Annotated in this window: 108 protein-coding genes and 6 pseudogenes (2 of these 114 cut by a window edge); 42 read left to right on the forward strand and 72 right to left on the reverse strand. The window is 60.4% G+C overall.

The genetic code is table 11. The features are described 5' to 3' along the window. On the forward strand, positions 1-807 hold the 3' portion of the coding sequence (locus B6S01_RS19355) for a tyrosine-type recombinase/integrase (RefSeq protein ID WP_037463909.1). It extends 108 nt beyond the left edge of the window; the window shows 807 of its 915 coding nt (coding positions 109-915); its start codon lies off the left edge, out of view; it ends in the stop codon at positions 805-807. Between the two features lie 4 nt (positions 808-811). Beyond that, the gene (locus B6S01_RS19360) at positions 812-2005 is read left to right on the forward strand and encodes an IS91 family transposase (RefSeq protein ID WP_037463907.1); all 1194 of its coding nucleotides are present in this window, start codon (positions 812-814) and stop codon (positions 2003-2005) included. A 482-nt stretch (positions 2006-2487) separates the two neighbouring features. Here B6S01_RS19360 and B6S01_RS19365 read toward each other — a convergent pair whose 3' ends face one another. From B6S01_RS19365 to B6S01_RS19400, 8 genes are all read right to left on the reverse strand, one after another. Next, positions 2488-3375 (reverse strand): HesA/MoeB/ThiF family protein, encoded by an 888-nt coding sequence (locus tag B6S01_RS19365; RefSeq protein WP_081570588.1) that lies wholly within the window; start codon positions 3373-3375, stop codon positions 2488-2490. Then, entirely contained in the window at positions 3372-3878 is a 507-nt protein-coding gene (locus B6S01_RS19370) for a hypothetical protein (protein WP_037463902.1), read from the reverse strand. The genes B6S01_RS19365 and B6S01_RS19370 overlap by 4 nt, the downstream gene beginning before the upstream one ends. Beyond that, a complete protein-coding gene (locus B6S01_RS19375) occupies positions 3875-4204 on the reverse strand; it encodes a hypothetical protein (protein WP_037463900.1) in 330 nt (109 codons plus the stop codon). Before B6S01_RS19375 ends, B6S01_RS19370 begins: the two co-directional genes overlap by 4 nt. After that, positions 4201-4911: a multiubiquitin domain-containing protein gene (locus B6S01_RS19380; RefSeq protein ID WP_157704844.1), complete on the reverse strand. Its 711-nt coding sequence runs from the start codon at positions 4909-4911 to the stop codon at positions 4201-4203. The genes B6S01_RS19375 and B6S01_RS19380 overlap by 4 nt, the downstream gene beginning before the upstream one ends. Positions 4912-4953: 42 nt before the next feature. Continuing rightward, positions 4954-5409 carry a hypothetical protein gene (locus B6S01_RS19385; RefSeq protein WP_081570589.1) on the reverse strand — a complete coding sequence of 152 codons (456 nt, stop codon included), beginning with the start codon at positions 5407-5409 and terminating at the stop codon, positions 4954-4956. A 129-nt stretch (positions 5410-5538) separates the two neighbouring features. Then, positions 5539-6480, reverse strand: coding sequence for an ATP-binding protein (locus B6S01_RS19390; protein ID WP_037463896.1), 942 nt, complete (start codon positions 6478-6480; stop codon positions 5539-5541). A gap of 52 nt (positions 6481-6532) precedes the next feature. Beyond that, positions 6533-7222, reverse strand: a complete 690-nt coding sequence (locus tag B6S01_RS19395) for an RES family NAD+ phosphorylase (protein WP_051908144.1) — start codon at positions 7220-7222, stop codon at positions 6533-6535. 1 nt (position 7223) lies between these two features. Further along, positions 7224-7730, reverse strand: coding sequence for an antitoxin Xre-like helix-turn-helix domain-containing protein (locus B6S01_RS19400; protein WP_231567962.1), 507 nt, complete (start codon positions 7728-7730; stop codon positions 7224-7226). Between the two features lie 261 nt (positions 7731-7991). On the opposite strand from B6S01_RS19400, the gene B6S01_RS19405 reads away from it, so the two are divergent. The 7 genes and pseudogenes from B6S01_RS19405 (at position 7992) to B6S01_RS19435 (ending at position 17479) form a co-directional block, all read left to right on the forward strand. Further along, positions 7992-9635, forward strand: coding sequence for a carbamoyltransferase C-terminal domain-containing protein (locus B6S01_RS19405; protein WP_037463894.1), 1644 nt, complete (start codon positions 7992-7994; stop codon positions 9633-9635). Between the two features lie 5 nt (positions 9636-9640). Then, positions 9641-10501, forward strand: a complete 861-nt coding sequence (locus tag B6S01_RS19410; protein WP_231567966.1) for a glycosyltransferase family 32 protein — start codon at positions 9641-9643, stop codon at positions 10499-10501. 61 nt (positions 10502-10562) lie between these two features. Further along, on the forward strand, positions 10563-12701 hold the full coding sequence (locus B6S01_RS19415; protein WP_269319806.1) for a family 16 glycosylhydrolase: 2139 nt from the start codon (positions 10563-10565) through the stop codon (positions 12699-12701). A gap of 366 nt (positions 12702-13067) precedes the next feature. Next, positions 13068-14147, forward strand: coding sequence for a pyruvate dehydrogenase (acetyl-transferring) E1 component subunit alpha (gene pdhA, locus B6S01_RS19420; RefSeq protein WP_037463891.1), 1080 nt, complete (start codon positions 13068-13070; stop codon positions 14145-14147). Continuing rightward, a complete protein-coding gene (locus tag B6S01_RS19425; protein WP_037463997.1) occupies positions 14147-15535 on the forward strand; it encodes a pyruvate dehydrogenase complex E1 component subunit beta in 1389 nt (462 codons plus the stop codon). Before pdhA ends, B6S01_RS19425 begins: the two co-directional genes overlap by 1 nt. Positions 15536-15582: 47 nt before the next feature. Beyond that, a pseudogene (locus tag B6S01_RS19430) lies at positions 15583-16491 on the forward strand (2-oxo acid dehydrogenase subunit E2); the annotation flags it as partial. 91 nt (positions 16492-16582) lie between these two features. After that, positions 16583-17479 (forward strand): LysR family transcriptional regulator, encoded by an 897-nt coding sequence (locus tag B6S01_RS19435; protein ID WP_037463889.1) that lies wholly within the window; start codon positions 16583-16585, stop codon positions 17477-17479. A 474-nt stretch (positions 17480-17953) separates the two neighbouring features. Here B6S01_RS19435 and B6S01_RS19440 read toward each other — a convergent pair whose 3' ends face one another. From B6S01_RS19440 to B6S01_RS19555, 23 genes are all read right to left on the reverse strand, one after another. Continuing rightward, on the reverse strand, positions 17954-18310 hold the full coding sequence (locus B6S01_RS19440) for a type II toxin-antitoxin system VapC family toxin (protein ID WP_231567960.1): 357 nt from the start codon (positions 18308-18310) through the stop codon (positions 17954-17956). 19 nt (positions 18311-18329) lie between these two features. Then, positions 18330-18602, reverse strand: a complete 273-nt coding sequence (locus B6S01_RS19445; protein WP_037463885.1) for an AbrB/MazE/SpoVT family DNA-binding domain-containing protein — start codon at positions 18600-18602, stop codon at positions 18330-18332. A gap of 245 nt (positions 18603-18847) precedes the next feature. Continuing rightward, on the reverse strand, positions 18848-19954 hold the full coding sequence (locus B6S01_RS19450) for a Fic family protein (protein ID WP_037463883.1): 1107 nt from the start codon (positions 19952-19954) through the stop codon (positions 18848-18850). Between the two features lie 445 nt (positions 19955-20399). After that, entirely contained in the window at positions 20400-23165 is a 2766-nt protein-coding gene (locus B6S01_RS19460) for a conjugal transfer protein TraG N-terminal domain-containing protein (RefSeq protein ID WP_037463879.1), read from the reverse strand. A gap of 10 nt (positions 23166-23175) precedes the next feature. Beyond that, positions 23176-24576: a conjugal transfer protein TraH gene (locus B6S01_RS19465; RefSeq protein ID WP_037463993.1), complete on the reverse strand. Its 1401-nt coding sequence runs from the start codon at positions 24574-24576 to the stop codon at positions 23176-23178. Positions 24577-24641: 65 nt separating this feature from the next. Continuing rightward, positions 24642-25451 carry a conjugal transfer protein TraF gene (locus B6S01_RS19470; protein WP_174525936.1) on the reverse strand — a complete coding sequence of 270 codons (810 nt, stop codon included), beginning with the start codon at positions 25449-25451 and terminating at the stop codon, positions 24642-24644. Positions 25452-25482: 31 nt separating this feature from the next. Continuing rightward, entirely contained in the window at positions 25483-27690 is a 2208-nt protein-coding gene (locus B6S01_RS19475) for a conjugal transfer protein TraN (RefSeq protein WP_234810829.1), read from the reverse strand. Continuing rightward, the gene (locus B6S01_RS19480; RefSeq protein WP_081570591.1) at positions 27687-28292 is read right to left on the reverse strand and encodes a hypothetical protein; all 606 of its coding nucleotides are present in this window, start codon (positions 28290-28292) and stop codon (positions 27687-27689) included. The genes B6S01_RS19475 and B6S01_RS19480 overlap by 4 nt, the downstream gene beginning before the upstream one ends. Further along, entirely contained in the window at positions 28289-29038 is a 750-nt protein-coding gene (gene trbC / locus B6S01_RS19485; protein ID WP_037463877.1) for a type-F conjugative transfer system pilin assembly protein TrbC, read from the reverse strand. The genes B6S01_RS19480 and trbC overlap by 4 nt, the downstream gene beginning before the upstream one ends. A 31-nt stretch (positions 29039-29069) precedes the next feature. Beyond that, positions 29070-30080: a conjugal transfer pilus assembly protein TraU gene (gene traU, locus B6S01_RS19490; protein WP_037463985.1), complete on the reverse strand. Its 1011-nt coding sequence runs from the start codon at positions 30078-30080 to the stop codon at positions 29070-29072. Positions 30081-30085: 5 nt separating this feature from the next. After that, positions 30086-30355, reverse strand: coding sequence for a hypothetical protein (locus B6S01_RS19495; RefSeq protein WP_037463875.1), 270 nt, complete (start codon positions 30353-30355; stop codon positions 30086-30088). Then, the gene (gene traW, locus B6S01_RS19500) at positions 30355-31011 is read right to left on the reverse strand and encodes a type-F conjugative transfer system protein TraW (protein ID WP_037463873.1); all 657 of its coding nucleotides are present in this window, start codon (positions 31009-31011) and stop codon (positions 30355-30357) included. The genes B6S01_RS19495 and traW overlap by 1 nt, the downstream gene beginning before the upstream one ends. Next, the gene (locus B6S01_RS19505; protein ID WP_037463983.1) at positions 31008-31544 is read right to left on the reverse strand and encodes a S26 family signal peptidase; all 537 of its coding nucleotides are present in this window, start codon (positions 31542-31544) and stop codon (positions 31008-31010) included. Before B6S01_RS19505 ends, traW begins: the two co-directional genes overlap by 4 nt. Then, complete coding sequence (locus tag B6S01_RS19510) at positions 31525-32175, reverse strand: type-F conjugative transfer system protein TrbI (RefSeq protein WP_037463872.1); 651 nt, start codon at positions 32173-32175, stop codon at positions 31525-31527. The genes B6S01_RS19505 and B6S01_RS19510 overlap by 20 nt, the downstream gene beginning before the upstream one ends. After that, on the reverse strand, positions 32168-32503 hold the full coding sequence (locus B6S01_RS19515) for a hypothetical protein (protein WP_037463981.1): 336 nt from the start codon (positions 32501-32503) through the stop codon (positions 32168-32170). The genes B6S01_RS19510 and B6S01_RS19515 overlap by 8 nt, the downstream gene beginning before the upstream one ends. Positions 32504-32508: 5 nt before the next feature. Beyond that, positions 32509-35091, reverse strand: coding sequence for a type IV secretion system protein TraC (gene traC, locus B6S01_RS19520; RefSeq protein WP_037463870.1), 2583 nt, complete (start codon positions 35089-35091; stop codon positions 32509-32511). Then, entirely contained in the window at positions 35091-35882 is a 792-nt protein-coding gene (locus tag B6S01_RS19525) for a TraV family lipoprotein (protein WP_231567959.1), read from the reverse strand. The genes traC and B6S01_RS19525 overlap by 1 nt, the downstream gene beginning before the upstream one ends. Continuing rightward, complete coding sequence (locus tag B6S01_RS19530; RefSeq protein ID WP_037463868.1) at positions 35879-36748, reverse strand: DsbC family protein; 870 nt, start codon at positions 36746-36748, stop codon at positions 35879-35881. Before B6S01_RS19530 ends, B6S01_RS19525 begins: the two co-directional genes overlap by 4 nt. Next, positions 36735-38051, reverse strand: a complete 1317-nt coding sequence (locus B6S01_RS19535; RefSeq protein WP_037463978.1) for a TraB/VirB10 family protein — start codon at positions 38049-38051, stop codon at positions 36735-36737. The genes B6S01_RS19530 and B6S01_RS19535 overlap by 14 nt, the downstream gene beginning before the upstream one ends. After that, a complete protein-coding gene (locus tag B6S01_RS19540) occupies positions 38051-38854 on the reverse strand; it encodes a type-F conjugative transfer system secretin TraK (RefSeq protein WP_037463866.1) in 804 nt (267 codons plus the stop codon). The genes B6S01_RS19535 and B6S01_RS19540 overlap by 1 nt, the downstream gene beginning before the upstream one ends. Further along, positions 38854-39417 (reverse strand): type IV conjugative transfer system protein TraE, encoded by a 564-nt coding sequence (locus B6S01_RS19545; protein WP_037463864.1) that lies wholly within the window; start codon positions 39415-39417, stop codon positions 38854-38856. Before B6S01_RS19545 ends, B6S01_RS19540 begins: the two co-directional genes overlap by 1 nt. A 1-nt stretch (position 39418) precedes the next feature. Continuing rightward, positions 39419-39709 (reverse strand): type IV conjugative transfer system protein TraL, encoded by a 291-nt coding sequence (gene traL, locus B6S01_RS19550; RefSeq protein ID WP_037463863.1) that lies wholly within the window; start codon positions 39707-39709, stop codon positions 39419-39421. Positions 39710-39767: 58 nt separating this feature from the next. Further along, positions 39768-40088 carry a TrbC/VirB2 family protein gene (locus tag B6S01_RS19555; RefSeq protein WP_037463860.1) on the reverse strand — a complete coding sequence of 107 codons (321 nt, stop codon included), beginning with the start codon at positions 40086-40088 and terminating at the stop codon, positions 39768-39770. 367 nt (positions 40089-40455) lie between these two features. Here B6S01_RS19555 and B6S01_RS19560 point away from each other — a divergent pair, with 367 nt between their 5' ends. Beyond that, the gene (locus B6S01_RS19560; protein WP_081570592.1) at positions 40456-40830 is read left to right on the forward strand and encodes a hypothetical protein; all 375 of its coding nucleotides are present in this window, start codon (positions 40456-40458) and stop codon (positions 40828-40830) included. Positions 40831-40951: 121 nt separating this feature from the next. Next, positions 40952-41449, forward strand: a complete 498-nt coding sequence (locus B6S01_RS19565; RefSeq protein ID WP_156103331.1) for an XRE family transcriptional regulator — start codon at positions 40952-40954, stop codon at positions 41447-41449. An 8-nt stretch (positions 41450-41457) separates the two neighbouring features. Here B6S01_RS19565 and B6S01_RS19570 read toward each other — a convergent pair whose 3' ends face one another. Then, positions 41458-42363 carry a lytic transglycosylase domain-containing protein gene (locus tag B6S01_RS19570; RefSeq protein ID WP_231567958.1) on the reverse strand — a complete coding sequence of 302 codons (906 nt, stop codon included), beginning with the start codon at positions 42361-42363 and terminating at the stop codon, positions 41458-41460. Between the two features lie 509 nt (positions 42364-42872). Here B6S01_RS19570 and B6S01_RS19575 point away from each other — a divergent pair. Together B6S01_RS19575 and B6S01_RS19580 are read left to right on the forward strand one after the other, a co-directional pair. Further along, entirely contained in the window at positions 42873-43115 is a 243-nt protein-coding gene (locus tag B6S01_RS19575) for a helix-turn-helix transcriptional regulator (RefSeq protein WP_322788887.1), read from the forward strand. After that, positions 43105-44400, forward strand: a complete 1296-nt coding sequence (locus B6S01_RS19580) for a type II toxin-antitoxin system HipA family toxin (RefSeq protein ID WP_081570593.1) — start codon at positions 43105-43107, stop codon at positions 44398-44400. The genes B6S01_RS19575 and B6S01_RS19580 overlap by 11 nt, the downstream gene beginning before the upstream one ends. 183 nt (positions 44401-44583) lie before the next feature. Here the strand turns inward: B6S01_RS19580 and B6S01_RS19585 are convergent, their stop codons facing one another. Together B6S01_RS19585 and B6S01_RS19590 are read right to left on the reverse strand one after the other, a co-directional pair. Next, complete coding sequence (locus tag B6S01_RS19585) at positions 44584-44937, reverse strand: DUF4186 domain-containing protein (protein ID WP_081570594.1); 354 nt, start codon at positions 44935-44937, stop codon at positions 44584-44586. Positions 44938-45318: 381 nt separating this feature from the next. Next, a complete protein-coding gene (locus tag B6S01_RS19590) occupies positions 45319-45594 on the reverse strand; it encodes an HU family DNA-binding protein (RefSeq protein ID WP_037463969.1) in 276 nt (91 codons plus the stop codon). Between the two features lie 176 nt (positions 45595-45770). Here B6S01_RS19590 and B6S01_RS19595 point away from each other — a divergent pair, with 176 nt between their 5' ends. Continuing rightward, complete coding sequence (locus B6S01_RS19595) at positions 45771-46307, forward strand: hypothetical protein (protein WP_037463853.1); 537 nt, start codon at positions 45771-45773, stop codon at positions 46305-46307. 27 nt (positions 46308-46334) lie between these two features. On the opposite strand, the gene B6S01_RS19600 is transcribed toward B6S01_RS19595, so the two are convergent. From B6S01_RS19600 to B6S01_RS19610, 3 genes are all read right to left on the reverse strand, one after another. Further along, positions 46335-46757 (reverse strand): HIRAN domain-containing protein, encoded by a 423-nt coding sequence (locus tag B6S01_RS19600; protein ID WP_037463850.1) that lies wholly within the window; start codon positions 46755-46757, stop codon positions 46335-46337. Between the two features lie 132 nt (positions 46758-46889). After that, positions 46890-47714, reverse strand: coding sequence for a Ros/MucR family transcriptional regulator (locus tag B6S01_RS19605; protein WP_037463847.1), 825 nt, complete (start codon positions 47712-47714; stop codon positions 46890-46892). A 326-nt stretch (positions 47715-48040) separates the two neighbouring features. Then, positions 48041-48307 (reverse strand): helix-turn-helix domain-containing protein, encoded by a 267-nt coding sequence (locus B6S01_RS19610; protein ID WP_037463845.1) that lies wholly within the window; start codon positions 48305-48307, stop codon positions 48041-48043. A gap of 72 nt (positions 48308-48379) precedes the next feature. On the opposite strand from B6S01_RS19610, the gene B6S01_RS19615 reads away from it, so the two are divergent. Both B6S01_RS19615 and B6S01_RS21200 read left to right on the forward strand, forming a co-directional pair. Next, positions 48380-49327, forward strand: coding sequence for a GGDEF domain-containing protein (locus tag B6S01_RS19615; protein ID WP_231567956.1), 948 nt, complete (start codon positions 48380-48382; stop codon positions 49325-49327). Further along, entirely contained in the window at positions 49324-49725 is a 402-nt protein-coding gene (locus B6S01_RS21200) for a hypothetical protein (protein WP_051908132.1), read from the forward strand. The genes B6S01_RS19615 and B6S01_RS21200 overlap by 4 nt, the downstream gene beginning before the upstream one ends. 52 nt (positions 49726-49777) lie before the next feature. Here B6S01_RS21200 and B6S01_RS19620 read toward each other — a convergent pair whose 3' ends face one another. From B6S01_RS19620 to B6S01_RS19665, 10 genes and pseudogenes are all read right to left on the reverse strand, one after another. After that, on the reverse strand, positions 49778-49966 hold the full coding sequence (locus B6S01_RS19620; protein WP_037463842.1) for a DUF3606 domain-containing protein: 189 nt from the start codon (positions 49964-49966) through the stop codon (positions 49778-49780). A 559-nt stretch (positions 49967-50525) separates the two neighbouring features. After that, the gene (locus B6S01_RS19625; RefSeq protein WP_051908130.1) at positions 50526-51092 is read right to left on the reverse strand and encodes an Lrp/AsnC family transcriptional regulator; all 567 of its coding nucleotides are present in this window, start codon (positions 51090-51092) and stop codon (positions 50526-50528) included. After that, complete coding sequence (locus B6S01_RS19630; protein WP_169802881.1) at positions 51089-51571, reverse strand: Lrp/AsnC family transcriptional regulator; 483 nt, start codon at positions 51569-51571, stop codon at positions 51089-51091. The genes B6S01_RS19625 and B6S01_RS19630 overlap by 4 nt, the downstream gene beginning before the upstream one ends. 310 nt (positions 51572-51881) lie before the next feature. Continuing rightward, positions 51882-52115 (reverse strand): annotated as a pseudogene (locus B6S01_RS21810) (helix-turn-helix domain-containing protein); the annotation flags it as partial. Between the two features lie 271 nt (positions 52116-52386). Next, positions 52387-53805, reverse strand: a complete 1419-nt coding sequence (locus B6S01_RS19640; protein ID WP_037463831.1) for an ISNCY family transposase — start codon at positions 53803-53805, stop codon at positions 52387-52389. Positions 53806-54769: 964 nt separating this feature from the next. Beyond that, a pseudogene (locus B6S01_RS19650) lies at positions 54770-55443 on the reverse strand (transposase); the annotation flags it as partial. 461 nt (positions 55444-55904) lie between these two features. Then, positions 55905-56834: an electron transfer flavoprotein subunit alpha/FixB family protein gene (locus B6S01_RS19655; RefSeq protein WP_037463760.1), complete on the reverse strand. Its 930-nt coding sequence runs from the start codon at positions 56832-56834 to the stop codon at positions 55905-55907. After that, complete coding sequence (locus B6S01_RS19660; RefSeq protein WP_037463758.1) at positions 56831-57580, reverse strand: electron transfer flavoprotein subunit beta/FixA family protein; 750 nt, start codon at positions 57578-57580, stop codon at positions 56831-56833. The genes B6S01_RS19655 and B6S01_RS19660 overlap by 4 nt, the downstream gene beginning before the upstream one ends. 1260 nt (positions 57581-58840) lie before the next feature. Continuing rightward, positions 58841-59049: pseudogene (locus tag B6S01_RS22215) on the reverse strand (integrase); the annotation flags it as partial. Between the two features lie 124 nt (positions 59050-59173). Then, positions 59174-59914, reverse strand: a complete 741-nt coding sequence (locus B6S01_RS19665) for a dienelactone hydrolase family protein (RefSeq protein WP_037463757.1) — start codon at positions 59912-59914, stop codon at positions 59174-59176. A gap of 805 nt (positions 59915-60719) precedes the next feature. On the opposite strand from B6S01_RS19665, the gene B6S01_RS19670 reads away from it, so the two are divergent. The 9 genes from B6S01_RS19670 to B6S01_RS19705 all read left to right on the forward strand — a co-directional run bounded on the left by B6S01_RS19670 (position 60720) and on the right by B6S01_RS19705 (position 68798). After that, entirely contained in the window at positions 60720-61181 is a 462-nt protein-coding gene (locus tag B6S01_RS19670) for a MaoC family dehydratase (protein ID WP_037463753.1), read from the forward strand. Positions 61182-61194: 13 nt separating this feature from the next. Next, the gene (locus tag B6S01_RS19675) at positions 61195-61692 is read left to right on the forward strand and encodes a MaoC family dehydratase (protein WP_051908122.1); all 498 of its coding nucleotides are present in this window, start codon (positions 61195-61197) and stop codon (positions 61690-61692) included. A gap of 83 nt (positions 61693-61775) precedes the next feature. After that, entirely contained in the window at positions 61776-62642 is an 867-nt protein-coding gene (locus B6S01_RS19680; protein ID WP_231567951.1) for an HpcH/HpaI aldolase/citrate lyase family protein, read from the forward strand. Positions 62643-62810: 168 nt separating this feature from the next. Beyond that, positions 62811-63983: an acyl-CoA dehydrogenase family protein gene (locus tag B6S01_RS19685; RefSeq protein ID WP_037463747.1), complete on the forward strand. Its 1173-nt coding sequence runs from the start codon at positions 62811-62813 to the stop codon at positions 63981-63983. Positions 63984-64167: 184 nt separating this feature from the next. Beyond that, complete coding sequence (locus B6S01_RS19690; RefSeq protein ID WP_037463744.1) at positions 64168-65325, forward strand: thiolase C-terminal domain-containing protein; 1158 nt, start codon at positions 64168-64170, stop codon at positions 65323-65325. 3 nt (positions 65326-65328) lie between these two features. Beyond that, positions 65329-65775, forward strand: coding sequence for a Zn-ribbon domain-containing OB-fold protein (locus tag B6S01_RS19695; protein ID WP_037463742.1), 447 nt, complete (start codon positions 65329-65331; stop codon positions 65773-65775). After that, complete coding sequence (locus B6S01_RS21965) at positions 65756-65884, forward strand: hypothetical protein (RefSeq protein ID WP_269319805.1); 129 nt, start codon at positions 65756-65758, stop codon at positions 65882-65884. Before B6S01_RS19695 ends, B6S01_RS21965 begins: the two co-directional genes overlap by 20 nt. Before the next feature lie 50 nt (positions 65885-65934). After that, a complete protein-coding gene (locus B6S01_RS19700; protein WP_037463740.1) occupies positions 65935-68031 on the forward strand; it encodes an acetate--CoA ligase family protein in 2097 nt (698 codons plus the stop codon). After that, on the forward strand, positions 68028-68798 hold the full coding sequence (locus tag B6S01_RS19705) for an SDR family NAD(P)-dependent oxidoreductase (protein WP_062793064.1): 771 nt from the start codon (positions 68028-68030) through the stop codon (positions 68796-68798). The genes B6S01_RS19700 and B6S01_RS19705 overlap by 4 nt, the downstream gene beginning before the upstream one ends. Positions 68799-69063: 265 nt before the next feature. Here the strand turns inward: B6S01_RS19705 and B6S01_RS19710 are convergent. From B6S01_RS19710 to B6S01_RS19735, 6 genes and pseudogenes are all read right to left on the reverse strand, one after another. After that, a pseudogene (locus B6S01_RS19710) lies at positions 69064-69598 on the reverse strand (electron transfer flavoprotein subunit beta/FixA family protein). 121 nt (positions 69599-69719) lie between these two features. Beyond that, the gene (locus B6S01_RS19715; protein WP_081570596.1) at positions 69720-69986 is read right to left on the reverse strand and encodes a cytochrome C oxidase subunit IV family protein; all 267 of its coding nucleotides are present in this window, start codon (positions 69984-69986) and stop codon (positions 69720-69722) included. A 5-nt stretch (positions 69987-69991) separates the two neighbouring features. Next, the gene (locus tag B6S01_RS19720; RefSeq protein WP_037463733.1) at positions 69992-70567 is read right to left on the reverse strand and encodes a cytochrome c oxidase subunit 3; all 576 of its coding nucleotides are present in this window, start codon (positions 70565-70567) and stop codon (positions 69992-69994) included. A gap of 278 nt (positions 70568-70845) precedes the next feature. Beyond that, a complete protein-coding gene (locus B6S01_RS19725) occupies positions 70846-71310 on the reverse strand; it encodes a VOC family protein (RefSeq protein ID WP_231567950.1) in 465 nt (154 codons plus the stop codon). Positions 71311-71453: 143 nt separating this feature from the next. Continuing rightward, a complete protein-coding gene (locus tag B6S01_RS19730; protein ID WP_231567949.1) occupies positions 71454-72290 on the reverse strand; it encodes an alpha/beta fold hydrolase in 837 nt (278 codons plus the stop codon). A gap of 111 nt (positions 72291-72401) precedes the next feature. After that, on the reverse strand, positions 72402-72695 hold the full coding sequence (locus B6S01_RS19735; RefSeq protein ID WP_051908118.1) for a DUF1330 domain-containing protein: 294 nt from the start codon (positions 72693-72695) through the stop codon (positions 72402-72404). A gap of 458 nt (positions 72696-73153) precedes the next feature. On the opposite strand from B6S01_RS19735, the gene B6S01_RS19740 reads away from it, so the two are divergent. The 9 genes from B6S01_RS19740 to B6S01_RS19780 all read left to right on the forward strand — a co-directional run bounded on the left by B6S01_RS19740 (position 73154) and on the right by B6S01_RS19780 (position 83091). Further along, positions 73154-73924, forward strand: coding sequence for a hypothetical protein (locus B6S01_RS19740; RefSeq protein ID WP_081570598.1), 771 nt, complete (start codon positions 73154-73156; stop codon positions 73922-73924). 160 nt (positions 73925-74084) lie between these two features. Further along, on the forward strand, positions 74085-75335 hold the full coding sequence (locus B6S01_RS19745; RefSeq protein WP_081570599.1) for an amidohydrolase family protein: 1251 nt from the start codon (positions 74085-74087) through the stop codon (positions 75333-75335). Positions 75336-75812: 477 nt separating this feature from the next. Continuing rightward, positions 75813-77477, forward strand: a complete 1665-nt coding sequence (locus tag B6S01_RS19750) for an AMP-binding protein (protein ID WP_081570600.1) — start codon at positions 75813-75815, stop codon at positions 77475-77477. After that, positions 77477-78646: a thiolase family protein gene (locus tag B6S01_RS19755; protein ID WP_037463722.1), complete on the forward strand. Its 1170-nt coding sequence runs from the start codon at positions 77477-77479 to the stop codon at positions 78644-78646. Before B6S01_RS19750 ends, B6S01_RS19755 begins: the two co-directional genes overlap by 1 nt. Next, positions 78643-79077 (forward strand): Zn-ribbon domain-containing OB-fold protein, encoded by a 435-nt coding sequence (locus B6S01_RS19760; RefSeq protein WP_037463719.1) that lies wholly within the window; start codon positions 78643-78645, stop codon positions 79075-79077. The genes B6S01_RS19755 and B6S01_RS19760 overlap by 4 nt, the downstream gene beginning before the upstream one ends. A 154-nt stretch (positions 79078-79231) precedes the next feature. Further along, positions 79232-79975, forward strand: coding sequence for a nitroreductase (locus B6S01_RS19765; RefSeq protein WP_231567948.1), 744 nt, complete (start codon positions 79232-79234; stop codon positions 79973-79975). A gap of 110 nt (positions 79976-80085) precedes the next feature. Further along, on the forward strand, positions 80086-80877 hold the full coding sequence (locus tag B6S01_RS19770) for an enoyl-CoA hydratase-related protein (protein WP_037463716.1): 792 nt from the start codon (positions 80086-80088) through the stop codon (positions 80875-80877). A gap of 31 nt (positions 80878-80908) precedes the next feature. Continuing rightward, the gene (locus B6S01_RS19775; protein WP_037463713.1) at positions 80909-82012 is read left to right on the forward strand and encodes a CaiB/BaiF CoA transferase family protein; all 1104 of its coding nucleotides are present in this window, start codon (positions 80909-80911) and stop codon (positions 82010-82012) included. A gap of 130 nt (positions 82013-82142) precedes the next feature. After that, a protein-coding gene (locus tag B6S01_RS19780) for an IS630 family transposase (RefSeq protein ID WP_231567947.1) occupies positions 82143-83091 on the forward strand; the annotation gives its coding sequence in 2 pieces (ribosomal slippage) (positions 82143-82486 and positions 82485-83091; 951 coding nt in all). Positions 83092-83111: 20 nt separating this feature from the next. Here the strand turns inward: B6S01_RS19780 and B6S01_RS19785 are convergent. The 17 genes from B6S01_RS19785 to B6S01_RS19865 all read right to left on the reverse strand — a co-directional run bounded on the left by B6S01_RS19785 (position 83112) and on the right by B6S01_RS19865 (position 105384). After that, positions 83112-83906 (reverse strand): crotonase/enoyl-CoA hydratase family protein, encoded by a 795-nt coding sequence (locus B6S01_RS19785; RefSeq protein ID WP_051908113.1) that lies wholly within the window; start codon positions 83904-83906, stop codon positions 83112-83114. Further along, a complete protein-coding gene (locus B6S01_RS19790) occupies positions 83903-85063 on the reverse strand; it encodes an acyl-CoA dehydrogenase family protein (protein ID WP_037463709.1) in 1161 nt (386 codons plus the stop codon). Before B6S01_RS19790 ends, B6S01_RS19785 begins: the two co-directional genes overlap by 4 nt. Before the next feature lie 186 nt (positions 85064-85249). Next, on the reverse strand, positions 85250-85990 hold the full coding sequence (gene gloB / locus B6S01_RS19795; RefSeq protein ID WP_037463705.1) for a hydroxyacylglutathione hydrolase: 741 nt from the start codon (positions 85988-85990) through the stop codon (positions 85250-85252). Positions 85991-86032: 42 nt separating this feature from the next. Further along, complete coding sequence (locus B6S01_RS22050; protein ID WP_081570602.1) at positions 86033-88315, reverse strand: acyl-CoA dehydrogenase; 2283 nt, start codon at positions 88313-88315, stop codon at positions 86033-86035. A gap of 19 nt (positions 88316-88334) precedes the next feature. After that, positions 88335-89708 (reverse strand): FAD-binding oxidoreductase, encoded by a 1374-nt coding sequence (locus B6S01_RS19805; protein ID WP_037463702.1) that lies wholly within the window; start codon positions 89706-89708, stop codon positions 88335-88337. A gap of 1 nt (position 89709) precedes the next feature. Continuing rightward, complete coding sequence (locus tag B6S01_RS19810; protein ID WP_037463699.1) at positions 89710-90882, reverse strand: acyl-CoA dehydrogenase family protein; 1173 nt, start codon at positions 90880-90882, stop codon at positions 89710-89712. A gap of 2 nt (positions 90883-90884) precedes the next feature. Then, positions 90885-91346, reverse strand: coding sequence for a DUF3237 domain-containing protein (locus B6S01_RS19815; RefSeq protein WP_037463696.1), 462 nt, complete (start codon positions 91344-91346; stop codon positions 90885-90887). A gap of 35 nt (positions 91347-91381) precedes the next feature. After that, the gene (locus tag B6S01_RS19820; protein WP_081570604.1) at positions 91382-92800 is read right to left on the reverse strand and encodes an aromatic ring-hydroxylating oxygenase subunit alpha; all 1419 of its coding nucleotides are present in this window, start codon (positions 92798-92800) and stop codon (positions 91382-91384) included. Between the two features lie 195 nt (positions 92801-92995). Continuing rightward, positions 92996-96433: an indolepyruvate ferredoxin oxidoreductase family protein gene (locus B6S01_RS19825; protein ID WP_081570627.1), complete on the reverse strand. Its 3438-nt coding sequence runs from the start codon at positions 96431-96433 to the stop codon at positions 92996-92998. Positions 96434-96794: 361 nt separating this feature from the next. Then, on the reverse strand, positions 96795-97775 hold the full coding sequence (locus B6S01_RS19830; RefSeq protein ID WP_037463691.1) for an NAD(P)H-dependent flavin oxidoreductase: 981 nt from the start codon (positions 97773-97775) through the stop codon (positions 96795-96797). A 45-nt stretch (positions 97776-97820) separates the two neighbouring features. Further along, positions 97821-98810, reverse strand: coding sequence for an acyl-CoA dehydrogenase (locus tag B6S01_RS19835; RefSeq protein WP_037463688.1), 990 nt, complete (start codon positions 98808-98810; stop codon positions 97821-97823). Then, positions 98807-99973, reverse strand: a complete 1167-nt coding sequence (locus B6S01_RS19840) for an acyl-CoA dehydrogenase family protein (RefSeq protein WP_051908111.1) — start codon at positions 99971-99973, stop codon at positions 98807-98809. The genes B6S01_RS19835 and B6S01_RS19840 overlap by 4 nt, the downstream gene beginning before the upstream one ends. 253 nt (positions 99974-100226) lie before the next feature. Next, positions 100227-100976, reverse strand: coding sequence for a crotonase/enoyl-CoA hydratase family protein (locus B6S01_RS19845; RefSeq protein ID WP_156103326.1), 750 nt, complete (start codon positions 100974-100976; stop codon positions 100227-100229). Between the two features lie 52 nt (positions 100977-101028). Continuing rightward, positions 101029-101790, reverse strand: coding sequence for an SDR family NAD(P)-dependent oxidoreductase (locus tag B6S01_RS19850; protein ID WP_037463686.1), 762 nt, complete (start codon positions 101788-101790; stop codon positions 101029-101031). Between the two features lie 14 nt (positions 101791-101804). After that, positions 101805-102983, reverse strand: a complete 1179-nt coding sequence (locus B6S01_RS19855) for a thiolase family protein (protein WP_037463684.1) — start codon at positions 102981-102983, stop codon at positions 101805-101807. 75 nt (positions 102984-103058) lie between these two features. Then, the gene (locus tag B6S01_RS19860; RefSeq protein WP_037463683.1) at positions 103059-103814 is read right to left on the reverse strand and encodes an SDR family NAD(P)-dependent oxidoreductase; all 756 of its coding nucleotides are present in this window, start codon (positions 103812-103814) and stop codon (positions 103059-103061) included. Next, complete coding sequence (locus B6S01_RS19865) at positions 103804-105384, reverse strand: AMP-binding protein (protein ID WP_051908109.1); 1581 nt, start codon at positions 105382-105384, stop codon at positions 103804-103806. Before B6S01_RS19865 ends, B6S01_RS19860 begins: the two co-directional genes overlap by 11 nt. A gap of 274 nt (positions 105385-105658) precedes the next feature. Here B6S01_RS19865 and B6S01_RS19870 point away from each other — a divergent pair, with 274 nt between their 5' ends. From B6S01_RS19870 to B6S01_RS19885, 5 genes and pseudogenes are all read left to right on the forward strand, one after another. Next, complete coding sequence (locus tag B6S01_RS19870) at positions 105659-106627, forward strand: AraC family transcriptional regulator (protein ID WP_051908107.1); 969 nt, start codon at positions 105659-105661, stop codon at positions 106625-106627. Between the two features lie 529 nt (positions 106628-107156). After that, positions 107157-107393: a transposase gene (locus tag B6S01_RS21830; protein WP_231567945.1), complete on the forward strand. Its 237-nt coding sequence runs from the start codon at positions 107157-107159 to the stop codon at positions 107391-107393. Next, positions 107390-107593 (forward strand): hypothetical protein, encoded by a 204-nt coding sequence (locus B6S01_RS21835; protein WP_051908104.1) that lies wholly within the window; start codon positions 107390-107392, stop codon positions 107591-107593. The genes B6S01_RS21830 and B6S01_RS21835 overlap by 4 nt, the downstream gene beginning before the upstream one ends. A 26-nt stretch (positions 107594-107619) precedes the next feature. Then, positions 107620-107946: an IS66 family insertion sequence element accessory protein TnpB gene (gene tnpB, locus B6S01_RS19880; RefSeq protein ID WP_197053202.1), complete on the forward strand. Its 327-nt coding sequence runs from the start codon at positions 107620-107622 to the stop codon at positions 107944-107946. A gap of 52 nt (positions 107947-107998) precedes the next feature. Continuing rightward, positions 107999-108930, forward strand: a pseudogene (locus tag B6S01_RS19885) (IS66 family transposase); the annotation flags it as partial. Between the two features lie 258 nt (positions 108931-109188). Here B6S01_RS19885 and B6S01_RS19890 read toward each other — a convergent pair. Together B6S01_RS19890 and B6S01_RS19895 are read right to left on the reverse strand one after the other, a co-directional pair. Continuing rightward, on the reverse strand, positions 109189-110589 hold the full coding sequence (locus B6S01_RS19890) for an NtaA/DmoA family FMN-dependent monooxygenase (protein ID WP_081570606.1): 1401 nt from the start codon (positions 110587-110589) through the stop codon (positions 109189-109191). 218 nt (positions 110590-110807) lie between these two features. Next, positions 110808-111413, reverse strand: a complete 606-nt coding sequence (locus B6S01_RS19895) for a VOC family protein (RefSeq protein WP_081570607.1) — start codon at positions 111411-111413, stop codon at positions 110808-110810. A gap of 441 nt (positions 111414-111854) precedes the next feature. Between B6S01_RS19895 and B6S01_RS19900 the strand changes: the two genes are divergently transcribed. From B6S01_RS19900 to B6S01_RS19910, 3 genes are all read left to right on the forward strand, one after another. Next, a complete protein-coding gene (locus B6S01_RS19900; RefSeq protein WP_051908095.1) occupies positions 111855-112406 on the forward strand; it encodes a VOC family protein in 552 nt (183 codons plus the stop codon). Between the two features lie 226 nt (positions 112407-112632). Then, positions 112633-113382, forward strand: a complete 750-nt coding sequence (locus B6S01_RS19905; protein WP_037463675.1) for an SDR family NAD(P)-dependent oxidoreductase — start codon at positions 112633-112635, stop codon at positions 113380-113382. 667 nt (positions 113383-114049) lie between these two features. Then, on the forward strand, positions 114050-115343 hold the 5' portion of the coding sequence (locus B6S01_RS19910; protein WP_051908094.1) for a TonB-dependent receptor. The gene runs 1226 nt beyond the window's last position; 1294 of the gene's 2520 nt are visible here — the first part of the coding sequence; the start codon lies at positions 114050-114052; its stop codon lies off the right edge, out of view.

Below are 115343 nucleotides of genomic sequence, written 5' to 3' on the forward strand. Positions count from 1 at the left end.
GATGTCGCGCGGGTCGCAACCTATCTGGGGCGGCCGCCAGACACCGCGACAGCCGAAGACCTGCGGCAGTTCCAGATCGATCAGCGGGCTTCGGGCATGGGCGTGCCGACCATGAACAGCATCGTCGCGGCGCTGCGCTTCTTTTTCACGCATACGCTCGATCGACCTGACCTTTCCCGCAAGCTCTTTACAGTCAAGCATCCACGCGCTTTGCCCGTCGTCCTCAGCCCCGATGAGGTTGCACGTCTGCTCGACGCAACCACCTGCCTCAAGCATCAGGCCGCGCTATCGGTGGCTTACGGCGCAGGCCTGCGCGTCGCCGAGGTGGCGATGCTCAAGGTTCGCGACATCGACAGCGAGCGGATGTTGCTCCGGGTAGAACGCGGCAAAGGCGGGCAATATCGCAATGCGATCCTCCCGGCTGACCTGCTCATCCTGTTGCGCGAGTGGTGGAGGGTCGGACGGCAGCAGGGCGTGATGCATGCCGATGGCTGGCTGTTCCCCGGGCAGCATGAGATGAAGCCGATCAGTACGCGCCATCTCCATCGGATCGTCGCCGAAGCCGCGCGCTCGGCCGGCATCACGAAGAAGGTCGGCCCCCACACTTTGCGGCATAGCTTTGCCACGCATTTGCTGGAGGACGGTGTCAACATCCGCGTCATCCAGGCCTTGCTGGGACACGCGAAGCTGGAGACCACGGCATTTTATACCAAGGTCGCGACCCGGACTGCCCGCGCCGTCATCAGTCCGCTCGACAAGCTGGCTTTGCTCCCGGCGCCACAGCCACAGGTGTCGCCGGACGGCTGAGCCGTTGCCCGGTGACCATGAGGTCGCCGACATCTTCCGCGCTGCCGGGCCGGCCTATCGTGCCGCCCATGCCGGACATCTGAGTCTTACCCAGCTCAAGGTGATGACGGCGATCGAGAACTGCCGCACAGCTGCCCTAGGCGGTCATGTCGAAGCCTGCGAGGACTGCGGGCATTGGCGGATCGCCTATAATAGCTGTCGGAACCGGCACTGCCCCAAGTGCCAGGGTGCAGCCGCGCGTACTTGGCTGGCGGAGCGCGAGGCCGATCTGCTGCCCGTCGGCTACTTTCACGTCGTCTTCACGTTGCCAGCCGAGATCGCCGATATCGCCTTCCATAACAAGGCCCTGCTTTACCGCCTGCTGTTCCGTACGGCGTCTGAGACGATGCTGACGATCGCGGCCGATCGGAAGCATCTTGGCGCCCGCATCGGCATCACCGCCGTGCTCCACACATGGGGCTCAGCGATGACCCATCACCCGCATGTGCATATGATCGTGCCGGGTGGTGGCATCGCGCCAGACGGGACAGGGTGGATATCGTCGCGCCCCACGTTCCTGCTGCCCGTGCGAGTTCTGGGTGCGCTGTTCCGCCGGCTGTTCCTCGCTCGGCTGATCCAGTTGCACCAGGCTGGCAGGCTCGCCTTCTTCGGATCACTTGCCCCGCTCGCCGAACGGCGGGCCTTCCTGCGCCATATCGCCCCTATCCGTAAGAAGCGCTGGGTGGTCTATGCCAAGCCGCCCTTCGCCGGACCGGGGGCGGTGCTCGCCTATCTGTCGCGCTACACGCACCGGGTTGCCATATCGAACCGGCGTCTCCTGGCTTTTGACGGCAACAGCGTCACTCTGCGCTGCAAGGATTATCGCAAGGATGGCGCCGATCGCCAGTGCGTCATGACGCTCCCAGCCGACGAGTTTATCCGCCGGTTCCTGCTCCACGTCCTGCCACGCGGCTTCCACCGCATTCGGCATTATGGCCTGCTCGCCAGTTCCGCCCGCAAGGCCAACCTCGCTCTCGCCCGCCAGCTGCTCGACGTCGCGGCCGTGCCCGAGGATCCCGGCACCGAAGATCCGGTCGATCCTCGTCCACCATGCCCATGCTGCGGCGGCCACATGGTCATCATCGAGACCTTCGAGCGGTGGCGACAGCCGCGCGCTCCTCCGATGGAGACTCTGCCTGCCCGGGAGCTTGTGTCATGACCCGGCATGACCCGTCCGTCATCTCTCCCGCGAGACCGCCTTCGCGGGACAGGATCGCCCCTGTGCCTATCGCCATCTCCGGCGGGCAAGGACGATTACGACCAGGCAGAAAGCGGCGTCTTGCCATCCCTGACGACCATCGGACTGACCTGACCATGGGCAGATCGCTATGCCCCGTCATCGCCTCAGTGGCATCCAGGCTGTACCGAAAACCGAAATCCCCATAACGTATCGCCTGCAGCACCGCGGGTCGTACATGTCAGGCTTTCGTACGCCTGACGGCGCCCGAAACTCTTCGACTTTCTGCTCGGTCCGCTTCGGAGCATCGGATTGAGGAAAGCTGTCATTCTAAGCTTTCAAATGGCAGCTTTCGAGCGCGGAATCCGGGACGGCGGAGACTGACGGTAACTGCAACGCAAGAATAATTACGCACCTTATAATTTCGAGCCATTAGTCTCTTCGTGTCGTGCCACTATTGCCTATTACCTACAAACTAAACGCCAAAGCCGGAGGATGAGAGAAATCCTTGGCGCATCGGCGGAGGGTTGTGAAGACGGCTTCTCCATCAAACGACGGACGTCAAAGCCGGGATCACCCAGTTCATCGGTGGGCCGATGTAGACATGGACGACCTTTCAGGCGACGAAATCGGTCAGACGCCTGCACGCTGTGGGCGTTCCCATCATATTCGAGAGCTGCGCCGGTGACGACGGAGCGATGCCAGGGCGTCACCAGTTGGAGGAAAAGGCCGACAGCCGTCGACGCGAGCACGCCATTTGGCCATATGACCTGCGGCTTACCACCGGCCGCGCCATAATTCCGGGCTTCCTCCTCCAAAGCTTCTTCGGTGACGATACCAAGACAACGCAGGCAGGGCCCGCCCGGAACTGACAGTACCACTTGACCAGCAATTAGGTAGTGTTCGTCGATGGCATGAACATCCATACCTTGGTCAATATATGGTATAAGGAGGCGCCGACAGAAGCCTTCCAGCTCGTCCTTGCCGCGAACGTTGTCGAGACAACCAAAGATCAAATCGCACGCGGACAGAGCATCGACGGCCTGTTGCCATTTTTGTGCAACTGTCAGGATGTGCGCGGTAGGGTTCACCATGCGAATGAGGCGCTCGGCGATGTCGACCTTACGCGCCTTGGCATCCACATCAATGCGCGTACCGCCAACGAGCCTGTTGAGATTAGTTTCGTCGATCTCGTCGTCGTCGACCAGAACGAAATGGCCGATGCCGACATGAGCGAGCTGTTGAGCGATATGAGAGCCGCCTCCGCCGAGGCCTACAATACCAATCGTGAGCGCGCCGAGGCGCTTATCGCTGCCGGCTCCAAGGAAGCTTTGCCGATCAAGCCAGGTCATGCATCTCTCCAATCGCGGCTATAGTGATTGCCAATCTGCGCGAAGCAGTTGATCGGCACGGGGGGATGATCTTCGGCAAGCCAGACCAGGCCATGGGCATCGTCGTCGCTCAGCACGAGCATGCCTTGGGGCATGCGCGGGATGGTCGTGAAGAAGCTTGGCACAAACTCCCTGCCGCTTTTAAGGTCGACGCCGCTGAAACCTGGGCGCCCCCGGCCATGATGGGTGTGGACATGGAGCAGTGCTGAGCGTGGCCGATAAGCCCATTGTAACGCCTTGCGGAAGACCTCTGAGCCGATCTCCGCGCCCACGGCGGGCGCACGGGCGTAATCCTCGTCGGCGACAGGTTGATAGCCTCTTACCAGCAGGAGAAGGCCGCTGGTTGTTTTCATGGCGGCGGCGCGCAGGAACCCGACGCGCTCGCCGGCATGAGCATGATGGCGCGCAAGATCTGCGCGGACCGCATGCAACAGTGGGGACGGCAGGCGAAGAGTGATGTTCATTTCACGGCCTCCAGATGGCTGCCCAATATGTCGAGCCAAGGTTGGCTGGCTTTGATCCCCTGCCATGAGAAGGCGAACCAGCTTCGGGCCATCAGGGCATAGGACGACCAGTTGAGGGCCTTGGGGAGCTGCCTCGAGAAATATAGCCGTGTCTCATAGCCTTCGCGTGAAGCGGGGCTGAGCAGGGCGTCTACCGTATGGACCGTGCCGCTCGATTCCACCCGAAGGCCCGGCAGGAACACGAGGGGCGTTCCCAAGCCATCCCACAGCTCGGCACCGGGGCAGAGCATCCGCAGCCGGGTCAGCTGTACCTGGGCGCCGCTCATGACGACTGCCCTGCAGGCACGTGGGAGGTGAACTCCATGCCATCCCGTAACTTGATCTGCTGACCCGGCTTCAGCTCCTTGAACTCGCCGTCCGCCTTGATGCGATCGAGCTTGTACCCTGCGGGAACCGCAAAGCGCTGCATCAGCTCTTCGGTCGTCCAGCGGCGGCGCTCCAGTTCAAACGGCTGCTCGCGGTAGAAGACGGTGACGGTCTGCGGCAAGGGGACAAGACGGAACTCCTCGACCTCACTGCCAGCCAAAGACAGGATGTCTTCAGCCTCGACCGGTTCAAAGCCGTGCGGCGTAACACGCACAAGGTCCTCACTCTCCTTGGCGCGGGCCAAGATGCGCATATGTTCGCCGACAATAGTCGCGAGCGGCCATGCCAGCGACAGGCCATCCACGGTGAAGGCGAAGTCGCGGTCGCTGCGGACCACGAAGAAGCGTTCACGCCCCCTCTCGCGCAGGTCCGTGGTCTCGGTTGGGCGCTTGGTCTCGACCTCGCCCGTTGTCAGTTGCTGCAGGATCCTGAACTGCGAGAGCGGATGTGCACCGAAGCACTCGGCAATCTGCGCTGCCGTCACCTCGGGGTCGTGAAAGCTGAGCGTCCGGAACTGGAATGTCTCATCCGCGACCTCAATCGCGAATTTACCTGCAGTTTCCGACGGAAGAACATCATTGTCAAAAGAGGGCATGTCAAACTCCATAATCTCATTCAATGAAACCATTGAACCACAATCAAAAAAAATTCAGCCAATGCGACGGTACAAAAATTCAACGCCGCCACTGTCGGCCGCACTTTCACTGCGCATCAGAAAACCTTGCTCCCATAGCTGCTTAAACTTGGTGCTCGCATTCGCGATCGACAGGCTCAATGTATCGGCCAGTTCCGCTGCCCGGGCATAAGGACGCTTCAACGCATATTCGAGCGCCTCGCGATTGCCCTGGCTTGGTTGCCCACCAATCATCTCGATCACATTCCCGTTCCAGATCGCCACCGGCACATTTACTCGCGCCGCCGCCAGATCAATATTGAACCGCAGCTCCGGATCCAGAAGATCGACAAGGCAAATCCCTTTATTGCAGCGATAGCGACGGACCAGCTCGACGATTGCCTCGGATGCGAACGACGCATCAATCTGTTCTACGCCCTCCATCGAAAGCCGAAACACAGCCTGACCGGGATTGGCTTCCACGAAAGACACGAGTTTATCCTGTGTGGCACGCCCTTGCGGTCGGCCCCACCCCGTTGTCCCAGTCATGAAATCCCTGAGTCTGATAAGCCACCCGATTCCCGTTCAGTCGTATCATTTAATGAGAATCGGTTGGACCTGTCAAGCGATCTTCAGCGAGAAACTTATGTGGGTTCCCCAGAGGAGAGGCAGTTCCTCCTGGGAATAGGCCATATTAGGCTGAAAGACATTGTTCGAGGGTATCAGGAGAACGCGCTGGTTGAGCAGCCGTACGTCAAGCTCTGCCTGGAAACGGACCGCATGGCTGGCGCAGGCGGCCAGTCCGTTGCCGCGGCTGTCGTCATCGAGGCGGGAAACGCCTTTGCGGAACATCTCGACAAGGAGATGGACATCGCTAAGCACGGCGGCGGCGTCACCTTTGGCTTGGAGCGCGGGGCGTAGGGTTTGTAATATGCCCGTTCCGCTATCGGAGACCGCCATCCGAACCTGGTTGCCGCCCGCATAGGTTTGGAGGACCGCAAAGGCATCTAGGCTCGACTGGCTGTGTTCGCTGACGTTGCCGATGAGTTCAGCGAAAATCGTGAAAACTGCGTTCTTCAGGGCGGCGGCATCAGTCCTGGCCACGCAACTGCGATGTGCGGTCGCTGCAAGATTGTCCACAAGATCATGATCGGCAGCTTTAGTGCCGCTGAACCGAGCAATCTCGACGAGGCCACTATTGCCGCCCCGGTGCAGGTCTGCGCCCGAGAAGAGCGGGCGTGCCGGATGGACCTCTACCGTGGGAAGGAGATGATCGAAAAAGCCTATACGACTGAGATAGCCCCTGAGAGATTCGCTGCCTTCTGCGAACTGTAGTCGGATTCTTTTGGTCATGGCCGCTGCCTGATTGCAAAAGCTCAGCAGTCGGATGATGACATCGACCATCAGCTTGCAGTCTGCCGGCACCTGGATGAGGACGCTGGTAAATGGGCCGCCAAGCGCGTCGCCGCTCCGCCTCAGTGCATCCTCGAATTTGCGCGCCTTCACCCAGCCGCCGGGAAGAGCGATCACACATTCGGATGGCTGGGGCGCGGTCGCCATCATCGGCCGGAACACCGTTCCGATTTTCGATACCGCGGTTGATAATGGCGACGTCTCATCCCGGCACCTTCTCAATGGTCGGCTCGGGGCTACCGGCCCAGGTCATACGATAGACGTCGCCTTGAGCCACTGACTGAACCGCATGCGGAAAAAGAGCAGCGAGACAGGTGCCACCAGGATGGCGTACCGAAGGGTAGATGATTCCGTTTAGACCGCTAGCCCGGGCAGCATCAGCGAGCGCATTGCCGACTGGATAGCCCAACGCCTTGTTTGGGTTTAGGGCAGGATGGTCACCATGTGGGCGGAGGTCCAGAAATTCGCCAGCGAAACTGGCAAACAACTCAGCATATTCAACCACAGCGTTGAATCGGCCCGTGGCTTCGAGAAAGCTGGTCAGATGGAAGCATACTTCGGCTAGGCTCGTCTCTACATCCAGTCCAGCATACCAGGCGCCGCGATCCGCTCCGTTGAACCGGTTGGGTTCCCGAGGTTTTGCATAGGCGAAGGCGGCATTGATGAAATTGGCGTGCGACACGCCGAAAACTAACTCGTAGGACTGGACTTCGCCTGCGCCGCGCGATTGAGCGACCAATCGGTTGCTCGTGGCTCCTTCGATTTCAGCCAATGCTGCCAGATCGGTTTCATCGACAAGGTTGAGCAGAACTGACGACCTTAGCCGCGCGGTCGTGACGAGGCGGACAGTCCTCGGCAGTGCTTCGCGGCGGATCGTCAGTTCCTCAAGCATATCAAAGGCCGCCCCGCACTGCGTCAACATATCGCCGGGTTTCAAGCATAAGCGGTATGCCGCCGTCGATCATTGCATCAACTGGGCTTTTGCGTTGAAAGATCGGCCCGCGATTGGGCAGCTTGGGCCACTGATCCGCCATCGGGTCGGCGAACAGCAGGTGTAGTCCTTTATAGACACCGATCGCAGCCGAAGCGCGGGTCAGCTGATCCTGCGATAGGGGCTGCTCCCAGCTTCCCCGCTTGATGCGGTCCCAAGTGCTGTCACTCACGCCAAGCAGTGCTGCCGCTTCGCCGTTCGAAAGACTCCAATGCTCGACAATGGCTCGAAATGCCTTGAGGGCGACGCCGGACAAGCGTTCGCGGTCCGCGCTTTTGGAGAACGTTTGTACATCGATCGGCGTCAACGGAGCTGTCGCACCGAACTTCACTGTCTCTGCCATTCTCGCCTCCATCTGCCCCTGCTTGAATGTTAGATGGTCGTCAAATGGTGCGATGTCAAGCGTCAAATGGTGGATGTTGGCTATATCGTTTCGGAATCGCAACTTGATCGGTCCAGAGGCGGCGTGGAAGCCAGATATAATGCCAACCAACATTTTGCTCGCCTGCAGCTTTTCGTTCGATTTGGCGCCTCACCCTTTCCATCTGTACTTTGGAATGATCAGCCTCCTAGATCGGTTGGTGAGGCACAATAATGTTGCGATCCGAAACGATCAGCTTGCCAAGCCCCGTGAACATGTGGAAATTCAGTTTGATGAGGGGAGAGCTCGTTGCGTATATTGGCATACAATCCCGGTCACGATGGTGCCGTTGCTTTCATTGAACACGGCACGTTGTCTTTTTCAGTCGAAGCGGAAAAGGGCTCCAACTACCGCTACTCCGCCATATCGGTTTCTGATGTCCTCGACGTTGTTGGCGAGTTGTCCGACCTTCCCGACGTGATATGCATGAGCGGTTGGTGGCTGCGGGATCACTATGAATTTGAGCACGGCTCCCGCCGCAACGGCGGATATCGGGGAACAGCCGAGTATCTGGCTATCCACGAGAAGGGACGGTTCTTACGTGGGAGTTCAGATTACTTCTCTTCCTCCCACGAGCGCTCGCATGTCATGTGTGCCTTCGGGATGTCTTCGGTTCCAATTGGAGAGCCATGCTACGCCCTAGTATGGGAAGGCGAGATGGGGACCTTCTACGAGATCGACAGCTTGGGCCGGATAACTGTCGTGAGAGACGTTCTTACGCAGCCCGGTAACCGTTATGCGCTGCTTTACGGGCTTGCAGACCCGGATTTTCCAAAGGACGGCCCTTATCCTCGCCAATCCGATGCCGGAAAACTGATGGCGCTCGCATCATTCTCGAACCGCTCGATAGCGACGGCGGAGGAGCAGGCTCTTCTCGAATTCCTTCTCGACGGTCCCTATCGCAAACTCTCCGACTATCCGGGCCTCCCGCAGGCCCCTCATCTCGATGTTGGCGTAGAGGATGCTTCGTTCCGTGATTTTGCGGGCATTTACAGCGATGCCATCTTCGCTCGCTTCGAAAATTTCGCGCGCGAGCACCTCAAACCAGGTCGCCCACTTTTGATCGCAGGTGGATGCGGTCTAAACTGCGACTGGAACAGTAAATGGATGAACAGCGGTCTGTTTTCGCACGTCTTCGTTCCGCCTGTGGCTAACGATAGTGGATCGGCGATTGGAACCGCGATCGACGCTCAGTTCCGTTTGACTGGCAACCCCAAAATCGAATGGAACGTCTATGCCGGCCTACCATTTCGCGACGACGTTGCGTTTGAGCGCGATGCATATGATGTACTGGGACGGGATGACGCTTTCGTCGCGGACCTTCTGGCAAACGATTTAATTCTCGGCTGGGCGCGCGGCCGATACGAAATAGGACCGCGGGCTCTTGGTAACCGCTCGATTTTGGCCGCTCCGTTTAGCGACGAGACGCGAGTACGCTTGAACATAATCAAGCAGCGCGAACAGTTTCGGCCGATTGCGCCGGTATGCCTGCGAGAGGAGGCGGCGAGATGGTTCGGGTGTCATGTCGATAGCCCACACATGCTTTTTACCTTCAGGGCGACTACCGATCAGCTGCGTGCAGTGACGCACGTCAATGGGACCGCACGCCTGCAGACCGTGACAGAGCTTTCCAATCGGGAATTGCACGCCGTGCTGTCTGCTTTTCGAACGAGGACCGGCTACGGCGTCCTCTGCAACACGTCGCTCAACTTCAAGGGCAAGGGGTTTATCAACGATATCGGCGACCTCGATGTCTATACTAGAGAGCACGGTCTCGATGGCTTCGTGGCCAATGGCCGGATCCATCTTCTGCGAAGCTCTCCTGCTTATGCTGCTTACCGGCAGCGGAGAACTGCTCAATCTGGTTCCAGCCCACAAGAGGCCACAGCTTGAGCGACGTGCAATATCATTCGGACCACGCACGGCAACGAATTGTGGCTCTGCAACCCGGCTTTGAGAAGAGCGAGGCGTCTCGATCAACACTGATTCGGGATATTGTCCTTATGCACATCGGCATTGATACTGCATGCCGGTCGCGGAACATACCCGCGGTGATACCGCGTAACCTAATCAGATTCTGGCACGATCATTCCGAACTGCCGGACGACGTCGCGGCTTGCATGTCGACCTGGGAGCGACTGAGAGAACAAGGCTTCGCTGTCCGGACCTATGATGACAACTCGGCCGAGCGCTACATTCGCGATCGACAGGGGGAACGGGAGGTCGCTGCCTTCAGTCGATGTGCGCATCCGGCGATGAGGTCTGACTATTTTCGTCTCTGCGCGCTCGTCACAGAAGGGGGTCTGTATGTCGACTGCGACGACGTGCTGCTCAACGACGGCTGGACGCGGCTGTTCGAAGACGATCGATTGAAGCTTCAGCCTCTCTGCTACGACATCTCGGCTGGCAGGATGATGCAGAACGCCGATATCTGGCAGACAAATTTACCTTCAGGAGAGCGCAACTTTTACGTCAACAACGACCCAATTGTCGCGCCACCCGGACATCCAGTCCTGCAACGTGCCCTGTGCCGGGCGACTGAGCTGCTACTCGAGGGTAACGGTCGACCGGAGATCCAGGCAACCACTGGACCGGGAAATCTCACGACCGTCCTTGCCGCACACGCACACGCTCTCCTGCTCCGGGGAGACCCACTCGACTTTAATCTGATACGCGACTGGGACGCTATCGCGGAGATGCGGTGGGACCTTTCTTATCGCGAAGACGAGCGCAACTGGCGCAACGTATACGGTTGCTGATCGCGCTCGTGGATAATATGAGCGCATGAGGCTCGAACGCCCCGCCAGAGCCTTGCGAGCCATGGCATTCCGTCTGTTTCGCCGGGTCACGGCTGCTTTGCCGGGAGGGAAAATCGACGCGTTTGGCACGGACGCTAGCCGGATAGGCGCGATCCTCATAATAAACCTCGATCGACAGCCTCACCGCATGACGAGGACTTTGCGGGAGCTCGCTCGCTTCAGGGATCACACGGGCCGGCGGTTGACCAGCCTCGTAAAACGTCTTCCCGCAGTCGACGCGCGCGACGGTAGAGCGGTCGCAGCGACTGCAGACGTAGACCCGCTATACGCCCTCGATGATCAGCTTTACGTCCAGCCGGACGCTAGGTTGGAGGCTTGTTTCGAACGAAACGAGGCCGTGACGATGACGCGCCAAGAGATAGCTGTCGCGCGATCGCACATCGAAGCGTGGAAAGTTGTCGCGACGGGAACCGAGGAGCACGTCCTAATTCTCGAGGACGACGTGTGGTTCCGCCGGGGCGCGGCCGCATCGATCGAAAGTGCGTGGTGTGAGGCTTCGACCAGAGGAAATGGGGAAGGACTGACCATGGTCTATCTTTCCTACGAGGACGCTGGCGGAACATGTGAGCGGGCAGACGTGGGCGGAACTTTGTTTCGCCCGGTACGCGGGCTCTGGTTCCTCTCCGGCTATGTGCTCTCACGAAGCGGAGCGGAATCGTTGCTGCGCGCGATGCCGGTTGTCGGGCCGGTCGACATGTGGATCAACAGGCAGTTTTATTGGTTGAGACCGCTCGCTATCATCACACCGGCAATCTTGCAGCGGCTTGATGCGGGATCGGACAATTCTTATTCGGTGCTGCCTTATCTGGCGCGAGCCGGTATCGTCGACGCCGATTGCCTCGCGTCCCCCACTCGCTCCTTCGGGATCCGGATCGTAGCCTGGACCGGTCGTGGGGCGTACGAGCCACTGGCTATGGCACTGTCCATGCTGGGGCTTCGGGTGCTCGTTTTCGACGCTACTGCGCCTGGCGTCGCGGAGGCAGAAGTCGCCACTCTCTTTAGTACGTTCGACGTTCTCGTTGATCCACCTTTTCCTCCACACGCCCTCCCTGACGAAATCGCCGGACTCGTTACCGGCTTGGTATTAGAGCCGACGCAAGCACATCGGATCGACGCCTCCGATCGCCTGAAGCAACTATGGTCCATTCTGCCAGGAGACGGGCCTAGCGATGACTGGTGGGCGCCGCTCTGTTTACTGGCGGGGATGAATGCACCGGCGCAAGAGTTTCCCTCTGGCGCACCGACCAACTGGCGTCTCTTCCGCGACGGACGCCGTGATTGTCGGCCCTGTGCTGAAGCCGCCTGGATCGCGCGACCGATGGCCATGGACGACACGCCATGGGCAGTCGGAACAGTCGATGGATGGGCGCCGCCGATATGCGATCCAGTATCTCAAGAGGAAGATGGCGTAGCCGAAATGCGATGCCCGCTCACCGAGCCCTCTACTGAGATGCCCGCCATGCGTGGCACGTTTCCTGGCAATCTTGCCAACTTTGCACCTGACGCGATCAATCACGGCCGCAACGGTGCCACGATCACGCTGAGTGCTTTAGGAATGGGAGATCGCCCGTTCCGGTCCGGTGCACTCTCGTCGGTCCGTCGATTCCTGCACGGCCGCTTCGAAATCGAGATGAGGGCCGCGCAGGGAGAGGGCTTAGTTACCGGCTTTTTCTTGCACCGGTCCGCACCAAGGCAGGAGATCGACATCGAGATCATCGGAAATGACCCGTGTAAGATGCTTCTCAATGTCTACTTCAATCCGGGTAACGAGGGTACGGAACTCGATTATGGCTACCGCGGTTCGCCCTGCGCCATCGACCTCGGTTTCGATGCCAGCCTGGGATTCCATCGATACGCGATTGAATGGTTCCCAGATCGAATCCGTTGGTTCGTCGATGATATTCTCGTGCACGAGCGAGGAAGCTGGGATCCAACACCGATACCGCACCTACCAATGACTATCCACGCAAACCTCTGGTCGCCTCGCTCCGTCGAACTGGCTGGCGCTGCGAGCACGCAACTACCTTTGACAACAGCCTCGTTCCGGAACCTAAAGGTGGATGCGATGACCAGAGCATCGGAATTTGGCCGGTCCGTTGAGACCTTAGCTGAACGAACATTTGCTTCTGTAAGGCGGTAACCTAAAGCAGCCGATTAGCAAGTGGACAGTCTTGGGTATCCGGAATGAGAAAGCAGACGGACCGCATCTGGGAATAGAAAATTTGCGGCTGAACGGCCAAAATGGGTCGGCTGCGGCTAAGCTCGTGCAGCGAGGGCCAATCTATCTGCCGTGTCGCGGTGATCGTGACGTCTGAGAAAAATCCCACAGATCTGAGGCGGCCAGTCCCCAGTTCGCTATTCGAAAATCGTATCGCGATCGGCTCCAAACAGAATTGGACGCTCGAGGCTCCCAACCTATAAGGGGCCTTCTGAAACTAGGCTATCAGTGCCGCCCTATTCGGCTCGGCAGATGTCTTTGAGCCTTTAGCGGGGGAGGCAATAAAACATGGCGCAAGCGCAGCGGACGAAGCCAGCGGTTCGGCAGAGCAACTCCGCTCCATCTCCAAGCACCGCCGCGGATCACGACCGGCCTCGCCCCGAAACTCCTTCGGATTACAAGGCCACGAAGGAAGAGTTACTGGAATTCTATCGGCAGATGGTCCTCATTCGCCGTTTCGAGGAAAAGGCAGGCCAACTCTACGGTCTCGGCCTGATTGGCGGTTTTTGCCACCTCTATATCGGTCAGGAAGCTGTCGCGGTGGGCATCCAATCCGCGCTTCAGCCTGGCAAAGACAGCGTTATCACCGGCTATCGCGACCATGGCCATATGCTCGCCTACGGGATTGATCCCAATGTCATCATGGCTGAACTGACGGGTCGGGAAGCTGGCATTTCCCGGGGCAAGGGCGGTTCGATGCACATGTTCAGCGTCGAACATAAATTCTTTGGCGGCCACGGCATCGTCGGCGCTCAGGTCTCGCTCGGCGCAGGCCTTGGCTTTGCGCATAAATATAATGGAGATGGCGGCGTCTGCGTCGCCTATTTCGGCGACGGCGCCGCCAACCAGGGCCAGGTCTACGAAAGCTTCAACATGGCCGAGCTATGGAAGCTGCCGATCATCTTCGTGATCGAGAACAACCAGTATGCCATGGGCACGAGCGTCAATCGCTCTTCGGCCGAAGATCAGCTCTATCGTCGCGGTGAGAGTTTCCGCATTCCGGGCATTCAGGTCAACGGCATGGATGTGCTGGCGGTCCGCGGCGCCACGGAGGAAGCACTTAAGTGGGTGCAGGGCGGCAATGGCCCGATCCTGCTCGAGATGAAAACCTATCGCTATCGCGGCCACTCCATGTCGGATCCTGCCAAGTACCGCTCGCGCGAGGAAGTGCAGGCGATGCGTGACAAATCGGACCCGATCGAGGGCGTGAAGAAATATCTGGCCGACGCCGGTGTGAGTGAAGACGAACTCAAGAAGATCGATCAGGACATTCGGAAGGTCGTGAGCGAGGCGGCGGACTTCGCTGAAACCTCGCCCGAGCCGGACATGGCCGAACTCTATACCGACGTGCTGGTGGAGCAATATTGATGGGTATCGAAATCAAGATGCCGGCACTGTCCCCCACCATGGAGGAAGGCACGCTGGCCAAGTGGCTTGTCAAGGAAGGCGACGAAGTCCGTTCCGGCGACATTCTTGCCGAGATTGAAACGGACAAGGCGACGATGGAATTTGAAGCGGTCGATGAAGGAAAGATCGGCGCGATCGTCATTCCTGAAGGGACGGAAGGCGTGAAGGTAGGCACCGTCATCGCGACGATGGCCGGCGAGGGTGGCGATAGTGTCACAGCGGCACCCAAGGCTGAAGAAAGCGCCCCTCCGGCAAAACCGGAAGCGGCTCCCGAAGCCCCGAAAAAGGCTGAGAGCGGAACTTCCAAGCTCGCGTCGGAAGCAAAGGCCAGCGTTGCTGATCCCGACCTTCCCGAAGGCACGGAATATGTGAAGACGACTGTTCGCGAAGCGCTCCGCGATGCCATGGCCGAAGAAATGCGCCGCGATGAGCGCGTGTTCGTCATGGGTGAGGAAGTCGCCGAATATCAGGGCGCATATAAAGTCACTCAGGGCCTTCTCGAGGAATTCGGCGACAGGCGCGTCATCGATACGCCGATCACGGAATATGGCTTTGCAGGCGTCGGCACCGGCGCGGCCATGGGCGGCCTGCGCCCCGTGATCGAGTTCATGACGTTCAACTTCGCCATGCAGGCCATCGACCACATCATCAACTCGGCGGCAAAGACCAATTACATGTCCGGTGGCCAGATGCGTTGTCCGATCGTGTTTCGCGGTCCCAACGGCGCCGCCAGCCGCGTAGCGGCCCAGCATAGTCAGAATTACGGTCCCTGGTACGCGTCGGTTCCGGGCCTGATCGTGATCGCCCCTTATGACGCTGCTGACGCCAAGGGATTGCTGAAGGCGGCGATCCGCTCGGAGGACCCCGTGGTTTTCCTCGAAAATGAGTTGGTCTATGGCCGCAGCTTCGATGTGCCCAAGGTCGACGACTATGTCCTGCCGATCGGCAAGGCGCGGATCGTCCGTCCGGGCGCGGACGTGACTCTGGTCAGCTATTCGATCGGCGTGGGCGTTGCGCTGGAAGCCGCCGAGGCACTGGCGGCGGAGGGCATCGACGCCGAGGTGATCGACCTGCGCACGCTGCGCCCGCTGGACACGGCTACCGTGCTGGAGAGCCTCAAGAAGACCAATCGCCTGGTTGTTGTCGAGGAAGGCTGGCCGGTCTGTTCGATCGCGTCGGAAATCGCCGCCGTGGTGATGGAGCAGGGCTTCGACGACCTCGATGCGCCGGTGCTGCGCGTCACCAATGAGGATGTGCCGCTGCCCTACGCGGCCAATCTGGAAAAGGCGGCGCTGATCGATACGTCCCGCGTTGTCGCGGCGGCTAAAAAAGTGAGCTACAAGGGCTAGCCAACATGACACAATGTCAGCCGCGAGTTCGAGTTGCTCCTGATATCCGCCTGAAGGTCAGTCCTCTTGCATCGCGCATCGCAGCTATCAAGAACCTGGATCTGACGGGCGTGCGCGGGAGCGGGCCTAACGGGCGGATCGTTCGTCGCGATGTCCTCGCTTCCCTTCAGCGATTGGCGGCTTCTTCAGCGGCGATTGCGTCACCTTCGCCGCCGGCCGCGGCGCCGGTCTTTGAGGCGGTGGGCCGCGCCCAGTCCATCCCGATCACTCCGCACGAGGTCGTCAAGCTCAGTGGCATGCGCAAGACAATTGGGCGACGTCTGACGATATCTAAGCAGCAGGTGCCACATATCGACCTCACGGTGGACATCCGGCTCGATGCACTGCTCAACCTGCGGGGTGAACTGAACGCAACTTTGCAAAGCCGTAAGGTCAAGCTGTCGGTCAACGACCTGTTGATCAAGGCGCTTGGCGTCTCGCTCGTCCAGGTACCCGAATGCAACGTCCAGTTTGCCGGTGATACGATGCTCCAGTTCGCGCGCGCGGACATCTCGGTGGCTGTTTCGATCCCGGGTGGGTTAATCACGCCGATCGTGGCCTCTGCAGACAGCAAGGGCGTTGCCGCGATCTCGAATGAGATAAGGGATCTCGCGACAAGGGCGAAAAACGGCAATTTGGCGCCTCAGGAATATCAGGGTGGAACCGCCACACTTTCCAACATGGGAATGTTCGGCATCAAGCAATTCGAGGCGGTCATCAATCCACCTCAGGCGATGATCATGGCGATCGGCGCTGGCGAGAGGCGCCCATATGTTGTAGATGACGCGCTGGAGGTGACGACGGTTATGTCGGCGACGGGCAGCTTCGATCACCGCGTGATCGACGGCACCGACGGCGCGTGGCTAATGGCAGCATTTAAAGAGCTCGTTGAAAATCCGCTTTCGCTATTGGCGTGAGATCTTGGGAGTCCAGATTGCAAGCGTCACTTCTGCGCTACTCTGATACAGCGTGCCTCGAACTGCCAACGGGAGACGGGTTCAACTTATTATGATCGCTATTCGGCAGCTGCGCTATTTTCTGGCGGTCGCTGAAACCAAAAGTTTCAGTAAGGCGGCGGCAAAGATCAATGTGACGCAGCCGCCCATCAGTCGGCAGGTTTCGGCATTGGAGGCTGAGCTCGGCATCCAGCTGCTCGATCGCGCCTCCAGTGGAGCACGACTGACTGCAGCTGGGGAGGTTTTTGCTGCCGGTGCGCGGACGATCCTCGAGACTCTCGATGAGACATGTCAGAATGCTCAGCGCGTCGCACAAGGCAATCTTGGCGCGCTGAGCGTCGGCTTCATCATGCATTCCGCCTACACGGTCCTGCCGGGACTGACGAAGGGCTATATGGAGATGCGTCCCAACGTCCGGCTAACGCTGCGCGAAGGATTGCCGACCTATCTGCGCGAAGGGGTGCTTGATGGACGGTTCGACGCAGTCATGTTGTTCGGGCCCGTGCACGGACCGGGACTGTTAGCCAAGCCGATCTTCAGCGAACCATTATGCTTGGCGGTACCTCTCGACCACCCGCTTGCCCGAAGCCCTGCAGTCCATGCGTCGGAACTCGAGGGCGTCCCCCTGATAGCTTCGCCGATGGATGTTGTCCCGGCGCTGCGCCAGACCATCGAAAAATTTTGCCGGGAATCGGGGTTCGAGCCGACGATCGCCCTTGAAGCGGCCCTGCAGCAGACGATCGTCAGTCTAGTTTCCGAGGGCCTGGGCGTCGCCCTCGTGCCGCGGTCCATGCATCGTTTTCTTGGTTTATCTGGTGTGCGGTTCGTCGATCTGGTCGATGCGCCCTTTGTCGACCACGAGTTGGTCTGGCATGCAGACAACAGCAACCCGGCACTGGCATCCTTTGTCGCTTTTGCCGACAAGGCTGCGTTTCTGTCGGGCCTATGATGGTCCCAGCGCAGAGTTCACCCTCGACTGTTTTGCTGATGGCCCACGACCTTGGGTGTTCGGTCCAGGATTTGATGCGAAGCCCAGGAGGGTCTTGGGCCGCTTGACGTTGGCATAACCAGTGCCCAGTTGATTTGTACCCCTTTCAATGACTTGTTGACAAACGGCTCTGCGAACGACGGGATGTAGGCGCCTTGCCCACAGTCCGTTTAGAGGTGGCACCTCGGCAGGATCTGCCAGAGCGGACATCCACGATGGCTAATCTGTACGACAGGCTCTGGTCGGTAGCCGACGCTGTGCCAACGGCTGCTATCCTAACGTCCGGCTCCGAACCAGGCATTTTGCAATCGGCCAGTCTCGCGCGTCCAGATTGTTAAATCGGAACGTCTGGACCTCGGAACCCAAAATTGGGCCCTGAACGACAAGGAAGGGTCGTGACCACCTCGTCATTCGCCTTGTCGCCCGGATTGAGCGCTAGGGCACGACGACGGGGATCGCGTCCAATTTTGCAGCGCGTTTCGCGAACTTGCGGTCGAAGGTCAGAAATTCAGTGCATTGTGCGGATCGCGCAAGGTGAAGGGCGTCGGCGAAATCCATTCCATGTTCCATCCAGTCGAGGGCTAATGCCATATGGGCAGGTTCTTCGACTAGCATTCCTGGAAGACCGGCTAGGCCCCGTAGCGCGCGGGCAATTTCGTCAGGCGCGAAACCATAACCCGCGCGCAGCACCCATTCTGCCTCCAAAGTCACTGTTGCACCGAGAAAGATTTCGGTCCCATCAACGATGCTGCGGGCTGCCTTTGCTTGTCTTTCATCATCAGCGGTCAGCAAGCGGACGACAATGTTGGTATCAATCCCGCGCACGACGCTTAGCTTCCTCCGATATGACCACATCCATTTCGTCGATCGAAAGAGCGGGCTTCGTTGACCGCAGCGAACCGAAGACAGATTCGATATCCGTGGCGGCAAAAACAGGCGCAGCTTTCAGGAGCACGCCTTCGTCGGTTTCTTCCACAATCAGCTTGGTGCCCGCCGCCCAGTGCTTCTGTTCACGGATTGCCTTGGGCAAGATAACCTGCCCTTTAGTTGAAAGTGTGGTGGTGATCCGATCCTGAACGCCCATGGCGGCCTCCGCGAGTAAGACAGAGGTAAGATAGCAGTGACTGTGGTGTGTAGCAAGGAGCGGCCGGTCTGCACCTGAAGAGCAAAGGCAGGCGACTGGATGTCAGCACAGGGTCGACGGACGACTGGCAAAAAAATCGTGGGCTTTGCAGCCATTCTCAAAGGATGCGCCGAGCGGGCGCTCCCAGCCAGCCTAGGTCATTCTCAAGTGAAGTTGATGCTCATCCAGCTATGCTTCTTTTCAGCTCATTCAATATCGGCAAGATAGTAGCTGGTGCTCCTTCCGCCGGCGGCATCCCGAAGGAGAATAGCTTTTTCGACAAGATCCTGAATGTCCCGAAGCGCGGTATCAGCGGAAACTTTGGTAATCTTCGCCCATTTAGAGGAGTTCAGCTTTCCTTCAAAACCGTTGAGCAGTCGGATTATGATGTTGCGCTGCCGGTCATTGATAGGGGTCGTCCCAAATTTTTCCCAGAAGCGTGCCTTGTGCAGGACAGCCGACAATGTCTGTTCCGCGCCGTCGAAAGCACGTCCCAGACAATCAAGAAACCATTCCAGCCAGTCCGTGAGGTCGCCGTCACGTTTTTGCGTTGCTTCTAGAAGATCGTAATAGACGTTACGTTCCTGTCGGATCTGGGCGGACATACTGTAGAAGCGCTGGGCAGTTTGTTCTGCTCTGGCGAGCGCCAAATCGGCGATTGCGCGCGCAATTCGGCCATTTCCATCATCGAAGGGATGAATAGTCACGAACCAGAAGTGCGCCACACCGGCTTTAAGCACTGGATCGATACCTGTATCGGATTCGATCCATTGAACAAACCGAGCCATTTCCTCGTCAAGGCGGGCCGTTGCCGGCGCTACATAGTGAACACGCTCCCGACCAATGGAACCCGAGACGACCTGCATGGGACCTTTGTCGTCAGATCGCCAGGCACCCACAGTGATGGCGGTCATACCGCTTCTGCCAGTTGGAAACATTGCTGCGTGCCAGGCGAACAGCCGGTCCGCGGTTAGCGGCGCCGAATAGTTCTGCGTGGCGTCTAGCATCATCTCCACCACACCATCGACATGACAGTCCGCCTGCACCAGGCCGGCAATGTCCATACCCAGTCGACGCGCGATGGACGAGCGGACCTGGTCTTGATCGAGACGCTCTCCCTCTATTTCGCTAGATTTGAGAACATCTTGGGTAATCGTAGCAAGGACCGCTTCTTCGCGCATCGCAAAGCCGAGAGCGCTCATATGTCCAATCAATCGACCCTGCCGATGTCGAACAGCGCCTATTTTGGTTGCAAGACGATCATTCGCCCATGTGAACCTGGGCCAGGAAGGACGTTCATGTATATATGTCATTATTCACCGCGTACTTTGCGGTGAATATAGCGCGCATTTGCCCCATGGCAATGCGCTTTCACCGCCAGATGTGCGGAGATTAGAAAGGCTATTCGCCGCAACGCGCCAGAGCGCGCAGTCTCCTGATCCCCATTCGGGTGTCTCATCAATCAGAAATGAGCGCGCTGTTACTGCTCCTGAGCCGTCTATCACATTGAAAAGAAACATTGAACGAGCTATAGGCAGACATCCGGAGATTTGTGCGATGCTCGATGTGGAAACATATCTGATGACGAAGAACAGTCCGGCCCCGATCGTACGACTCCTTGATACCCCGGCTGCGATGGACAAAGCTGGCAGGGGAGCTTCCGATCGGGCGTTCACGTTGGTCGATATCGTTGTGCATGCCTTGGCGCTCAGCTTGTTCGCTGCGGTCGTCTTGTATTTCTACCTCGTCCGATAGGTATTATTCGCCAGGCGGGGGTGCCTGGAAGAATTTGCGGCTCGTTTCCCTGCCTACGTTGCCCTGAATGTCCGCTCCCGCTTGAATGTGCTGAGCCCGGCCAGCTATGGCAGCCGCGTCATCAGCCGCGTGAGACACCTTCCCCTTTGCGATGATGGTGGCTGCCGCATCGGGATTACCCAGAGGCGGCCCTGGCGGCAAGCCGGCTACGCCTTGGGGGTGATAGCTCTCCCTTACGTCGTCAAAGCCACCCGCGCTACGATGCGGAACCTCAACTATATTCGGGTCATAAAAGCGGTCTTGTACTTCGGCGCGGATAGCGTGCTGCTTCTCCCCCATCCACCGGCTGATCATGCCATCCCGAACCGTGCGTTGATGGTCAGTCAGGTCTGTCGCCCAGAGTTCCGGCGCATCGAGGCCTGGATTGTTCATCTGTTCCTTCCGATACCATTGAGCCAGTTCCTGACTGAGATTTTCGCTGAGCTGCATCCCGTGCGTCTCAGCATAGCTCGCGTCGCGAGAAAGTTGCTGCGACAATTCTTCCAGCTTCTCAGCTGATTCCTGATAGGACCGTGCACGCGAGAGAGCATCTTCGCGGCCTAGCGACGATGAACTGGTTGTTGATGCGCGAGCGAAGGTCCCGCCCTTTTCGTATGTTCCATCCGACGTTGAGGCGTTGTTGCCGATCGAATGCTCATCGCGGACGCCACTGACCGAACTGCTGGACTCGTCGCTAGACCGGGTCTCTTTGAAACCTTGGCTCATCTGGTCATTCTGGTTCGCACTCATGCCAGCTCGCACATCGAAGCCACCACCTACGCCGCCTCGACCCAGACCCGAGAGATGCCCCCCGATGTTACCGCCAATTTGCTCGATCCAGTTCGTCGACCAATCCCGCCCACGGTTTTCCGACTGCCCAAGTGCGGTCGAACTGCGCTGATCGATACCCGACGAACTGCTGCCCGATCGCCGGTCAGTCTGCTCGATCGACGTGCTCGAACTCCGCCCCGCGCTCGTATCCCACCCGGATGAACGCTCCGACGACAGGCTGGAAGCGCTGCGTTCCGTATGGGTGCTGGTCAGAATGTCGTTCGCAGCCGCTCGGTAAGCCTGCGCCTGCCGATGCGCCTCATGCGCCTGCTCGCGCATCTCCGACACGAAGCCGGTGTTGGCCGTGGGCGTGAACGAAAGCCGGGAGATCGCATGCGAAGTATCTATCACCTCCTGCCCATTGCCAAAGCTCGATACGATCCCGCCATTGTCATGCCGCCAGCTGGAGGCAGCGTTTCCAGCCTGGTAGGAAGCCGCGGTGTTCCACTGGTCGCTTTGGCGCATGTTCGACGTCTGATTGGCCCAGCTTACATTGCCGTAAGCATAGTTGCCGGTTGTTTCTTCCAGCGCCGCGGCTTCGGCCGCATTTTGCGCCGGCGCCAGCATCGACATGGACTGCCCGGCAATCGACATGGCGCCGCGCGCTAGCCCCGCGGCGAGGAATGGGACGCTCATCAGCATGAACCCGGCGATGGTCGCGGTTTCCGCGTTGACCGCACCGATTCCGGCATAGGTGCCCAGCGTCATGCCGCCTTTGGCGACGCCCGCGGCGGCAGCTTCGGCCCGCGTCATGCAGATCATATGGAGAATGACATAGAGCGGCCCCCAGGCCGCCAGATAGAAGAACCCTGTCGCATAGCCCTTCAGCGTCGACAGCCCGGTCTGTGGCATCAGGAAGAGCGGGAAGATGACCGGAAACATGGCGAAGAACACAACCGTCAGCACGACGTTGAGGATCGGCACCCATGTCATCGCCTGCTGCGCGATGCTGTTATAGGTGTTCCTTGCTTGGATATCCGCGCGTGTTTGCGCAAAGGCGTCGATCGCGCTGCCGCTCATGTTGGTGCGCGCCTGCATGAACGCATTGATGGCGGTATTTTGCCGCATCGTCTCGACAAAGCCATTGCTTGATTGGGTGAACGCCTGGTTGACGATCGGCAAGTCGCTGCGGAGCTTGGCCTGCGCCACCGCTTCGGAGAGCTTGGGATAGAGCTCCAGCCCCCATATCTTCGAATTGGCTTCGATCATGGACGCCCATTGCGCGTCCAGCATCAAGTAGGCTTGCCTACAGGTCACGATATAGGGTGTGACCGTGCCGCCGCTCCTCTCGAGCCATTCCTGCGACCGGGATTCCGCGTCGGAGGCGATCGCGGCCCAGAGGTTAGTGGCGTTGGCGAGATCCGTCAGCGACTTCTGATAGAGCATGATGTCGCCAAAGACGCACTGCTTCATATAATGGTCGAGATTGGCGGAAAACTCGGCATCGCGAATGTTGAAATTGCGCGTCGCGCCGAACAGACGGGCGCCGTAGATCAGGCCATTGCTGCTATAGTTGAGCTCGCTCGGGCTCACGAACACGGTTTCTGCCGTGCGGGTCAGATAATCGCCAATCTGGGTTGTGAAGCTCGCCAGCACGCCAAGCCCCAGGGGCACGTTGGCGACCGTTGCGGGCGCAAGGCTCGGAATAACCCGATCGGTCACCTTGATATCGACCGTGGGCACCATAAGGCAGAGGTAGATGGCGGTCGCCTGCAGGAACCAGTTGAGCCAGGCCTTATAGTTGAGCGTGAACGCCACTACGAGCAGCGAGTAGATGAGGCCCATCACCATGATCAGGCGGATCAAGGAACGATAGCCGCCGCCTCCAGTCCAGGCGGATACCGCGTTGAAGATGTTGACGAGATATTCCCCGCCGCCGACCGTGAAGACCTCCAGCATGGCGCGCCTTTTACCGAACGCCCTGGGCGCTCAGCCCGCGCGAGAAATTGAGCGCTGCCGCCATTCCAGGCGACATCGTGTTTTGCAGCGTCGATTCCAGGAATACGCTCCGGTTGATCACCTGATAGGTGAGCTGGAGCTTGTTGTTGAGCTTTACCTCGCGCTGCCCGAACTTCTGCCGTGTCGCGGCGATCTGCGCCTTCCACTGCTCGGCCGTCGCCTGATCCGCCGTCTGGTAATGGACCTTCGACTGCTCGACCCGGTCAAGCATATTATCAAGCATGGCATTGAGGATATCGACCGCTACAATTTCAGACAGCGCCTCTATTTCGCCGTCGGTCAGCGCATTATGCGCAAAGGCCTGCACGGTAAGAACCTTGTAGAGCGGGATCGTCGCCATGTTGAGCAGCTGCTTTTCCGCTGCGGTCAATGTGCCGTTGGTCCGAGCCTTGATGCTCATGTCGCTAATCATCCGCCGGATGCGCGGCCGCAGAGCCGAAGACGCCGGAACCGAGAGCCGGGTCTCCCCTACATCATAGCAATCGCTGTCATTGCATTTGAGTACCTTAACCGCTGGCGCATTGTCGGTGCCATCGAGCAGGGCGGTCACCACGGCTTCTTCGGCCGGGCCAAACATGACCACCTTACCGCCGACGCTCGAATCCGCGGACGGACGGGTGACGATGGTGCCTACCAGCGTCATCACATATTCGGAAAAATCCTGGTCGAAGGCGCCAAATTTGGCGGACTTCTTGAGCGCCTCCCAGGTGTAATTGTGGTTTTCGCCAACGAGCTGATCCTTCATCGCGGCATCGCTGTTGCCCGCGATCGTGCTGTCCCGGCTACCGCCATTGTTGCAGCCCTGGCGTGAGGCGGCCCAGTCGGAGAAGACGCCTTGGGCATTGCCGACCGCTTCGCAGATGGTCGCGCGGGTCGTGTCCATCGTCGGCCAGATGCCGCCGACCAGCGCCTGCGCCGTCTCGCAGCTCGAGATGTTCATTTGATTGAGGAGCTGCGCCTTCTGGCTGAACTCGTCCATCACTTTGCCGATCTCCGGCGAAACGGAGTCGATTGCGAGTTTGAACGCGAAGCCCAGTGCATTGTTGGCGGTCGCCTTGAGCATCGCCACGATCTCTGACGCATTGATGAATGAGAAAGAGCCAGCAAAAAGATCAATGCCGCCGCAGCCGGCGCGAGCGCTTGGAAGCTGGAGGTTGAAGGGTGAGACGCTCTTTTGCGGAAAGCGGGTCCAGACATTGCCGAGTGAATAATAGCCAGCGGACTGGCCCTGAAAGGTGGACGGACCGGTGACATTGGCCGCGCCGCCCGCTTCGCTGAAGAAGCTGTTCATTTCCGAGGCCACATTGGCGTCGGCGACGCCAGTCACCGCAAAATGGGCGGCAGCCGTCATGGCGACCAATGATCCAGCCCCCTTAAGGAAGCGGCCGATGCCGCCGGCCTTGGTGCCCTCTGCCATCAGAAGTCGCTCCCCACCTTGGTGTTGGTCAGCATGAAGATGCGGTCCATGATCTCGTCGCCCGAGAGGATGCCAAAGCCAACCGGGATGGCGCGCCTGGTCGCGGTGTCGAACAGTACAAGCGCCGGCGTCTCATTGCCCGGCACGCCCATGCGGGACCGCTGCCCGGTATCAACGACATAGTTGGGGAAATCACGGCTGGGTCCGCCGTCCATCGATACAGCCATCACCGCCATGCGGTGGCTATCCGCGACCGAACGCAGGATGGGCGCGAATATGTCGCAGGCGCCGCAGCTCTGGGCGTAGAAGTAGAATAGCCCGTAGCGTTGGCCAAGATTGGTCAGCACCGCATCGCGATCGGCCTTGCGATTGTCGAGCCATGCCCGCTTGCCCACCGTGTTGACCGGGCGTTGCAAGGTATAGTCGAGGCCCGGGTTCTGCCACAGCGCGCGCTGCCAGGTGTCAGCGAAAGTGGAGGCTTGGTCCAGCTGCTCACGCTGGAAGCGGACATAGGCGATCACATTATCCTCGGTCGGGTCGAGAATGGCCTTGGCCTTAAGCTCATCCAGCTCTCGGGAGATCGCCGCCATGCGATCGGCCGCACTTGCCTGCGGCGCTGCCGGAGACTGCTTCTCCGGAGCCTTGGGTTTGCTGCAGTAGAACCACTGGCCGAGCCGGCGCTCACCGCAGTAGAAATCATCGCCTTCCAGCTGGCCGCCGGCATGAGGACCCGCAGCCTGTGCGCGCACCGGCGCTGCGATGGGGGAGAGTGCCAGCAGCAGCATCGAGAGCGTTGCCGGGGTCTTCATGCGTGGCTCTCTTCGACCCGCTGTCCAAAAGTCACTGACTATGCAGTTCATAATAGTCCTGTATTTTCTGTTGAATGTCGTTCATCGTCTCGACTTCGTCAGGCATCCGCGCGGCGTCCATGAAGTCAGAATAGACGTCGGTGAAGTCCATCACCGAAAGATCAAGGCGCGAGAATTCATCGACCGTAAAGCCTTCGCACTGTTCGGATTTGGGTTTGCCGAACGGCTTGTTGATCTGCGGTCGACCCTGTTCCTGAAGAATGCGCGAGAGCTTGCTCTCAAAACAGCAATAGGTCTTCCGCTTGGTCGTGCAGACGCCAAGGACGCTGCTCGAGCAATAGCTGCCAACGAAGGTGCAAAAGCCCATACGATCCTTCACATCGAGCATCTTCTCATCGGTCGAGCAGAGGAAGGTCGTGAGGAACTGGGTGGCGACGCCTGCCAGTGCCGCGACATTGCCGCTGATCGCGCCGCTAAGCGCAGCGCCGCCGATGCCAAGCGGCAGCAGCCCAGACACCTTGCCCGCACAGCAGTTGACGACGCCGAAGATCGGCTTGTGGCAGGTGTCGCGGGTCCCGGGAAACACATGCATGTCTTCAGGATCGAAATCCTTGCCCGCCGTGTCGATCGCGTGCAGCGCGGTGAGCGCATCCTTGAACTCGGTCGATGCCTCTCGGCTGATCGCTTCGCAGTCGCCGTTGATGCAGTAGACATCATCGCCGCACACATATTTGGGCGGCTGCTGCACCATTCCGCCCGGTACCGGGCAGCGATAGACCTTCTCCATCATCTTGCACCCATCGGCGGACGGGGTCTCGTCTAGGCAATTGTCATATTTCCAGCTGCACTGCGGATTGGCCTGAAGATTGCCGCAGTCGTTTTGCGGATCTTCGGTATAGCAAGTGCCGTCAGGCTTGGTTTTTGCCCCTTGCGGACACTGCTTGTGTGACGTGGCGGGTTGGCTATGGGTCTGCGAACATGTCTGGCCGGAAAGGGTGAAATCTGCCGGGCAATAATAGATCGGCTGAGCAGCGACGGTCGCGGTGCATTGTGAGCCCGACAGCACAAAGCCGGTCGGGCAGGCATAGATCGGCGTCGCCGCTTGGTCTTCGGTCCTGGCGCAGTTCGTGCCGCTCAGCGAATAGCCGGTCGAGCAAGCATAGACTGGCGTGCCCGGCAATGTGTCGGTTCGCGAACATGTTGTGCCAGTGAGGCTGTAGCCGGAGGGACAAGCATAGCTCACGGATGCCGCGATCTGCGCGTTCACATTGCAGGTTGCGGCCGAGAGGTTCCCGCCGGTCGGACAGCTATATTGGACGTTGGCCTGTTTATATTCGGATTTGACGCATGTCTGGCCGGACAAGGCGTAATCGGCAGGGCAGACATAGGTGACCGACGCACCAGTCACATTGTTGCGGTAACAGGTTGTGCCCTGCAGGTTGCCCCCTTGGGGGCAGGTATAGGTGACAACGCCGTTCTGCACGACGTTCGATACGCACTGATTATAGGCCGGGTCGAAATTCCACGCAGCGCTAGGGCAGGTATAGGTCGTGAGCGGCTTATAGAGGCAATAGGTGTCGCCTGACGCTTTCTGCTCCCGCAGGAATTCAATACTGCCGGGTTTGGTGCCGGTTGGCGCGCATTTCTTGCCGGAAAATTCCGCCTTGCGCATAACGCAATAAGGCCCGCCGCCGCCGAACATGGTGCCTGGATTGTAGTAATAATAAGGACAAGCGTAGGCAGGCGTAGCCGATGTCGTGTTTGTGGTGATGCACTGGCTCCCCTGGACGGTGCCGCCGCTGGGGCAGCTATAGGTCGCGGTCGCCTGATAATTGGCGCTTTGGGAGCAAGTGCCGTTGTCTAGGCTGTAGCCGGTGGGGCAGCTATGGCTTTGCGTCGCAGGCTGCGTCAGCTGGCGCGAACAGGTGGCGCCATTAAGGGTCCAGCCAGGCTCACAGCTATGGGTCGCGGTGGCGGCATAGCTGAAATTGCGCGTACAACTCGTGGCGATGAGCGAATAGCCGCTCGGACAGGAGTAGCTCGGCGTTGCGCCGGTGGTGACGGTCCTCTGACACACTGATCCGGCGAGGCTATAGCCGTTGGGGCAGCTGTAGCCCGATTGATTGGCATTCTGGCTGAGGGTTCGGCTGCACCTGCTGCCGTTCAACGTCCATCCTGCCGGGCAGCTATAGGCGCTCACATTGGCCGGCTGCGTCTGCGCACATTGTGCGCCGCTCAAGGTCCAGCCTGCCTCGCAGCTATAGCGGATGCTGGCCGGAACGGTTTCGACCGTGGAGCAGGTGGCGCCGCCCAGCGTCCAACCAGGGGGCAGCTATAGACGGTTTCCGATGGCACCGAATTGACGACAACCCCGGTGTCACAGGTGGCGTCATAATAGATCTGGCTCTCTTGCGCGGGCAGGGGCTTGCACTCGCCGCTGCCGCCGCTGATGCTTTCGCCGCCCAACTGGGTGGAGGGATCATTTTCGATTGCCGACGCATTGGCCGTGACGGCCTTGATCTCGTCACCTGAAAAGGTTGGACGGATTTTGTTGGCGTCGGTCGCAATCTGATAGGCTTCGCTCGATCCCTTGAGCGCGTGAGCGTCATTGGCGAGCTTGTCGGGATTGCTGAAATAATCTGCCTCGGGGAGGTCGGTCCCCTGATAGCCCGGCACGATCGCAGCTTGGGCGTCATTCTTGGGAACCCAGGCCTCATCGCTCCGCATCGCGTTGCCGAGGAACTTGCCCTCTTCGCGCGCTTGATTGGTGGTCATCTGCGCGGGCGTGGGCACGGCAACGCCGAGCAGCACCAGGGCGATGAGCGAGGCAAGCCGCTTCATGGCCGCTCTCGTTTCATGTTCGAAAGCGCCACCGCCGCGATCCGGGCGCCTGGCCCATTGCCATCGACGAAGCTTCCCAAAGCATAGTGCACCGTCACATTGCCGGTCATCCTGTCATAGGGCGGCAGCGGCGTTGTGCAGTGGAAGCCCGAGCAGGGGTCAAAATCCGATGACACCGCGACATAGGTCGGCACGGCCTGCACATCGAAGGCGCGGAACAGCCGGGGATCAACGCCGATATTGGCAAAGTCATCGGTATCAACGACCTTGGCGAGCTCGGTTGCAAAACGCTTCATGCTGTTGTTGGGAAAGCCGCGGAACACGACGATCCCACCCGCCTTGGCCGTGTCGTGGACCATCTGCTTCAATGAGGCTGGCGGCATGGAAAGGCTGGCAAAGGCAATGAACTGCGGCGCCTCACCAGCCTTGCCGTTGAGATTGGCGGCGGCACCCTCAACGATGGCATCGAAATCGATTGCGCCGTTCTGCCCGGTGGGCAGATCGCTGGCCGCAACGCGGCGCATATTCTCGGTGGCGCCCTCCTGTACCGCGAGCGCATCATCGCGGAACGCATCGCCGCGATCCTTGACGTGATCGACGAACGCGGCGGCGTCGGCCTCAAGCCCAGCAGCCCGCCGCTTGATCGCCTGAATGTCGATGCCCTCGACCGTCTGGCCAAGCAAGGCAGAGATTCCGCCGACGCCAAGCAACACCCCGATGCCGACGCGCACCCAGGAGGCGCTCATTGCGCGCTTTTTCCGATTACTGGAGCCGCGATCAGAAGACACAGCAATTTCTCTTTCTCCAGACGAGATAGCCCATATCCTCGCCTCCGGCGGGGTAGGCACGCCCGGCGCCGGGCGGCATGGTGGATGCGCCGATCGAGGAGCAGGCGTAGCGGCCCGACACGGTCGGGATCGGGTTCACCATCTGGAAGCGATATTGCTGCTTGCGCATGATCGGCATCACATATTTGCTGCACAGGCCCTTGGAGCCCATGGTTCCCCAGGCGAGCGCCTGCCGATGCATCTTGTAGGCAAAGCGCGAGAGGGCGAGGCGGGAGGACTGGACATGGCCGATCGAGGACGGGATGTTCCCGTTCATGGGATACATGGCTCCCTGGCAGCCCGCGCACCAGAACAGCGTGTCGATCGGCATGGCGGCGGTTGCGGTCACACAATCGGCCGCGCAGGCTGCCTGCGCTATTGGATTGGCAAAGACGATGGCTTCGGGATTGATGAGGCCGGAGAGCGCGTCATCCTGCCAGAGCGGATCGACCTCGGTCATATAGGCGATGTCGAAGCTTGCCTGCTCGAAGCAGACGAAATCGGTCAGCAGCTCCATCCAATAGAGCAGCGGATAAACATACCAATGGACGTGCCATTTGGCGGTGCTCTGCGATCGTCCCCCGACCATGGAGGGGCCAGCCATATAGCCCTGACCGATATCGAAGCCCGGCGCGATGCGCACACCGCCGAGGTTGGGAAAGCACCAAGGCTTCATGGTGACATCGGCGAGCCGTGCCGGTTCCCAGAAGCCGACTGAGATGCCCACGCGGGGGATCGGATCGGAGCAGGCGCAGATCGGCGAGGAGGGGTTCGACGCGTCGGGCCGATTGCCGGGCCAGATTTTGAGCCCGCCGACCGACAGGGGGAAAAGGCAGGACCAGCACACGTCAGTGATGGGATTGACGAACTTGCCGTTGCAGGTGGGCGCTGCCCGAGCCGCTGGCGACAGGATGGATCCGAGCAGGAGCGCCGCGACGAGCAGGATGCCGCGTTGATGCAGCCGGATCACTCGGACGTCTCCCGAAGATCGAGGATGGCAGTGTCCGCCCGCTGCTTGGCGACCCAGTAGATCACGCTCTGGATCAGCGTCAGTGCGATCAGCGCTGCGGCGATGCACGGGGCAGCTTGGCCCAACAGGGCACGCAGCGGCGCTATCAGGCTGACGCCGACAGCGGTGAAGAGGCAGAGGATCTGCCATGCCAAGCGCATGCGCCGAAGGCGGCGCGTCTCTGGCGCTGCCATCGGTGTGCGCAGCAGGTCTAGCCAAAGCGGCATTAGCTCGCCTTCTCTTTGGGAAGCGCAATCTCACTTACGCGCATGACCTTGCCCGCAGGCTTCACTACTGCCGGGACATGCTCGATGCCAAACCTGGTCGTGAGGCGCCCTTCCTGATCGAAATAGAAGCGGCGCTGGCGGCGGGTCATCTCGTCAATGGGTGACCCGGCAACAAGGATGAGCTTGGCTTGTGCGTCGCTATAGCGCGCTGTTGCCCATGCCATCTGTGCTTCATCGTCGCCGTCGATGAACACCAGCTGCTGGGCGAGGCTCACGAAATCGAGCGGATTGATCCGCTGCCCGGCGGCCGCGATGAGCTGGCCCTTCTGGTCGCGAATATCCTGCTCCAGCGTGACGGTCGGGTCAAAGACCCATGACCGTGGCTGCTCAGTCTGTGTGATGCCATTGACCGGATGGGGCCGACGCACCTTGGCCTCTACCCGCTTGGCGAACTGCGCATTCATCCGCGCCAACTCGCCGGTGGCTTCCGCCCGCTTCAGCCGGGCTTCGATCGTCGCGAGCAGATCGGGTTCGATGATGGGAAAACTTTCTCCGGCTTGGCCAAAATCCTTGGCCTGTCCCCGCATCGGGCCAACGGCGAACAGCGCGCCAAAGAGCGCAGCCGCCTCAGCTATGCCTGCCAGCGTCGCCCTCATAAGATTGGAAAGCCCGTGCCGATGATCTGCCGCGAGCAGACAAAGCCGATCTCTGCATAGCGGCTATCGAAACCATCTTTGTGCGGTGTCCCGACATAGTAGCAGCCTTGCGGTATCGGCCCGGTCGCGCCGGGCGTCAGCATTTCACCCCACCGCGTCGCAGGCTTCATGCGGGCAACGGGCTTGCCATTGATGGTGACGGTGGCGCCGTCATGGCTGACGATGTCGCCGGGCATGCCATAGACGCGCTTGCCGAAGGGCTGCGCTTGCTCCCCAAAATGCCGGCGCACCAGCGCCGTTTTCGGCGGGGTGAAGAAGACGTAATCGCCCCGCAGCGGGGCCGTGGCTCTGTGGATGACGAAAGCCCAGTTCGGCAGAGAGTCCGTGCGGTTGATCAACAACGCATGGGCGTCACGCCATTCGCTGAGCGCCCGATGGCTGCCGAGTGCCACCAGGCTGAGCCCTAACGCGCCCCAGAGGCGCCAACGCGGCCGCCAGCTTGAGGGCAGCGCCTCACTGGCCGCTTGCGCCATCATAGCCTCCAAAAGCCGGGACTGGCGCAGAGCTGGCAGGGAGAGGGACTAAGGCCAACGCGGCGGCATCCTCCCCCGTCATCGCGATCGGGGCAGCTGGGACCGCCGGTGCCAGTGCTGCGGTGGGGGAGGGTAGCACGCCTGTCTGCCGGGCCAGCGCCTGCATGTCTTGAGCCGACGCCTGGCGCGGATAGGCGATGCCCGAGGCATAGACGGCCTTTTTAATGCTGTCGGTGATGTCTGGAACATTTTTGGTGAGCACCGCTTCTCCGACCATGATGATCTCGCCTTTGTCGGAACGGCGCTGCACCTCCTTGTCGAGCGCCGCCATGAAACGGCGCATCTCACTCTCGACCTGGGGAGACGGCATAGCGGAACGAGCCTGCGCCTGCACATAATCGCCCACGATGGCGGAGAGGCGGGCGGATACGATATGGTCCTGCTTGGGTGTAACGAGCGTCTTGGTCACCCACATGCCCCAGATGGCGGTGCCCAGGACGAGAGCGCCAGCAGCGATCTGAGATCGGCTGAGACCGGCAAAACCCGCCTGTCGGCTTTGCTGAAGCTTCGGCGCGGTAGGAGCAGCAGCGATGGGGATGTGAGGCAGGTGGAGTTGCTTTTGTTCAGACATGGATATGGCTCCTGCGCGCTGTGCGGCGCGGCACGATCGAATGGCGGCGGAGAAGGAGGAGGCAGGCAAGCAGGCACAGTTGGACACCGCCTAGCAACGCGAAGAAGGCAGTCGCGCGCTCGCGATCGACGGCCATGTAGCGCGAGGTCAGATTATGGAGCTGGTGCATCAGCCCATCGAAGCTGAAGTCGCCCAGCATTAGGAAGAAAAGGACAAGAAGGCCCCAGCTCATCAGCAGCGTGGATGTGATCGTGCCTATGAGGTGCAGCAGACAATAAGCGGCGTGCCGCCAATCGAAGGACCGTGGCTGTTCGAAAGGGATCGCCATGGCCGTCACTCCGCCGCCAGGGCCAGCGGCGCCGCGCTGCCGCCGGTCCATTTGTCCGGGCTGTCGGGATAAGCGATGCGTTCGATCGCCTCCTCCATGGTGAGCCCGCCCTGCATCATTCTCTCGATCGCGGCAAAGGTCTTGGGGCTCGAGGAGAAGAGGGTGGCCGAATAGGGGTCGAGCACCAGGCGACCGACCGCCAGCGTGTCGGGTCCCTTGATCATGATGTCGGAATATTCAAAGCCGTTGCGCTTCAACGATCGCAGCAAGGCGTCGGTATAATCGTCCATCTCGAAGCGATCATGCTTCTTGAAGTCGGCAATGGTTTCCGGCTTCTGCTGGAGGATCACGAACCAGTCGCTATTTTCCAGCGCAGCAATGGAACCTGCAGACTTATAATAGTCGTTGAGCGACTGGGTCGCCGTTACTAGCGACGCGCCGTATTTCCGGCAGGTGCGCGCATAGGTTTCGATAAAGTCGGCCATCGCGCCACCGCGCAACAATTGCCAGGCTTCGTCCAGGAGCAGGGCTTTAGGGACGGCGCGATCGACCTTGCGCATCATCTGCTGCGCCATGAACATGATCGCGGTCAGGACGACGCTGCGCAGTTCCTCGCGGGTGGAAAGATCCGAAAGCTCGAATACGGTCAGCTGCGCTGACAGTTCGAACGATGCCTCGCCCTCGAAAAATTTCCCATATGTGCCCTTCGATGAGAAGGGCCGCATGGCGATGGCGAGATTGGTGGCGAGCGCATTGCCCGTCTGGTCGAGCGCTGCAATCACCGCGTCGATGGACCCATCCCGGCCTCGGGCTTCCCAGACTTCATTGACGGCGCCATCGATCAGCCCGCGTTCGGTGTCATTGAGGGTGTCGACATGCCGGGCCATCTGGTTCATGATCGCCTTCAGCATCGCCATGCAGTCGAGCAGATAATCCTCGTCGCGCGCGGCGAGCTCGGCATCGATCATGCTGAAGGGATTGAGGCAAAAGCCCGCCGACATGGTGAACTCGACAAAGGCGCCGCCCTGGAGCTTGGCGCTATGCTCAAACGACCGGCCATCGTCGATCACGACCACGCGCGCGCCCGCGCCGCAGAGCGATGCGCAGAGTTCCTGAAGCGCAACCGATTTGCCCGAGCCGGATTTGCCGAACACTGCGACATTATGGTTGCCCGCGGCATTTTCGAATGGGGACCAGAAGAAGGGCTGCCCGCGCCTGCCGATCAGCAGCATATGGGGCACATGGCCGCCCAGATATTCGCCCTGGATCGGCGCCAGGTTAGCCGCGGTGCTGGTCAGCTGGGTGCGCATCCGCTTCATGCGCATGAGATCCTTGGAAAGGCCGTTCGCCATCGTCATTGGCATGGCGCAGAGCAGGCCCATGATCTGGAGATAACGGTCGTCGAGCAGATCCCAGCCACAGGCGCGGTAGAGCGATTTTAGGACCCGTTCATTGGCATCGCCCTTGCCCTGGGGCGAGAAGGCGGTGACGCAATAGAAGAGTTTGACAAGCTTGCTGCCTTGCTTGAGCTCCTCATTTACCCGCGCCCATTCCTGGCTCTGCTCCTTGAGCTGAGGCAGGAATCTTGCCGATTTGCTGTCCGCAAGGCTGGTGGTGCGTATATATTTCATGCCGGCCTTGCTCGATGCGGCCTCCACATCGGGAAAATCGATGCAGAGATTGGTGGCGACGGGGCAGGGCATACGCAGCTTGTCGGTGAACATGTCGCCGATGAGGCGGGTCATGTCCCAGGGCGCCCAGCGCTGGGGGAGGTTGCGTACAGAAAAGGAGCGGACGTCGAAGGTGTCGGGGTAGATTTCGCCGATCTCGGGCGTGCCGTCGATCTCCTTGCCGGTCGGGCGGAAACGCTCGGTACGCAGCAGGATTTTGTCCGCCTGGATCCGCATCTCAATGTCGCGGCGGATGGCTTGGTCGGCGATGCTGTCATAGGGGCTGTAGCTCACGGCATCGTCGCCTGGTGCGGTGGTGGGCGAGGTGAGATCGTCGATCCAGGCGATGAGCTTCACCGGGTCCATTTTGCGGGCGGTGACGTTGATCGAGGCGAGGGCGGAGATCATCCCCTCCATCACGGCTACAATCTCCTCATTGGACACGCCCGAGGATTCCGGTGTGGAATAGGATATCGCCACGCGATGATCGCGCAGATAAAAGGGCGCGTCGGCCGACAGCGAGGACCAGACGCCCTCGGTCAGAAATTCGACCCGGTGCTTGGCCATGCGTTCATAGACGCCGCGGGCAAGATAGCGGGGGACATTCCATCTGGAGAGATGTTCCCCCACACGCGGCGACATCCATTGGTGGAACTGGAGGCAGCCAGGCGTAGGAATGGCTTCGGAAATGAACTGCGATAGGATCTCGCCAGTGCGTTCATCCGCCCCCACCATCGGCGCAACCTCCAGCACAAAGCCGCGCGAGGCGCTGTTGTAGAAAATGCCGGTCTTGGGATCATAGCTGCGATAGGGGAGCCAGTGCGCGAGCATCGGCACGCCAATGTCCGGCCGATCCGCATCTGGCTTATCGCTATCGCCGAGGATATTGGCCATCAGGCGCTGGAACAGGCCCGGCATCAATTGTCCTCCGCGACCGCTGCTGGAAAGGAAGCTGCCCGCACGGTTGGGCGAACAGCAGGGGCTTCGGGTTGCGCTGTCCCTGCGGCAGCTGCTTGGCCGCTCGCTACCAGCGCGGCAGTTCCCGCAGCGGCGCGCGGCGACGGCTTCAGTCGCTCGGAGACTTCCGCCTTGATGGCCGCGACCGGATCGGCCTTGCGCGCCCGGGCGGCTGAGACGAGAGCCGGATCAGGAAGATTGGGATCAACCTCCAAAGGCGCAGCCTCTTTTTTGCTGGCCAGTGCTTCAGCGAGGCTCGGCATGTCCGGTGCGGCGGACATCGCATTGCGGGTCGGCGCTGCGTTATCGTCTGTCGATGTCAGCCATTCGCCTTGAGAAACGACGGCATGAACAGCGCTCGCCTCGTGCAGCCGCCCGCGCGCATCAATATGGGCAGGAAAGACGATCCGCAGCACGCGCTCATTCGAGCGGCCGGGCGTCGTGCTGACCGGGCCGCGCACCGGCTGAACAGCGGCGACCCGCGCCGACATGCTTTTTGCGGTTGGGGGCTTATCCTCTGGCCGGTACGTCCCGGCGGGTGTCGGCGTGGCCGAGGGATCATCGCTGATCAGGCGAAGGGCGCGATCATCGATCACAGCGCTCGGCGCACAGATGCCATCGGGGGCCTGGCAGGCAAAGCTGCCCTTGATATTGCCGCCAAGCCCAACGCAGCCGGACAGGGTGGTGATGGCGAAGAGACTGGCGAGGGCCTGCGGCCAGTCAAAAGGGCGTGGCTTATCAGGGCGCATCATGACCGGCCTTCCTTCAGCCATTTCTCGAGGAAGGGCTTTGGCCGATAGCCCTCGAGCACGGCGCCATCGCTGCGCACGATCACGGGCGTGCCGTTAAGGCCATGTTTGCGCGCGAAGGCTTCATTGGCGTCGAGCCCGCTGGTGTCGCAGGCGGGACTGGCCTTGATCGGCTCGCCGGCATAGGCGGCATGCAGGGCTTCTTCCCTATTCTTGGCGCAATAGACGCGGTCGGAGAGATCACGGCTGCCGAGCGAGGAGATGGGGCGCTCGATCACCCGAACGTTCATCGAGCGCAGGACGGTGGAGAGCGCACGGCAATAGCTGCAGCGAAAATCCGAGAAGACGGTGACCGCTGTTGCGGAGGCATTGCCCCAGTTGATTGCACCATCCTTAGGCAGTTCGGCGAGCGGCAGGATGCGCGGGGAGTCCGGCACGATATTGTCACCGCGCGCTGCGCCTGCAGCGGCCTTTTGCATTTCACCGCTGGTCGCCGCCGCATTGGCGGATGCGGCCGCGCCCACCAGCATGTCGGGGTTCATTTCAAGCAGGCGTGCCGCGGTGATGTCTTGCCGCGTTTCCATGTCATAGACGCGGCCGATGATGAGATACCGCGCCGAGCCATCGACATAGAAGAGGTTGGAGCCGGCGGTCACTTCGCACAGGCCCCGGACCTTGGTGCAATCGACGGCGCTCACGGCTGTCTTGGGGAGCCGAGCGTTCAGCAAGGCCCGGACCGTGCTGCCATCATTGTTGACGTCAGCGGCGAGTGCAAGGCTGGCGAGGCCTACACATGCCGTCGCTGCGATAACCGCGCGCGAGCGACGGAGAAGCCCGCCCATGCGGCGAGCGAGCTTAGTTGCGGACATAGACACCCTCCAGGAAGACAATCTCGACATCGATGCCGGTCGGCATCTCGATCACCGGCTGATATTGCTCGGCCCGTTCGATCAGATATTTGGACACCATGTCGCCAGTCTGGGCGACGCCCTCGCCAATGCCGCCTTCGAGAATATCGCCGGTGGAAAGCTTAGGCCGTTTGCCGTCGGTTGAGATGTTGGTGCCCTGGAAAATGCTGTTGCTGTTGGCGGAGAAGCCCCGGCCAAAGCCGCCCATCATGCCGGCCAGGAATGCCTGGGTGACAAGGGAGCCTTCGCGCGACACCACGCGGCCGCGCACGCCAGTCTTGCCCGCAAAGGCGATGAAGCCCTTCACCTCTGACACAGCATAGCGGCCGCCGGGCTGCGGGCAGGTCATCTTCTGGAGCTTCACATAGACCTTCTCGCTCGAGAGATCGCCGCGCGCCGCGCCATTGACGAGGCAGCCCTCGATCTTGGTCGTGAGCAGCTTGCCATTGGCAAAGACCGAGCGCGCGGGGCCCGTGACGCGCAGGACCACCGGCAGTGGATCGGTCTGGCTGTTGACCCCGGCGCTGGCATCAACGCCAACGATCACGCGCGCCCGCGCGAAACTGTTGGGCGGAAGATAGTTGGGACTGTCAGTATAGACGGTGTTGCCCCGCTCGACCTTGGAAGCCGTCCCGCCCTCGCCACCGGCGAAGCTCACCATCTTCACTTCATTGGCGCGGGTGAGCGTTAGAGGCGTACCCTTGCCTTCGGGCGCTTCCGGCCGCTGATAGACTTGCGTGCCGCCAGGGCCATAAAGGGCCGTCGGCCCTGCTGCTGGCCCAGGCCGGGCTTGCGAAACTTGACGGCGCAGTTGGTCATTCTCAGCCTGATAGGCAGAGAGCACCCGCTGCCCGTCGGCCTGCATGGCCTGGTTCTGTCCTTTCAGTGCCTCCACCTGCGCCGTCAGCGCGTCCATGCGTTCCTGCTGGCCGCCAACCGCCTTCAGCTGATTTTCCTGGGCCTGGAACTGGTTTTCGGACATCGCCATCCACTCCTGCTGGGAGAGGTTGCGGTTCACGAGATCCTTGGTGGAGACATCGACGTCAGTGACGCTGCCGGTTTCGACCTCGTCGGCCTTCTTGTCGTCGCTGAAAATCCAGAAGCAGGATGCGATGAGGCCGACGCCTGCAACACCGGCGAGCAGGGTCATTTGCTTGCGGCGTACATCCTCATTAGCCTGTAGATCCGCCGCGACCGGCGACACGCCATCGCTTGGCGGAATGGTGGATGTGGCTTTACGCGAAAAGAGATCGGCGAGCGCCATCATGGCCTCCCATTTTGCGATACGAGATAGGCGGTCGTGACCTTGCCTGGAGCGAGCTTGGGCTCAGCGATCGAGACGGCGAGTGCGCTGGCTGGCGCAACGGTCGCTTCATTGAGCTCAATGGGCGCTTTGCCCTTGTTCTCGATGCGCAGCACCTTGCCGGTGAGATCGGCGCCGCGGTATTCAGCGATCATCTGTACCTTGAGGTCGCCTACATAGACGGCACGCAGCGAGCGCTGGAGCATGTCATAGCCTGCCGTCGCGCCCCCCGCATACATGGCTTGCACCAATTGGACGGCGGCTTCCTGGGGATCGGGCGCCCCGTCGCCGGGCGCCGCTTCGGCCGCCTTCTCCCGCGCGATGGCGGGATTGGAGACAAACAGCTGCACTGCCTGGTCGCCAGCGATACGGCACGCAAATTTGTAGACATAGCCGCGCTTGCTGGTCCCGAAGAAGGAGAGCATTGGCCGCTTAAAGCCATCGGGGACGGAGAGATAGATGTCGCCGCGCACCGGTTCGTTGACGACCGAGAAGTCGTCCGCGCTGTTGCCGGTCGAGATTTTGGAGACGCTGGCAAACTCGTCCTCGACAAGGCTGATGCGGGTCAAATCCTTGGCCGAGGCTTGGCAATCGACCTGCGCACTGTCGGCGGCGACGATATGCTGGTCGGCCCAAGCGGAGGGCACTGCGAGCGCAGCGGCGAACAGTAACAAGGACGCGCCGATCGTCCGGTGACCGATGCACGGGCGCGACAGGAGGGCGGCGCCGGTCGCGGCGCTGCCAATGGCAAAATAGGACATCATCAATCCTTGGTTTGCGATTTGTCGACGAGGCCAAAGCCGATCAGCTTCAAGCTGAGGCCTGAATATTCCCAGTCGTAGCGGAACGTGCGCGGCTGCTTGGACACCACCTTGCTGCCGACGATTGTGGTGAGATCGCCGCTCACCTCCGAGTGAAGGCCGGCAGGATCGAGCTTCATCGACTGGATTGTGAAGAACTGCGCGATCGAGGACCCGCGCTGCTCGTCAACGATTTTGAGGAGATCGGCCTTGATCTTCCCGTGGACGCGCGGCGCTGTGATATCGAGCACTGCATTCATCCAATAGTCGAGATTCTGCGGGCTACGATCGAGTGTGAGGATCACGACGTCGCGTGTGATCATCTCGAGATAGTCGCGGCTGACGCCGGCGCTGCTCACCGTCACTGGCGAGCGCAGTACCGGTTGCAGCACGATCTCGCGGTCGCGTGACATGCTGATGAACACCATCACAAGCGCGAGACCGGCCAAAGCGACGCTGGTTGCTGCCAGGATATTGCGCTGGCGTAGAATGCGCTGCGCTTGGGAATGTTGGAACAAAAGGTCCATATCATCCTGCCATCAGGCGAAGGTAGGAAGGTGGTGTGGCATTAAGGCCAGTAAGTCCGGCCGGAAGATGCCAATAGGCCCAGTGCAAAAGCCACGAGGCGGTGCGGCCTGCCTTAGCCTTTCGTAATCCCCACCATGCAGCGCCGCCAGACGCTATGCCGATGATGATGTGCTGAGACAGGATTCCCCAGATGAATGGGGCCACCATCGCCAGGAACTCATCCAGTGTCCACAATCCGATCAGTTCAGGATCGTCTAGATGAGAGGGTATGACATATTTTTGCTGGGCCATAACACCACCCCCCAAATGGCAGTACCGGTGCTGCTATTACCGGCCCTGCCAAAGTACGTTAGATCGTTGCAGTCACGGTCGAGGTGACGATCGGGATGCCGGTCCCCGCGCCGACGCCCACACCTACGGGAATGGCGACCTGGGCAAGGCTGAAGCGACCGCTGGCCAAGCCAACGATGCCGCCTGCAAGAGAGAGGACCGTGATAATCTTGCCGCCTGAACCCTCGAGGAAGCCGGTGAACTGAGTAAGGGCGGTGTCGAAGGTGGTGTCAGCGCCGGCAAGGGCAGGGGAGGCCATAGCAGCTATGCCCACCACCGCCGAAGCGGCCGCCAGCACTGCGACTTCGCCCCTTCGAGCAAATTTCTTTACAGATTGCATCAGCAATTCCCTTATTGAAGGATGGCACGTCACTTGTGCCGCAAGGGACATTGGGTCGCTCAAATTTCACTCGCCAAGCGAAAGCCGCTCCGACAGCTGTGCTGGGGCGAAAAAAAGTTCGTTCAGGCGTGCTTAAGTTGTCAGGCGTCCTTGTAGACAGGACTACTGTCCCGGAGTGGAAGATGACTGTCCCTGCGACCGGGGCGGCTTGTCCCGGCATTCGGGACCGCATATCAGGGCGGAGCGGAGGCACTGTCATGTCGAGCCGAATCGGCCGGCAGAAACACGCCTGCAGGGTCGTGAAGTGGTTATTCGATAATATTATTCGTGGATGTAGGGTTTGAGAATGGCATCGGGGAAAGTTGCGTTGAAATTCGATATCTCTGTGCCGCTCTATGGACTGTCGCTGGCAAGCTTCAAGATCTTCTCGCCTGACACGAATAGGCAGGAAGCCCTCACCTCCATTATCGCCGACCGCCTGCAAAATCAGGGGCGGCCGATCACTGCGACTTCGGCCAGCGATCTTCGGGATTATCTCGTCGTCACAAGTGGCGACGCAACTTTGCCGGTCCGGCTTGATCTGCCTTGGGTGGGTCGTGAACTGTTTGAGCAACGCAAGGCGATGATCGCCCAGCATCTCGGTCAGGAGATCAGTGATGCCCAAGCCGTCACGGTGTTGCTGATCGACTATGTCATCGAGCACGCCGCAGTGTCTTTAGTTGACGCGATAGAAACCAAATAACAACCATCGATCAACTTTGTATTGACCTATAATCAATAACTTAACCCCTAAATGAGGTCTTGCCACGCGTGTCTTGATATGCTTTTGCAACCTGCGATCAGTTCGCAACAGGGGCATATTCATGGACATGAGTGTTAGGGGTGAGGGGCAAAGCCCTGCGGTTCTTGCCGAGATGAACCGCTATATTCCAGTGATCCACGGCATGCTCGACGAGCGAAAGATGACCCTTCGCGATCTTGCGGTTCGCTCCCAAATCTCAAAAAGCCGGCTCGGCATCATCCTGCATCGGCAGCCGACTAAGCGCGTCATCATGCAGCTGCCCGAATTTATCGCCATACTGCACGCCTTGGGCTTTGAATTGGTTCATGCTTGGGCGGGCGCAAAGAAGCTGGAAAGCTCGGACATTGTTCAGGATAAGAGCTTCAACGCTCTGTACGAGTTTCTCGTGGAATTCAATGTGACCTTCCCGGAGATGATGCTGAACACACCAGAGATGGAGGGGGTAGAGTTTCGAAAGGAATGGTCGCGGCCATTGGCGGCGCTGCTGATTCAGCGGGTGCTTCACGAGCTGGAACGGCGCCGCCGCGCACGCGACGAATTCGCTCTCGAGGATCATTGAAACGCTTTTCAGAAGACTGACAGCGTAGCGCTACGTCCGAACTTCGCTTCCGCAGTGCGCGGCAATTTTAGATGCTGCGCTGGGAGCGGAGCGGACAACCTCCGCCAGAAATCAAGGATATTGGCGACATAGCCGCGCGTTTCGCGAAATGCTGGAACCTGGCCGTTACGAACGCTTCCTGGACCTGCATTATAGGCGGCCAACGCCAAATCATATCGGCGGAACTGGTCGAGGTGACTGCGCAAATATCTCGCGCCGCCACGTAGATTATCGACCACATCGAAGCGGTTGACGCCGAGCATAGTAGCGGTACCTGGCATAAGCTGTGCGAGGCCAAACGCGCGCTTTGGGGAGAGGGCGAGGGGATTGTAGCGGCTCTCCTGAATGATCATGGCATCGAAAAGGCCGGTTGGAAGGCCATGTTCGCAGGCGATGCTGCTCATGAGCGCGAAATAGCTCTGGCGCCTCCTTTCCGCCGCCGGCGCGAGAAAGCCGGTCGGCCGGTACCCCAACCGGTTACAGCCGGGCGTATAGCTCGGCACAACCATCGAGGGCAGGGAAGAGCCATTGCGCATCCAGGTGGGGATGGCGAGACGGTCAGTCATAGAAGAAGCGGCATAGGTCGGCACTGACCGCTCTGAAGGTTGAGAAATGCTGCTCGCCATTTGGAACTCTACCCAGCGGCGGCTCAGATCATGGATGCGGAAAGCTTCAGCGCCCGGCGCAATGGTGGGCTTGAAAATCGGGCTGAATGGGTTTTCATTTTCCGGATCCGAACGTGGCTGACGCACGTCGATAGGTGGGCTGCGCGTCAGCGTGATCAGCTGCACTGTGCGGCCCGCACTGTCCCGCGCGAGCGTTGGCGTGCTGGCAAGCGCCCCGATCAGCGCGACCGGGGCCAACTTAAAATTCATGAGGTTTCTCCCTGTGTGTTGGAGAAGTCGAGGTCATGAGGGCGATATTTGTCAACGCCCGAGCCTCTGCCAATTCTAATCGAAGGCGAGCTTCAATGACGCTGCACCGGAAGCGATCCGCGCGCCACCCAAGATTACCGATATTGTTCAGGAACAGGGATAACATAGGTGGCATGCAGCCGACGCATCGCCGATCACGCAGGAGGGTGTCGCAGCGGCAATACGTAGGGGGCTTGAGGAAACTAATTATGCCCTCCCGATAGAAAAAGCCTATTTGACCGTTATATCGGTCGCCAAGGGGTCTTATGGCGGAAATATCGGTCAATTTCTTGATTTTCAGACCCTCGTGATGTAATTGACCGTTCCGGCAGTCACAGGGTCGTTTCATGACCGACGAGACGAGCATAAGGCAAAAAGAGTATGGCGCATATCCGCACCTATTCGCGCAGCACACGTGAAGCTCTAATCCTTATGGGGGGCTGGTTCGCCTCGCGCGTAAGCAGCGCAAGATGTCCGAAACGGACCTCGCGACGCGTATCGGCATCGCTCGCAGCACGCTACAACTGATTGAGAAGGGAAGCCCTCGGGTCGAGATCGGCCTGGTGTTCGAGGCCGCTACGCTGGTCGGAGTTCCCTTGTTCGTATCCGAGCCGTCGCGGCTGACCTCGCAGATTGAGCGCGTCGAGGACAAGCTGGCCTTGTTGCCGCAATCGGTGCGCCGGCGCCGCTCGGAGGTGAAGGATGACTTCTGATCCCAGCGCCGGGGAGCGCAGGCCGGTGGACGAAGCCTATGTCTGGATATGGCTGCCCGGTGCGGTCGAACCCGTCGTGGCAGGCCGCATCGCGATGAATGGCGCCACCTATGTCTTTAACTACGGTCGCTCCTATGTAGATCGCGCTGATGCGGCTCCGATCTATCTGCCCGAGCTACCTCTAGGACGGGGCGAGATCGCACCGACCCCGCCGCTCGATATGGCCAGTTGCCTTCGGGATGGTGCGCCGGATGCCTGGGGCAGGCGCGTCATCATCAATCGCTTGACCGGACTGGGCGGCCCGGCGGCGCAGGATGTCGAGTTCGACGAGCTGACCTTCATGCTTAATTCCGGTTCCGACCGGATCGGTGCGCTCGATTTTCAGGCATCGGCAGAGCGCTATGTCCCGCGCGAGCAGGAGAATGCGACACTGGAGGAATTGCTCGAAGCGGCCGAACGGGTCGAGCGCGGTGAGCCTATCCCGCCTGCGCTCGACAAGGCTCTGTTCCACGGCAGCTCGATCGGCGGTGCGCGGCCCAAGGCTTTGATCCAAGATGGCGGCGTCAAATTCATTGCCAAATTTTCGGCTACCAACGACACCTATGCGGTGGTGAAGGCCGAATTTGTCGCGATGCGTCTGGCCGCGCTGGTGGGATTGCAAGTCGCGCCGGTCAAGCTGGCCAAGGCTAGTGGCAAGGACGTCCTGTTGGTGCAACGCTTCGATCGAGAGTATCGGAACGGTGCGTGGTTGCGGCGGGGGATGGTGTCTGCGCTAACTATGCTCGGCCTTAGCGAGATGCAGGCCCGCTATGCCAGCTATGTCGAGCTTGCGCAGATCGTGCGCGCTCGCTTCACCGATGCGCAGGCGACGCTGCGCGAACTTTTTGCGCGCATGACGTTCAACATACTCGCCGGAAATACGGACGATCATGCCCGCAATCACGCCGCCTTCTGGGACGGTGCGAACCTGACGCTGACTCCTGCCTACGACATCTGCCCGCAGGCGCGAACGGGCCGAGAGGCAAATCAGGCGATGGCGGTCCATGGTGAGGATCGCCGTAGCCTGCTGGAAAGCTGCCGACTCTCGGCCGCGAACTTCCTCATGAGCGATGCCGACGCGCGCGATCTGATAGCAAGACAGGTCGCAATCATCCGGAACAGATGGATGGTGGTCTGCGACGAGGCGGAGCTGAGTGAGGTCGACCGGATGTTCCTGTGGCGCAGGTCATTCCTCAACGATTATGTGTTCGACGGCTACGCCGACGATGCCCTTGGGGCGCTGTGAGGGGGAACTGGCGGTGTCGTCATGCGATCCTTCAAAAGCCGATCTGGATCGATCGGTGTCAGTCTGGCCGGCTTTCCTGGAGCGCAAAGAATGACTGAACGACCATGATTTACCCCCGCAAAACGTAATTTGATTTGCAGGGCTCAAAGATACACAGTTTCAGTGGGACGATCGCAGGATCGGCTATCCACATTGTTCCTCGAGCCAACGTGCAATGGCCGCGATGATGTGGCTCTGCTCGCTTTGCGTCAGTGGCTGACCTTTAGGAATGGCGTGCCACTTATCTAGACATGAACGACAACAGGTCGCGGTAGCATGTTGGGCGACAAATACAGGATGGCCACGCATTGGTGTCTGTTTGCCGTCGTTAGTCGGCTCCGCTGGTGCAAGACGCTTAGAAACAAAATCGGCGGCATGGGTCAAAATGACAGGGAGTCCGCGAGCGTTGAGATATGCGAGCTCAGCAGTGCCCAGCCGGAATCTTGAACGGAAACGGGAACGAGCCAGGCTGGCAAAAACCATGTTCAAATCGCGCATGCAGCAGCTCAGCAGTTTAGAATGCAAAACGAGGCTATGTGCCGCCACGCGGGAATGAAGGACCGGTGCAGCGACTGATCGTTCGAGCGACGCATAGGAATTTCGCGGCCAACAGGGAACGACAAAAAAAGGGCCGATCGAGAACGACCAGCCCACTAAGTCTTAGGAGAGGATGCCTGAAAGGCAGCCCCCCTTTCGCATCACATCTTCCTTCCGACAAATGCGAAGCGTGAGCAAGCGATTGCACAAAGTGCAAGCGGCGCCGCATGGAAGATGCTGCCGATCGTCGGACGGAATGTCAGAAGTGTCACTTTACCCGCTAAGAAAAAGTGACATCGTAAAAAGGGTGGAGCACCGCCGCGTCCGGCGGCGCTCACTTCCTCAGCCGTTCAGCTGATCTTTGACCGCCTTGGCAGGCGTGAATGTGAGCTTCTTTGACGCTGCGATCTGAATCGTCTGTCCATTTGCCGGATTGCGGCCTTCACGTGCAGGGCTATCCTTCACCTTGAACTTGCCAAAGCCATTCAAGCTCACTTCATTGCCGTTGGCAGCGGCACTGGCAATGGCATTGAACACCGCATCGACATAGGAGCGGGCGTCGGCTTTGCTAAGGCCATGTTCGGTCGCGATGGCTTCGGCGAGAGCGCTATTGTTCATGAAGGTCTCCGATAAAAATGGAGCGGTCATATCTATCGGCTTTTTTGCCTCCGGCAACGAAATTTGCGGGGCGAGAGAGGCATCCCGTTCTCCGGTAAAGTGACACGTGTGTTTTTTGTCGTTTGCCACTCGTGCGGGGGGATTCACATGCGGGCAGCTTGTGCTAGATTCCTGATATGTTCCAGCAGGCTGATCTTTTCGCGCCCTATGAAGCAGCGTCCAACCTGGGTTCGCTGCCCGATCTCATAGAACGTATATCGCAGGTCTCAAAGCGACCCCGATATGCGTTCATGGTGCTGAACCTCATCTACAAAGCCGTCGGCCAAGGCGACAGCGTTGGACCTTATGTACGCTATGGCGGCGCGCTGCTTCCGGTACGGGATTGGCTCTGCGAGGCGCTGATCCCGCTCGCGCAGCGTGACGGTCGGCGGCGCACGCTCATAGAGGCGGTGCGCGCCGACCTGGTTGCCAAAGGCAAACTGCCGGAGGATCCTGCTGCAGCGGAGATCGTGCTCGCTCATGAGGTGAAGGCGCGGATATTGCGGTCGGGGCGGACAAGCATCAGCCGCGCGGCGTCTGATCTGGTGCGGGCGGGTTTACTCCGGCGCCATTATAAGGGGTACCGGGTCGATCATGCGAACCGCGGCGCGCAGCGGGAGGCTGTCTACACGATCACCCCGGAGGCGAGGAGAGCTTTAGGCCGCGTGCACTAAAGCTCCCTCCTAGCGCACCCGCCTGCTTCAATCATCCGGTGGAATATAATCCGGCCAGAAGCCAGAATCCCGATCGGCCTCGCTCTCATGCAACGCTTCGTGGCCTGCGACTGATGCAGGGGGCGGCGGCGGTAGGGTAGGCGTGCCGCCATCGAGATGCACCCGAATGATCGCACCCTCCTTTGTGGCAGCTTGGAAAATGGCGCGCACATCCTGACCTTGGCTGATCTTTGAACCAATCCAGCCACAGCGCTCAGCCGATAGATAGCCGATCTGCAATCCGCGGAACGAGTATACCGCAACAGCTGAGTTGTCGGCTTTGTTGTTGGGCTCCAGCACGAGGGATATTGGATCACCGAAATTGAGCATCCGGATCTCGAACAGCCGGTTCGTGCCGTCGGCATTAGGGTGCAGCGCTCCGACGACAGCAAGACTGAGTTCTTGTGGCATAGAAGGTGCTTAGGAGAAGGGCCGCTAGGTGGTCCAGACAGGCAAGGGGTAGCTGCGACTAGTAAAGTCCAGGGCAAGGTGGCTGCCTATGAAGGGGCAGCGCCACCTGATGGTAGGCTGCCCTTTCTTTGGTCAGTTCGTCACCGGCTCAGGCGCCTTTGCGGCCCCGCCTGCAGCACCGGTCTTTGTCTTGGCTTTCGACGGCTTCGGCTTGTCGGCTGCTTTGACCTTCGGTGCAGGCTTTGCCTTGTCAGCGCGCGCCTTGGGATTGGAGGACTTGCCAGTCTCGCTCTGGGGAGCGCTCACGACGGCACCGACGTTCTGGGCTTGCTCGCTGACCGGAACAGGAGCTTTTTCTTCTTTGGCCAAGGCGAGCGAAAGCCGCTTGCGCGGAGCCGGTTTTGCGGCTGCAGGCGCCTTTAGTTCGGGCTTCTCAGCGGCTGCTGCTGCGGCCTTGGGCTTTGCGGACTTGGCTGGTGCTTTGTTGGCAGCGCTCTTGCTCTCGGTCGCAGACGTGGCTTCAGCCGCTCCATTGCTGGAGGCAGGAGCAGCGGTTGGCTTCCTGCCAAGACCAAGCCTCTGCGCTACAGCACGGCGTGCGTCGGAATAGTTTGCTGCCACCAGCGGGTAGGACTTGGGCAGCTTATAGCGTTCGCGATATTGTTCTGGCGTCAGCCCATGCGTGGCAAGGTGCCGCTTGAGCGTCTTGTAGGACTTTCCATCGATGAGACTGATGATGTGATCTGGAGAAGACAGGCTCTTGCGGATGGAGACTGCCGGCACAAATTGCTGTTCGGGCGTTTCGCTCCGGGCCGGGGTGGGTTCTTCGGTCAACGCAGCCCGCGTCGTCTTGATCAGCTCAGCAAGACTTTCGCTTGAAACGGTGTTCTTGGATACAAAGGCGCTCAGAAGTTGAACGGTGAGCGCAGTGATGTCGGACTTGTTTTCGTCTGCCATGAGGATCGACCCATTTTTCAGTGATGACGCCTGCTTTAGCTATAACCGTGCAAATGTAAATGTCGCGTTGTTGATGTGACCCTTGTGTCAACAGAAATTCAGCAGAGCGACCATGGGCGACACGACACAGTAATTGCGGTGCACCGCATGCAGTCCTCAGAATTAAAACCAATCTTGACGGGGCGGCTTGGCTGCAGTTTCGTCAGTGCACCGAGTTTGCAGTGTTGATGAGCGACAAAGCAGTGGCCGCTGAGGCCTTGTCACTTCGTCCCAGGCAATGCCGTCCATCATGGTCGAATGGGCCAGGTCGCGTAACGACCATAATATCACCGACCGAGGCGACTCCCGGTGATCGAGTCTTCAGGATCAGCCTCAACCAATAAGAGGAACGGCTTTATCTTCAGGCCTTTTGCAATCCGCTCGATATTGTCGATGGAGACGTTGCGTTCACCGCGCTCGATCCCCCCAAAATAGGTCCTATCCATCTCGATCTCATAGGCAAAGTCTTGCTGGCTGAGGCCGGTTTCCATGCGAAATCGGCGAATATTTGTGGCCACGATCATGCGTAGCCGTCCGGGGTGGGTGCGTTTCACGCTTCACAAATCGCCTACTCGATGGTTATAAGGCGACGGGTTTTAAGCATCAATTCATCAGCGGCGACTATTATGAGCCTACCGATCGTGAACTGGGGTATGTGTGTGAGCAGCCATTTGCCGGGCGGCCGATTGGCCGCTCAACTCGAAGCGCTGTCCAGGGAAGGCGTCTGGCTGGCCATCGTGGCTGGTACGGCGGTCGTGGCCTTTCTTGACTATCATATGCCAGCGGCGGGGATGACGTCGGTGTACATCGTGATAATCTGCGGCGCCTCGTGGGGGCTTGGCGCGCGCGAAGGCTATTTTGTCGCTGCCAATGCAGCGTTTCTGAGCGCCGCCTCTGCCTTCCAAGATGGTCCTCTCACTAATCCCGACATCATCATGCGCGTGGGGATCCGAGTTGTAGCATTCCTGTTCCTCGCCGCTACCATCACAAGCTTTCGGCGGTCCTACGATCGACAGCGCTTTCTCGCGCACCACGACCCGATGACCCGTGTGCTCAACAAGGAGGCTTTTGAGCAACGCGCGCAAAAGCTAATCGATGATGCTGCTTGCGAAGGCATCATGCTGCTCCTCATCGTTCTTGATCTGGACGATTTCAAAAGCGTGAACAGCCGCGGCGGGCATCAGGCAGGCGACGAGGTGATCAGGAAATTTGCCGCAGGGCTTTTAGCCGCACGCCGCAAAGAGGATCTTGTCGGTCGGATCGGAGGGGACGAGTTTTCCTACCTTACGCGGGTGGCGTCCGCAAAAGAGGGCGCAGATGTTGCAAGCAGCCTTCATGCTTGCCTCACCGCTGTCCTGGCGAAAGGACGCTACCCGGTGACATGCAGCCTCGGCGTACAACTCATCGCCCCTGGCGGCCGCCAGACTTTCAAGCAACTCACGCATGCCGCTGACTTCGCTATGTATGATGCAAAGAGGGCAGGGAAGGATAGGGTCCGATCCTATGAGACAGAGCGGTCGAACGAAATAAACTCTCCGCCAGACACCCAGCTCATTGCCGAGTATGCGAAATGAAAGACTTGGATTCACTTCGGTCGCGTGCGTTCCTGCTGATGCAGAATGCGCTGGCGCTGCTCGACGAAGCGCATGAGGAAATCGCTGCTGCGCGCCTCCAAGGCGCGATTGACACGTTGGCTCCTGGCGGCCCTCGCCACCGGGCTGACGCATCTCACACTCCATCGCCATCAGGGGATTGTCCTCACAACGCAGCCCTCGTGCGTGCAATTGGCGGCGTTCTTGCCGGTGTCACCGCCTCACTGTCTCGGCGATCACCGATGTCAGTGGGGGAATTCGCCAAGTTCCTGGCGACCTATGCTGCTGTCGCAAGTGAGGTTTCAGAGGAAGAAGGACAGATCATCGCATGCTGGAGCGGCATGCTGAGTGATGTCGCTGAAGGCTGCCACAGTTCCTAGCGTCAGCTGTGGGTTGTCGTGCGCCGAACGCCACGCGCCAAGAAGATGAGGCCTATTTACCTTTCATCTTCTCCGCTGCTGCATTGAGCTTTTCGCGGTCATTGCCAACTTTCTTGATGATGTCGCGCGCTTGGTCCGACGTGATCCCATGCTTGCGCGCGAAATAGCTCACTTCATATCCTTCGCCGGCGGCAACCTGCCGGCGGTCAGCGCCACCACGTTTGCTTTTGCTGTCTGCCATCCTGGATGCTCCTTTCAAGCAATGAATCTACGACCGCCCTCATCGTTCCCGCTGCGCTGCGCTTCGATGGGCAGAGAGTACATGTCGATGTCGACCATGGCGTAACCAACCCGCACATCACGCGCAAAACAGGCGGTTGGTAGCTGCCACTGGCTCCGTCTCCCTCGAGGCGGGGCTTTTTGCATGCGAGGGAACTCGACTCGTCCGGCAGGAATCGCTGGGTCATGTTGAGACAGGCCATTCCGCATCACTTCAATTTCGTGCCGCGATGCAGCCGGCGCTTGTGGCTGAACTGTTCGGGGCAAGCAGCGGATCCATGTGATCAAACATGATGGTTACCGGACAGAGTTGCTGATCGACGGCGTCTCACAATATTGCATTCACTTGCAATGGCCTTGACTGAGGACGAGGCGGACAATTTCTATGCCCGCCCTTATTTGCGACCAAATAGTCGATGGGCGGCGTCATCCACTAAGACGAGGACGGGTATAAGCCGCTCACGGTGAACGCTACTTAACCGGCTCACCCGCCTGTTTAATGCCGCGCCAAATTCAGCAGCTTATGTGCGCCTGCGTTCGGGACGCTTGGCAGCGCGAGATGATGCAGATCCATCATGCGACGGGCTTTGTTCAAGCAGAGGGACAGCATTAGCGTCGGGTGCGATCCGAGCAACACCGGCGTCATATTTGAGATTATGGACCGAGATCGCCGTTTCGACACGCTGCACGCCGGGCAAAGTGCGGATTTGTGTTTTCACCAGATGATCCAGCTGCTCAATGTTCGTGAACAGCCCCATCGCAAGCAGGTTGAAGCGGCCAAGGAGCAATACGACGCAGTTGATCTGAGGAATGCTCCTCAGCTTTTCCGCCAGGTCCTTCACAGAGGACGGATCGGCATCGATTCCCAACATGCAGAGGTTGGGAGATCCGGCCATTCGGAAGTCGGTAACAACCGTGAACTGGATCAAACCCTCATTCTGAAGACGTTTGATGCGCTGACGGATGGTTCCTTCAGTAACACCAAGTTTCTTTGCAATCGATCGGTTCGAGACGCGCGCATCCTGAGACAGGTTTCCCACGATCTCTCGATCAATTGGATCGAGCTTCGCTTGGCTCATGTTCGTCATAGCGGTGCCACGTTGAATTCAAATTTCACGATGTCGACGGCGATCCCGGAATCGATTTGCGCAACACCCTCAACCGCAGAGATATGCTGATAGAGGAATTCCTGGATTTCACTGAAATCGTGAAGGGCGACGAGAAGTTCTAGATCATAGGTGCCGCTCATCACATTTACACTGAGGATCTCAGCGAATGTCGCGAGCTCGCGGCCGACATCGTGGACGTCTCTCCCTTGCACCCGCACACCTACAGCGATGATGACATTATAGCCCCATGCGCTGAAGTCGGAGACCGCAACCACGCGCATGGCGCGCGCTTCTTCCATTTTTTGCAGTCGGGCTGACACGGTTGCAGACGTTATCGACAGTTGATCGGCGATGTCCTGATTGGTCGCTCTGCCATTCTTCCGCAAAGCCGCGATGATTTTTTCATCAAGTGTTGACAATGATGGCGCCGCAGATGCTCGCCCATTTCTGATTTGCATTTGGCACAATCTCCTTTGGGTGGCCTCATAGCTTTGGGAAGTGCAGAGTGCCACTCCGTGCGCCTTCATCTCGACAACGTTCAAATGAGACTTGTTTTGCTTTGCATCGCAAAGCAGCAAACAGATACGAAATCCATCCGCGATAGCCACATCTATGTTTCTGTTTGCGCACTGGATTGCTCAGGCAGCTACAGCAAATTATTTTACACTAGGCTCGAGTGCTTTCCGGTTTGCGGAGGAGGGTTGCCAGAATAATCGCCCGATCAGCGGCACACGATTGTTTAGGCGCTAGATCGTCGCCGCATGTAAGCGCAATCTTGTGGCCGCGCACCCGGCACCTGTCCCGCCATTGTTTGTGCGGAGGTGGGAAATGGCCGCGAAAGATTGGTTCTTCATCGAGGTGCCGGTTACGTTTGATCTCACGATAGATGGTCGAACGATGTCGCTCCAGCGCCACTGCTATCTGCTGCACGGACCGCGCGGTTGCAGCCAATTGATAAATCTGTCGCCGCTCGTCCAAACCCAGATGCTGATAGCCGTTCATCCTGGGCCTTCCTGGAAAGGGGGTTCAAGCCCCGATAAATCCTAGGGTTTCGCACTTCGAAATAGAGTCCACCCGCTTACAATCGCTGTTCCTGCCGGTTAGAGAAGTCACAATTTCCGCAAATTAGAGATGTCACCGATTGAGGCCAGCAGGGGCTGCGTGGAGCCCTCGGGATAGCGCAGCGCAGACCCTGCTGATGGCGTGACATTTGGGGGGAGGGGCATGGACCCGCTGCGCAGGCAGCGGGCTCGGTCAGCGCCGGTCAACCAGGTCAGCGCGCCTTCACAAATTCCAGTGTGCCGCGCGCCCGTAACTCCGCCTGGCTGAGCCGGGGACCGCGTTTGAGCTTAGTCCCGCCCAACCGGCGCCCATCGATCTTCACAGTTGCCTCCGGTTCGGGGAACAGGTGCGTGGGCTGGTCGCGGCGGGTAGGGGCATTATTGTTGCGCTGCCGATGATGCGGGGCGATCGCCTGGATCTGCTTCGCCAGCAGCAAGGCCGCGTCGAGATGGCGGTTGTCCACGATCGCGGGCTGCTTCACCTGACGCATCTTGTCGAACTGGCGATAGGGCAACACATGGCCCTCATGCTGGATCTCCAGCCGGCCATCGGGATATTCGCACACCAGCACCCGCTTGCGCACCAGCTCCCTCGCGATTTCGGTCGGTTCCAGGATGAACATCGTCTTGTTGTAATGGAGCGTTAGCGCCGCCGTGACTGTCCGCTGTTCGCGCCACACCATGATCGCGTGCAGATCGTCATGCGGGGCAAGCGGACGGTGGAGATCACGACTGTCGAAAGCAGGACGAGCGAAGCGCGCATTGTGGCGAACCATATAGCTCGGCAGAAAAGCGTTCGCTTCTCCAATCGACGATATGCCCTCCAGCCGCATCGCCTTGACCAGCCGGTCCTGCAGCGTGCCATTGGCCCGCTCAACCCGGCCTTTGGCCTGCGGCGAGTTGGCGCAGATGATCTCGATGTTCAGCGCATCAAGCGCGCGGCCGAAATGCGTCATGCCATCGCCGCGCGCCGCGCTGGCGCGGGAATTGCGGAACACGCTGTGCTGGTCGGAGTAGAAAGCCACCGGCTTGCCGTGCCGCTCGATATAGGCGCGCGTTGCTTCCATGTAGGAAAAGGTACTCTCGCTCTCGACCATCTGGAGATGCATCAACTCACTGGTCGCATCGTCGATATAGACGAGCAGGGTGCATTGCGGGCCGCGATCCTCGAACCACCAATGCTTCGAACCGTCGATCTGGACCAGTTCGCCGCGGCAATCCCGCCGGTAACGCGGCTGATATGGGCGCGGGCGACGCGCTGCTCGATCCTTCCACAACCCCGCCTCGATCATCAGCTTGCGCAGCGTCTCACGGGAAATATGCACATCATGGCGCTCCGCCAGATACTCGGCGGCCAGCGTCGGCCCGAAATCATGATAATGCTCCCGGACCAACGCAATCGCATGGTTGCGAAAGCTATCGCCAAGCCAACGGTTGCTACGGCGCCCGCGACGACGCGAAACCAGGCCTGGCGCACCGTCTGCACGCATGCGTATCAGCAACCGATAAACCTGCCGCCGGGACAATCCGAGCAGCGTCGCTGCATCCTCGGCTCGCAACTCGCGACGTTCAACCCGTAGTAGCGTATCGAAGCGTGTAAGCTCGCCATGGCTCATGGATACCACCGTCATCCGCGCACTCCCTGCATCCAGGGAGCACCATGCCACCAGTGACATCTCTAATTTGCAGGGGGTGACATTTCTAAATGGTGCTTACAACGAGATAGATCGATAATAAGAATTATGTTAATAGCAATACCACAACTGTCCATGTCCAGTGTGTCCACTGTGAGGGCGGAAAGCTTGCGGTCTGGGGCATGTTTCAACACTATCTGCCACCATGTCCCTGCGTCTTCACCGTCGCCTTGGCAGGCCGCGGGCATCGAGTTGCCCGATGGCCGTCGATCATGGACGGTGCTGGATGACCGCAGCGATATCGTAGAATGCTGTCGTCGCTGGATCTTTCATCTTGCGACTCACGCGTCGCCCAACACCGTTCGGGCCTACGTTCGCCATGTCTCAAGTTCGCGAATTTCCTGAGCGCGAACGGCGCCGCGCTCCACCAGACTACGGTGCCGCTTTATGATAGCTTTCTGGCTTGGGGCTCGCCACGCGAAAGGACGTCTTGCCGAGTCCCCGGTTGGTCTTGCTGGGGAATGCAGGTAACGAGGGTCCTGGCTCCTGCGACGCGGAAGCTTACGGGACACAAATTCTCGATCTATGCCTATGTTCATACTGAATCTTTTCAATACAGGCTTGAACAATGCCCCCAAAACTGCCCCCAAAAAAGCCTTTAAGCCTTTGACAGTTGTGTAGGTTGTGTCCTAAGTTGTGGTTCGAACAGCAATTTTTTTCAGCCTGGAGGAGCCTTCACCCCTTCCCCGCCCGTGTATCGAAGATCGGGTACACGTTTCGAAAGCGTCTTATTCTCTATGCCAGCATAGCAGCTGGAGACCCGCAAAACCCGGGTAGTTTGAGGCAGGTCGCCGTGGCGCGGACCGCCTCCTACGCTGCCCGGCCATAGTGGGCGCGCCGCTGGTCTTTTCCGGCGTCATTTTGAGCGGTTTGTCCCGGATCCTCCGGGTTTCAGGCAGAGTCATCCCATGCTTTCGCGGCGTTCGTGGAAGATCAGCCGGTTAAAGTTATAGGCCAGGTTGCAAAGGGTGAGCTTCGCTTCGACACGGGCCAAGCCGATGGTGCGGATGAACAGCCCGAACCGGTTCTTCTGATGCGCGAAGACATGTTCGACATGGGCCCGGATCGACGACTTTGCGGCGTTGGCCCTGGCGATCGCTCTCGGCATGGGCTTGCCCTTGGGTTTGCGCCGGTGAATTCGGGATGTGAGCATCCGATCAGACAACCACTTCTCGTTACGCTTCGAGCGATAGGCGCTATCAGCCCAGACCTCGCAGCTGGTGTTATCGGTGCTCACGACGTGGCGAGGGAAACGCCCATCCGCGGTCGATGCAGAAGTGACCGCCATCTCCCGCATGAAGCCATAACGCCGGTCGCTGCTGATATGCGATTTGTAGCTGAAGACCGGCAGGGCAATCATGAGCAACGGCGTGTCGTCCTCGCGATGACGCACCTTGCCGCCGATCTTGAGCGTCCAGCGTGCATCAGTGTCCTTCTGCGCGGCCTTGTTCGGCTCGTCTGGCCAAATCTCCGCGCTCTTGCCCGACTTGATCGCCTCGCGTTCGCCCTCGGTATTGCGTTGCTTCGGCGCGGGCACCAGCGAGGCATCGACATCTGCCCGGACATCGGGATGTAGGCGCCGCATAACCGCGCTCCCCTCTCCACTTTCCCGGTTCCTCAAGGAGCACCTTCCTCGCGATCATCGTGCCAGCCCGCACACCTGTGATGCCTGCCTACGGCTTTCAATTGCTCGTCATCTTTACGGCGCGGCAGCTGAAGAAGACGCCGTCCCAACTGGAAGTCGAAGATATTGGTGTACCGATGACCCTGTCCTTCCTCGACCTTATCGAACAGGATCGAGATAATACGGCGCGATCCCGAAATGCTCGATTAGCGGCGATCAAGTCATTCTTCCGCTTCCATGAATCGTGTACCGGCTCATCTCGATCAGTCGCCTCGCGTCCCCGCAATCCCAAGCAAGACTTCGAAACGTGCAAAGCTGCCGTCAAGCAGTCCCGATTGATGAGCCTGTTCATCTCCTATGTTCGTGTCCGCTCTCATCCAGGTGTAACCTTTATGTGCCACCCAATGTCAGTTCACAACTTCTCGGTCAGTTCCGGCACAATTTTGAAAAGATCGCCCACTAAGCCGACATCGGCGACCTGGAAGATCGGGGCGTCCTCGTCCTTGTTGATGGCGATGATGACCTTGGAGTCCTTCATGCCGGCGAGATGCTGGATCGCGCCGGAGATGCCGACCGCGATATAGACTTCGGGTGCCACGATCTTGCCGGTTTGGCCGACCTGATAGTCGTTGGAAACATAGCCAGCATCCACTGCCGCGCGGCTCGCGCCGACGCCGGCGCCGAGCTTGTCGGCGAGCGGGTCGATCAGCGCGTGGAACTGCTCGCCCGAGCCGAGCGCGCGGCCGCCCGACACGATGATCTTGGCGCTGGTGAGTTCGGGTCGCTCGCTCTTGGCGATCTCGGCGCCGACGAAGCTGGACAGCCCCTTGTCGCCGCCGCCCGTGACGGTTTCGACGCTGGCGCTGCCGCCCGCACTTCCCGCCTTCTCGAACGCGGTGCCGCGGATCGTCAGCACCTTCTTCGCGTCCGACGACTTGACCGTGGCGATCGCGTTGCCGGCATAGATCGGGCGGGTGAAGGTGTCGGCGCTCTCCACGCTGAGCACTTCACTCACCTGCATCACGTCGAGCAGCGCGGCGACGCGAGGCGCGATGTTCTTGCCGCTGGTGGTGGCCGGCGCGACGAACGCGTCATAGCCGCTCATCAGTTCGGCGATCAGCGGCGCGACGTTTTCGGCGAGCGCATGGCCATAGGCCGCGTCGTCGGCGAGCAGCACTTTCGACACGCCCGCGATCTTCGCGGCGGCATCGGCGGCACTTTGCGCGCCCTGGCCCGCGACCAGCGCGACCACGTCGCCCAGCTTCGTGCCGGCGGTCACCGCCGCCAGCGTCGCGTCCTTCACCGACGCATTGTCGTGTTCGACCCAGACGAGAACGCTCATGCTACAACTCCCAGCGTCTTGAGTTTGCCGATCAGTTCATCGACATCACCGACCTTGACGCCGGCCTGGCGCTTGGGCGGCTCCTCGACCTTCACGGTGATGAGGCGCGGGGTCACGTCGACGCCGTAATCGGCCGGCGTCTTCTGCTCCAACGGCTTAGACTTGGCCTTCATGATGTTGGGCAGCGAAGCATAGCGCGGCTCGTTGAGGCGAAGGTCGGTTGTCACAATTGCCGGGGTCTTGAGCTTGACCGTCTCGAGCCCGCCATCAACTTCACGGGTCACATCAACGCTGTCACACGACACTTCGACCTTGCTGGCGAAGGTACCCTGGCCCCAGCCGAGCAACGCTGCGAGCATCTGGCCGGTCTGGTTGTTGTCATCGTCAATCGCCTGCTTGCCCAGAATCACCAGGCCTGGCTTTTCGGCTTCCGCGACCTTGGCCAGCAGCTTGGCCACGCCGAGCGGCTCGACTTTGTCCTCGGCCACGATCAAGATCGCACGGTCGGCGCCCATCGCAAGTGCGGTGCGCAGCGTCTCCTGCGCTTTCTGTTCGCCGATCGAGACGACGACGATCTCGCTCGCGGCGCCCCTTTCCTTGAGGCGAATGGCTTCCTCGACCGCGATCTCGTCGAACGGGTTCATGCTCATCTTGACGTTCGCCAGATCGACCCCCATCCCGTCCGCTTTCACGCGGGGCTTTACGTTGTAGTCAAGCACGCGCTTGACCGGTACCAGAAGTTTCATCCGCCGAACCCTACGAAAAGAATTTCAGTTCAATCGCTGACACGCATATTGCCTGCACACAAGAACGCACTTTTAAGCGCTGACTGTGCTCGAATGTCGCAGACGCATAGCGCGTACCCTGCTAGCCACTTTCGGCCAAAAAGCAAACTGTAATTTCATATGAGAATAAAAATTCTGACACGAGAATTAACTCAGCCGTGGGCGGGCATGAAGTTCGTGCTTCATGTGTGGACATCGGTAATCGCGGCCGCCGCTGAGTTGCTGTAGTGGCGCGAGCGGACGATTCGAGTGGTTCGACCATCGGAGGCTATCATGAGGCATTTTTTGAGCTGGACGTACCTCAAAAATTGACCGCAGTTTGTATGGTCAATGCTGAAGGATCTCGCGTTTGGCTTGGACAATGCCATTCAACGCCGGAGCAAATTGAGGCAGTCATCCTGATCAGGCTCAAGCGCGCTTGTGGCCTTAGGATTGGGCAAAGGCTATCGCGAAGCGAGCCGGCATCGGCAAAGCGCGCGTGGCTTTAGCACGCAAGCTCGGTCATCCTTCACAGCATATGGCGTTCAGGTAAGCCTTTCCGTTGGGCTGATGAACCAGTAGCCAGCTGATAAACTGCCGATCTCAGGATTCCTGTTCGGCCACAATCCAAACGGAATGCTTGCCAAATTGGGCGAGTACGTAGGTGACTGCGCAGAGGGCCTGGGCTTGTCGTTCCGTCGGGAAAGTCCGTTGTAGGCCTTGCAGTGCCTCGACTTAAGACCAGATGCTGCGGCGACTTTATCGACCGCGAAGAGAACCGTGAGCCCCGGCAGCAATTTCAGAAAATAGAAGTCGGCGAATGAATGGCGATTAGGGAACGCCCCTGCGGTGGAAGAGCTTTTGGGAAGTGAAGAGCATGGGTTGGGTGCACCCATGTATTCGGCCGGCTCGTGTAGCACCGCATGGCTCCCGGCGCTCACAAAGTCCGCGGACCAGGCTCCCAATCATGTCATCCCGCTCGAAGCGCTGTGCTCCCTAGGCTTGCTCGATCCCCGGTCCGGTCTGTTTGTCATGATCACTCAGCTGCCCTTGCACTATTCCCCCGGCGGCTTCAGCGGACCGCAAGGACAGCGGTCACGCGGCAACCCCCGCATAGGTCTCCTTACGCGCCGATACTCCTAGGCAATCCGGGCTGTCTTGTTGGCGGGCCCGACCGTGGCGATCGTTGCGGACTTGCGCTCAAGGAACTGGGCCAGCCAAGTCTGTCGACTAGGACCCTATCACCTCAATCTTCACTAAGTCGCAGCTGCGTAGTTTGCTGTCGATCGCCAGTTCAAAGAGCGCTCTATCGCGATGGCGCCCTCCCGGTCTAGGAAAAAGTGAGCAACCCAGATCTATTATTGCGTGAGCGATCGTTTGGTGCCGACCGTCTTGGCGGCTTTCCACGGGGGCTAACACTGTGCGGCAGCATCGTAGTGCGAGTATCCCATCACTCCTCTCCGCCGCCTTGTTGGCCATGGCAAGAACGCAGTGGGTATCGCAGATACAGAAATCCGCCTGACCGTTAGCAACCCCAGAGCGGAAACACGATGACCAGTCACCTCTGGCTGCAGGCTATGCGACTGGGGTTCTGCCGAAAACTTCGTCGAAAAGAGCGAGCATCTCCAACCAAGATCGGGCATCCGCACTCGCATCGTAGCGTGCGAGCTCAGGTTGCCCCAATTCGTCGGCATTGCGGTTTGTGAAGCTGTGCACGACCTTTCCATAGAGGTGCATACGCCAATCAACGCCACCCTCGCGCATCTCCTTCTCGAACCCTGCGCGCTCCTCAGGTGGCACGCCAGGATCATCGGCCCCGATGCAGACCAGCACCTTGCCCACAATGTTCTTTGCATCCTGGGCAGCTACTGTGGCCAATCCGCTATGGAAGCCCACGGCGGCTGCGAGATCGGCACCACTTCGCGCGAGTTCGAGGGCCATGGTGCCGCCAAAACAAAATCCGATGGCTGCAACTTTGGATCCATTTACCTCCGGACGGGTGAGCAACGCGTCGAGGCCACCACGAGCGCGAGCACGCGTTCTGGTCAGATCCTGCCTCATCGGACCGAGGATGCCCATCACCTCCTCGACGCTGGAAATCACCCGACCGCTTCCATGAAGATCACATGCGAGAGCCGCATATCCGAGCGCGGCCAGCTGCTCCGCTCTCGCCTTCGCATGGTCTCCAAGCCCAAATGCTTCGGGGAAAACCAGTACGCCTGGCCGTAAGCCCGCGACCGATTCTTCCACGAAGAAATGACTGATCATGGTCAATCCGTCAGCCTCATAGCTTAGGATCTCGGTCTTTATGGCCATATCTAATCCTCCGTGAACCCTAATCGATCGACTTTATATTTGCACACCCGCTGCCATGATGGCCAGCATTTACTCAGCTGGTCCACCCCAACGGAACGGCACGATCACAGGGCGAGCAGAACGTTCACAGCTGGAGCGCAGCCGACGCGCTCATACAGCGTATGAGCGAGATCATTTCATAGCGCTGCCTCCAAGCCCACGATGGTCGGCTCGTCCATTTCCTTCCAAGTGGAGAGGGCGCGGCGCTCGGCCACCACATAGAGATAGGGGCCTGGATCGCAGCGCCCTTGAGTTCCCTATGGATCTGTCGAGTACGCAGCTCGGTCGATCCGGCGAGCCCCGATTCACTGGCTTTTCACGGCATCTGAGAGCGACGCAACGCTAATCCAAGGCGCCGAAGAAAGTCGCCGAGGGACGATGGACTACCCTTCGAGCTCGACGCGTCTGCGATGTTCTCGGTTCAGGAGCAAAGCCAGAACAGACCGACGTTTGTATCTTGCCCCCGTCCGCAACGCGGAAAATTAACCAGCCCACCCGCTTCGAAATATTCTGAATATAGAAATATTATCGGATAGCGGAATTGGGAGTTGCCATTCTCCGCCGACACCGATAAACAATTGTGCACACAGCAGCAGGTACGGTGCTCAAAGCCCAGGATCGGCGGAGACCAGTTCAGGTGAGTCAGGAGATTTCCCGCCCGCAGCTCGCTTGTCGAGTTGGGACCCGGCAAATCTCTCGGGCGCACGTTTCGTTCATCCGGTAAATCACCGACGCCGCAAATGGTATAACTTTAGGGGAGTCACGAATGGCCGGGCTATATTTCGAGGATTTTGAGCCCGGGAACGTTTACAGGCATGAGGTCACCCGGACGGTGACGTTGGCTGACAGCATTCAGTTCGCCTGCTTGTGCATGGAGACGGAACCGACTTACATCGATGAGGACTGGGCAAAGCGCAACGGGCGTCACGGCCGGATCGAGGTGTATCCTTATTATGCACTGGCGATCGTCATGGCGGTTCAAGTGACCGAACTCACGCAAGGAACCACGCTTGGAAATCTGGCGATGGGCGGCATTACGTTCCCCCATCCAGTGTTTCCTGGTGACTCCCTGCGGGGTCAGACCACCATACTTGGCAAGACGGTAAGCAAGAGCAAGGCTGACCGGGGCGTGGTCGAGTTCTTCCACGAGGGATTCAATCAGGAAGGGAAGCTGATCGCCAGCTGCATGCGCAAGGGCATGATGCTTCGACGGCATCCCCGGGTCTGAGGAGAGGATAAACATGCCCGGACTTTATTTCGAGGATTTCGTGGTCGGTAAGACCTATCGCCACATGACGTCGCGCTCGGTCACTGATTACGACAATATCTGGATGGCGTGCATGACGCACAACACGCAGCCGCTGCATATAAACTTCGACTTCTCCGAGAAGCAGGGGTTGCATGGCAAGCCGCTCTTCAACAGCGTGTACACGATGTTGATCCTGATCGGCCAGGCATCGCAGGAGCTTACCCGCGGGACCCTGGTGGAAACAGCTTTGGTCACGGATATCGAATTCCCAAGGTCGGTGTTCGCGGGCGACACGCTCTATACGGAGACCGAGGTTAGGAGTCTGGAGGCAAGCCCTTCGGGAGAGGGCGGCGGCGTCGTGGAATTGGCTCACAAGGGCCTTAATCAGAATGGCGAGGTCGTTGCGACGTTCACGCGCAAGGTGCGCCTGCGCGGCAGGCCCGCCGCTTCGACGGTCGACCAGTCAAATAACGGGGAGTTCCAACGTTGACGTCCGCAAGTGAACCGAATCAGTGGCCTTTTCGCTCGCTTCTGTTCGTCCCGGGGCACAAGCCTGACTGGATCAGGAAGGCCGTGGGCTACGGCCCCGAAGGGTTGATCCTGGATCTCGAAGACGCCGTACCGCCCGCCGAGAAGGTGGGCGCTAGGGCGATCACGAGGGATGGCATCGCCTTCCTGAAGACCACCGGTGTCGGCGCCTTCGTGCGCATAAACCCACTAGACGAAGGCGGCGTCGAGGACGTGCTTTCCGTGACCACGGCCGGTCTGACCTGTATCCTCCTTCCCAAGTTGAGAGATGCCGACCAGGTTCGCGAGTTGGCCGACCTGCTTTCCTATGCAGAAGGCAAGGCGGGGATGGAGCGCGGCGAAGTTTCGATCATGGCCATTCCGGAAACGGCGGAAGGGCTTTGCGACGTTCGGCAACTCGCCAGCGCCAGTCCGCGGGTCAAGTCCGTGCTGACTGCCATCATCGATCGCGTCAGCGATGACGTGGTGTTCACCGGGGACACGGTCTTGGCGGCAGGGTTCATCCCGACCAGGGAGGGCTTTGAGCAGATCTATCTGACTTCCAAGCTTTGCGTCGAATCGCGCGCTGGCGGGGCAGCCTATCCGATGGCGTCGCTGATCGGCACCGACCTCCAGGACCGCGAGGCCGCGGTTCGGATTGCTAAGCGCATGAAGGCGACCGGCTTTACCGGCTGCGTCGCCATCCACCCCAATCACGTGGCCGTCGCCAACGAGATCTTTCGCCCGACGCCGAGCGAACTGAAGTTCCAGGTCGGTGCGCTGAAGGCCATGCGAGAGGCTGAGGCCGCGGGCCTGTACGCGGTCCGCTACAGGGGAATGATGATCGATCGCGCCAACGTCGCTCTAGCGGAGAAGGTGATTGCGGACGCGCGCCGTTGTGGAATGGAAATTCCGGCTGAAGAAGACCTTTGAGCTTGTCATATGCTGACGCACTCGCCGCGTACTTGCCTGACGGAACAGGCAGGTAACGCGGTAGTGGCAGCAATCATTTAGCGAGCTGAGCTAAACGACGCCCCACGGTATCCAGGGCGGCATGGATCGGCAATTAGAGGCAGCGTCTATGCTGCATTGGAGTTTTGAATGGATTTTGAGCTAAACGAAACGCAGTTGGCCGTCGTGGACGGAATTAACAAGATCTGCGCAGATTTTCCGGATTCCTATTGGCTGGAAAAGGACAACAAGCACGAGTTCCCGCACGATTTCGCCCAGGCGGTGTGTGACGGGGGCTATTTCGGCATCATGATGCCCGAGGAATATGGCGGCGCTGGTCTCGGTTATACCGAAGCGGCCCTGATGATGCAGGCGATTGCCGAGTCGGGCGCCTGCATGGCCGGCTGCACGTCGATCCACGTCAACATCTTCATGCCCGGCGCCATTCGCAAGCATGCCTCGCCGGAGCAGAAGGAGCGCTGGATCTCGAGGTTGATGACGCTCCAGGATCGTGCTGCATTCTGCGTCACCGAGCCAGGCGCCGGGATCGACACCACGCACATCACTACCAGGGCGGAATGGAATGCCGAGCGCCAGCGGTACCTGATCTCCGGCCAGAAGGTCTGGATCTCCGTGGCGCAGCAGGCGAACAAGATCATGGTGCTCGCGCGCACCACGCCCCTGGAGAAGACCAGCCGGCCGGCAGACGGGCTCAGCCTCTTCTACACCGATCTCGACCGCGATTACGTCGATGTTCAGTTGATCGACAAGATGGGCCGTCACGCCGTCGACTCCAACGCCGTCTTCTTCGACGGCTTGCCCGTGCGGAAGGAAGACCTGATCGGCGAAGAAGGGCGCGGACTGGAATATCTGTTCAGCAGCCTCAATGCCGAACGCATCCTTGCTGCAGCTGAATGTGTGGGCATGGGGCGTGCAGCGCTGCGCCGCGCGTCGGATTACGCCAGGGAACGAGTGGTTTTCGACCGGCCGATCGGCAAGAACCAGGCCATTCAGCATCCGCTTGCGGCGAACTGGTGCCAGCTCGAAGCAGCGAACCTGATGATGCTGAAGGCTGCATGGCTCTACGACAACGGCAAGTCATGCGGGGTTGAAGCCAATGCGGCCAAATGGCTCGCTGCCGAAGCAGGGTTCGACGCCTGCCAGCAGGCCATCATGACGCACGGCGGCATGGGATATGCGAAGGAATACCATGTTGAGCGTTATCTGCGTGAGCTGCAGATTCTTCGTATCGGCCCGATCCCGCCTCCATTGATGCTCTCCTTCATCGCGGAGCGGCAGCTGGGCATGCCCAAGTCCTACTAAGGACCTGCCAGTTCAGTTGCGGCAATTTGGGCGGTGATGCTACATTGCGGAGCCGCCCAACCAGTATTTAAGGATTTTTCGTGAGACCTCCGCTTATCTTAATCGCGCCTCATGCCATGCGCCGTGAACATGTCAGTGTGGCGATGCCGATCGGGCAGCTGAGGTGAATCCGTTATCGACAATCATGCGAAAGCAGACGGCCATTGTCGGCGTTGGCGCAACGCCGTTTACCAAGCGCGGGGGATCCGCCCCCCAGACGCTTGACGAACTGGTCTGCAAGGCAATCATCGCCGCTGCTGACGACGCCGGCATCGCAGTGCCCGAAATCGATGGCTTCGCCTATTTCGCCGGTGGCTTCGACACGCCGTTCCTCGTCGAAACGCTCGGCATTCCGGAAGTACGCTATACCGCGAGCCTAACCGGCAGCGGTGGCGGATCGGCCGGAATCGTCGGACTTGCCGCGTCGGCCATCGTCTCCGGGCTGGCCGAGGTGGTGGTGTGCGTCGGCGCGGTTCAGCAGACACAGGTGCGCTACGGCGCGATGACCACGGCGTATGCCGCAACCCCCCAGTCCGCCTTCTACAAGAGCGCAGCGCTGGTCGGGCCCGGCCACATGTTCGCGCTGCTCGCGCGCCGGCATATGCACCTGTACGGAACGCGCCGCGAACATTTCGCCGAAGTCGCACTTACTGCGCGAGCGAATGCGGCCAATCATCCGAGGGCGTTGATGCGCAAGCCGCTCACGCTGGACCAGTATATGGCGGCGCCGCCGATCGCCGATCCGCATTGCCTCTACGATTTCTGCCTTGAATCCGACGGTGCCGTCGCCGTAATCGTCACGAGTGCCGAACGGGCCAAGGACCTTAGACAGCGGCCCGTGCAAGTGTTGGCGAGCACGCATGGCGGCGCCGGAGAGTGGGGCCGCTCCATCTACACGATGAACATGTCCGACGACACGTTCGCATCCTCCGGGCACGCCGCCGTGGCACGCAGACTCTATGAGATGGCAGGCGTTGGCCCGAACGACATCGATGTCGCCCAGATCTACGATCATTTCACCTCGCAGGTGATCATGCAGCTTGAAGACTATGGGTTTTGCGACAAGGGCGAAGGCGGTCCATTCGTGGCCAGCGGCGCCATCCGATTAGATGGAGGCAAGATACCTGTGAACACCGACGGCGGTCAGCTTTCCGGGGCCTATATTTGGGGGATGACGCATGTGCAGGAGGCAGTCGAACAGCTGCGCGGCACCGCGGTCAACCAGGTAAGCGGGGCCGAGGTCGCGCTGGTAACTGGCGGTCCGGCCAGCTTGCCGGTGAGCGGCCTGATCTTGGGGGTCTGACGCATGCAAGAGCCTGTCTCCAAGCGACCGCCCGACCATCTGTTCTCCCTTGTCACGGACCAGTGGACTGAGCCCTATTGGTCAGCCGCCGCTGCACATCGGCTGGTGGCTCCGCGCTGCGCGGAATGCGGCAAGTTTCGCATGCCGCCCACCCCATTCTGCCCCAATTGCCGCTCGCAGCGGATCGATTGGGTGCAGCTCTCGGGCGAGGGCACCGTGTACTCATACTCGGTCGTCGCAGTTCCCATTTTTCCGGAGATGGCAGACTCGGTCCCCTACATTACCGCTGTCGTTGAACTGGCCGATGCCGGCGGCGTTCGACTGATATCGAACATCGTCGAAGCGCCGCTTTCATCGGTCCACGTCGGTGCACCGGTGCGTGTCGTCTTCGACGATATCTCGGACGGCGTGACCATTCCGCGCTTCAGGCTTGCAGAGCCACCTGCATGAACTTGGCGCGCACGACACGAAGCTCGCTTCGACGCTGGGCGATCCCGGCCTTGTCGAGTCACTGCCGCTCGAAATCCGCATGACGAGCCCGGCGCGCAACAGCCGCTGACCGCTGTCTCGGCCCACCAACCCACATAAAGTCGAAAACTGGAGAATCCCATGACCACGTCAACCACCTCCAAGCGAGATCAGATCCATAATCTGTTCAATCCGCGGGCCGTTGCGATCGTCGGGGCCTCGCCTGATCGGACAAAGCTCAGCAGCCATCCGCTGTTCGCGCTTGAAAACCTGGGCTTCAAAGGTCCGGTCTATGCCGTGAATCCCCGCCATGAGACCATATTTGGGCGGCAATGTTTCCACGCGATCGCGGAGTTGCCGGACGAGGTCGACACCGCGCTGATCGTCCTTCCCGCGGAACTTGCCGTCCAGGCCGTGCGGGACTGTGGTGAGCGCGGCATCCAGGGCCTTGCGATTCTCGCGCAGGGGTTCGGTGAAGCTGGTGGAGAAGGACTGGAGCGCGACGCTCAGTTGACTGCGATGGCGGAGCAGTACGGCCTCGCGATCTGCGGGCCGAACACGAACGGCTTCTCGAACGTTCCGGCCGGCCTGGCCATGACCTTTGCGCCGGCCTACGCGACCAAGGGAATCGTTCAACCGGGCAAGGTGAGCATCGTCTCGCAGAGCGGCGCTATGGTGAGCACGGTCCTGTCCCAGCTTTCAGCGCGGGGGGTGGGCATCTCCAAGACAGTCACGTGCGGCAACGAACTCATCCTATCGATGGCCGACTATCTCGAATATTTGGCCGAGGACCCCGAGACCGACATCATCCTCCTATACGTCGAAACCATCCGCGATCCGGCGGCCCTGCGGGCAGCCCTGGAGACCTGCCGCGAGCGCGGCAAGCGGGTGGTCGCGCTCACGATCGGTGAATCCGCGGGGGGACAGCGTGCAGCGTTGTCGCATACCGGAGCCATCGCCGGCTCGTACCGCAACACCGTTTCCTTTCTGCGCGCCCAGGGCGCTATTGTTGCGGAAGATGGCGAGACGCTCGCCGCGCTCGTGGAATGCGCGCTGCGATACAACTGGGCTCCGGGCGACGCCGCCAAGACCTGTATCGTGTCGATTTCCGGCGGCTTCGCGGCGCAGGCGGCCGATGGCATGGCGCGCATGGGGTTGGCACTCGCGGAGCCGTCCGAGCAGGCAGCAGCCGAGCTGAGCGCTCTGCCGACCCAGAGTCACCCGGTCAATCCGTATGACATTGCAGCCCAGAACGCGCTCATTCCCACGATCATCGACATCTTCAAACGGGATGGCTACGACCAGCTCATTTTCGGCCTGGCCTTGCTGAGAGACGAGGCGCGCAAGTCCGTGATGGACATGCTCGTCGAAGCTAAGCAGGCAGGCTTTGACAAAATCTTCGTGGCGACACCGGACCTGTCGCGCGAGGACCGAGCCTACCTCAACAGCAAAGGGATTGCGGTCGCCACCGATCTGCGTCCGCTGCTCTTCGCCTTGCGCGCGTTACGCGACGACAGCGCCTGGAACGCCGCACGGTCCGCACGCGCTGCTTCGGAACAGGATGCGCCGAGCATTGCGCTGCCGTCGCAGGACGGACTGCTCGACGAGGCTCGCAGCAAGTCCTGGCTGCAGGAACTGGGCGTTCGCGTACCGGCTTCGCGCGTGCTCGCGCGGAATCTCGACTTGGAAGCGGTTGCTCCGCTGACCCGTCCCGTGGTGATGAAGGGGCTGTCCGATCGCATCGCGCACAAGACGGAGCACGGGCTGGTCGAACTTGGACTGCGTACCGACGCGGACATGCAGGCGGCGTGGGACCGGATCCAAGCGGCACTGGCAAAGGCTGATCCATCAAGCGACCGCATCCTAATCGAGGAGCAGATCGGGACGGGTCTGGAAGCGATCATCGGCGTTCAGCGCGATCCCGTGATCGGACCCGTGGTCGTGGTGGGCGCGGGCGGCATCCTGGTCGAACTGCTCGACGACGCCGTGGTCCTGATCCCGCCGTTCGGCGCCGCAGAGGTGCAGGAAGCGCTGTCACGCACTCGTTTCGGCCGTCTTCTCGAGGGGTATCGCGGCCGGAAATATGATGCCGGCGCCCTCGTTAAACTGGCCGTCAAACTTGGCGCCGTCGCCCTGGCAGAGCCGCGGCTGGACTCGCTGGACATCAATCCGCTACTGGTACAGCCCGATGGCAGCGGTCTGGTGGCCGTGGATGCCAAGATCTTCCTGAAGTCATGACCATGACCCCTTCCATGCGCATCGATGGAAAGGTGGCGATCGTCACCGGCGGCGGCGGCAGTCTCGGCACCCAATGCTCCATGGCACTCGCCGAAGCAGGTGCCGCCGTTGTCGTCGCCGGCCGGACGCTTGCCAAGTGCGAGCAGACGGCCGAGAAGTTGCGGGCGAGCGGCGCTCAAGCGCTCGCGGTAGAGGTCGATATCACCAGCGATGGGGATGTCCGACGCATGGTCGACAGGACCGTCGCGGAATTCGGCCGCGTCGACGTGCTGTTCAACAATGCAGGCGTTGCGTCGCTCAAGCCGTTTTTGGAGAGCGTCGAGGAGGAATGGACGCAAATCTTCGAGGCCAACATAAAGGGCCTCGTCCTGTGTACCAAGGCCGTTGCCCCGCTCATGCTTGCGCAACGAGCGGGCCGCATCATCAACATGGGATCCGTTGCCGGCTGGGGCGGCCTTGCGAACCGCTCGGCTTACGCATCCAGCAAGGCCGCGGTCGCAAACCTGACCCGTACGCTCGCAGTGGAATTCGGGTCGAACGATGTTACGGTCAATGCCGTTTGTCCCGGCGTGATTGAAAGCGACTTGAACCGCGACTTTCTGGCACAGCAGCCGCAATCCTATGAGGGCTTGCTGCGTCGAACCCCGCTCGGACGCTTCGGAAAGCCAGAGGAGGTCACCGGATTGGTCGTGTTCCTGGCGTCTCCCGCAGCCAGCTTCATCACGGGTCAGGTGATCTACGTGGATGGCGGATACAGCGCAGGTTAGGCTCTGCCGTGCCATGAGTTTCCAATGTCAATATGGTGGGGGCTCGTTACTCGAGAGTCTGCGACTTGCGGCAACTTCTTAGAGCGGATCACGACACGTCGGTCGGCGATGCCATGCTATCGTTGTCCCGTGCGTCTATCTACGGTTGCGACTGACGGGCCCCTTCCCCACTTTTCTACTTTGCGCCGTCACAGGAGGCTGGGCCATCGTTCTTACATTCGCAACGACGGCGTAGTGCAGAACATCAGACGCGGCCAAGCGCTTCTCATAGACTCTGCGCGTCTATGCGCCGCGCCTGGTTGCGGCTGCCGATGGCGAGCGTGACGGTCTGGGGGCGAAGGTCGGTCGTCACAATCGCCGGGGTCTTGAGCTTGACCGTCTCGAGCCCGCCATCAACTTCACGGGTCACATCGACGCTGCCACACGACACTTCGACCTTGCTGGCGAAGGTGCCCTGGCCCCAGCCGAGCAGCGCTGCGGGCATCTGGCCGTTGGTTGTTGTCATCGTCAATCGCCTGCTTGCCCAGAATCACCAAGCCTGGCTGTTCGGCTTCCGCGACCTTGGCCAGCAGCTTGGCCACGCCGAGCGGCTCGACTTTGTCCTCGGCCACGATCAAGATCGCACGGTCCGCGCCCATCGCAAGTGCGGTGCGCAGCGTCTCCCGCGCTTTCTGTTCGCCGATCGAGACGACGACGATCTCGCTCGCGGCGCCCCTTTCCTTGAGGCGAATGGCTTCCTCGACCGCGATCTCGTCGAACGGGTTCATGCTCATCTTGACGTTCGCCAGATCGACGCCCATCCCATCCGCTTTCACGCGCGGTTTCACATTTACGGTCAAGCACAGGCTAGACCGGCACGATCACCTTCATTCCGTCCGCTATTGTTCCGGGTGATCAGCGCTCAATTAACGCAATATTGGCTCAACTCACGTCAAGCATCACGAGTAATACCACGCCGACCACAAGGACCCAGACCGAATAGGCCAGTCGCAGCGGCCGTACCGCAGCTCTCAGTTCCATGAAGTGCATCCCGATGAGCCACGCCTTGGCCATCGCCATGAGCATCACGATTGATCCGGCAATGCTCGGGTTCAGGATCGCTGGATTGATCCAAGTGAGATAGGACAGCAACGTGGCAGCCACGAGTATCACCCAGATGAGGACCGGGCGACCTGAAAAGGATATCATCAGTTTCACCTGTGGATGTAGAAAATGGCAAACAGGAAGACCCAGAGAACATCGACGAGATGCCAAAACAAAGCGCAGCACTCAATGAGCTCCAGGTTCGTGCTCTGCGTCTTTCCGGAGACCAACCTGCCAAAATATTGCAGGGCTGCCAGCCCAATCAGCACATGTATCAAGTGAATGCCGGTAATAACGAAGTAAAGCATAAAAAATATGTTGGTGCTCGGAAGAAGCCCTTCCGCCCACTTTTGATAATATTCGACTGACTTAATACAGATGAAAATCAGTCCGAGTACCTTGGCGTTAGTGATCCACCGTATCGCCGCAGTGTCTTCTCCCTTGCGGGCAGCCTCTAGCCCCAGAACGACTAGCAACGAACTCGTCAATAGAACAAAGGTGTTCGTCAGGCCGAGCGCCTGGTTGAGCGTGGGATGCGAGGCATGGAATACCGCAGGCTGTTCCATGCGATAATAAGCAACCGTTCCGAACAGCAATGCGAATACGAACAGGTCGCCGAGTATCATGACCCACAGACCAGGTTCACCAGGAATTTTCCCGGAGGTCAGCTGTCGTTCATCCTTCAAGTCTGGGCTCCTCTTCCGCTAATTACATGGGGGCAGCTGTTATCAGCTTGCCTTTATCGTTCTGCATACATCGCGCCCGATCCTGGCTTTGAGCCTCAATCATGCAAAATCGAGGGGCAGTTCAGGGATCCATGATGTGACCACTAAGCGTGCCGGGCCTTTCGCCAGAACGATCATCAATCATCGTGAAGTCGGACGAAGACGGGGCTATCCGGGCTTGGATCAGGCGCGGCAGAGCGTTCGCCCGACGATTGAGAACTCGCGCCTGCGCCTTGTCTTCAGTTGCTGTCGGTACCCCGCCGGATCTGGATGAGTTCAATAGGATAGCCATCGGGATCCTTAACGAAGGCAAGTTGGGGCCCGCCGGCAAACAGCGTCTTGGGGGCGGTGATCTGTGTCCCGCCATAATCCGCAAGGCGAGTGTACATCTTGGTCACGTCAGGCACGCCGATCGCGATATGCCCAAAACCAGATCCGTGGGTGTAGTCGATGTCCGCATCCCAATTATAGGTCAGTTCAACCGCCGCGGGCCCATCGCGATATCCGGCGAATGACAGGAACAGGATCGAGAACCGGCCCTGCTCGACGTCGTAGCGATCGAGCAGCGTCATACCCAGACCGTCACGGTAAAAGCATAGCGACTGATCGACATCCCGGACGCGCAGCATCGTGTGCAGCACCCGCGGCTGATCCGTGTCGTCCCCCCAAGCCCAGAACGGGTCAATCTCGGCAACCTTTGTCATGCTCATATCCTTTCATGTTCATCCTGCGCTCCGGCTCGTGCGCGCAGGACGGGCTCGAAACCGCACATGATAATGCTCAGCATGGCCGCCATGCTAAATGTTCCATCCCCAACGCTCTCAAACCTGAGCGCCATACCGACCATCTAATGCAGAGGAAGGCGTCGATCGAGAAACGCAAAAACCCCTTCGTTGAACGCATCATTTCGATCGCCCGCAACCATATGTCCCGCATCGGGCACTTCGAAGACTTCCGTCTGAGGCACCAGCGCCCGCATTTCCGCCACGCCGGCTTCGTCTACAATATCGCTGCGGCCCCCACGTATCAGCAGCGTTGGCAACGTCACCCGTGCGGCGACCCCAATCATGTGCTCGGTGAACAAAGGCGGTTCTGAGCTTGGATTGGCGTTCAGTAATGCAGGATCCCAGTGCCAGCGCAGCCGTCCGTCGGGGCTTGCCCGCAAATTCTTGTTCAGGCCGGTCGAATCCTTGGGCCGCTCGCGGTCTGGATAGTAGGTAGCGACCGCATCAGCCGCTTCCTCCAGCGTCTCGAACCCGTCGGGATGCGCCGTCATGAAAGCATGAATATGATCCGTGCCCTTCTTTGCAGGCCGCGGCACGATATCCACCATGATCAGAGCCTTCGCGATCGGTTGCGGGCTGGACCCAATCGCATAGAAGGCGCTTGCGCCACCCATCGACGCGCCGACCAATGCCACTGGCCCCTTGATCGTCGGCAGGATGGTGCACAGGTCGCGCGAAAGCGCTGGAATGGTATAGTCTCCATCCGCCGCCCAATCGCTGTCGCCATGTCCCCGCGCGTCGTAATTGACGACCGAATAGCCCCGGTTGACCAATCCCATGAAGAGCTGCTTCCAGCTGTGCCGGGTCTGTCCGCCGCCGTGCGCCAGCACAACGGTCGGAGCATCGGGCGAGCCGGCCACATCTGCGACTAGCGTGATGCCGTCAGCCGTTCTGAACATTCGGTGCTCAATATCTGCCACGCGCCATCCACATTCGAAGCCGGCGATGCGAACTCAAGGCATCGATCCGAGTTTCAGCATTGCGAGCCCACCGCATGGTGCCCGCGAGTTTCAAGCCAGCCCGTCGATCGCTACGATAAACTTCGTGTCCGCATTCGCATGCCGGATGGGCAGCACCTTCTGGTAGATGGGCGAATCATACCACCGCTGCAAGGCGTCGCGATCCTTGAACTTCATCAGGATCATGCGTTGGGCGGGGATGGCACCCTCGAGCAATTCCGGGCTGTCCGTGACGGCCAGCGCCTCGACATCCTGGCCCTCAAGGCTCGCGAAAGAGCCGGCCTCATACTCGCCATAAGCCTCGAGATTCTGCCGGTCGATCGCGGCAATGAAATATACGGTCATCCTGGTCTCCTGGACTAATGCCTTTACTCCTCGGAGTTGTACGCGGTGGAGCCGTTTTGCCAACTCCCCGCTCCTATCGAGAATAGCGAGAAAACGCACGAAACCTTGTCAGCGGGCGCAGACACAGCGGTATAGAAGGGCCAGCGCAGGAGCACCGTGCACGCCTGGAGAAGCGGCGAGCGTGATGCTCTTCGATCAAGCGCCCACCGATCTGCCGCGCCCGATGAACAGCAGCCAGCATCGGTCCACGTCGATGCCCTGCCCCTAGCGAGCGTAACGTCTGTCGCAATTGTGCAAAGTGCTTCCACATCGCCTTTCGGAATGGCAGCTGGCCATATAGATAAGCGTGCTCACCGGCCCGCTAACGAGTCAGCGGACGAGGACAGTCGGCACAGCTTAGAAACGTCATGCGGTTGTGCCATTGAACAGTCGCCGGTTGCAGGAGAAGGATTGATCCGATGATGAGTGCATCTGCAAGGCGAGCAATCCAGCGCTTCGGTGCCACCAGCGGGTACTGGTATGTGGCCCTGCTTCTTCTTGGCTGGGTTGCCGTTGCCGGGTTCGTGCCGCCGCACCGCCCCAGCGCCGGCGCCGAAGAAATCGCAGCGGTGTACCAGGGCAACGTCACGCGCATTCAACTCGGCATGATCATCGTCATGATCGGCGCCGCGATGTGCGCGCCTTTCACCGCCATCCTTGCCCAATATATCTCGCGGATCGAGGGCGGGCCAGGGGTCCTTACCTATTCGATCGTGCTCGGCGGCATCGGCACGATCGTGCTTACATTCTACCCGGCGATCTTCTGGTTGGTTGCGGCCTATCGCCCGGACCGGTCGCCCGATGTCATCCTCATGCTCAATGACTGGGCGTGGCTGCAATTGATCGGTGGCGCGACGATTTTCTGGCCATTGCCGCTGGGTATGGCGGTGGCGGCGCTTTGCGACCGTAGTGCCAATCCGGTGTTTCCGCGTTGGTCGGGCTGGACGTCGATCTGGTTGTTCCTTATGATCCTTCCCGACCAGCTGCTCTTTTTCTTCAAGACCGGACCGTTCGCCTGGAATGGTTTATTCGGGTTCTGGCTGCCGTTGAGCGCGTTCGCGGGCTGGTTCGTGCTGGCATCGTGGCTCATGCTGGCGGCAATGAAGCGGGGCTATTTTGCCGATGCCGAACCCGAGGCGCTTGCGGCTTCTGCGTCCCCGATCTCAAACTCATACGCCACTGTGCGCTGATGAGTTATGGTGCGGCCGAAGTCTGGCATGGGAAGAGTAGTCGGACTGCTGTCGAGAATCGACCATTCAACGCTTGCCGTCGATCAGGATTTGGGCCGACTTAGAATCATAAAGCTAATGCCGCTCGGCGGCGCGTCGCTCGTAAACTTGGAGAGTCTTAATGACCGCGATCAACACGAAGAATAGTTGGCGTAGCCAAGTGGCTACCAACGCAGAATGGCAAGATCGGCTAGATCCCGACTCTCCGAACAAGTATTTTATCGTGAGCTGCGACAATCACGCCAGCGAGCCAATGGACTTTCTGACTTCGCGCCTCGACAAGCGCTATCATGATCGCGTGCCACGCGTGCAGATCGATGACGACGGCACCCAGTGGCTGATCACGGAGGGTTCCGACCCGCAGCCGGTTCGAATCGCTCCAACCCGCGAGGATCTTATTCCGACCGCGGAGGATTTCGAGACGCAGGAGGTGATCAGCCCGTACAGTAAGAAGATGGAAGACGAGGACATGATCCGCGCCAAGGCGGGGTTCAGCCTTGAGCAGCGTGTGGCCGATCAACGCACCCAAGGCGTGGATGCGGAAATCGTGTTCGGTCAGAAGGGCACGCTCGCTTTTGCAACGCCGGATCCCGAGTTTGCAGGACAGATGACGCGTGCCTGGAACAGGTGGGCGCACGACACTTTTTCCAGCGACAAATCGGTGATGCCGATGGCGATGATCGCGCCGGCCACGCTGGACGAGGCAATCTCGGAAGTGCAGTGGGCGGCCTCGAATGGATTCCATGGCTTGTGGCTACCTAATCGGCCGATCTACAATCGCCTCAATCAGCCGCGTAATACACTCGAATATTGTGACAAGTTTTTTGAGCCGCTGTGGGCCGCCATCGCCGAGACCGGGCTACCGATGGTGCTGCACGTTTCAACCGGTCAGGATCCGCGCGCGGTTCGCGGTGCCGGCGGTGCGATCACGAACTTTGTCTGCCACTCGATGGTCACGACCATGGAACCCATGGTGCAGATGATTTCGTCGGGCGTATTTGAACGTCATCCGTCGTTGCGTCTCGGCACGATCGAGAGCGGCATCGGTTGGATCGCGTGGCTGCTTCAGCAGATGGACTATAGCTATCGCGCCCATCACATGTGGGTGCGGCCCGTCATCCCGCAGGAACCGAGCTTCTACTTCAAGCGCAACTGTTTCGCCTCCTTCATCGAGGAAACCGAAGCGCTGGAAGCACTGGTCGAAGCGGGACTGGAGGACAACATCGTCTGGTCGAACGACTATCCGCATCATGAGGGCTCATTTCCGCATACCAAGGCTGCGATTGCGCGTCAGATGGGGTCGTTGTCCGAAACGGCGCGCGAAAAGGTCCTCGGGCTCAATGCGGCGAAGTTCTTCAACATCGAGCGCTGAGTTGGACTGATCGCAAGGTCCAGCACCTGCCGCAGCCGGCAGGCGCTGGCGTCGCTATCCGGTGGGAAGGTCCAGGCACCTTTCGTCTTCACCGCATCTGAGAGCCGGCGTCGCAAGGACGATGGGCAGTATTAGGTCTTTCAGGTCTCGCTGGACTGACTGTCGCAGCGATGACCGGTCTGCGGACGCGATGGTCCTAACACGTCAGCGCGCTCAAAACGCGGGCTGCAAACGCGGAAGGTGACGCGCTCGGCACTCCGCTCAGCTGGACGTGCCTACGCCAGACCGGATTTTGGCTACCGTGCAGGCTCTATGCCGCGTCGGTGCAAATCGCTCGAAGGACTTGATTAAAGCGGTCCAGCGCTCGCACAATGACTACCCGACGGCCGAGCGCATTGTCAGCTCATGAAGCTCGCAACACACTGGCCTGTACCGGCTCAGCGGCACGACCGCGAACGACAAGGATGATCGAGCAAAATGACGCAAGCGCAAGCCGAGGTTCGTTCTGAAGTGCATCAACCGGCACCGTCGGCGCCGCATGGTGAAACCTATCTCGAGCATCTCGATCGGGCCGTCGCGACGTCGCCGGACGCAGAGTTTCTGAGCTTCGCAGAGGGACCGATCACCTTTGGCGAGGTGGACCGTCGTTCGACGCGCATGGCCAATGCGTTGCGCGAGTTGGGCGTGGGTGCTGGTCATACTGTCTGTACGATGCTGGACAGCAGCGCCGACGCCGTGGTGATTTGGTTCGCTGTGAACCGCCTTGGCGCCATTTGGGTGCCGCTGAACACGGCGTATCGCGGCGAATTCCTTCGCCACCAGATGGCAGACTCTTCTGCGGCGCTGGTTGTTTGCGAGGAGCATTATCTTCCCGCGGTCGGAATGATCGCGGGCGATCTTCCCGAAGTTCGCCTGATCCTGACCCGAAATGGCCAGGGGAAGTCGAACGCCGGCGACATCCGCGTTCGCTCGCTGGACGATCATCGCGGCACCGACGATACGCCGATCGACACGCGCCCTAAACCGGGCGATACCGCATGCCTGATCTACACCTCGGGCACGACGGGTGCGTCCAAGGGTTGCATCATCAGCTACAACTATCTGTGCGCCTGCGCGCGCCAGTCGAACGACAGCGTACCGCCCCGGCCGGGCGACACGGTCTGGACGGCCTTGCCGCTATTCCACCTCAGCGGTTCGGCCTATGTCGTGCTGGCGGCATTGCTCGCCCAATCGCGCGCAAGGGTTATGAGCACATTCTCCGTCACCAATTTCTGGAACGACATTGAGGAATCGCGAGCGACGTCAGCAATCCTGATGGGCGCGATGTTCCAGTTGCTTGCGCAGGCGCCTGACAACGAAGCAATGCTTCGATGTCGCGGTCAGCTTCGTGCCATCACCGGTGTGCCGATTTCGCCGGCGGATCGCGAAATCTGGTCTGAACGGTTCGGAGTCGCGCGGATCGACAGCTATGGCTATGGGCAAACCGAGGCGACCAAGGTCTGCTACCTGCCCCACGGCGCGCCGATGCCACCCGCCGGATCGGCGGGTCCGGTTTCGAAGGACTTTGACCTGATGATCTCCGACGATTACGGGAACCAAGTGGCGACCGGTGCGCCCGGTGAAATCCTCGTCCGCCCGCGTCGGCCTAACGTCATGTTCAACGGCTATTGGAAGCGGCCCGAAGATACCGTCCGCGTATGGCAGAACCTGTGGATGCACACCGGCGACCTTGGCCGTGTGGACGAGCAGGGCTATCTATATTTCGTCGATCGCAAGAAGGATTATGTCCGCAGCCGGGGCGAGAATATCTCGAGCATGGAGGTCGAACGGGCGTTCCTGCGTCATCCAGCAGTAAGCGAAGTCGCATTCCATTCGGTCTCGGTGACCGAGGGCGGCGAAGAGGAGCTGAAGGTTACGGTCGTGCTTCGTTCTGGGCAAGCGTGCACGGAGGAAGAGCTGTGCCGCTGGTCGATGGATCAGTTGCCGCACTTCGCAGTGCCTCGCTATGTCGAATTCCGCGAAGGATTTCCCAAGACGCCGACCGGGCGCGTCCAGAAGCATATCCTACGCGAGGAAGGGCATACTTCGGCGACTTGGGATGCCCATGCGTTCGGCTTGGTGGCACGGCGGCGGCAACCGTGATGTCCGATATCGCTGTCGCCGCCACGTTCGAACTGAAGCCTGGACGCTACCCCCAATATTCACCGGCGACGTTGTACAGCGAAGTGGTCAAGCAAGCACTTCGGCAGTGGCAGCTCCATCCGAAGGATGTAGACGGCTTGCTAACGGCGCCCTCTGGCATCGCCGGAGGTAATATCGACGTCGTCTCTCACGAGCGGTTGATCGGGGAGTTTGGCATCCAGGCGAACATCGCCGAGACCTTGAGCGCGGGTGGAGCGAGCTTCGGCATTATGGTGATGCGGGCCGCTGCCGCTATCCGGGATGGCATGGCGAGCGCAGTCCTTTGCGTGGGCACCGGCCAGTTCGTCAAACAGGGCGCAGGTGCGGGAGAGCTAATGGCGCGGATCCTGAGCGAGCAGGATTTCGAGATGCCATACGGACCGGCCGTCCCTTCACTTTACGGGTTGATTGCCTCGCAGTTCATGCACGAGCGGGGGGCGACGTCAGAACATCTGGCGCGGGTCGCCGTTTCGGCGCGGAAATGGGCGTTGCGCAATCCAATGGCATTAATGCACGAGCGCGGTGAGATCACTGTCGAGGATGTGTTGAATTCGCGCGTTATCGCCAACCCATTTCGCTATCTCGATTGTTCCATCCCGACCGACGGGGGCGGCGCACTCCTGGTGACGCGTGCCGACGTCGCGCGGCGCCTGTCACCGCAGCCAGCCTATGTCCTCGGCTATGGCGAGGCGCATAGTCCGGGGTCGCTGAGCGAAGCCGGGCCGCGGTTGATCGACACCCGGGCGGCACAGACCGCAGCGGAAGCATTTCGCCGGGCCGGGTTGAGCCACGCCGACATCGACCTGGTGCAACTGTATGACGCCTTTTCCGTCACTCCGCTCATCCTGCTGGAAAATGTGGGATTCTGCGCGCCGGGTGAAGCCGGTGCGTTCGTCGAAAGCGGGGCGACCGATCCCGGCGGACGGCTGCCGATGAACACCAGCGGCGGCCTTCTATCCTTTGGCCACACCGGCGAAGCATCCGGCATGTCGGTTCTCTTGGAGGGGATCCGGCAGGTGATGGGCGAAGCAGGACCCAACCAGGTGGAAAAGGCGGACACATCGCTGGTCCACGTCTATGGAGGAATGATGGCCGATCATGCCACCCTGATCTTCGGACGCGAGCCATGAACGGCGCACCCATTCCACCGGTGACGCCGATCAATGCACTTTACTGGGAAGGTACGGCGACCAACGAACTGCGGCTGTGTGTCTGCACGAATTGTGGCACGCGCTTCCGCTTCGTTCGTGAACTGTGTCCGCGGTGCTGGTCGAGCAATCCGGCGTGGGAGGTATCAGCAGGTAGCGGCAAGGTGGTGGCGCGCGTCGTCGTCGAGGCGGCGCCCTATGAAGCGATGGCGGCACGTACACCCTATGTCCTGGCGCTTGTCGAACTGGACGAGGGTGTGACGATGATGAGCAATGTCGTGGATTGCGATCCGCATTCCGTTGAGATCGGACAGCGCGTTGAGCTGCTGTTCGAGCAGCGCGGCGATTTCGCCATCCCACAGTTCCGCCTGTCCGCTGAAGTGGAAACACGCGATATTGCGCACACGGAATGAATAATTGCGCAGGCAGGGAAGGAAGCGGGCGCTGAATCCTGGCCAGCCAATCGTCGATCAAAGCCAGAACCGCAGTGAGGCACAATGGATTGATCTGGTGCCCGACATCACCACCTTCCCTGCAGATTGAAGCATCGAGTAGGAAACAAAGAGCTTGGAACAGATTGATCGCAAGCCGCTGGACACCGATCAGGGCAAATGGACCGAGGAATCTGCGGTTCTGTCGCGGCTGCTGGCAGAGCGCTACAGCTGCCGCAGCTACCGGCCCGAGCCCGTATCGCGGCCCGAAATCGAACGCATGCTCGAGATCGCTCAGATGTCGGCGTCGTGGTGCAACTCGCAGCCTTGGCAGGTGATCGTCACCGAAGGCGCAGGGACCGAGCGCCTGCGCCAGTTGTTGTTCGATCAAGCAGCCGCTGACGCTGCTGCGAGCGGCGGACCTGTGTTCGCCCCGGACTTTCCCTTCCCTACCGCCTATCGCGGGGTGTACAAGGAACGCCAGCGCGAAGTAGGCTGGCAACTCTATGAAAGCGTGGGCATCGCCTTTGGCGACCGCGTCGCATCCGGCAGGCAGGTGCTGGAGAATTTCCGGCTGTTCGGCGCACCCAATGCGCTGATCGTTACCTCCCCGCGGGACCTCGGCACCTACGGCGCCATCGATTGCGGCCTGTATGTCGGCAGCCTACTACTCGCCGCACAGAGCCTCGGCCTCGGCATGATCCCGCAGGCCGCGCTCGCCATTTACGGCCCGCTGATCCACGAACATTTTAACGTGCCCGACGATCGCATGGTCGTGCTCGGCGCATCGTTCGGTTATCCCGATGAAGCCCATCCGGCGAACAGTTTCCGCTCGCGCCGCGCCAGCATCGCCGATGCAGTGGAGTGGGTGAGCCAGTAAGGCCTGGCGTTCAATTTGAAGATTGAATGGCGAGGTTGACTGCGCTTGCGGTCACGGATGAGCCGGAACAGCGGCGCTTGCCGGGTATTTGCCCGGGGACGGGGAATTAAGTGACCTACGAAACGATTGTTTTCGTCGAAGAAGGGGGCATCGCCCATCTTCAGCTGGCGCGGCCGGACGCGTTGAATGCGCTCAACCGCCCGCTACTGGGCGAAGTCATCGATGCGCTCGACAGAGTACGCGATGGCGGCAATGTCCGTGTCCTGCTGCTCACCGGCAAGGGGCGCGGCTTTTCCAGCGGCGCCGATCTCAGCAGCGGCGGCATTCCTCAGGAGCCCGGCCTGCTCGATGCGGGCCAAGTGTTAGAGGACTATTACAATCCGCTGATCGAGCGGATGTTCGCCCTTCCAGTACCGATCGTCGCCGGCGTACACGGCGCGGTTGCCGGCGCCGCCTGCATGCTGGCGCTTGCCGCCGACATCACTGTGGCAGCACAGTCCGCCTTCTTCCTTCAGGCTTTTGCGAAGGTGGGCCTGGTGCCGGATGCTGGCAGCTTGTGGCTGTTGCCGCGATTGATCGGCCGCGCCCGGGCGCAGGCCATGATGATGCTCGCCGAGCGCATCCCGGCCGCAACCGCGCTTGACTGGGGCATGATCTACGAGGTTGTGGACGAAGATGCGCTTTACAGCCGGGTCAATTCAATCGCGCACAAGCTTGCGCGCGGCCCCACCCGCGCCTATGCGATGATCCGGCAGGGCGTTCGCCTAGCGTCCGAACAGACGCTGAGCGACGCGCTGGCACTGGAGCGCCGGCTGCAGAAGGAGGCGGGCGAGACGTGCGACTTTCAGGAAGGGGTCGCAGCCTTCCGCGAGAAGCGGCCGCCGAATTTCACGGGTGCATGACCCGACGAGGTCGTTGGACGGAGACGAATGAATGATTACGGTGCAGGGCCCGTTGGCCGGTATCAGGGTGCTCGAATTTGCCGGGCTGGGGCCGGGGCCCTTCGCAGGCACCCTCCTGTCCGATTTCGGGGCGGATGTCGTGCGTATCTACCGCAAGGGCGCCGTCGATCCTGACAAGTTTCGCTTCGATGGTCGCGGCCGACGTGCCATCGCGCTCGACCTCAAGGACCCGGCCGATATCGACAAGGTTCTAGCCTTGGCCGAAAAGGCCGAACTAGTGTTGGAAGGCAATCGGCCGGGCGTCATGGAGCGGCTGGGACTGGGGCCCGACGCAATGCTGGCGCGCAATCCGGCGCTCGTCTATGGCCGGATGACCGGCTGGGGCCAGTACGGCCCGCAATCGGCGGCGGCCGGCCACGACATTAATTACCTCGCTATCAGTGGCGCGCTTCACGCCATCGGCACGCCGGACAAGCCAATCGCACCGCTGAACCTCGTGGGCGATTACGGCGGCGCGATGTTCCTCGTCGCAGGCATGTTGGCGGCGCTGCTGCATGCGCGCACGACCGGCCAGGGGCAGGTGGTGGATGTCGCGATGACCGACTGCGCCGCCTATCTCATGTCGCCCTTCTACGGGCGGCGAGCCTCGGGCGACTGGAAGGATCAGCGGGCATCGAACCTGCTCGACGGCGGCGCGCCATTCTATGACACATACCGCTGTTCCGACGACCGCTGGATTGCGATTGGTTCGCTCGAACCGCAGTTCTATCGACTGCTGCTCGACTTGACCGGGATGGCCGACACGCTGACCGGACCGCAAATGGAGAAGGCCAACTGGCCTGAATACAAGGCGCAGTTTGCGGCCGTATTCGCGACTAAGACGCGTGACGAGTGGTGCGCCCTCATGGACGGAACCGACGCCTGCTTTGCACCCGTGCTGACGCTCGATGAAGCGCCGCAGCATTCGCACAACGTTGCGCGTAGCACCTTCATAGATCTCGACGGTGTTACCCTGCCCGCCCCCGCGCCGCGGTTCTCGGCAACGCCGGCGGCCGTCCAATGGCCGCCTCGTCCGATCAATCGCGATCCCGACGCGGCGCTGTCATGCTGGGCTGACGATTTCGCTATTTCCTGATTGGAAGGCAGCGCGCCGGGGGGACCCGCCGGCGCGCTAGAGCATAATCCGACCTAACTGAATCTGGACGATTCCTTTTCGTTGGAAAATCTGATTCAAGATGTCAGCTGGACAAGGAGGCCAGCCTGGCATGACGAAGTCCATCTCAGAGGATTTACGTTCGCGGGTGATTGCGGCGGTTGATGGGGGCCTGTCACGGCGCGCGGCAGCTGAGCGTTTTGGAGTTGCGGCGGCGAGCGCGATCCGTTGGGTTCGCGAATGGCGGGAGACTGGATCGACGCGGGCGAAGCCGCAGGGCGGCGACATGCGGTCGCGGCGGATTGAAGCCCATCGCGACATTATTCTCGGTGCGATCGAGGAGCAGGTGGACATCACGCTCGTTGAACTGGCCGAGATGCTTCGATCGCAGCATGGAGCCGTATTTGCAACGAGCACGATCTGGCGTTTCCTTGATCGTCACTCAATGACCGTGAAAAAAAACAGCGCACGCCAGCGAGCAGGAGCGGCCCGACGTTCTCACGCGGCGACGCGCATGGTTCAAGGCCCAACCTGATCTCGATCCCGAACGGTTGGTGTTCATCGATGAGACCGGCGCATCGACGAAAATGGCGCGTCTGCGGGGACGGGCCCAGCGCGGCATGCGCTGTCGCTCCCCAATCCCGCACGGCCATTGGAAAACCACCACCTTCACCGGCGCGCTGCGTCTAACGGGCATGACCGCACCCATGGTCCTGGACGGTCCCATGACTGGCGAATGGTTCGCTGCCTATGCAGCGCAGGTTCTGGCGCCAACGCTGCGTCCCGGCGATATCGTCATCCTCGACAATCTGCCAGCTCATAAAACCATGGCGGCCCGTGAAGCCATCGAAGCAGTCGGGGCGCGAATGCTGTTCCTTCCGCCATACAGTCCCGACTTCAATCCAATCGAAAACGCCTTCTCGAAGCTCAAGGCCATCCTGCGGAAAGCCGCCGCCCGAACCGTCCCCGAGCTATGGGATGTAATTCGCGAGGCTCTGCCCCGCTTCACTCCCGAAGAATGCGCAAATTACTTTACTGCCACCGGGTATGAACCAGAGTGAACGGATTCTGCTCTAGATGGTTACACCCCGCGCCAGACCGGCGCGCGCTTCTCGGCGAAGGCGCGCGCGCCTTCCTTGGCGTCTTCCGACGCGAAAACCGCGGCGGTGATCGCATTCTGCCGGTCAAACAGTTCGTCGGCGGGCCATTCCAGGCTCTCGTTCAACACTTGCCGACCGACAGCAACAGCCAACGGACCATTCGCCGCGATCTTGCGCGCCAGCTCCAGCGCGCCGTCAAGTGCACCGCCCTTGGGCGTCACCACATTGATCAGGCCATGCGTTGCCAGCAGCGAGGCAGGATGAAGGTCACCGACCAGCACCAGCTGGGTTGCGATCTTGATCGGCAGTTGCCGTGGCAGGCGCACAAGACCGCCGGCATTGGCGACCAAGCCGCGCTTGGCTTCCGTGAGGCCGAACTGCGCCTCTTCGGAAGCCACGACCATGTCGCACGCTAGCGCGATTTCGAACCCGCCAGCCAGCGCATAGCCTTCCACAGCGGCGATCAGCGGCTTCGTTCGCTTGGCCTGGGTGACCCCGGCAAAACCGCTGTCAGGCAGGCGGACGGTTTCGCCGCGCAGGAATGCCTTCAGGTCCATTCCCGCGCAGAAGTTGCCACCCGCGCCGGTGATGATGCCTACACGGATCGCGCTGTCGCTCTCGATCTGCTTGATCGCTGCATCGATCGCTATCGCTGCCTCGCGATCGATCGAGTTGCGCGCCTCGGGCCGATCGATGGTGATAGTAGCGACGCCATTGATGATTTCGAAGTTAACTGGCACGGTTGATTTTCCCTGACTTTGAGCAGCTGCAATCATAGCGATCGAGCAATGAGGAGCTTCATGACTTCGTTCGCGCCACCATATATACGGAATGCGCGAGCATCCTTATACATTTCCGCGATAGGGTAATCGAGAATATATCCATAGCCACCAAAAAACTGCAGGCACTCGTCGATGATCTTGCCCTGCGCTTCGGTAATCCAGTATTTGGCCATCGAGGCAGTCGCAGCGTCCAGCTTGCCCGCCAGCAACTGCTCAGTGCAATGATAGAGGAACGTCTTGGCGATGGTCGCTTGCGTCTTGCATTCCGCGAGCTTGAACTGAGTGTTCTGGAAATCGAACAATGTCTTACCAAAGGCATTGCGGTCCTTGACGTAATCGATGGTTGCTTGCAGGGCCGCCTCGATCATGCCGATCGCCTGCCAGCCGATGACGAGGCGTTCCTGTGGCAGCTTTGCCATCAGCATGGAAAAACCCTGCCCTTCGCCGCCGAGCAGGCAGTCGGCCGGCACTCGCATATCGGAAAAGTAGAGTTCGGCGGTATCGCGGCCTTCCTGCCCTAGCTTGTGCAGCAGCCGTCCGCGCTCGAACCCCGCGACCTTGTCAGTATCGACCACGAACAGCGAAATGCCTTTGGAACCAGCATTGGCGTCGGTCTTCGCCGCGACGATGATGACGTTGGCGTGGTAGCCGTTGGAGATGAACGTCTTCTGGCCGTTGATGACGTAGGAGTCGCCGTCCTTGCACGCGGTGGTGCGCATCGATTGGAGGTCCGATCCAGCACCCGGCTCGCTCATCGCGATGGCAAGGATATTCTCACCGGTCACGAGGCCGGGAAGCCAACGCGCTTTTTGCGCCTCGTTCGCATAATCGACGAGGTAGGGTACGACGGCGGCGTTATGCAGCGGCACCGCAAAATTGAGCGCGTTGCGTAGCCCGAGCCGCTCCATCAGGATCGCCTCGTAGCGAAAATCCGCGCCGGCACCGCCATAGGCCTCCGGGATCATCATGCCGAGCAGGCCCGCCTGCCCCGCCGCCTCCCATGTCGCGCGATCGACATACCCCTGCTCGCGCCAGCGCGCCAACGCCTCGGTGTCTGCATGCACCGACAGGAACTGGTCAACCGCATCCTGCAGCATCCGCAATTCGTCGCTGTCCATGAACGCTGGTGTGGGCAGATCTATGGCGGCCACGTAAGTCCCCTATGTGCAGGCGCTGTTTCGAGATGAGATGAGCGTGTTAGACAGGCCAAGGATAGCCACAGCAAGGGCCCAAGCACGCCCACACAATTGTGCATTCCCTAACAGGCAACTCGCCGCAAAGAGCGCCCGCCCGCCACGCCATGGCATCGTGAATGCTGTTCCGCCGGCGGAGACGGGTCAGAACACGTCCTTGCGCTGACGTATTTGCGCAAATGCCTCGACGTCCGAAACGCTCTGCACCAGTAGCGGCGCGCGCAGGAACGGGTTCGTCGCCTTTTCCTCGCCAATCGTGGTGGGCACCGTTGGCCGATCGTTTGCCCTGGCGAGTTCTACCGCCGCGACACGTTGGGCGACACTTTCGGACGTGTCGACCGACACGGCGAACCGCGCATTGGCCAATGTATATTCGTGCGCCGAATATACGAGCGTGGCATCAGGCAATCTGACAAGGCGCGACAGGCTGGCCCACATCTGATCCGGGGTACCTTCGAACAAGCGGCCGCAGCCCATGGGGAACAGCGTGTCCCCCACGAACACCGTGGCCTCGGACGGCGCATGGAAGCACACATGTCCCAGCGTATGCCCGCCCGTGTCAATCACGTCGAACCGAGTATCGCCCAACCAGACGCTGTCGCCGTGCGTGACGACCTGATCGATCTCGCTCAGCTGGCGCACTTCTTCGGGTGCGACGACCACCGAACCGAACCGCGCCTTGATCTTCGCATTTCCCCCGGCGTGGTCCGGATGCCAATGCGTGTTCAGGATCATGTCGATGCGCCAGCCGAGCGCATCAGCCTCAGCCAGGATCGCGCCTGCATCGGGTGTATCAATCGACGCGACCTTTCCGCTCGCCTCGTCACGGACAAGAAAGGCGTAGTTGTCACTGAGGCACGGGAACTGATGAATTTGCAGTGCCATCTTCGATTCCTATTCTGTAATATCGGCGGGCCCTGCTCGCGTTCAGATGCCCAACACTGTCTTTGCGATGATGGTCCGCATCACCTCGCTGGACCCGGCCATGATCGACCAGGCACGATTGTTGAGATAGGCTGGCATTGGCATTTGTGTATCGCGCGCCAATGGTCGCTCGTCACGCTCGAGTTCCAGTGCCTGAGAGCCATAGGCTTCCAGAGCGAGCACGTCGATCGCCTGGGTGATGTTCGCCATTAGTAGTCCAACGATCGCAGTTTGTGGTCCTGGCGCACTGCCGGCCGCAATCTGAGAAAGGAGCCGTAACTCCAGCATTTCCATCGCCAATGTCTCGGCCTCCAGCATAGCCAGGCGATGACAGAAATCCGGATCCTGTGACAGGCTAAACCCTCGCCGTCCGCGTAGCGTCGCAATTGCCTCGCGCAGGTCCTTCAGCTTCGCCAGCAGGCCCGGCGCTTGCGCTGAGCCGCCGCGTTCATGTTCCAACAGGAACTTGGCGATCGTCCAGCCGTGATTCTCTTCTCCCACGAGATTGGCGACAGGGACGCGTACATTGTCGAAAAAGACCTGATTGAGCTCGTGATCGCCCGAAATCAGCCGGATCGGTTCGACCGACACACCCGGCGTCTGCATATCGATCAGAAGAAAGCTGATGCCTGCCTGTGGCTTGACGTCGGGGTTGGTCCGAACCAGGCAGAAAATCCAGTCGGCGAAATGCCCGAAGGTGGTCCAGATCTTGGTCCCGTCGACCACATACTCGTCACCGTCGCGAACCGCGCGGGTTTTCAGCGAAGCAAGGTCAGACCCCGCCTCCGGCTCGGAATAGCCCTGGCACCACAGCGTCTCGCCAGACAGGATGCGCGGCAGAAAGTGCATTTTCTGGGCTTCGGTCCCGAACTTGGCGAGCACCGGGGCCAACATGCGCAAGCCTTGCGCGGCAAGCGCCGGCGTCCGCGCCATGGCGCATTCGCGTTCGAATATGTAGCGCTGGGTCGCGCTCCAACCCGGTCCGCCGATCTCTTTCGGCCAGTTGTAAGGCAACCAGCCCCGTGCGTTAAGGATCGCTTGCCATTCCAACCAATCGTCCTTGCCAGGAAAGGCGCCAGGCGTGTGACGCGCACGCGCGCGCAAGCCTTCGGGCAGCTTCTCCGCCAAGAATGCCCTGACCTCGTTACGAAACATGCGGTCATCATCATCCAGGCTGAACTCGACCGGTTCGCCAATTAAGGTTGCGAAAAGTTCCGCGTAAGCCGTATGCGCGCGCTCGTCGCCGAACAGCCCGCCGACCACCAGCAGCCGTTTCATCGCCCGACCGACCCACAATTCCTCGGTTATGCCGATCGCGCCATGGAACTGGACCACCTCCTCCGCCACCCGCCGCGCAATCCGCGATACTAAGGCTTTCGCGCCGAATGCTGCGGCGCACTTTGCCATGTGCGGCTGCGCGGGATCGTCCGCAAGCAATGCGGCGCGCAGGGTAAGGCTCTTGGCCAGCTCGAATTCGGCGGCGCAATCCGCCATCCGGTGCTGAATCACCTGGAAGGTCGCCAGCGGGACCCCGAACTGCTTGCGCACTTTGAGATAGTCGATGGTCTGGCGAATGGCCTCGTCCATGATGCCTACCGCTTCGGCACACAAGGCGAGATAAGCCTGGGCGAGCGCCGTCTCGATCGCCGCCCGGCCGCCGCCTACCCATTCAGCGGGGCAATCCTCAAGGATCAGCTCACTTGCCGCCGAGCCGTCCGCCAGGCGCAGCGTGCGGCTGAAGAGCCCCTGTGCGGCCGGCTCGGCCAGATACAGCTCCGGCTCGCCTTCTGCCTGCGCCAGTACCAGCCAAGCCGCCACATCCTGCCCCAGCGCCGCCACCTTGCGCCCGGTCAGCGCACCGGCCTGCACTCGCGTCCTGATAGCCTCCAGGGGGTGGTCCAACCCGGCTTCGGTAAATGCAATGCCGATGACTTTCTCACCGGTCATCAGCGAAGGCAGCCAATGCGCCTTCTGGTCGTCCGACCCCAATGACCCCAGCAGATTGACCGCGATTACCGTCGGCAACCAGGGATCAAGCAAGAGCCCAGGCCCCAAGGCCTGCATCGCCGCCATGAGGTCGACCATCCCGGCGCCAAGACCATCCTGATCTTCTGGAACGGTCAGCATCACTAGCCCCAGGCCTGCCAGCTCCCGCCATATCGCGGGATCATAACCGCCGGGCATCCTGGAATAGCCCTCACGCGCAGACGCATCATAGCGGTCAGCGGCAAAGCGCGACAGGGTCGCGGCCAGTCCAACCTGCTCGTCGTTCAATTCGAAATTCATGGCTGTCGCCTTGTCGAGTCTAGAAGAGGACACGTGGATTCAGGCGGTTGTCAGGATCCAGCGCATTCTTGATCACGCGCATCAGTGCGATTTCGGCCCCGTTGCGGCTGACGTGCAGCCAGGCATTCTTTTCCGTGCCGATGCCATGTTCAGCGGACATCGACCCCTCATAGGGAATGAGGCCGCGATAGACGATCGCATCGATCGCATGCGCCTGCGCCGCCGTATCAGCCCCGACCGATATGCCCAGGTGAATGTTGTTGTCGCCAACATGGCCCTGCACGATCAGCTTGGCGCCGGGAAATTGCTCGTCCAGCTTGGCGCGCACGTCACCGACATATCTGTCGATATCGGATACGCCCAGGCTGACGTCGAACATCACCAGCGGCGCGATCGCGTGAACCGCGACTTCGACGCTTTCCCGCACTCTCCACAGGGCCGCGCGCTGCGCGTCCGATTGGGCAACCACGGCGTCAGTCGCTACGCCGCTCTCCAACAGCTCGACCAGCACCGCTTCGAACTGATCGCGGTCGCTTGCCGCGTGATATCCCATCGATTCGACCAGTACATAGACATGCGCGCCCAGCGGCAGCGGCCTTGGCTGCACCTCAGGTTCGGTCACGATCCGGTACAGATCGGGATACATGATCTCGAACGCGCTCAAGCTCGGCAGACGCTGCAACCTGGTGAACAGGGCAAGCATGGCGTCGTTGTCAGGTACCGCCACCAGCGCGACGTCGTGCGACGTGGGCTTGGCCACACTCCGGAATATCGCGCGCGTCACGATGCCCAGCGTGCCCTCCGCACCCACGAAAAGATGCTTGAGGTCATAGCCGGTGTTGTTCTTTACCAGCCGGTTCATCGATGAGACGATCGTCCCATCGGCAAGCACCGCCTCTAGGCCCAGCACGCGATCGCGAGTCATGCCCCAGCGCAGCGTACGGTTGCCGCCCGCATTGGTCGAGATGGTGCCGCCGACCGTCGCCGTGCCGCGCGCGCCGAGGTCCACGGGGTAGTAAAGCCCCGCCTCCTCCGCCGCCTGCTGCAGCGCCCCCAGGGTGACGCCAGCCTGCGCGACGATGATCTGGCCGACCGGATCGATGCTCTCGATCTGGTTCATCCGCTCCAATGACAGGATGATCTCGCCAGCCACGCTGTGGGCTCCGCCAGAAACGCCAGTGCGTCCGCCATGAGTCACGACCGTTGCGCCATGTTCGGCAGCGATCCTTAGGACGCCCGCGACCTCCTGCGTCGTGCGAGGGCGCACGATCACGTCCGCCTCGATCGGCACCTGACGGAAGGGGTCGGACGAACGCATGCGCACGTCATCGCCGGTCAAGACGCCCCCGGTGCCCAGCAGCGCCTCAATCGCAGGAAGAAAGGCGCTTGCCATATCAGCCGCGAGTTTGCGGGAACTTCCGGCCCGGAAAGAGTGCCGCGGCAATGGAATTGCGCAGTACCGCAGGCGCACCGCCGGCAACCACGTTGGTGACCGCGTCGCGGACAATACGCTGCGTACGGGTAACCGACGTCACGCCCTTGCCGCCCATCAACTCGGCACATTTCATCGCAACTTCGGGGATTCTCGTGCCGCCAAACAGCTTTGCGATCGAAACGTCCTGCAGTTCGGGATATTTCCCGTCGATGGCATTCGCTGCCGCTTTGTATGACAGCAGGCGATGCGCCTCGATCGTGACTGCAACATCGGCCAACGTATGGTAGACGTGTTGAAACTCGATCACCGGGCGGCCGAACTGCTCGCGCTGCTGCACATGCTCGCTCGCCTCATCATAAGCGCACAGCATGCCGCCCAGGCTGACTGCACAGTTATGCAGTCTTTCCATGTTGAACGCGGTCATCAGACGCGCGAAATGCCCAGGGCCGATGATGAGGTTCTCAAGCGGAATGCGGCAATCCTTCAGTTCGATATCGCCGTGCGGGATCGAGCGGGTGCCCAGGAATACCGGACCGCGCGACATCGTAAAGCCGGGCGAGTCGGCGGGGATCAGCACAGCGCCGATCCCGCGCGGTCCCGGAATCCCGTCAAACCGTACGAACGTCGCATACAGCTCGTTGTAAATCGCACCGGTAACGTAGCTTTTCGAACCGTTTACGACCCAGCTGTCGCCGTCGCGGACAGCCGTGGTTTCCAGATAGGTGAGGTCCGATCCATGCGCAGGCTCGGTCAGCGCGATGGCGCAGCCCAGCTTGCCCGTCAGGACGTCGCGCAGATATTGATCCTTGAGCGCTTGGCTCTCGGACAGCATGATCATCGATGGGCCGGGGCCGGTGGTGCAGAACATGGGCTCGCCCACTATCCAACTGCCCGACGCCCGGATTGCCTCGGACACGGCCAGCAGATACGACATGCAATCGCCGCCCTGGCCGCCCCATTCCTTTGGCGCGGTGAGGCCGAAAAAACCCAACTCGCCGAATCGGTCTGATACCGCCCGATAATCGACGGCGTCCTCCTCGTCCCATTTGAACGCGGCCTCGCGAAATTCCAGGCCGGCGGCATAAGCACGCTTCTTCAGGTCTTCCTGCTCAGGGGTCAGCCTCAGATCCACGATTACTCCCCTACGTCGCAGGCATACATCTTGTACTGAATCGCCCGACCCTCGGCGACCCGGCCTTCGGCGATAGCGACGGTTTCATTGAGCCAGGCATAGCGCGGATCGCCGCACTCGAAGCGTGGCTGCGTAACGAAGTGGCAGTCACCGAACTCGGTACCGGCACCTGCCTTAAAGGCGGCACCCACCTTCTCGTTCATCATCACGCGACCGAAATACTGGACATAGATTATCACGCCGTCATCGGTTTCCCAAACCACGCGTGCATCGACATGACCCATACCGGAGGGGTCGACCAACAGATTGTCGCCGCCTCCGGCTTGGACCTTGCCCTTGATCCGCTCGCCCTCGACCACCCCGTCGCGAACGACATAAAGCTGGCGGTTTCCAATCGCCATACGGCCGGTCGTGGTCACGTTGTCGACATAGGCAGTCATCGTGCACAGGGGGGTCAGTTTCACGCAGTCGTCCTCAGTCAATTATGGGCAGCGCCAAATCAGGCGTTCCGAGCACCGTTCATGTATCGGTAATATTCATGGTAGAACTGGCGATTGCGGACCTCCTGCTCGCCATAATTGGCGCCGCGAAAGCCGCGGGATTCGATGCCCTTCTGGAACTGCGGCACAAAGGCGACGTCCTCCATGACGACGGGGCCCAGCGCTTCGCTGCCCATCCCTTCCAGATACATCGGCTGCAGCACCTTCTTGCCTTCGCGGTCGGCATCCGGGTGGATCGGCATGTAGCTGGGGATCACGCATTCGCCCCTCATCGCGTAGATCTGGAGCGAATAATGGGTCTTGCGGGGATCCTCCTCATCCGGCCACCAGCGCTGGAAGAGCACGCCTTCGGGATGGGCGTTGAAGGTGGCGAGTGGGAACATCGACATGTTCCAGTCGTCCACCAACTGGTCGTCGGAGAAGCCGGAAAAGTCAAATCCGAGCTTGGCCTGATTCTCGCGCTTGCCCTTGATGACGGCAGCCTTCACGTCCTGCCATTTGGTGGGATAATCGTCTTCGGGAACGCCTGCCGCCTTGAGGAACAGCTTCATCTCCTCGTTGATGCCCTCGACCTTGCCGTCGACGCTGCGCAAATAGGATTGCGCGGGCTCCATGAACGGGAAGATCGTCCGGCCATGACCATTTTCGTACATGTCATGCTGGGTATAGTAATCGTCCATCACCGGGGTCAGTGTCGCCGAATGCACCGACGACACATGGTAGCCCTCGATAAAGGCTTCGATCGAGGCCTTCCAATTCGTGGTCCAGGTCTGACGCACGTCATAGACGCGGACGAAATTGCGGAAGTCGTATGCGCCAACCGACGCGCGGAACCGCTCACCCAGGTAGTCGTCAAGCGGCCCGACATTCGGATCGAGGCTAAAAAAGATCCACCCCTTCCACTGGTCGACGCGGACGGGCTCAAGGTCGAGATTGCGGCAGAGCACTTCCTCGCGGAAGGTCTCACGACCGGGTAGGTGCGCTAGCTTGCCGTCGTTCGTGAACGACCAAGCATGATACGGGCAGGTGAAGCTGCGCGCCTTGCCGAAGTCGTCCTTGACGATCCGCGTGCCGCGATGCTGGCACACATTGTAGAATGCGCGGATATCATCGCCCTCGCCGCGGATGATCAGGATCGACTCCCGACCGTAATCCACCTTCATGTAGCAATGTTCTTCGGGGATGTCGTTAATGTGGCCACATACGATCCACGCCTTCGACAGCAGCTTGTCCCATTCCTTGGCGAGAACGTCGGAGGAGTAATATTTTTCGTTATCGCTCAAGCGATCCGTGCCGAAATCGATGTAGGGCTGCTTCTCCTGGCCACCGGCAACACCAGGTGCCTGTTCGTAATTGGGCGTCCAGGGGTCAATCGGCATCACACCGGCCTGCCCCATGCGTCCCGTAAACCTGCTCATGACGTCATCTCCTATAAGTCCGCGTGGCGACGAACTCGTTGATCGTTCCTGTTAAGGGCGCCGGCTTGCCGGCCTTGTTCCTTTGCGCATGCCAGGTTCGCTGATCGCGCAAGTTCCGACAGGCTGCTTACGGTCGCCGCCGCCGCGTGCTGCAAGACGGCTGGGTTTGGTAGAAACGGACAGCGGCACTGCGTTTCAACCCCCGATCTTGGCAATCAAGCGGTCGTACTCGGCCTCCATCGCCACGACGCTACGCTCCTTGACCGGACCGTAGCCCCGTACGAGAAGCGGCAGTTTGGCGATCGCGACAGCAGTCGCGTAATCCGCAATGCCCAATCGGTCGAGCAACGCCTCGGTCCGATGGATGTAGTCACGGATTAGTTGCCGCTCCAGCCGACGATCAGCGAACATCCCGAACGGGTCGAACGGGGTTCCACGTAGGAATTTGAACTTGGCCAGCACAGGCAGGACCTTGCCCAGCCAAGGGCCGAACTTCATCTTGATCGGCTCCCCGTCCGACGCCCTGCGGCGGGCCAGCAACGGTGGGGCAAGATTGTAGGAGATCTTGAGATCGCCGGAGAACTGGCTGCGCACCTCGGCCATGCGCTGCGGATCGGTCAACAGCCGGGCCACCTCATATTCATCCTTGTAGCGCATCAGGCGGAACAGTCCATGCGCTACCGCATGGGTAAACCGCTCTTGCGGGTCGGCGTCACGCACCTTTGCCACGAACGCCGAGTATCGATCGGCATACGCTTCGTTCTGAAACGAGGCCAGCAAGGCGCGGCACCGTGCCAGCAGCGCGTCGAGCGGCAACTTTTCGAGCGGCACGACCGGTGCTTCGCTATGCTTGTCGAGCAGCCGCTCCAGTAGAGCCGGATCTTGGGCGAGGAGGCGACCCGCGCGAAACGCGAACAGGTTTTTCAAGCCTGCCTTCGTGCCGGCACCCAGCGCCTCTTCGATCGCGCTGGTCGATACCGGCACGGCTCCTCGCTGCGTTGCATAGCCGAGCACGAGGATGTTGTGATGCGCACCCGTTCCGACCAGCGTCCGCAGCATCGGGCCCGGCTTGACGAACTCGAGACGCTCGCGCGGCAGAACACGGGTCAGATGTTCGGCATAAGGCGACAGTGCCAGGCTCTGATCGGGGTTGGTCTGGAAACTGGCCGTGGGAACCAGCTCCTCGCTGATGAAGGCGCGGGTCCGGCTGGTGGAAACCAGCGGTGTCACCTGCTGGCTGGCCGTGGCGATGATGTCGCAACCGATAAGCAGGTCCAGCTGTCCGCTGGGAATACGGGCCTGATAATCGGCATCGTCATGGGCGTCGAACAATCGGACGTGGCTGTAGACCGGCCCGTTTTTCTGCGCGAGTCCCGTCACGTCGAACGCGCTGATGCGCTTTTCCTCCGCGCGCGCGGCCAGCGCCACGCTGCGCCCGAGCGTGATGACGCCCGATCCACCGATGCCGGCGAAGACAATATTGAAGGCGCCGCTGACCAGCGGACGTTTCGGCTCGACGATCGAGGCGCCCATTTGATCGACCAGATCCGCACTGATGCTCGTGCCGCGCGGCTTGCCACCGGTGATCGAGAGGAATGACGGGCAGAAGCCTTCGATGCAGCTGTAATCTTTGTTGCAGCTTTCCTGATCGAGCGCGCGCTTCCGCCCCTGCTCCGTCTCCAGCGGCAGAATGCTGACGCAATTCGACTTGCGGCTGCAATCGCCGCAGCCTTCGCAGACGTCCGGATTGATGTAAGTCCGCATGTCGGGATCGGGCGCCAGGCCACGTTTGCGCAGACGCCGCTTCTCCGTTGCGCAGCCTTGTTCGAAGATCAGCGCCGTGACGCCCTCAACTTGGCGCAACTCGCGCTGCACTGCATCCAGGTCGGTTCGTGGGCGCACGGTCACGGCGGCTGGAGCGTCGGCGGGGCGAACGCCATCCGTATTGACCAGGACGACCTGCCGCACGCCCTCGGCGATCAGCTGGCCTGCGATCTGCCCGGCGCTGAATTCACCTTCCACAGCCTGGCCGCCGGTCATCGCGGTCGCGCCGTTGTGCAGGATCTTGTACGTGATGCGCGCGTTCGCGGCGACTGCCGCGCGGATCGCCAGCGCGCCGCTGTGCGTATAGGTGCCTTCGCCCATATTCTGAAAGATATGCGGCGTCGCAACATAGTCAGCCAGGCCGATCCAGTTCGTGCCCTCGCCGCCCATCTGGGTTGAGGTGGGCGTGCGCAATTCAGGCACGAACAGCGCCATTCCGTGGCAGCCGATGCCGCCGAACGCCATGCTGCCGTCGGGCAGCTTGGTCGAACGATTATGCGGGCATCCCGAACAGAAGGCCGGCATGCGCGGTGGGGCGCCAACCGGGGCACCGATCGCGTTGCCGTCCAGTTCCAGCCAGCACTTTTCGCTGGCTTCGTCAGCCAGACCGCATGCGATCAGGCGTGAACCCACCGCCCGGGCGATCTGAAGCGGATCGAGCTCGCCATGGTCGGACAATAGCGGCGCGCCGCTGGGATCGAGCTTGCCGGACAGCACCGGCCGCGCGTCATCAGGCATGCGCAGGATGAATCCGCCGATCTGCTCTTCGATCTGCGACCGCTTCTCCTCAACCACCATGACTTCGTCATGCCCGGCGGCGAAGTCGGTGATCGGCGTTTCGCTGATCGGCCAGGCCAGGAGCGGGCGCAGCACACGAATGCCGAGCCGGGCCGCCGCAGGCTCGTCGATGCCGAGCAGGCGCAGGGCCTCGATCGTGTCGACATAGGACTTGCCGGGCGCGATGATGCCAAGCGTACGGCGATCGGAATCTCGCTCAACTCGATAGAGACCGTTTACTTCCGCGAACCGCTTCGCCGCCGGCAATCGATACGCATAGAGCGTCCGCTCCTGCGCCACCGGAACATGGCCTTGCCCAATGTGATAGCCACCCGGCGGGACATCGACCTGGGGGGATACTGTCGCTGCGATCTCGTTCTCGACATTGATCAGGGCATTGGCTTCGATCGTCTCGGTCACGCATTTGATCGCGACCCAGACACCCGAGAAACGCGACATGGCGACTGCCACTGGAACGATATCGCGATATTCTTGCAGATTGGCAGGATACAACACTGGGATGCAGGCGGCGGCCAGCACCTGATCTGACTGGTGCGCGACGGTCGATGATTTCGCGCCGTGATCGTCGCCTACGAACAGGACGACCCCGCCCTTGGGATGCACACCCGCCATGTTGCCATGTTTTAGCGCGTCGCCCGAGCGGTCGACGCCAGGTCCTTTACCATACCAGAACGCCGTCACGCCTTCATAGCGCGGGCCATCCATCAGGTCGGTCTGCTGCGTCCCCCAACAGGCGGTCGCCGCGAGATCTTCGTTCAGACCAGGCTTGAACGTGATCGCCAGCGAAGCGAGGCGCCTGGCGTCCTTGAACAGCATCGAGTCGAACGTGCCTAGTGGCGATCCGCGATATCCCGTGACGAACGCGGCATAGCCCTCGCCATCCAGCTTTCTGGCGGCGACCATCCCCTCCAACAGGGCATCAATTCCGGACAGGAACTTCACGTTGCCCTTGGGAGCAAACTTCTTCTCACCTCCGGTGCCGGACGGAGTCTTGATCGATACGCCAACCATATGCGCTTCCAAGCTTTCTTTGCGAAAAGCACCATTGCGAAAATCTGTGGGTCTGCAAATTCTCGTATGCAGCGTGCACTATCCCGACAATCACGCGGTCTTAGGGACAAGTGCGGGTTCAGTCCGGATGAGTGATCGTCAGCTTGCCACCAACACATTGACCGCCTATGCTGCTGGCGACAGTCTCCAGCGATATGAATAATTCCCGTTATCTCAATGCGTAGCACGCGTACAGTTTAAGCCCTTGCTTCAGCATCTGCCCCAGCCAATTGACACTGCATGTGAAGATCGAGCACTTGCCGCTGCACCATCGCGGTGCTGCCTTCGATCCGTCAAACGACTATCTTCTTGCGTGATGTCGTCAGCCGATCGCAGACGCAAGTCGTCCGCGGATGATCTCATCTGCTTCCGTCATGATGCGGTCGATCAATTCCTGACAGGTCGGAATGTCGTGGATGAGACCCTGAACCATACCTGCCCAGAACACGCCCTTGCTAAGATCGCCCGTCTGCAGCAGTTCGCGCCCTGCCGCGCCCGCAACCAGTTCGCGCACGTCCTCGAACACCGCATCCGGCTTCGCCAAGCGCCGTTGAACCTCCTCCGAGACGGCGCTCCGCCCGACGCGGGCAGTATTGTGGAACTGGCGGAAGATCAGGAAGCTGCCGCGCTCGTCGTTGTCGAGATAGGCTTGCTTCACATTGTCATGGATCGGTGCTTCGCGCGTGGCGCAAAAGCGCGTGCCCATATTGATGCCCTCCGCGCCGAGGGCCAGCGCCGCCACCAGCCCGCGCCCATCGCCGAAGCCGCCCGAGGCCAATAGCGGGATCTTCACCTTGTCGGCAGCGGCGGGGATCAGGATCAGTGCCGGGATGTCGTCTTCACCCGGGTGCCCCGCGCATTCGAAGCCGTCAATGGAGATGATGTCGCAACCGGCTCGCTCGGCGGACAGCGCGTGGCGCACCGCGGTGCATTTATGCAGAATCGTGATGCCATGGGGCTTCAGCATCTCCCAGATTTCACGCACCTGAGCCGTCCCCGCGGTTTCAACGACCTTGACACCGCCTTCGATGATCGCGCGGGCATAGGCCGGGTAATCCGGCGGATTGATCGCCGGCATCACCGTCAGGTTCACGCCGAACGGCTGATCGGTCATGGATCGGCAGCGCTCGATCTCGTCACGCAATGCATTGGGCGAGGGTTGCGTCAATGCCGTGATCAGCCCAAGGCCGCCAGCGTTCGAGACCGCACTCGCGAGTTCGGCATAGCCGACATTCATCATCCCACCCTGGACGATCGGACGTCGGATGGCCAGCATGTCGGTAATGCGAGTCTTGAACGTCACGTTGTTATCTCCCCCACCCTGCCTCGGCTGTGTTCCCTGCCTTTATCACGCGCCCTCCGCGACCTGGTTGATCCAGGCGAGGTTCTGGCGCAGGAAGTCAGCGGTGGTCGGCGTTGCGGCTGCAACGCGCAGACGCCCGAGCTTCCTTGCCCAATAGCTTTCCGAGCCGAAGGCCAGCTGCCACTGCTTCAGGCGCCGGGTATAAAGCTGGAGATCGAACTCCGCCGTCACGCCGATCGCGCCATGAACTGCATGCGCGATGTTGCAGACGATCGTCACCGCCTCGCTCGTACGGCATTTGGCTGCGGCGACCCGCGCCCGGTCGAACCGAGCGCCGGCAAAGGCGCCACGTGCCGCGACTTGGGAGGAGATCACCTGCTCCGCCAAAACCGCGAGTTGCTGCTGGATCGCCTGGAACTTCCCGAGCGGACGGCCGAACTGCTGGCGCTCGCCGGCAAAACTGATCGTCATGTCGAGAACGCGCGCCATGGCGCCGGCCATCTGCGCGCTGGCAACGGCGGCTGCGGCCAATTGCACCGTGTCCGCGCCGGTACCGTCGCCGCTCACCCCGGACCCCAATTTCAGGGCGGCTACCGCGCCTGTGCCGAACAGGTCGGACTCGGTTTCTGCCATGGCAGCAAAGGCGAGCGCGCCGTTTTGCTCCACCAGCGCGTGCGTGGCGAAGCGCGCGCCGGGCACCACATGGCCGGCCCCGGCAAGCACGACGATCGCATAGTCCGGCATAGTCAGGCCGTGCGATGCCGCTAGGCCGCGCGCCACCATCGTTTCGGCAAAAGGTAGCGGCAGGGCATATTCGCCCGCCGCAGAAATCAGCGGAAAGAGTTGCGCCAGGGAGAGGCCTGCCCCGCCGGCGTCCTCCGGCACCGTCGCATCGAGATAGCCGGTTTCCTTGAGCTCCTGCCACAACGCCGCACCGGGATCACCCGCCTCGATGGACCGCACGTTTTCGCTCGTGACCACGTCCGCCAATTGCCGCCGGAAGCTATCGACCAGGAATTCATTGTCGTCGTTCATCGCAGACCGAGCCCCCTGGCAATCATGCCGCGCAGGATCTCGCGCGTGCCGCCGCGCAGTGAAAAGACATGGTTGAGCTGCATCAGAAAAGCGAGCGTCCGCAGCAGATCGGGGTCCGCCACCTTGTCAGGACGCGCCGCGATTGCGTCGGCAATCTCGGCCGGTATCTGCTGCTCGACCTCGGTGCCCAGGTCCTTGAACAGCGCCGCCTCATTCAGCGGCGATTGCCCCTGAGCAAGCAATCCGGTGATCGCCACCGACATTTCCCGCAGCGGCGCCAGTCTGGCTACAAACTTTCCCAGCCGCGCCGCATCGGCCGGGTCTGGATCGTCACCGAGCATGTTGGCCCAAAGATCGAGCAAAACGAGGCTTGAATAGATCCGCTCGGGTCCGCTGCGTTCGAACGCCAGCTCGGCATTCACCTGTTGCCATCCATTGCCTTCGATGCCCACCAGCGCATCCTCGCCAAGCATCACGTCATCGAAAAACACCTCGCTGAAGTCCGAGTCTCCGGTGCCCATCGTGATTGGATTGATCGTCACGCCCGGCAGCGACAGGTCAATCAGAAACTGCGACAGCCCTTTCTGCCGATCTTCCGACGTACCCGACGTGCGTACTAGCGCGATCATGTAGTGAGACTGGTGCGCATAGGTCGTCCAAATCTTCTGTCCGTTGATCTTCCAACCGCCCTCCACCCGGTCCGCCCGCGTGCGCACGCTAGCGAGGTCGGAGCCTGAATTGGGTTCGCTCATTCCGATGCAGAAGAACAGCTCCCCGCGGCAGATTTGAGGCAGGAAAAACGCGCGCTGCGCATCGGTGCCGTAGTGGAGGATCAGCGGCGCGCTCTGTCGGTCGCCGATCCAATGCGCGGCAACCGGCGCGCCGGCTGCCAGCAGTTCCTCCACGACGACGAAGCGGCTGAAGGCATCCAGCCCCGCGCCGCCATATTCCTTCGGCAGGGTCAAGCCGATCCAGCCGCGATCGGCGAACGCCTTGCTGAACGCTGCGTCAAAACCGGTCCAGGTCTTCGCCCGCGTTTGGGGTGGGACGCCTTCGAGCTGGTGAGTGATGAAAGCCTTCACCTCAGCCCGCAGTCCTTCCGCATGGGCGGGGATCACCGTTGGTGGAAAATTGTGGATCGTAAGCGTCAAGGTGGTTGCCATCCTCCGGCGGACATCGCCTGTGATTTCCTCCTCTACAGGGCGCGGGTCGCAGAGGTTCCCAAGGGTGCAAGCCGTATGTCGTCGGAGTGAAAGCCGCCCGATTGCCGACGCGGGTCCGCATGGGGGAAATCTCGACCCTGCCTACTTGGCGGGTCGAATTCGCCGCTGCGCATCACGACGACACAGCGCGCGGGCGCGCAAAGCCGGAGACAGCGAGACGGAGGTCCGACCCCCGCTGCCCGACGCAGGTCGTTCAGTTCCCGGCGAACACCGGCTGTCGCTTTTCCAGAAAGGCGTTGACCGCCTCGTCATGGTCCGCCGTCGTATGACAGAGTGACTGCGCCGCCGCGGAAGCCTCCAGGATCACCGACAGGCTGGAGAGCCGGCTTTCTCGAATGAGCTGCTTCGTCATGCGCACGGCATGTGACGGACTGGCGGCGATGCGCTGTGCGAGTGCACGCGACTCCTCGATCAGCTTGTCGGCGGGGACGACCTTCGAAACCAGCCCGCAAGCCAGGGCCTGCGTCGCGTCGAGCAAGTCGCCGGTCAACGCCATTTCACTCGCCTTTGACCAGCCGACGACTCGCGGCAGCAGCCACGCGCCGCCATCGCCCGGCACGAGGACGAGGACGAGCTTCACGAAACTTTCGGCGAATTTAGCCTGCTCCGACGCGATCCGCACGTCGCACATGCACGCCAGGTCGCAGCCCGCACCGACCGCGGCGCCATTGACGGCCGCGATGACCGGCACCTCGATGATCTCGAACAGCAATGGAAGCCGCTGAATTCCCTGCCGGTAGTTCTGTCGCGTGCGCGCGGGCTGGGCCTCGCCCAATCCATGGCCGGGGCGCATCGAATTGATGTCCCCGCCCGTGGAAAAGGCGGTGCCGGCACCGGTCAGGATCACAACGCGGCAGTCCAGGTCGCGATCAGTTTGCTCGATCAGGTCGCACAGGGCGTCGACCGCCGGACACCCCGATATGGGATTACGCGCCTCCGACATGTTGAGGTCAGCGTGAGGATGCCCTTGGACAGTTCGGAAACGCCAAGTTCGCTCACCGCGGCGCCATCCGAATCGCACCGTCGAGGCGGATCGTCTCACCGTTCATCATCGGGTTTTCGATGATATGGGCCGCCAGCATGCCGAATTCGGTTGGGTGACCCAGGCGCGACGGGTGCGGCACCGACTTGGCGAGGCCGGCGCGAACATCTTCGCGCACCTTTGCAAGGATCGGCGTATCGAAAATTCCCGGCGCGATTGTGCACACGCGAATGGCCCGCCCGGCAAGGTCACGCGCGGCGACCAGCGTCATGCCCACGATGCCTGCCTTTGCAGAAGCATAGGGGATCTGGCCGATCTGACCTTCGAACGCCGCGACCGAAGCGGTCAGGATCACCACCCCGCGCTCCTCATCGACCAGTTCGTTGCTCGCCATCCGGGCGGCGGCCAGGCGGAGCACGTTGAAACTGCCGATCAGGTTGAGCCGGATCACCGATTCATAGGTTTCGAGCGAACCCGGATTGCCTTCCTTGTCGATGACTCGAAGCGCTGCACCACGACCGGCGCAATGCACGACCGCGCGAAGCGACCCGAGTTCCTGCGCTGCGTCGAAGACGGCATTCATCTGATCCGTGTCCGTCACATCGGCTTTGACGAAGCGCGCATCAGCGCCGATCTGCTCGGCGACTTCCTGTCCATTCGGGGCAAGGTCGGCGATCACGACCTTGGCGCCCGCGGCCACCAGGCGCTCCACGGTCGCGCGACCCAGACCCGATGCGCCACCGGTAACCACTGCTACGTTTTTCTTGATATCCATCTTCTTCCACCCGTTCAAAGACGTTCGATGATCGTCGCATTCGCGAGGCCGCCGGCCTCGCACATTGTCTGGAGGCCATAGCGCCCCCCCGTTTCGATCAAGCCATTGAGCATCGATCCCATCAGCCGGGTTCCGGATGCACCCAGCGGATGACCGAGGGCAATCGCACCGCCGCGCGGGTTCAGGCGCGCAGGATCCGATTTGAATTCACGCTGCCATGCCAGCGGAACGGGCGCAAAGGCCTCGTTCACTTCGATATGATCGATGGCATCGATCGTCATACCAGCCTTTTTCAGCACCCGCTCCGTTGCCGGGATCGGCGCGGTCAGCATCAGCAGCGGATCATCACCGATCACGTCGAATGCGACGAACCGGGCCTTGGGCTGAAGACCCAAGCGGTTTGCCGTATTTTCCGACATCAGCAGCGCGGCCGACGCGCCATCCGTGATCTGCGAACTGTTGCCGGCCGTGATGCTCCAGTTGATCTGCGGGAAACGCTCCTTGAGCGCATCGTTGTTGAACGATGTCTTCAATTGACCAAGGCTTTCGGCTGTCGTGGTCGCGCGAATCGTCTCGTCCACTGAGACGACACCCTCGGCCGTCTCGATCGGCACGATCTCATTCGCGAGACCGCCGGCTAGACGAGTCGCTTCGGCGAGCTGGTGGGACCGCGCCGAATACTCATCCATCTCCTCGCGCGTGATGCCCCATTTCGCGGCGATCAGTTCCGCCGACACGCCTTGTCCCACGCTGCCTGGAAAACGTTCTTCATAGGCTTTTCCATGCGGATCGGCACCCATTCGGGCCGAGCCCATTGGCACGCGGCTCATAGATTCGATTCCGCCCGCCAGGACGATGTCGTAAGCCCCCGCCGCGATGCCCTGCGCGGCGAAGTGCACGGCCTGCTGGCTTGAACCGCACCGACGCTCGACCATCGTGCACGGCACGTGAGTGGGGTAGCCGGCGCCGAGCCACGCCGTACGACCCACTGGCAACGCTTGCTCGCCCGCCTGGCTGACGCAACCCATGATGAGGTCATCGACCGAACCGGGATCAAGGCGGTTGCGCTCGACCAGCGCGACCAGCACCTGTCGCAACAGGTCGGCCGGGTGGACGCTCGACAATATTCCGCCTGGCTTGCCGCGGCCCATCGGGGATCGAGCGATATCTACGATTACGGGAGAGTTATACATTTCTTGCCTTTCCAAGCAGAACCGGGCGATCAAAGAACAGTCTGAAAGTCGATGTCATGACGTTAGATGGGAAGATCAAAGTTCCAGCCCTCCAGAAACATAAAGCGTGTTCCCTGTAACGTAACTGGACTGATCAGAAGATAGATAATGAACCGCCGTGGCCATTTCATCCGCTGTTCCCCGGCGCTTCATCGGAATTGCTTCGATAATGGCGCGTGCGCGTTCTTCCCCGATCTTGTCAAGGATCATCTTGCCCAGGCCACCCCCAACGAAACCGGGGGCCACGCAATTCGCGCGCACGCCGTTGCGCCCCTCTTCCACCGCGATCCCGCGCACTAGCGCCTGCAATCCCGCCTTGGGCGCGACGGAGAGGATATCGCGCGGCGGCGACCGACTGACGCCTGCCGTCAGCACGGCGACGATCGTGCCGCGCGCTTCCCTGATCCTTGGCAATGCGGCGTGAATGGCATTGAAGCCGCCGATCAAATCCTGCTGCATGACCCGCGCCCATTCCGCCGGTTCGATCTTGGCGATCAGATCGTAATCGAAGCTCGGCCCGGCGGCGTAGACAAAGCTGTCCAGCGCACCGAATCGCGCCGCGATGCCATCGATGAACTCGGTGACTGCCGCAGGGTCAGTCAGTGCGATCCGTTCCGCCACGGCCGCCGCTTCGAGCGCTTCAAGCCGCGCGATCAGATTTGCGGCTACCGCTTGATTGCTATGATAAGTGAACGCCACGTCCATGCCATGGGACGCAAGCTTCAGGCATATGGCTTGGCCGAGCACGCCCGAACCACCAACCACCAGCGCCGTTTTACGTTTAGCCGCCATTGCGCACGCAATATGCATCCTGCGCACCGGCGGTGGCAGCCGCATCGCGAAGGATGCGCCGAAGCACCTTGCCGGTGGCATTTCGCGGCAATGCGTGGGTGACGATTACCTGCTTGGGGCATTTGTAGCGGGCCAGCCGCTCGCGCAGTCCCTCCTGCAGCAGTTCGGCATCGAACGCGACGGTCGCATCATCGTCCAGCACCAGATAAGCGACGACCGCCTCCCCCCACCGCGCGTCCGGGTGACCAACCACCGCGCACTCCCTGACTGCTGGATGCTCGAGTATCGCGGCCTCGACCTCACCGGGATAAACATTCTCGCCACCCGTTATGATCATGTCCTTGCGGCGATCCAATATGATTAGCCTTCCGTCGTCCTTGAGCTCGCCGATGTCGCCCGTCTTCAACCACCCGTCAGCGTCGATCGCGTCCGCAGTCTCGGCCTGACGCTGCCAATAACCTGCCATTACGCCGGAGCCGCGCAGCATCACTTCGCCCACGCCGTGGGGTTCAAGCGCCCCGCTGGCGAAGTCGGCGACGCGCACTTCCACATCGGGCAGTGCGACTCCCGCCGAACGCAGGACGGCCGGATCAGCGGAATGATGGTCGTGCGGCCACAGCGCCAAGGCGGCGCCGGTACTTTCCGTCAATCCATAGAGTTGGACCAGATCGCAAGCGAAATGGGCGCGCACTTCCTGCAGCAAACGCTGCCCGATCGGCGCGCCGCCATAGCTGATGCAGCGAAGACCGATCGCGCGCGGTCTGGCTGCCTGTTCCTGAGTCAGCATGTCGAGCGCGGCCGGCACGACGAACATCCTCGTCACGCATTCCTTTTCGACGATCGCCAAGATATCGGCCGGGTTGAAATCGCGCTCTATGATGCCGTGCGCGCCATAACTCAGGCCATACAACGCCCAGCCCGTTCCGCTGATATGCGCGACCGGCATCGAGATCAGACTAGCGTCGTCACCCTTCCAACAAGCCCATGGTAGGCCAGCCTGCTTGTCCAGAAATCGCTGGCGAAGCAGGTTGCGGTGAGTCAGCATGACTCCCTTGGGCTCCCCCGTCGTTCCTGACGTATAGATCTGCACAACGACGTCCCGCTCGTCGTCCGAGCGCTGTGGGACTGACGATCCACCGTGTCGCCAATGGTTGAGGGGATCGCCATGAACGCCGATCGACCGTACGATCGCCGGGTCGAGCAGCGCGGACTTAGGCACGTCGGCTTCTGCGAACATCAGGCGCAGACCGGCGTCGGTGACGATGGCGGCAACTTCGCGCGGGGAAAGCTGCCATCCCACGGGAACCATCACCGCCCCTATTCTCGCCGCGGCGAAGAGCAGCTCAAAATAGGCGAGGCTGTTCCGTCCGATATAGCCAATTCGGTCCTCAGCACCGATGCCCTCGAACACCAGACCCCGAGCCACTTCCAGCACCGACGCATCCAGCGCTGCATAGGTAAGCGCGCGCTCCCGGTCGCTAAGCGCGATTGCGTCAGGCTGGCAGGCGGCCTGATAGGCCAGCAGTGCGCTCAGCGTTGTATAAGGCTGCCAGTCGGCCGTCACGGGCATTTGGTCAATCTCTCCATGACGTCGGCAAAAGGAGCCGACGCCTGCTTGTGCCGCTTGGCTGGGGCGGCGCCACTCTAGGGGACGGCTATCGCCGCATTTTGCTGGGACGGCAGGCAGACTTGCGTGTCAATGCACGACGGCGCATGCCAGTTTCGAGCATCTCATTGTAGCCCCGCTTTACCAAAGTCGCGCAAGCAGTTACTGATCGCACCGATAAGCGTGCTGAACGCGCAATGGGCCAGACAATCTGTTGGACGGCCTTAGGAGAGAGATCATGGAAACGACGACGCAAATTGCCGCCTCCGTCGACGAACTGAGGCCATTGATCGAGCAGCGTTATTACCGGGGTGACACCTATGGAAGCGGCACGCCCGACGCGCGCTTCACACTGAGGTCGGTGCAGGCGGGTCTGCTGCCGGTGACCCAGTTTGCGGGCGGGCACTTGGGCCTGCGCCGCACCTGGAACCATATCCGTGAAAATCCGAGTGATGTCTACGTTATATGGTTCCCGATCGAGGGCGCAATCACCGTCACGCAGGATCTCGCTCATGATACAAAGGTCGAGAGCGGCGAGTGCATGATCAGTTGTGGCGACAGACCGTTCCACGTGCGCACGATCTCAGCCGATGCTGCCAACATCAATCAAATCCACGTGATCGTACCGTCACACATCATTCGCTCCCGCCTGCCCAATGTCGACAGGCTGTGTGGGCGTGGCTTTTCCGGTCGATCCGGCGCTATCAAGCTCGGGGCGGAACTATACAGGCTGATGCTGTGCGAAGCGCAGGACATATCGATGGGCAGCTTGTCCAATCTCAGCCTAGCCGCCTTGGACGCGGTTTGCGACGGCATGCGCTTTGTAACGGTCGACCAACCGACTCAGATCGACAACAATAAAATGCATCTGGAGCGGACGCTGCGTTTCATTGACCAGCATCTATCCACGCAAGGGCTGACCGCCGAGAGGGTCGCTAAAGGTTGCGGCATGTCACGCCGCTACCTGCATTATCTGCTGAGTAACAACGGTATTAGCTTCGGCAACTATCTGTGGGAAGCACGGCTGCAGCAGGCGTGCCAATGGCTTAGCGATCCTGAATTTCGGCACTTCAACATAGTCGACATTGCATATATGTGCGGGTTCCGCAGTGCTTCGCATTTTAGTAATGCGTATCGCGCACGTTTTGGCGTTTCTCCTCGAGATGCCCGGATGGACGCTGAGGTGCCGGTTCGACTAAACTCGTAGAAGTCGCGCTGTCCGGCGTCTGCAGGGCGACGGTGGAGACCACGTGGAAATCGGCATGGCCCTGCGTCGGATAGATTGGGGCAGCTTTTGCTTATCGTTGGCCAGCCGATTTAGTCTTAGCTCGCGTTCGAGCTGAAGATGCTGGTCAGCCGAACCTGGACTTCGCGTCCTCACGGATCTCGAAGATCAGGTCGGATCGCTTGGCTATTTCGGCGAGAAGTTCGAGAACGAGCAGAAGGAAGGCTCTGCGCTCGACCGCGTCGTGCTGATCGCCGATGTCGAGGAGAAGGCGACCGGCGAGCTGACGCTGTTGGCCAGTTTCCCAGCCTCGAACGCTTCATCTCATAAGGGTCGATCCGCCAGCGCAACTTGCGTGGCCGCGGCCAGGATCTGCGGCTGTTGCCTGGGGACCGCAATGGTCCTTAGCACCGCAGGGGCGAGGCGTAAGCGAAGCCGCAGCCCCACCTTGCGGGCGTGAAGGGTAGCGCTGAGTCTGCGCGTCCTGATCAGGACGGAGGACGCTGGTGCTATGACGATGCCATGTGACGATGCTGGCACTAGCAAGGTTCAGCCGTTCGAGGTTTTCACCGGCGCAGGCCAGCGGCGGGACTGGCTGCCAGAATCGAAGGCCGCTATCATCGCGGAGAGCTATTCCAAGCAGGAGACGGTCTGCGCCGTTGCCCGTCGGCACGGCCTTAGCCCATCGCAGCTGTTCACCTGGCGGCGGCGTAGGCCCACGGCGTTGCGCTGCCAGTCGTCCCCATGATGGCGCCCGCGTTCGTTCCCGCGATTATCGAGGAGCCACCGTCGGTCGAACCGGCTTCGGCGAAGCGCCTGCGGAAGCAGGCGCGTGCAAAGGACGGCGCGGTCGAGCTGGAGATTGACGGCGTAGCGGTGAAGATCGGTCGCGGCGCAAATGCTGGCATTATCGTGGCGATCATCGAAGCGCCCAGGGCGACGCGATGATTGGACCAGGAGTTGGTGCACGCGTCATGGTAGCGACCCGCCCTGTGGATTTTCGCAAAGGGCCGGACGCCATGGCGGCGCTGGTGAGCGCAAACTATGGCGGTGGTGCATTTTCTGGCGTGATCTACGTCTTTCGAGCCAAGCGCGCCGATCGGATCAAGTTGATATGGTGGGATGGGATCGGGCTATGCCTGATGGCTAAGCGTCTGGAACAAGGCGGCTTCAAGTGGCCCAGTATTCAGGATGGCGTGATGCGTCTTTTTGCCGCTCAGTTGGGTGCGCTTCTGGAGGGATTGGACTGGCGCCGAGTTCATGGCGGCCGTCGACCACAAGCTCCGCAGATTGCCGGTTGACAGGGCTTTTCGCTCCTGATTAGCTGCGCTGAACTTCGTTTTTCCTGTCGTCATGCCCACGCAAGCGGTCCAGCCCGACGACATTTACGCGCTCCGTGCGCTCGTACTGGAGCAGTTCCGGATGCTGGCGCAGGAGCGGGCCGCATCTGAGGTCCGACTGGCGGAGCTGAACGTCGCCACGGGCGAAGCAAACGCTGAGATCGAATGCCTCCAGTCGATCACCAAGGCCTTCATGCGGCATCGTTTCGGCCGCCGGTCCGAACAGCTCGATGCCGATCAGCTCCAGCTGGGACTGGAAGATGTCGAGATCGCCCTTGGGCACGCCTGCGCGGCCAGAGAAGCTGTCGCGCCGCGTTCCCGCAGCGATCAGCCCCGCAAGACCAACCGCAGCTCATTGCCCGCGCATCGCGAGCGGATCGGACAGATTGTCGATATCGACGATAAGCCTGTCCTGTGCCTGTCGAAGGGGCCTGCCCTTGCTGCAGGGGACCGCTCCACAAGATCGGCGAAGACGTCGCGGAGCGCCTGGTCGTCGCGCCCACCACCTTCCGCGTGCTGGTGACGCGCCGCCCGCGCTATGGCTGTCGCTCGTGCGAAGGCGCGATCGTCCAGGCGCCCGCTCCGGCGCGGATAGTCGAAGGCGGGATCCTGACCGAAGCGCTGATCGCACAGTTGCTGGTGTCGAAGTATGCCGATCATGTTCCGCTATACCGGCAGGCTTAGATCTATGCTCGACAGGATATCAGGCTCGATCGCTCCACCCTGGCGGGCTGGGTGGGTCGGGCAGCATGGTATCTGCGGCCGCTGCGCGACCCGACCCTTGAGGAGGTGCGGCGAGCCGAGCGCTTGTTCTCCGACGAGACTACCGCGCCGGTGCTTGATCCAGAACGCGACAGAACGAAGACCGGTCAGCTATGGGCCTATGCCCGCGATGATCGACCATGGGGTGGCGCAGGTCGACCGATGGTCGCCTATGTCTATGCGACAGGCGGCCTTTTGCAAAAGGCCACTCCGTCGCTTGATCCAGCAGGCAACGAACCATCATGAAAGGGGCCAGTCTTAGGTGTCGCTAAGGGGCCTCTTTCCGATGTCGCTTGAAAACAAGCTCCGAGCCAGCAAAGTCACACCTCCGTAGGCACACGCGGCCTAAGGTGTTCGACAAACTCCGCGCCAGGGTGTTCGCCCGGTTGGCGGAGCTGGTCGACCAGATGACCAATAAGCCGCGTCTGCGAGCACGCGCGATTAGCCCGTGCTCTCCGCCAACGCCGCACCGGTGCGTGCCTCGGCGTCCTTACGGGCACGGAACTGCGCCGCAGGGTGTCGCTCATTCAAAAGGGGACCCGACTCGCTCTCCGTTCCGGCGAACAGCTTTTCACGGAATGTCCCAGGAGCATACTCTGATTGCATAAGTCCACGTTTCTTTAGAACCGGGCAAACATGGTCTATGAAGCCGTAAACTTCGTGCGTGCCGGTCATCTGCTGGTAATTTATACCATCAACACCCGCGTCGAGAAATGTTTCAACTTCGTCCGCCGCCTGGTCGGGAGTACCGACGAACCGGTTTAGCGCAAGCACCATGGCCACATCGCGGAAGGTTCCCTGCTTGTCCGGATAGCTCTCCGCAACTTGCCGGAACAGGCCCTGGATCGCATCGCTCTGGAAATCACCGAACGGCTTGTCCATGTCCACTTGGCTGAAATCCACGCCCATGATTGAGCTCATGTAGGCAGTGACGTATTCGGTATCTCTGAGAAACTGCTGAAGCTCGCGATCCTTGCGGCGGGCTTCTTCCTCAGTCGATCCGATGACGTAGTTCCGCCCGACGAAGAACTGCAGGTCAGTCGGCTTGCGCCCAAAACCTTTAAGCCGCTGAACCATGTCGCGGCGAAAATTGGCGAATGTGGGCAGGGGATTGTCGCCGTTGCCGACGAAGAAGATGGCTTCGGAGTGGCGCGCGGAGAAGTCGCGACCGTTACTGGACGAGCCGGCCTGAAACAACACCGGCACCCGCTGTGGCGATGGCTCCACGCCGTGGATGCCCGGAACCCTGTAGAACTCGCCCTTATGCCCAATCGGGTGGACTTTGGACGGATCGCCGAAGATCCCCGTCGCGACGTCGCGGACCACGGCTCCGTCCTCCCACGAGCCCTCGACGAGCTTGTAGAGCACGTTGACGTATTCTTCCGCCCGACGATAGCGGACTGCGTGAGGCTCTACATCGTCATAGCCCAGGTTCTGCCATGCCGATTTCTGGAACGAGGCCACGATGTTCCAGCCAATCCGGCCATTCGATAGATGATCGAGGGTGCTCACTCTGCGGCTGAATTCCGTAGGGTGAGTCTGGATGACGTTGGCGCTGAATACGAACCCGAGGTTCTGGGTGACCGACACCAGAGCGGCGGTCAACGTGACGGGATCGGCAACAGGAAACTGGAGTGCAAGCTCGATAGCCGGAGCCGTCGAATTCTTGTAGGTATCGTGGACACCGTTGAAATCGGCCCAGAAGAAACAATCGAACTTGGCTTCCTCGATCTTTCGGGCGAGCTCGATCCAATGCGAGAGGTTCGTGTAATCGAAATTGATCGCCTTCGGGTGATGCCAATGGCTCGGAGGTCCTGCCCCCGGGCAAAAGGTCGAAAACATGGAGAAGCGCATTCGCCTTGACTGAGCCTGGGACAACGAAACCTCCGTAGAGTAAATTTCACGGACCGACAAAGAAGGCCATAGCTCCCTTCGCGGGGGCCAAGATCAAACACAAGCTCGAAAGGGTAATCCACCCGATAAACGAGTTAATCTTCAGCAACGGATCTCTCGGCATCCCGTGCGCTGAGGTATCAATGCTATTTAGCGTCACCGTTTTATCAATCAATTTGCAGCACCGAGGTGTGATCTCGGCTAATCTGAGCGGAATCATCGCCGAACAGCTCGCCAAAATCGCGCACTGGCCGTTCACCCCGCCATTCGGAGCGCGCCTTCCGCATGCGATCGCTGAACTCGGGCCACCACTGCGGAGCATCTAGTGCTTCTATGTAAGGCGCTAAGATGTCATCCGATTCAAGATAGCAGAAGCGGTGCCCCATGCTGTTGCGCGCTTGGTATGCGATCTTAGCGCCGCCGTCGATCAGCCGCTTCACCAATGCGTCGTAGGACTCCTCCCCGCCCAGCATGATGTGATGGTAGCTCCCGCCTACCGGCGGCGTCGGATGGGTGGCAAGGAAATCATTGTATGGTCCCTGAGCATCATTGGTCGGTTCGATCAATTCGATCTGCACGTCGCCGTGATAGCCCAAAGCGACAATCATCTCCAGATTGGTCGGCTTACCCTTGTGGATCTCGTCCTGCAGAGGGAACACGCCACGAAAGAAAGGCCCCGCACCCAACACGTTGATCCAGAAATCCAGGGCGGAATTCATCCCGCCGGGCTTAACAAGGTAAGCTAACTGAACAATATCGGTCTTTGTCATCATCTTCTCCCGAAGGCTTCCATGTCACACGGATCACTACGCGGCGCAATTCCGTTGAAGGGGAGGTGAGTCGCTTTACTTGATCCGCGGCAATGGCGGCATCGAGCTGAGCGAATTAACCCTCCCCTTACGATACTAAACCTGGCCTTTACAACCTCGGTTTCTTATGCGCCATCGAGCTGCAGACACTGGATTCGTTTGGTCGAATACTGTTCATGGCACTTAGCATTGGTATAAGGCATAGGCGTAGAACCTGAGATTATCTCTCCATGCGCACCAACGATTGGGCTACGACCTCACCCGACTGCCGTTCCTGCGATTGCTATCGACTCCCGGGGTAAATGCAACTACTCATTTCACCATAAGGCGTATGTTCTGATATTAGAATTGCCGCGTTCTATTACCTTTCGCGTTGATGAATGAGGCCTGAAGCGGGGAGTATCCATGAACGAGCTTGTAAACAGTCGAGGTGCGGGCCTTCCGATCGTCCAAGTGGCCTGGGTGGTGGACGATCTCGAGCGGGCAATGTCGCAGTGGTTGAAACGTGGCGTAGGTCCGTTCTTCACTCTTGATGTCGACTTGCCGAATGTTTTGTACCGCGGTCAGCCGAGTTCCCTCATTATGTCGCTCGCCATGGCTCAGGCCGGCCCCGTCCAGATCGAGCTCATCCAGCAGATCGGTGAAGAACCTTCAGTCTACACCGAAGGGGCCACTTGCGGAGCCGCAGGCTTTCACCATCTTTGTCGGGCGCTCGGCGCTTATGACGAGACCGTTGCAACACTGAGAGACGAAGGCATCGTCATCGTTACGGAGGCACGATTTGGTGAAAACGGACCTCGGTTCTGCTACGCAGATACGCGGGATACCCTCGGATGTTATCTGGAGATTGCTGACGATTCCGAAGTCGGCCGGAGGATGTACGCAATTGTCGATGACGTTGGCAAAACGTGGAACGGACAAGATCCGATCCGGCGACTCGAGCCCCTACTCGCCTGAAGTTTTTGGATCGAACGTGAACCGCCTCAGGGTTGCCTGAGGTCGCAACGCCTGAAATGAAGAGGCCAAGATAAGGCGAGACGATGAGCCGCGCGTCTTTGGCGCCCGGTCTGAAGCGACCCAGGACGTCGGTCCGGCGTCGACTAGGTGTCCAAGATCGAGGTGCAGGTCTCGCAACCCGAAGATGGTTGGACGAAACTCCCAGAACGTTGAGGATCGATAGAAAATGAGAGAGCTGAACAAGGTTGTCATTGTCACCGGTGGTGCCAATGGAATCGGCGAGGCGACGGTTCGTCTGCTTGCAACGTCTGGCGCGAAGGTCGTCATTACGGACGTGGATGCCGAGGGCGGCGAGCAGCTTGCGGGCGACCTTGGCGATGCGGCAGTCTTCTGCCGTCATGACGTGGGCGAGGAGGCCGACTGGAAGACGGTCGTCAGCCTGGCCGAAAATCGCTTCGGGCGGATAGATGGCATGGTCAACAATGCCGGCATCTTCATCGGAGCCAATATCGCGGATCTCGACATCGAAGCCGCGGCCAAAGTGATCCGCATCAACCAGATCGGCCATCTTATCGGAATGAAGCATGTAGTTCCCGCGATGCGCCGGGCCGGCGGAGGATCGATCGTGAACGTCGGATCAGAATCCGGCGCCCGCGCGATGCCCGGAATGATCGTCTATGCCGGGACTAAGTCAGCGGTCGCCGGCCAAACGCGCACGGCATCGGCCGAGTTGGCCAGCGAGGGGATACGGGTAAATATGGTCATGCCCGGACCGATTCTTACGCCGATGATGAGAGCCTTTGGTGGCGACAAGGTGCAGGAAGTCGCCAACCTCATTCCCATTGGGCGGCTGGGTACGCCAGCAGACATCGCAACGATGATCGCTTTCCTGTTATCGGACGATGCTGGCTTCGTGACGGGAGCAGAGATTGCGGTAGATGGCGGACGTATCGCAGCGCCGATCGTGTTTGGCTAGGCACAAGCCGAGCGAGACTGGGCCGTCTCTGCAGCTGACGGCCCAAACCGTATATCTGCCACCCCAACAGATAAAGTACTGATTGCCGAGCCGATCTCCGATCGCGCGTCACGGTCCGACGCCCGAATGTTGCAGCGGCGGCTCCCAAAGGCTTGACCAACCCGCGCTGTCGGGAACACTTCCAGGGAGAGCAACAGCGAAGCTCGAAAATCCTCGCACTATTCGGAGATCCGGCTTGACAATGAATTGTCGCATATGAACTTCTGGCTGCCTTCAGCGGATTGCTTGCTCAGCGTCCCGGCACTGCGCGAAGACTACGACCCTGTGCCCCCACAACACCGTAGGTGTAGCGGTGCAGCGGTATCGGGCGTTGGCGAGATCGTGCCCATCGGCGGCATTCGTGCACTCCGAACAGCGGCACGAGTTCGCCGGCTAAACAACAACACCGACGCGCCTTAATGTCATGGCCGCATCGCAGATAATTCTGCCCTCAGAATTGTTATCCCGTCTGAAAATTGTAAGTTGCAATTCGGCGAGAAGTTGGCAACAAGGGCGCAGATGGTAGCGACTGGAACGGGCAAAGCTCGACAGACGCGTGGGCTATGCTGAGGATCAGCGGGCAACCGCCAATTGAGCAGCGGCTTGAACCGAACAGGGGAGGATTTCAATGGGCGGCATCCGTCTTTCAACCATTGCACGGGCGTTGATGGCTTCTACCGCGCTGGTGGCGACCCCAGCGCTCGCGCAGTCTGCTCGAACAGCCGAAGCTATTTCGTCGGCCGACCAGACGGCGGGGCCGGGCGAGGCGGAGCGGCAAGGCGGGCTTTCCGACATCATCGTCACCGCGCGCAGGCGCGTCGAAAACATCCAGAACGTGCCGGTTGCGGCGACGGTCGTTTCCCAGGAGCAAATCGAAAACTTTGGCATCTCGTCAATCGAAAAGGTGGTTTCGCTTGCGCCGCAGCTTATTGTCGGACGTAGCGGCTCGGGCAACGGTGCTTCGATCGGTCTCCGCGGCATCAGTGTGAATGCCTCGTCGCTCAGCCTCGAGCAGTCAGTCGCCGTCGTGGTCGACGGCGTTTACTACAGCGGTGGCCGCATGCTCAATCTCGGCCTGTTCGATCTTCAGCAGGTGGAGCTCCTGAAAGGGCCGCAGTCGCTATTCTACGGCAAGAACACGACGGCAGGTGCGCTATCTTTTACTACGGCGGATCCGACGCCGAGCCTCGAGGGCATGGTTCGCGTCGGCTATGAATTCCGCGGCGAGAACCCAAGCATCGAAAGCTTTGTCTCCGGCCCATTGAGCGACACGCTTTCGTTCCGCGTGGCGGGAAGGTTTTCCAAGCAATTTAAGGCGCTGATTGAGAACGTTTCGATCGGGGGCCAGCACGTAACGAAAGACATTGTCACTGGCCTTGCAACCGTTCACCCCTATCCAGCCGCGGTAGACGACGGCGAGCGCAGCGCGACTTTTCGCGGCACACTGAAGTTCCAACATGAAAATCTCTCGGCCACGCTCAAGGCGACCTACAACAGCTACTTCTCTCAAACGCCGAACAGCAGCACAGTCATCGGGGTCTGCGAACAAGGCTTCGTTCAAAGCGATCCCACCGCCCCCTGCGGCCGGGTCTTTAAAAACGTACAAGGCGCCCTGCCGCCAGACATGGCGGCGATACAGGAACTCCGCGCCGATCGTAATGGCGGTCGCACGTTCCTGGACTTCAAGGCGTTTAACACGACGCTGAACCTTGAATACGAGCTTGAGGACGTTTCCTTCAATTTGGTTCCTGCCTACACTACCTGGACGACCTACTTGCTCGGCGATTCCGACTATACTGAAAGGAACCTGACGCGCCCCATCGCGCTGGGAGGTAGCGGCGGCAACATCGGTGGCAACCTGGAAAAGCAGAACGCCTTCTCGATCGAGGCGCGTGCCCGGACACAATTCGACGGCATGATCA

It is taken from the genome of Sphingobium herbicidovorans (assembly GCF_002080435.1).
Taxonomy (GTDB): domain Bacteria; phylum Pseudomonadota; class Alphaproteobacteria; order Sphingomonadales; family Sphingomonadaceae; genus Sphingobium; species Sphingobium herbicidovorans.

Coding starts and splice junctions, on each gene's coding strand:
- B6S01_RS19365 (WP_081570588.1), bottom strand. CDS start 3,375: ATGACCTGGCTTGATCGGCAAAGCTTCCTTGGAGCCGGCAGCGATAAG.
- B6S01_RS19370 (WP_037463902.1), bottom strand. CDS start 3,878: ATGAACATCACTCTTCGCCTGCCGTCCCCACTGTTGCATGCGGTCCGC.
- B6S01_RS19375 (WP_037463900.1), bottom strand. CDS start 4,204: ATGAGCGGCGCCCAGGTACAGCTGACCCGGCTGCGGATGCTCTGCCCC.
- B6S01_RS19380 (WP_157704844.1), bottom strand. CDS start 4,911: ATGGAGTTTGACATGCCCTCTTTTGACAATGATGTTCTTCCGTCGGAA.
- B6S01_RS19390 (WP_037463896.1), bottom strand. CDS start 6,480: ATGATGGCGACCGCGCCCCAGCCATCCGAATGTGTGATCGCTCTTCCC.
- B6S01_RS19395 (WP_051908144.1), bottom strand. CDS start 7,222: ATGCTTGAGGAACTGACGATCCGCCGCGAAGCACTGCCGAGGACTGTC.
- B6S01_RS19415 (WP_269319806.1), top strand. CDS start 10,563: ATGGCATTCCGTCTGTTTCGCCGGGTCACGGCTGCTTTGCCGGGAGGG.
- pdhA (WP_037463891.1), top strand. CDS start 13,068: ATGGCGCAAGCGCAGCGGACGAAGCCAGCGGTTCGGCAGAGCAACTCC.
- B6S01_RS19425 (WP_037463997.1), top strand. CDS start 14,147: ATGGGTATCGAAATCAAGATGCCGGCACTGTCCCCCACCATGGAGGAA.
- B6S01_RS19435 (WP_037463889.1), top strand. CDS start 16,583: ATGATCGCTATTCGGCAGCTGCGCTATTTTCTGGCGGTCGCTGAAACC.
- B6S01_RS19445 (WP_037463885.1), bottom strand. CDS start 18,602: ATGGGCGTTCAGGATCGGATCACCACCACACTTTCAACTAAAGGGCAG.
- B6S01_RS19450 (WP_037463883.1), bottom strand. CDS start 19,954: ATGACATATATACATGAACGTCCTTCCTGGCCCAGGTTCACATGGGCG.
- B6S01_RS19460 (WP_037463879.1), bottom strand. CDS start 23,165: ATGCTGGAGGTCTTCACGGTCGGCGGCGGGGAATATCTCGTCAACATC.
- B6S01_RS19465 (WP_037463993.1), bottom strand. CDS start 24,576: ATGACGGCTGCCGCCCATTTTGCGGTGACTGGCGTCGCCGACGCCAAT.
- B6S01_RS19470 (WP_174525936.1), bottom strand. CDS start 25,451: ATGAAGACCCCGGCAACGCTCTCGATGCTGCTGCTGGCACTCTCCCCC.
- B6S01_RS19480 (WP_081570591.1), bottom strand. CDS start 28,292: ATGAAGCGGCTTGCCTCGCTCATCGCCCTGGTGCTGCTCGGCGTTGCC.
- trbC (WP_037463877.1), bottom strand. CDS start 29,038: ATGAGCGCCTCCTGGGTGCGCGTCGGCATCGGGGTGTTGCTTGGCGTC.
- B6S01_RS19495 (WP_037463875.1), bottom strand. CDS start 30,355: ATGCCGCTTTGGCTAGACCTGCTGCGCACACCGATGGCAGCGCCAGAG.
- traW (WP_037463873.1), bottom strand. CDS start 31,011: ATGAGGGCGACGCTGGCAGGCATAGCTGAGGCGGCTGCGCTCTTTGGC.
- B6S01_RS19505 (WP_037463983.1), bottom strand. CDS start 31,544: ATGGCGCAAGCGGCCAGTGAGGCGCTGCCCTCAAGCTGGCGGCCGCGT.
- B6S01_RS19510 (WP_037463872.1), bottom strand. CDS start 32,175: ATGTCTGAACAAAAGCAACTCCACCTGCCTCACATCCCCATCGCTGCT.
- B6S01_RS19515 (WP_037463981.1), bottom strand. CDS start 32,503: ATGGCGATCCCTTTCGAACAGCCACGGTCCTTCGATTGGCGGCACGCC.
- traC (WP_037463870.1), bottom strand. CDS start 35,091: ATGCCGGGCCTGTTCCAGCGCCTGATGGCCAATATCCTCGGCGATAGC.
- B6S01_RS19525 (WP_231567959.1), bottom strand. CDS start 35,882: ATGATGCGCCCTGATAAGCCACGCCCTTTTGACTGGCCGCAGGCCCTC.
- B6S01_RS19530 (WP_037463868.1), bottom strand. CDS start 36,748: ATGTCCGCAACTAAGCTCGCTCGCCGCATGGGCGGGCTTCTCCGTCGC.
- B6S01_RS19535 (WP_037463978.1), bottom strand. CDS start 38,051: ATGGCGCTCGCCGATCTCTTTTCGCGTAAAGCCACATCCACCATTCCG.
- B6S01_RS19540 (WP_037463866.1), bottom strand. CDS start 38,854: ATGATGTCCTATTTTGCCATTGGCAGCGCCGCGACCGGCGCCGCCCTC.
- B6S01_RS19545 (WP_037463864.1), bottom strand. CDS start 39,417: ATGGACCTTTTGTTCCAACATTCCCAAGCGCAGCGCATTCTACGCCAG.
- traL (WP_037463863.1), bottom strand. CDS start 39,709: ATGGCCCAGCAAAAATATGTCATACCCTCTCATCTAGACGATCCTGAA.
- B6S01_RS19555 (WP_037463860.1), bottom strand. CDS start 40,088: ATGCAATCTGTAAAGAAATTTGCTCGAAGGGGCGAAGTCGCAGTGCTG.
- B6S01_RS19565 (WP_156103331.1), top strand. CDS start 40,952: ATGGACATGAGTGTTAGGGGTGAGGGGCAAAGCCCTGCGGTTCTTGCC.
- B6S01_RS19570 (WP_231567958.1), bottom strand. CDS start 42,363: ATGAATTTTAAGTTGGCCCCGGTCGCGCTGATCGGGGCGCTTGCCAGC.
- B6S01_RS19575 (WP_322788887.1), top strand. CDS start 42,873: ATGTCCGAAACGGACCTCGCGACGCGTATCGGCATCGCTCGCAGCACG.
- B6S01_RS19580 (WP_081570593.1), top strand. CDS start 43,105: ATGACTTCTGATCCCAGCGCCGGGGAGCGCAGGCCGGTGGACGAAGCC.
- B6S01_RS19585 (WP_081570594.1), bottom strand. CDS start 44,937: ATGCGCGATTTGAACATGGTTTTTGCCAGCCTGGCTCGTTCCCGTTTC.
- B6S01_RS19590 (WP_037463969.1), bottom strand. CDS start 45,594: ATGAACAATAGCGCTCTCGCCGAAGCCATCGCGACCGAACATGGCCTT.
- B6S01_RS19595 (WP_037463853.1), top strand. CDS start 45,771: ATGTTCCAGCAGGCTGATCTTTTCGCGCCCTATGAAGCAGCGTCCAAC.
- B6S01_RS19600 (WP_037463850.1), bottom strand. CDS start 46,757: ATGCCACAAGAACTCAGTCTTGCTGTCGTCGGAGCGCTGCACCCTAAT.
- B6S01_RS19605 (WP_037463847.1), bottom strand. CDS start 47,714: ATGGCAGACGAAAACAAGTCCGACATCACTGCGCTCACCGTTCAACTT.
- B6S01_RS19615 (WP_231567956.1), top strand. CDS start 48,380: ATGAGCCTACCGATCGTGAACTGGGGTATGTGTGTGAGCAGCCATTTG.
- B6S01_RS21200 (WP_051908132.1), top strand. CDS start 49,324: ATGAAAGACTTGGATTCACTTCGGTCGCGTGCGTTCCTGCTGATGCAG.
- B6S01_RS19620 (WP_037463842.1), bottom strand. CDS start 49,966: ATGGCAGACAGCAAAAGCAAACGTGGTGGCGCTGACCGCCGGCAGGTT.
- B6S01_RS19625 (WP_051908130.1), bottom strand. CDS start 51,092: ATGACGAACATGAGCCAAGCGAAGCTCGATCCAATTGATCGAGAGATC.
- B6S01_RS19630 (WP_169802881.1), bottom strand. CDS start 51,571: ATGCAAATCAGAAATGGGCGAGCATCTGCGGCGCCATCATTGTCAACA.
- B6S01_RS19640 (WP_037463831.1), bottom strand. CDS start 53,805: ATGACGGTGGTATCCATGAGCCATGGCGAGCTTACACGCTTCGATACG.
- B6S01_RS19655 (WP_037463760.1), bottom strand. CDS start 56,834: ATGAGCGTTCTCGTCTGGGTCGAACACGACAATGCGTCGGTGAAGGAC.
- B6S01_RS19660 (WP_037463758.1), bottom strand. CDS start 57,580: ATGAAACTTCTGGTACCGGTCAAGCGCGTGCTTGACTACAACGTAAAG.
- B6S01_RS19665 (WP_037463757.1), bottom strand. CDS start 59,914: ATGGCCATAAAGACCGAGATCCTAAGCTATGAGGCTGACGGATTGACC.
- B6S01_RS19670 (WP_037463753.1), top strand. CDS start 60,720: ATGGCCGGGCTATATTTCGAGGATTTTGAGCCCGGGAACGTTTACAGG.
- B6S01_RS19675 (WP_051908122.1), top strand. CDS start 61,195: ATGCCCGGACTTTATTTCGAGGATTTCGTGGTCGGTAAGACCTATCGC.
- B6S01_RS19685 (WP_037463747.1), top strand. CDS start 62,811: ATGGATTTTGAGCTAAACGAAACGCAGTTGGCCGTCGTGGACGGAATT.
- B6S01_RS19690 (WP_037463744.1), top strand. CDS start 64,168: ATGCGAAAGCAGACGGCCATTGTCGGCGTTGGCGCAACGCCGTTTACC.
- B6S01_RS19695 (WP_037463742.1), top strand. CDS start 65,329: ATGCAAGAGCCTGTCTCCAAGCGACCGCCCGACCATCTGTTCTCCCTT.
- B6S01_RS19700 (WP_037463740.1), top strand. CDS start 65,935: ATGACCACGTCAACCACCTCCAAGCGAGATCAGATCCATAATCTGTTC.
- B6S01_RS19705 (WP_062793064.1), top strand. CDS start 68,028: ATGACCATGACCCCTTCCATGCGCATCGATGGAAAGGTGGCGATCGTC.
- B6S01_RS19715 (WP_081570596.1), bottom strand. CDS start 69,986: ATGATATCCTTTTCAGGTCGCCCGGTCCTCATCTGGGTGATACTCGTG.
- B6S01_RS19725 (WP_231567950.1), bottom strand. CDS start 71,310: ATGACAAAGGTTGCCGAGATTGACCCGTTCTGGGCTTGGGGGGACGAC.
- B6S01_RS19730 (WP_231567949.1), bottom strand. CDS start 72,290: ATGTTCAGAACGGCTGACGGCATCACGCTAGTCGCAGATGTGGCCGGC.
- B6S01_RS19735 (WP_051908118.1), bottom strand. CDS start 72,695: ATGACCGTATATTTCATTGCCGCGATCGACCGGCAGAATCTCGAGGCT.
- B6S01_RS19740 (WP_081570598.1), top strand. CDS start 73,154: ATGATGAGTGCATCTGCAAGGCGAGCAATCCAGCGCTTCGGTGCCACC.
- B6S01_RS19745 (WP_081570599.1), top strand. CDS start 74,085: ATGACCGCGATCAACACGAAGAATAGTTGGCGTAGCCAAGTGGCTACC.
- B6S01_RS19750 (WP_081570600.1), top strand. CDS start 75,813: ATGACGCAAGCGCAAGCCGAGGTTCGTTCTGAAGTGCATCAACCGGCA.
- B6S01_RS19755 (WP_037463722.1), top strand. CDS start 77,477: ATGTCCGATATCGCTGTCGCCGCCACGTTCGAACTGAAGCCTGGACGC.
- B6S01_RS19760 (WP_037463719.1), top strand. CDS start 78,643: ATGAACGGCGCACCCATTCCACCGGTGACGCCGATCAATGCACTTTAC.
- B6S01_RS19775 (WP_037463713.1), top strand. CDS start 80,909: ATGATTACGGTGCAGGGCCCGTTGGCCGGTATCAGGGTGCTCGAATTT.
- B6S01_RS19785 (WP_051908113.1), bottom strand. CDS start 83,906: ATGATTGCAGCTGCTCAAAGTCAGGGAAAATCAACCGTGCCAGTTAAC.
- gloB (WP_037463705.1), bottom strand. CDS start 85,990: ATGGCACTGCAAATTCATCAGTTCCCGTGCCTCAGTGACAACTACGCC.
- B6S01_RS22050 (WP_081570602.1), bottom strand. CDS start 88,315: ATGAATTTCGAATTGAACGACGAGCAGGTTGGACTGGCCGCGACCCTG.
- B6S01_RS19805 (WP_037463702.1), bottom strand. CDS start 89,708: ATGGCAAGCGCCTTTCTTCCTGCGATTGAGGCGCTGCTGGGCACCGGG.
- B6S01_RS19820 (WP_081570604.1), bottom strand. CDS start 92,800: ATGAGCAGGTTTACGGGACGCATGGGGCAGGCCGGTGTGATGCCGATT.
- B6S01_RS19825 (WP_081570627.1), bottom strand. CDS start 96,433: ATGGTTGGCGTATCGATCAAGACTCCGTCCGGCACCGGAGGTGAGAAG.
- B6S01_RS19835 (WP_037463688.1), bottom strand. CDS start 98,810: ATGAACGACGACAATGAATTCCTGGTCGATAGCTTCCGGCGGCAATTG.
- B6S01_RS19840 (WP_051908111.1), bottom strand. CDS start 99,973: ATGGCAACCACCTTGACGCTTACGATCCACAATTTTCCACCAACGGTG.
- B6S01_RS19845 (WP_156103326.1), bottom strand. CDS start 100,976: ATGTCGGAGGCGCGTAATCCCATATCGGGGTGTCCGGCGGTCGACGCC.
- B6S01_RS19850 (WP_037463686.1), bottom strand. CDS start 101,790: ATGGATATCAAGAAAAACGTAGCAGTGGTTACCGGTGGCGCATCGGGT.
- B6S01_RS19855 (WP_037463684.1), bottom strand. CDS start 102,983: ATGTATAACTCTCCCGTAATCGTAGATATCGCTCGATCCCCGATGGGC.
- B6S01_RS19860 (WP_037463683.1), bottom strand. CDS start 103,814: ATGGCGGCTAAACGTAAAACGGCGCTGGTGGTTGGTGGTTCGGGCGTG.
- B6S01_RS19865 (WP_051908109.1), bottom strand. CDS start 105,384: ATGCCCGTGACGGCCGACTGGCAGCCTTATACAACGCTGAGCGCACTG.
- B6S01_RS19870 (WP_051908107.1), top strand. CDS start 105,659: ATGGAAACGACGACGCAAATTGCCGCCTCCGTCGACGAACTGAGGCCA.
- B6S01_RS21830 (WP_231567945.1), top strand. CDS start 107,157: ATGACGATGCCATGTGACGATGCTGGCACTAGCAAGGTTCAGCCGTTC.
- B6S01_RS21835 (WP_051908104.1), top strand. CDS start 107,390: ATGATGGCGCCCGCGTTCGTTCCCGCGATTATCGAGGAGCCACCGTCG.
- tnpB (WP_197053202.1), top strand. CDS start 107,620: ATGGTAGCGACCCGCCCTGTGGATTTTCGCAAAGGGCCGGACGCCATG.
- B6S01_RS19890 (WP_081570606.1), bottom strand. CDS start 110,589: ATGTTTTCGACCTTTTGCCCGGGGGCAGGACCTCCGAGCCATTGGCAT.
- B6S01_RS19895 (WP_081570607.1), bottom strand. CDS start 111,413: ATGATGACAAAGACCGATATTGTTCAGTTAGCTTACCTTGTTAAGCCC.
- B6S01_RS19900 (WP_051908095.1), top strand. CDS start 111,855: ATGAACGAGCTTGTAAACAGTCGAGGTGCGGGCCTTCCGATCGTCCAA.
- B6S01_RS19905 (WP_037463675.1), top strand. CDS start 112,633: ATGAGAGAGCTGAACAAGGTTGTCATTGTCACCGGTGGTGCCAATGGA.